Source organism: Blastococcus sp. SYSU DS1024 (assembly GCF_054050795.1).
The window spans coordinates 1-107,567 of sequence record NZ_JBJHAA010000015.1 but is presented as its reverse complement, the minus strand read 5'-3'; the positions used below and the strand labels follow the sequence as shown (position 1 = coordinate 107,567).

The 107,567-nt window shown below is 74.8% G+C and carries 102 protein-coding genes, 1 pseudogene and 2 riboswitches; of the genes and pseudogenes, 42 read left to right on the top strand and 61 right to left on the bottom strand.

All coding sequences use genetic code 11. From position 1 onward, the window contains the following. Positions 1-110: 110 nt before the first annotated feature. The 3 genes from ACI79S_RS14625 to ACI79S_RS14615 form a co-directional block, all read right to left on the bottom strand. The gene (locus ACI79S_RS14625) at positions 111-947 is read right to left on the bottom strand and encodes a DUF4191 domain-containing protein (protein WP_456594172.1); all 837 of its coding nucleotides are present in this window, start codon (positions 945-947) and stop codon (positions 111-113) included. A 60-nt stretch (positions 948-1,007) separates the two neighbouring features. Further along, positions 1,008-1,994: a lipoyl synthase gene (gene lipA / locus ACI79S_RS14620; protein WP_456594171.1), complete on the bottom strand. Its 987-nt coding sequence runs from the start codon at positions 1,992-1,994 to the stop codon at positions 1,008-1,010. Between the two features lie 83 nt (positions 1,995-2,077). Then, positions 2,078-3,139 carry a hypothetical protein gene (locus ACI79S_RS14615; protein ID WP_456594170.1) on the bottom strand — a complete coding sequence of 354 codons (1,062 nt, stop codon included), beginning with the start codon at positions 3,137-3,139 and terminating at the stop codon, positions 2,078-2,080. Between the two features lie 116 nt (positions 3,140-3,255). Between ACI79S_RS14615 and ACI79S_RS14610 the strand changes: the two genes are divergently transcribed. Then, positions 3,256-4,185 (top strand): LLM class F420-dependent oxidoreductase, encoded by a 930-nt coding sequence (locus ACI79S_RS14610; protein WP_456594169.1) that lies wholly within the window; start codon positions 3,256-3,258, stop codon positions 4,183-4,185. Between the two features lie 67 nt (positions 4,186-4,252). On the opposite strand, the gene ACI79S_RS14605 is transcribed toward ACI79S_RS14610, so the two are convergent. Next, complete coding sequence (locus ACI79S_RS14605; RefSeq protein ID WP_456594168.1) at positions 4,253-5,329, bottom strand: class I SAM-dependent methyltransferase; 1,077 nt, start codon at positions 5,327-5,329, stop codon at positions 4,253-4,255. A 182-nt stretch (positions 5,330-5,511) separates the two neighbouring features. Here ACI79S_RS14605 and ACI79S_RS14600 point away from each other — a divergent pair, with 182 nt between their 5' ends. Continuing rightward, on the top strand, positions 5,512-6,213 hold the full coding sequence (locus tag ACI79S_RS14600) for a winged helix-turn-helix transcriptional regulator (protein WP_456594167.1): 702 nt from the start codon (positions 5,512-5,514) through the stop codon (positions 6,211-6,213). A gap of 4 nt (positions 6,214-6,217) precedes the next feature. On the opposite strand, the gene ACI79S_RS14595 is transcribed toward ACI79S_RS14600, so the two are convergent. Next, the gene (locus ACI79S_RS14595; protein WP_456594166.1) at positions 6,218-7,768 is read right to left on the bottom strand and encodes a diguanylate cyclase domain-containing protein; all 1,551 of its coding nucleotides are present in this window, start codon (positions 7,766-7,768) and stop codon (positions 6,218-6,220) included. Between the two features lie 60 nt (positions 7,769-7,828). Continuing rightward, positions 7,829-10,153, bottom strand: coding sequence for a putative bifunctional diguanylate cyclase/phosphodiesterase (locus ACI79S_RS14590; protein WP_456594165.1), 2,325 nt, complete (start codon positions 10,151-10,153; stop codon positions 7,829-7,831). A gap of 275 nt (positions 10,154-10,428) precedes the next feature. On the opposite strand from ACI79S_RS14590, the gene leuS reads away from it, so the two are divergent. Beyond that, positions 10,429-13,332: a leucine--tRNA ligase gene (gene leuS / locus ACI79S_RS14585; protein WP_456594164.1), complete on the top strand. Its 2,904-nt coding sequence runs from the start codon at positions 10,429-10,431 to the stop codon at positions 13,330-13,332. 45 nt (positions 13,333-13,377) lie between these two features. Here leuS and lipB read toward each other — a convergent pair whose 3' ends face one another. Genes lipB through ACI79S_RS14570 form a run of 3 tightly spaced genes read right to left on the bottom strand, consistent with a single transcriptional unit; the run spans position 13,378 to position 16,033 of the window. Continuing rightward, the gene (lipB, locus tag ACI79S_RS14580; protein ID WP_456594163.1) at positions 13,378-14,031 is read right to left on the bottom strand and encodes a lipoyl(octanoyl) transferase LipB; all 654 of its coding nucleotides are present in this window, start codon (positions 14,029-14,031) and stop codon (positions 13,378-13,380) included. A 20-nt stretch (positions 14,032-14,051) separates the two neighbouring features. Then, a complete protein-coding gene (locus tag ACI79S_RS14575; protein ID WP_456594162.1) occupies positions 14,052-14,786 on the bottom strand; it encodes a Type 1 glutamine amidotransferase-like domain-containing protein in 735 nt (244 codons plus the stop codon). Beyond that, positions 14,786-16,033 (bottom strand): protoporphyrinogen/coproporphyrinogen oxidase, encoded by a 1,248-nt coding sequence (locus ACI79S_RS14570; RefSeq protein ID WP_456594161.1) that lies wholly within the window; start codon positions 16,031-16,033, stop codon positions 14,786-14,788. The genes ACI79S_RS14575 and ACI79S_RS14570 overlap by 1 nt, the downstream gene beginning before the upstream one ends. Positions 16,034-16,124: 91 nt before the next feature. On the opposite strand from ACI79S_RS14570, the gene ACI79S_RS14565 reads away from it, so the two are divergent. Further along, positions 16,125-17,711 (top strand): serine/threonine-protein kinase, encoded by a 1,587-nt coding sequence (locus tag ACI79S_RS14565; RefSeq protein WP_456594160.1) that lies wholly within the window; start codon positions 16,125-16,127, stop codon positions 17,709-17,711. Positions 17,712-17,726: 15 nt separating this feature from the next. Here ACI79S_RS14565 and ACI79S_RS14560 read toward each other — a convergent pair whose 3' ends face one another. The 3 genes from ACI79S_RS14560 to lpdA all read right to left on the bottom strand — a co-directional run bounded on the left by ACI79S_RS14560 (position 17,727) and on the right by lpdA (position 21,991). Beyond that, positions 17,727-18,632 (bottom strand): TIGR01777 family oxidoreductase, encoded by a 906-nt coding sequence (locus tag ACI79S_RS14560; RefSeq protein ID WP_456594159.1) that lies wholly within the window; start codon positions 18,630-18,632, stop codon positions 17,727-17,729. An 84-nt stretch (positions 18,633-18,716) separates the two neighbouring features. After that, on the bottom strand, positions 18,717-20,564 hold the full coding sequence (sucB, locus tag ACI79S_RS14555; RefSeq protein WP_456594158.1) for a 2-oxoglutarate dehydrogenase, E2 component, dihydrolipoamide succinyltransferase: 1,848 nt from the start codon (positions 20,562-20,564) through the stop codon (positions 18,717-18,719). A gap of 47 nt (positions 20,565-20,611) precedes the next feature. Continuing rightward, entirely contained in the window at positions 20,612-21,991 is a 1,380-nt protein-coding gene (gene lpdA, locus ACI79S_RS14550; RefSeq protein ID WP_456594157.1) for a dihydrolipoyl dehydrogenase, read from the bottom strand. Between the two features lie 151 nt (positions 21,992-22,142). Between lpdA and ACI79S_RS14545 the strand changes: the two genes are divergently transcribed. Further along, on the top strand, positions 22,143-22,478 hold the full coding sequence (locus tag ACI79S_RS14545; RefSeq protein ID WP_456594156.1) for an oxidoreductase: 336 nt from the start codon (positions 22,143-22,145) through the stop codon (positions 22,476-22,478). A gap of 88 nt (positions 22,479-22,566) precedes the next feature. On the opposite strand, the gene ACI79S_RS14540 is transcribed toward ACI79S_RS14545, so the two are convergent. Then, positions 22,567-24,078 carry a leucyl aminopeptidase gene (locus tag ACI79S_RS14540; protein ID WP_456594155.1) on the bottom strand — a complete coding sequence of 504 codons (1,512 nt, stop codon included), beginning with the start codon at positions 24,076-24,078 and terminating at the stop codon, positions 22,567-22,569. A 157-nt stretch (positions 24,079-24,235) separates the two neighbouring features. Between ACI79S_RS14540 and gcvT the strand changes: the two genes are divergently transcribed. Continuing rightward, positions 24,236-25,354, top strand: coding sequence for a glycine cleavage system aminomethyltransferase GcvT (gcvT, locus tag ACI79S_RS14535; RefSeq protein WP_456594154.1), 1,119 nt, complete (start codon positions 24,236-24,238; stop codon positions 25,352-25,354). Positions 25,355-25,367: 13 nt separating this feature from the next. On the opposite strand, the gene ACI79S_RS14530 is transcribed toward gcvT, so the two are convergent. From ACI79S_RS14530 to ACI79S_RS14515, 4 genes are all read right to left on the bottom strand, one after another. Further along, positions 25,368-26,510, bottom strand: a complete 1,143-nt coding sequence (locus ACI79S_RS14530; RefSeq protein ID WP_456594153.1) for a YihY/virulence factor BrkB family protein — start codon at positions 26,508-26,510, stop codon at positions 25,368-25,370. Positions 26,511-26,596: 86 nt separating this feature from the next. Continuing rightward, on the bottom strand, positions 26,597-26,869 hold the full coding sequence (locus ACI79S_RS14525) for a DUF4235 domain-containing protein (RefSeq protein ID WP_456594152.1): 273 nt from the start codon (positions 26,867-26,869) through the stop codon (positions 26,597-26,599). Beyond that, a complete protein-coding gene (locus ACI79S_RS14520) occupies positions 26,866-27,315 on the bottom strand; it encodes a DUF3618 domain-containing protein (RefSeq protein WP_456594151.1) in 450 nt (149 codons plus the stop codon). Before ACI79S_RS14520 ends, ACI79S_RS14525 begins: the two co-directional genes overlap by 4 nt. Next, positions 27,312-27,758 (bottom strand): phage holin family protein, encoded by a 447-nt coding sequence (locus ACI79S_RS14515; protein WP_456594150.1) that lies wholly within the window; start codon positions 27,756-27,758, stop codon positions 27,312-27,314. Before ACI79S_RS14515 ends, ACI79S_RS14520 begins: the two co-directional genes overlap by 4 nt. A 124-nt stretch (positions 27,759-27,882) precedes the next feature. On the opposite strand from ACI79S_RS14515, the gene ACI79S_RS14510 reads away from it, so the two are divergent. After that, positions 27,883-28,095 carry a hypothetical protein gene (locus ACI79S_RS14510; RefSeq protein ID WP_456594149.1) on the top strand — a complete coding sequence of 71 codons (213 nt, stop codon included), beginning with the start codon at positions 27,883-27,885 and terminating at the stop codon, positions 28,093-28,095. A 39-nt stretch (positions 28,096-28,134) separates the two neighbouring features. Here the strand turns inward: ACI79S_RS14510 and ACI79S_RS14505 are convergent, their stop codons facing one another. The 3 genes from ACI79S_RS14505 to ACI79S_RS14495 form a co-directional block, all read right to left on the bottom strand. Next, on the bottom strand, positions 28,135-29,118 hold the full coding sequence (locus ACI79S_RS14505) for an aldo/keto reductase family protein (protein ID WP_456594148.1): 984 nt from the start codon (positions 29,116-29,118) through the stop codon (positions 28,135-28,137). An 11-nt stretch (positions 29,119-29,129) separates the two neighbouring features. After that, positions 29,130-29,939: an MBL fold metallo-hydrolase gene (locus tag ACI79S_RS14500; protein ID WP_456594147.1), complete on the bottom strand. Its 810-nt coding sequence runs from the start codon at positions 29,937-29,939 to the stop codon at positions 29,130-29,132. 82 nt (positions 29,940-30,021) lie between these two features. After that, positions 30,022-30,639: a DUF3043 domain-containing protein gene (locus ACI79S_RS14495; protein WP_456594146.1), complete on the bottom strand. Its 618-nt coding sequence runs from the start codon at positions 30,637-30,639 to the stop codon at positions 30,022-30,024. Between the two features lie 150 nt (positions 30,640-30,789). Here ACI79S_RS14495 and ACI79S_RS14490 point away from each other — a divergent pair, with 150 nt between their 5' ends. Then, a complete protein-coding gene (locus tag ACI79S_RS14490; protein WP_456594145.1) occupies positions 30,790-31,137 on the top strand; it encodes a HesB/IscA family protein in 348 nt (115 codons plus the stop codon). 165 nt (positions 31,138-31,302) lie between these two features. Here ACI79S_RS14490 and asnB read toward each other — a convergent pair whose 3' ends face one another. From asnB to ACI79S_RS14475, 3 genes are read right to left on the bottom strand one after another with little or no spacing between them, the layout of a single operon-like run. Beyond that, positions 31,303-33,234 carry an asparagine synthase (glutamine-hydrolyzing) gene (gene asnB / locus ACI79S_RS14485; RefSeq protein ID WP_456594144.1) on the bottom strand — a complete coding sequence of 644 codons (1,932 nt, stop codon included), beginning with the start codon at positions 33,232-33,234 and terminating at the stop codon, positions 31,303-31,305. Positions 33,235-33,274: 40 nt separating this feature from the next. Further along, positions 33,275-33,619, bottom strand: a complete 345-nt coding sequence (locus ACI79S_RS14480) for a DUF3817 domain-containing protein (protein WP_456594143.1) — start codon at positions 33,617-33,619, stop codon at positions 33,275-33,277. After that, positions 33,609-33,974: a metalloprotease gene (locus ACI79S_RS14475; protein WP_456594142.1), complete on the bottom strand. Its 366-nt coding sequence runs from the start codon at positions 33,972-33,974 to the stop codon at positions 33,609-33,611. The genes ACI79S_RS14480 and ACI79S_RS14475 overlap by 11 nt, the downstream gene beginning before the upstream one ends. A 319-nt stretch (positions 33,975-34,293) precedes the next feature. On the opposite strand from ACI79S_RS14475, the gene ctaC reads away from it, so the two are divergent. Further along, entirely contained in the window at positions 34,294-35,193 is a 900-nt protein-coding gene (gene ctaC, locus ACI79S_RS14470; protein WP_456594141.1) for an aa3-type cytochrome oxidase subunit II, read from the top strand. 51 nt (positions 35,194-35,244) lie between these two features. Continuing rightward, complete coding sequence (locus ACI79S_RS14465; protein WP_456594140.1) at positions 35,245-35,649, top strand: cytochrome c oxidase subunit 4; 405 nt, start codon at positions 35,245-35,247, stop codon at positions 35,647-35,649. A 734-nt stretch (positions 35,650-36,383) separates the two neighbouring features. On the opposite strand, the gene qcrB is transcribed toward ACI79S_RS14465, so the two are convergent. The 4 genes from qcrB to ctaE are packed head-to-tail and all read right to left on the bottom strand — an operon-like array spanning position 36,384 to position 40,651. Further along, positions 36,384-38,069 (bottom strand): cytochrome bc1 complex cytochrome b subunit, encoded by a 1,686-nt coding sequence (gene qcrB / locus ACI79S_RS14460; protein ID WP_456594139.1) that lies wholly within the window; start codon positions 38,067-38,069, stop codon positions 36,384-36,386. Continuing rightward, positions 38,069-39,181 (bottom strand): cytochrome bc1 complex Rieske iron-sulfur subunit, encoded by a 1,113-nt coding sequence (gene qcrA / locus ACI79S_RS14455; protein ID WP_456594138.1) that lies wholly within the window; start codon positions 39,179-39,181, stop codon positions 38,069-38,071. Before qcrA ends, qcrB begins: the two co-directional genes overlap by 1 nt. Next, positions 39,178-40,023: a cytochrome bc1 complex diheme cytochrome c subunit gene (gene qcrC, locus ACI79S_RS14450; RefSeq protein ID WP_456594137.1), complete on the bottom strand. Its 846-nt coding sequence runs from the start codon at positions 40,021-40,023 to the stop codon at positions 39,178-39,180. Before qcrC ends, qcrA begins: the two co-directional genes overlap by 4 nt. Positions 40,024-40,030: 7 nt before the next feature. Then, on the bottom strand, positions 40,031-40,651 hold the full coding sequence (gene ctaE, locus ACI79S_RS14445; protein ID WP_456594136.1) for an aa3-type cytochrome oxidase subunit III: 621 nt from the start codon (positions 40,649-40,651) through the stop codon (positions 40,031-40,033). A gap of 122 nt (positions 40,652-40,773) precedes the next feature. On the opposite strand from ctaE, the gene ACI79S_RS14440 reads away from it, so the two are divergent. After that, complete coding sequence (locus tag ACI79S_RS14440) at positions 40,774-41,202, top strand: hypothetical protein (RefSeq protein ID WP_456594135.1); 429 nt, start codon at positions 40,774-40,776, stop codon at positions 41,200-41,202. Beyond that, the gene (gene trpD, locus ACI79S_RS14435; RefSeq protein ID WP_456594134.1) at positions 41,199-42,257 is read left to right on the top strand and encodes an anthranilate phosphoribosyltransferase; all 1,059 of its coding nucleotides are present in this window, start codon (positions 41,199-41,201) and stop codon (positions 42,255-42,257) included. The genes ACI79S_RS14440 and trpD overlap by 4 nt, the downstream gene beginning before the upstream one ends. A 64-nt stretch (positions 42,258-42,321) precedes the next feature. On the opposite strand, the gene ACI79S_RS14430 is transcribed toward trpD, so the two are convergent. Together ACI79S_RS14430 and ACI79S_RS14425 are read right to left on the bottom strand one after the other, a co-directional pair. Further along, complete coding sequence (locus ACI79S_RS14430; RefSeq protein WP_456594133.1) at positions 42,322-42,609, bottom strand: Lrp/AsnC family transcriptional regulator; 288 nt, start codon at positions 42,607-42,609, stop codon at positions 42,322-42,324. Continuing rightward, positions 42,606-44,381 (bottom strand): DEDD exonuclease domain-containing protein, encoded by a 1,776-nt coding sequence (locus tag ACI79S_RS14425; protein ID WP_456594132.1) that lies wholly within the window; start codon positions 44,379-44,381, stop codon positions 42,606-42,608. Before ACI79S_RS14425 ends, ACI79S_RS14430 begins: the two co-directional genes overlap by 4 nt. Before the next feature lie 198 nt (positions 44,382-44,579). On the opposite strand from ACI79S_RS14425, the gene ACI79S_RS14420 reads away from it, so the two are divergent. The 5 genes from ACI79S_RS14420 (at position 44,580) to ACI79S_RS14400 (ending at position 51,254) form a co-directional block, all read left to right on the top strand. Next, positions 44,580-46,325, top strand: coding sequence for a D-alanyl-D-alanine carboxypeptidase family protein (locus tag ACI79S_RS14420; protein ID WP_456594131.1), 1,746 nt, complete (start codon positions 44,580-44,582; stop codon positions 46,323-46,325). Between the two features lie 83 nt (positions 46,326-46,408). Further along, the gene (locus ACI79S_RS14415) at positions 46,409-46,717 is read left to right on the top strand and encodes a hypothetical protein (protein ID WP_456594130.1); all 309 of its coding nucleotides are present in this window, start codon (positions 46,409-46,411) and stop codon (positions 46,715-46,717) included. A gap of 185 nt (positions 46,718-46,902) precedes the next feature. After that, a riboswitch (cyclic di-AMP (ydaO/yuaA leader) is annotated at positions 46,903-47,080 on the top strand. 17 nt (positions 47,081-47,097) lie between these two features. After that, positions 47,098-48,177, top strand: a complete 1,080-nt coding sequence (locus tag ACI79S_RS14410; protein WP_456594129.1) for a C40 family peptidase — start codon at positions 47,098-47,100, stop codon at positions 48,175-48,177. A 690-nt stretch (positions 48,178-48,867) separates the two neighbouring features. Further along, the gene (locus tag ACI79S_RS14405) at positions 48,868-50,133 is read left to right on the top strand and encodes a M48 family metallopeptidase (RefSeq protein ID WP_456594128.1); all 1,266 of its coding nucleotides are present in this window, start codon (positions 48,868-48,870) and stop codon (positions 50,131-50,133) included. Next, positions 50,130-51,254, top strand: a complete 1,125-nt coding sequence (locus ACI79S_RS14400) for a glycosyltransferase family 4 protein (RefSeq protein WP_456594127.1) — start codon at positions 50,130-50,132, stop codon at positions 51,252-51,254. Before ACI79S_RS14405 ends, ACI79S_RS14400 begins: the two co-directional genes overlap by 4 nt. 44 nt (positions 51,255-51,298) lie before the next feature. On the opposite strand, the gene ACI79S_RS14395 is transcribed toward ACI79S_RS14400, so the two are convergent. Further along, a complete protein-coding gene (locus ACI79S_RS14395) occupies positions 51,299-53,092 on the bottom strand; it encodes an AMP-dependent synthetase/ligase (protein WP_456594126.1) in 1,794 nt (597 codons plus the stop codon). A 158-nt stretch (positions 53,093-53,250) separates the two neighbouring features. Between ACI79S_RS14395 and ACI79S_RS14390 the strand changes: the two genes are divergently transcribed. The 4 genes from ACI79S_RS14390 to ACI79S_RS14375 are packed head-to-tail and all read left to right on the top strand — an operon-like array spanning position 53,251 to position 56,146. Beyond that, positions 53,251-53,682 (top strand): SRPBCC family protein, encoded by a 432-nt coding sequence (locus tag ACI79S_RS14390; RefSeq protein ID WP_456594125.1) that lies wholly within the window; start codon positions 53,251-53,253, stop codon positions 53,680-53,682. A 6-nt stretch (positions 53,683-53,688) separates the two neighbouring features. Beyond that, the gene (locus ACI79S_RS14385; RefSeq protein ID WP_456594124.1) at positions 53,689-54,837 is read left to right on the top strand and encodes an ArsA family ATPase; all 1,149 of its coding nucleotides are present in this window, start codon (positions 53,689-53,691) and stop codon (positions 54,835-54,837) included. Next, the gene (locus tag ACI79S_RS14380) at positions 54,834-55,160 is read left to right on the top strand and encodes a hypothetical protein (RefSeq protein ID WP_456594123.1); all 327 of its coding nucleotides are present in this window, start codon (positions 54,834-54,836) and stop codon (positions 55,158-55,160) included. The genes ACI79S_RS14385 and ACI79S_RS14380 overlap by 4 nt, the downstream gene beginning before the upstream one ends. Further along, the gene (locus ACI79S_RS14375; RefSeq protein WP_456594122.1) at positions 55,157-56,146 is read left to right on the top strand and encodes an ROK family glucokinase; all 990 of its coding nucleotides are present in this window, start codon (positions 55,157-55,159) and stop codon (positions 56,144-56,146) included. The genes ACI79S_RS14380 and ACI79S_RS14375 overlap by 4 nt, the downstream gene beginning before the upstream one ends. Positions 56,147-56,204: 58 nt before the next feature. On the opposite strand, the gene ACI79S_RS14370 is transcribed toward ACI79S_RS14375, so the two are convergent. The 6 genes from ACI79S_RS14370 to ACI79S_RS14345 are packed head-to-tail and all read right to left on the bottom strand — an operon-like array spanning position 56,205 to position 60,232. After that, the gene (locus ACI79S_RS14370; RefSeq protein WP_456594121.1) at positions 56,205-56,399 is read right to left on the bottom strand and encodes a hypothetical protein; all 195 of its coding nucleotides are present in this window, start codon (positions 56,397-56,399) and stop codon (positions 56,205-56,207) included. Next, positions 56,396-57,631 (bottom strand): ornithine cyclodeaminase, nickel-pincer nucleotide-dependent, encoded by a 1,236-nt coding sequence (locus ACI79S_RS14365; protein WP_456594120.1) that lies wholly within the window; start codon positions 57,629-57,631, stop codon positions 56,396-56,398. Before ACI79S_RS14365 ends, ACI79S_RS14370 begins: the two co-directional genes overlap by 4 nt. Positions 57,632-57,666: 35 nt before the next feature. Then, entirely contained in the window at positions 57,667-58,305 is a 639-nt protein-coding gene (locus ACI79S_RS14360; protein WP_456594119.1) for a hypothetical protein, read from the bottom strand. Then, on the bottom strand, positions 58,302-58,685 hold the full coding sequence (locus ACI79S_RS14355; RefSeq protein ID WP_456594118.1) for a hypothetical protein: 384 nt from the start codon (positions 58,683-58,685) through the stop codon (positions 58,302-58,304). Before ACI79S_RS14355 ends, ACI79S_RS14360 begins: the two co-directional genes overlap by 4 nt. A 51-nt stretch (positions 58,686-58,736) precedes the next feature. Then, complete coding sequence (locus ACI79S_RS14350) at positions 58,737-59,417, bottom strand: hypothetical protein (RefSeq protein ID WP_456594117.1); 681 nt, start codon at positions 59,415-59,417, stop codon at positions 58,737-58,739. Next, positions 59,414-60,232: an alpha/beta hydrolase gene (locus tag ACI79S_RS14345; protein WP_456594116.1), complete on the bottom strand. Its 819-nt coding sequence runs from the start codon at positions 60,230-60,232 to the stop codon at positions 59,414-59,416. The genes ACI79S_RS14350 and ACI79S_RS14345 overlap by 4 nt, the downstream gene beginning before the upstream one ends. Positions 60,233-60,342: 110 nt before the next feature. On the opposite strand from ACI79S_RS14345, the gene ACI79S_RS14340 reads away from it, so the two are divergent. After that, positions 60,343-61,104, top strand: a complete 762-nt coding sequence (locus ACI79S_RS14340) for a lysophospholipid acyltransferase family protein (RefSeq protein WP_456594115.1) — start codon at positions 60,343-60,345, stop codon at positions 61,102-61,104. Here the strand turns inward: ACI79S_RS14340 and ACI79S_RS14335 are convergent, their stop codons facing one another. Genes ACI79S_RS14335 through ACI79S_RS14325 form a run of 3 tightly spaced genes read right to left on the bottom strand, consistent with a single transcriptional unit; the run spans position 61,105 to position 64,218 of the window. Next, entirely contained in the window at positions 61,105-61,704 is a 600-nt protein-coding gene (locus ACI79S_RS14335; protein ID WP_456594114.1) for a TetR/AcrR family transcriptional regulator, read from the bottom strand. It lies immediately after the preceding gene. 16 nt (positions 61,705-61,720) lie between these two features. Then, complete coding sequence (locus tag ACI79S_RS14330; RefSeq protein ID WP_456594113.1) at positions 61,721-62,677, bottom strand: alpha/beta fold hydrolase; 957 nt, start codon at positions 62,675-62,677, stop codon at positions 61,721-61,723. Next, positions 62,674-64,218: a flavin-containing monooxygenase gene (locus tag ACI79S_RS14325; RefSeq protein WP_456594112.1), complete on the bottom strand. Its 1,545-nt coding sequence runs from the start codon at positions 64,216-64,218 to the stop codon at positions 62,674-62,676. Before ACI79S_RS14325 ends, ACI79S_RS14330 begins: the two co-directional genes overlap by 4 nt. Positions 64,219-64,319: 101 nt before the next feature. Here ACI79S_RS14325 and ACI79S_RS14320 point away from each other — a divergent pair, with 101 nt between their 5' ends. Both ACI79S_RS14320 and ACI79S_RS14315 read left to right on the top strand, forming a co-directional pair. Next, positions 64,320-65,228 (top strand): SDR family oxidoreductase, encoded by a 909-nt coding sequence (locus tag ACI79S_RS14320; protein ID WP_456594111.1) that lies wholly within the window; start codon positions 64,320-64,322, stop codon positions 65,226-65,228. Between the two features lie 35 nt (positions 65,229-65,263). After that, positions 65,264-65,752, top strand: a complete 489-nt coding sequence (locus ACI79S_RS14315; RefSeq protein ID WP_456594110.1) for a polyadenylate-specific 3'-exoribonuclease AS — start codon at positions 65,264-65,266, stop codon at positions 65,750-65,752. A 67-nt stretch (positions 65,753-65,819) separates the two neighbouring features. On the opposite strand, the gene ACI79S_RS14310 is transcribed toward ACI79S_RS14315, so the two are convergent. Further along, entirely contained in the window at positions 65,820-67,970 is a 2,151-nt protein-coding gene (locus tag ACI79S_RS14310) for a methyl-accepting chemotaxis protein (RefSeq protein ID WP_456594109.1), read from the bottom strand. A gap of 239 nt (positions 67,971-68,209) precedes the next feature. Here ACI79S_RS14310 and ACI79S_RS14305 point away from each other — a divergent pair, with 239 nt between their 5' ends. Then, positions 68,210-69,547 carry a class II 3-deoxy-7-phosphoheptulonate synthase gene (locus ACI79S_RS14305; protein WP_456594108.1) on the top strand — a complete coding sequence of 446 codons (1,338 nt, stop codon included), beginning with the start codon at positions 68,210-68,212 and terminating at the stop codon, positions 69,545-69,547. After that, positions 69,547-70,557, top strand: a complete 1,011-nt coding sequence (locus ACI79S_RS14300; RefSeq protein ID WP_456594107.1) for a threonine aldolase family protein — start codon at positions 69,547-69,549, stop codon at positions 70,555-70,557. Before ACI79S_RS14305 ends, ACI79S_RS14300 begins: the two co-directional genes overlap by 1 nt. A gap of 110 nt (positions 70,558-70,667) precedes the next feature. On the opposite strand, the gene ACI79S_RS14295 is transcribed toward ACI79S_RS14300, so the two are convergent. The 4 genes from ACI79S_RS14295 to ACI79S_RS14280 form a co-directional block, all read right to left on the bottom strand. Beyond that, positions 70,668-71,567: a deoxyribonuclease IV gene (locus ACI79S_RS14295; protein WP_456594106.1), complete on the bottom strand. Its 900-nt coding sequence runs from the start codon at positions 71,565-71,567 to the stop codon at positions 70,668-70,670. 4 nt (positions 71,568-71,571) lie between these two features. Continuing rightward, complete coding sequence (gene pknB / locus ACI79S_RS14290; RefSeq protein WP_456594105.1) at positions 71,572-73,557, bottom strand: Stk1 family PASTA domain-containing Ser/Thr kinase; 1,986 nt, start codon at positions 73,555-73,557, stop codon at positions 71,572-71,574. A 154-nt stretch (positions 73,558-73,711) separates the two neighbouring features. Next, entirely contained in the window at positions 73,712-75,178 is a 1,467-nt protein-coding gene (locus tag ACI79S_RS14285) for a glycine hydroxymethyltransferase (RefSeq protein WP_456594104.1), read from the bottom strand. Positions 75,179-75,201: 23 nt separating this feature from the next. After that, positions 75,202-75,286, bottom strand: a riboswitch (ZMP/ZTP riboswitch). A 4-nt stretch (positions 75,287-75,290) separates the two neighbouring features. After that, positions 75,291-76,427: an alpha-hydroxy acid oxidase gene (locus ACI79S_RS14280; RefSeq protein WP_456594103.1), complete on the bottom strand. Its 1,137-nt coding sequence runs from the start codon at positions 76,425-76,427 to the stop codon at positions 75,291-75,293. Positions 76,428-76,440: 13 nt separating this feature from the next. On the opposite strand from ACI79S_RS14280, the gene ACI79S_RS14275 reads away from it, so the two are divergent. From ACI79S_RS14275 to ACI79S_RS14265, 3 genes and pseudogenes are all read left to right on the top strand, one after another. Further along, positions 76,441-76,764, top strand: a complete 324-nt coding sequence (locus tag ACI79S_RS14275) for an Rv2175c family DNA-binding protein (protein WP_456589513.1) — start codon at positions 76,441-76,443, stop codon at positions 76,762-76,764. Between the two features lie 43 nt (positions 76,765-76,807). Beyond that, positions 76,808-77,152, top strand: a complete 345-nt coding sequence (locus tag ACI79S_RS14270) for a lycopene cyclase domain-containing protein (RefSeq protein WP_456594102.1) — start codon at positions 76,808-76,810, stop codon at positions 77,150-77,152. After that, a pseudogene (locus ACI79S_RS14265) lies at positions 77,071-77,358 on the top strand (hypothetical protein); the annotation flags it as partial. The gene ACI79S_RS14270 and the pseudogene ACI79S_RS14265, both read left to right, overlap by 82 nt. Here ACI79S_RS14265 and ACI79S_RS14260 read toward each other — a convergent pair. The 3 genes from ACI79S_RS14260 to ACI79S_RS14250 are packed head-to-tail and all read right to left on the bottom strand — an operon-like array spanning position 77,355 to position 81,033. Beyond that, the gene (locus tag ACI79S_RS14260) at positions 77,355-78,308 is read right to left on the bottom strand and encodes a phytoene/squalene synthase family protein (protein ID WP_456594101.1); all 954 of its coding nucleotides are present in this window, start codon (positions 78,306-78,308) and stop codon (positions 77,355-77,357) included. The pseudogene ACI79S_RS14265 and the gene ACI79S_RS14260 sit on opposite strands and share 4 nt — an antisense overlap. Further along, on the bottom strand, positions 78,305-79,837 hold the full coding sequence (gene crtI / locus ACI79S_RS14255; protein ID WP_456594100.1) for a phytoene desaturase family protein: 1,533 nt from the start codon (positions 79,835-79,837) through the stop codon (positions 78,305-78,307). The genes ACI79S_RS14260 and crtI overlap by 4 nt, the downstream gene beginning before the upstream one ends. Continuing rightward, entirely contained in the window at positions 79,837-81,033 is a 1,197-nt protein-coding gene (locus tag ACI79S_RS14250) for a polyprenyl synthetase family protein (protein ID WP_456594099.1), read from the bottom strand. The genes crtI and ACI79S_RS14250 overlap by 1 nt, the downstream gene beginning before the upstream one ends. 131 nt (positions 81,034-81,164) lie before the next feature. Between ACI79S_RS14250 and metF the strand changes: the two genes are divergently transcribed. Together metF and ACI79S_RS14240 are read left to right on the top strand one after the other, a co-directional pair. After that, the gene (gene metF, locus ACI79S_RS14245; RefSeq protein ID WP_456594098.1) at positions 81,165-82,070 is read left to right on the top strand and encodes a methylenetetrahydrofolate reductase [NAD(P)H]; all 906 of its coding nucleotides are present in this window, start codon (positions 81,165-81,167) and stop codon (positions 82,068-82,070) included. A gap of 40 nt (positions 82,071-82,110) precedes the next feature. Then, positions 82,111-83,325, top strand: a complete 1,215-nt coding sequence (locus ACI79S_RS14240; protein ID WP_456594097.1) for an AI-2E family transporter — start codon at positions 82,111-82,113, stop codon at positions 83,323-83,325. A gap of 31 nt (positions 83,326-83,356) precedes the next feature. On the opposite strand, the gene ACI79S_RS14235 is transcribed toward ACI79S_RS14240, so the two are convergent. From ACI79S_RS14235 to ACI79S_RS14220, 4 genes are all read right to left on the bottom strand, one after another. After that, positions 83,357-83,992: a hypothetical protein gene (locus ACI79S_RS14235; protein ID WP_456594096.1), complete on the bottom strand. Its 636-nt coding sequence runs from the start codon at positions 83,990-83,992 to the stop codon at positions 83,357-83,359. Positions 83,993-84,045: 53 nt separating this feature from the next. Then, the gene (locus ACI79S_RS14230; RefSeq protein ID WP_456594095.1) at positions 84,046-84,720 is read right to left on the bottom strand and encodes an HNH endonuclease signature motif containing protein; all 675 of its coding nucleotides are present in this window, start codon (positions 84,718-84,720) and stop codon (positions 84,046-84,048) included. Between the two features lie 152 nt (positions 84,721-84,872). After that, positions 84,873-86,237, bottom strand: a complete 1,365-nt coding sequence (locus tag ACI79S_RS14225) for a DUF222 domain-containing protein (protein WP_456594094.1) — start codon at positions 86,235-86,237, stop codon at positions 84,873-84,875. Beyond that, positions 86,216-86,614: a hypothetical protein gene (locus tag ACI79S_RS14220; RefSeq protein ID WP_456594093.1), complete on the bottom strand. Its 399-nt coding sequence runs from the start codon at positions 86,612-86,614 to the stop codon at positions 86,216-86,218. The genes ACI79S_RS14225 and ACI79S_RS14220 overlap by 22 nt, the downstream gene beginning before the upstream one ends. On the opposite strand from ACI79S_RS14220, the gene ACI79S_RS14215 reads away from it, so the two are divergent. Genes ACI79S_RS14215 through ACI79S_RS14205 form a run of 3 tightly spaced genes read left to right on the top strand, consistent with a single transcriptional unit; the run spans position 86,613 to position 89,445 of the window. Beyond that, positions 86,613-87,722 carry a sigma-E factor regulatory protein RseB domain-containing protein gene (locus tag ACI79S_RS14215; RefSeq protein ID WP_456594092.1) on the top strand — a complete coding sequence of 370 codons (1,110 nt, stop codon included), beginning with the start codon at positions 86,613-86,615 and terminating at the stop codon, positions 87,720-87,722. The genes ACI79S_RS14220 and ACI79S_RS14215 overlap by 2 nt on opposite strands. Continuing rightward, positions 87,719-88,639 carry an ABC transporter ATP-binding protein gene (locus tag ACI79S_RS14210; RefSeq protein WP_456594091.1) on the top strand — a complete coding sequence of 307 codons (921 nt, stop codon included), beginning with the start codon at positions 87,719-87,721 and terminating at the stop codon, positions 88,637-88,639. Before ACI79S_RS14215 ends, ACI79S_RS14210 begins: the two co-directional genes overlap by 4 nt. Next, entirely contained in the window at positions 88,636-89,445 is an 810-nt protein-coding gene (locus ACI79S_RS14205; RefSeq protein ID WP_456594090.1) for an ABC transporter permease, read from the top strand. Before ACI79S_RS14210 ends, ACI79S_RS14205 begins: the two co-directional genes overlap by 4 nt. 15 nt (positions 89,446-89,460) lie before the next feature. Here the strand turns inward: ACI79S_RS14205 and ACI79S_RS14200 are convergent, their stop codons facing one another. Beyond that, positions 89,461-90,261, bottom strand: a complete 801-nt coding sequence (locus tag ACI79S_RS14200) for a lipase family alpha/beta hydrolase (RefSeq protein WP_456594089.1) — start codon at positions 90,259-90,261, stop codon at positions 89,461-89,463. A 66-nt stretch (positions 90,262-90,327) separates the two neighbouring features. Here ACI79S_RS14200 and ACI79S_RS14195 point away from each other — a divergent pair, with 66 nt between their 5' ends. After that, complete coding sequence (locus ACI79S_RS14195; protein ID WP_456594088.1) at positions 90,328-91,026, top strand: CDP-alcohol phosphatidyltransferase family protein; 699 nt, start codon at positions 90,328-90,330, stop codon at positions 91,024-91,026. A gap of 140 nt (positions 91,027-91,166) precedes the next feature. Then, positions 91,167-92,144, top strand: coding sequence for a carbohydrate kinase family protein (locus ACI79S_RS14190; protein WP_456594087.1), 978 nt, complete (start codon positions 91,167-91,169; stop codon positions 92,142-92,144). A gap of 6 nt (positions 92,145-92,150) precedes the next feature. Here ACI79S_RS14190 and ACI79S_RS14185 read toward each other — a convergent pair whose 3' ends face one another. The 6 genes from ACI79S_RS14185 to ACI79S_RS14160 are packed head-to-tail and all read right to left on the bottom strand — an operon-like array spanning position 92,151 to position 97,569. Then, on the bottom strand, positions 92,151-92,810 hold the full coding sequence (locus tag ACI79S_RS14185) for a flavin reductase family protein (RefSeq protein ID WP_456594086.1): 660 nt from the start codon (positions 92,808-92,810) through the stop codon (positions 92,151-92,153). Continuing rightward, the gene (locus ACI79S_RS14180; RefSeq protein ID WP_456594085.1) at positions 92,807-93,943 is read right to left on the bottom strand and encodes a glycosyltransferase; all 1,137 of its coding nucleotides are present in this window, start codon (positions 93,941-93,943) and stop codon (positions 92,807-92,809) included. The genes ACI79S_RS14185 and ACI79S_RS14180 overlap by 4 nt, the downstream gene beginning before the upstream one ends. Then, positions 93,940-94,749: a carotenoid biosynthesis protein gene (locus ACI79S_RS14175; RefSeq protein WP_456594084.1), complete on the bottom strand. Its 810-nt coding sequence runs from the start codon at positions 94,747-94,749 to the stop codon at positions 93,940-93,942. Before ACI79S_RS14175 ends, ACI79S_RS14180 begins: the two co-directional genes overlap by 4 nt. Next, positions 94,746-96,404, bottom strand: a complete 1,659-nt coding sequence (locus ACI79S_RS14170) for a phytoene desaturase family protein (protein WP_456594083.1) — start codon at positions 96,402-96,404, stop codon at positions 94,746-94,748. Before ACI79S_RS14170 ends, ACI79S_RS14175 begins: the two co-directional genes overlap by 4 nt. Further along, complete coding sequence (locus tag ACI79S_RS14165) at positions 96,401-96,994, bottom strand: GNAT family N-acetyltransferase (RefSeq protein WP_456594082.1); 594 nt, start codon at positions 96,992-96,994, stop codon at positions 96,401-96,403. The genes ACI79S_RS14170 and ACI79S_RS14165 overlap by 4 nt, the downstream gene beginning before the upstream one ends. Further along, complete coding sequence (locus ACI79S_RS14160; protein ID WP_456594081.1) at positions 96,991-97,569, bottom strand: YbaK/EbsC family protein; 579 nt, start codon at positions 97,567-97,569, stop codon at positions 96,991-96,993. The genes ACI79S_RS14165 and ACI79S_RS14160 overlap by 4 nt, the downstream gene beginning before the upstream one ends. Positions 97,570-97,805: 236 nt before the next feature. On the opposite strand from ACI79S_RS14160, the gene ACI79S_RS14155 reads away from it, so the two are divergent. From ACI79S_RS14155 to ACI79S_RS14145, 3 genes are read left to right on the top strand one after another with little or no spacing between them, the layout of a single operon-like run. Further along, complete coding sequence (locus ACI79S_RS14155) at positions 97,806-98,129, top strand: DUF6504 family protein (RefSeq protein ID WP_456594080.1); 324 nt, start codon at positions 97,806-97,808, stop codon at positions 98,127-98,129. Beyond that, positions 98,129-98,638: an SAV_6107 family HEPN domain-containing protein gene (locus ACI79S_RS14150; RefSeq protein ID WP_456594079.1), complete on the top strand. Its 510-nt coding sequence runs from the start codon at positions 98,129-98,131 to the stop codon at positions 98,636-98,638. The genes ACI79S_RS14155 and ACI79S_RS14150 overlap by 1 nt, the downstream gene beginning before the upstream one ends. Then, a complete protein-coding gene (locus tag ACI79S_RS14145; protein WP_456594078.1) occupies positions 98,635-102,402 on the top strand; it encodes a DNA polymerase III subunit alpha in 3,768 nt (1,255 codons plus the stop codon). Before ACI79S_RS14150 ends, ACI79S_RS14145 begins: the two co-directional genes overlap by 4 nt. A gap of 8 nt (positions 102,403-102,410) precedes the next feature. Here the strand turns inward: ACI79S_RS14145 and ACI79S_RS14140 are convergent, their stop codons facing one another. Next, entirely contained in the window at positions 102,411-102,596 is a 186-nt protein-coding gene (locus ACI79S_RS14140) for a hypothetical protein (protein ID WP_456594077.1), read from the bottom strand. Between the two features lie 153 nt (positions 102,597-102,749). Between ACI79S_RS14140 and ACI79S_RS14135 the strand changes: the two genes are divergently transcribed. Genes ACI79S_RS14135 through ACI79S_RS14125 form a run of 3 tightly spaced genes read left to right on the top strand, consistent with a single transcriptional unit; the run spans position 102,750 to position 105,202 of the window. Continuing rightward, on the top strand, positions 102,750-103,235 hold the full coding sequence (locus ACI79S_RS14135) for a VOC family protein (RefSeq protein WP_456594076.1): 486 nt from the start codon (positions 102,750-102,752) through the stop codon (positions 103,233-103,235). A gap of 45 nt (positions 103,236-103,280) precedes the next feature. Then, on the top strand, positions 103,281-104,018 hold the full coding sequence (locus ACI79S_RS14130) for a class I SAM-dependent methyltransferase (RefSeq protein WP_456594075.1): 738 nt from the start codon (positions 103,281-103,283) through the stop codon (positions 104,016-104,018). After that, positions 104,015-105,202, top strand: coding sequence for an alkaline phosphatase family protein (locus ACI79S_RS14125; RefSeq protein ID WP_456594074.1), 1,188 nt, complete (start codon positions 104,015-104,017; stop codon positions 105,200-105,202). Before ACI79S_RS14130 ends, ACI79S_RS14125 begins: the two co-directional genes overlap by 4 nt. A gap of 11 nt (positions 105,203-105,213) precedes the next feature. On the opposite strand, the gene ACI79S_RS14120 is transcribed toward ACI79S_RS14125, so the two are convergent. Both ACI79S_RS14120 and ACI79S_RS14115 read right to left on the bottom strand, forming a co-directional pair. Next, positions 105,214-106,182 (bottom strand): sucrase ferredoxin, encoded by a 969-nt coding sequence (locus tag ACI79S_RS14120; RefSeq protein ID WP_456594073.1) that lies wholly within the window; start codon positions 106,180-106,182, stop codon positions 105,214-105,216. A 13-nt stretch (positions 106,183-106,195) separates the two neighbouring features. After that, complete coding sequence (locus tag ACI79S_RS14115) at positions 106,196-107,446, bottom strand: cupin domain-containing protein (RefSeq protein ID WP_456594072.1); 1,251 nt, start codon at positions 107,444-107,446, stop codon at positions 106,196-106,198. Positions 107,447-107,567: the final 121 nt, after the last annotated feature.

Here is a 107,567-nt window from a genome sequence, read left to right as displayed (position 1 = left end):
GGGCAACTTTCCGTTACCCATATCATTACAGTGGGTTTTGTGGGGGTGGGTGGCGCGGTAGGGGGGGGGGCCGGGGCGGGGGGGGGGGGGCCCCCGCTGCGGCGTGCGGATCAGCGGCGGCGGACCTGGCGCTGGCTGACCGACATCTGGCGGCCACCCGGGAGCGGGCCACCGGGAACCGGCATGCGAGGCCCGCCCAGCGCGCTCATCCGCCGGCCCAGGGCGTTGACCTCGGCGGCGCTGAGGTTGCGCGGCAGCTTCATCACGTGGGTGCTGAGCTTCTTCAGCGGCACCTGACCCTCGGCGTCGCCGATGGTGACGTCGTAGATCGGGGTGTCACCGACGACGCGGGCGATCTTCTTCTTCTCCTGCGCGATCAGGCCGCGCACCCGGGTCGGCGAACCCTCGCCGACGAGCACGATCCCCGGCCGGCCGAGCACCCGGTGCACCGCGTCCAGCTGCGGGGTGCCGGCGACACCGGAGGTGACCCGCCAGTCGCCGCGCATGCCCTCCAGCACCCAGGCAGCCGCACCCGGCTGGCCCTCGACCTGGGTGTAGGCCGATCGCTGGGCCCGACGGCCGAAGACGATGAGCGCCGCCAGGCCACCGAAGAGCAGGGCCAGCGGGATGAACAGGAACGGCGCGCTCAGCAGGATGCCGATCAGCTCGACCACGGCCGCGACCGCGACGAACCAGATCAGCATGATCCACGGCAGCTTCGGGTCGTTGCGCCGCGTCAGGGTGTAGGCCTGCTTGAGCATGCTGCCCTGGCTGCGCATCTTCTTGAAGCGGCCGACCTTCGGCTGGCCGTTCTTGTCCAGCTTGGGGGTCTTGCCCGCCTTGCCCGAGCCGGCGGCCGAGGCACCCGAGCTCCGGCCACCGTCCTTCGGGGTGCGCCCGGCGCTGCCGCCCGGGGCGGTGGGGTCAGAGGACTTGCTGCGTGCCATGACCCCAGGATAGGGGCGCGCGGCGCCGCGCCCCGGCACCCACCGACCGGATCTGCCGAGTCAGGCCTGGCGAGTGAGCCCCCGGGCCTCGACCGCCTGCTGGTAGAGCCGGCCGGCGCGGTAGGAGCTGCGCACGAGGGGCCCGGCCAGCACGCCCGGGAAGCCGATGGCCTCGGCGTCGGCCTGGAACTGCACGAACTCGTCGGGCTTGACCCAGCGGACGACGGGGTGGTGGCGCGGCGAGGGGCGCAGGTACTGGGTGATGGTCAGCAGGTCACAGCCGGCGTCGTGCAGCGCCTGCATCGTCTCGACGACCTCGTGCGGCTCTTCGCCCATGCCGAGGATCAGGTTGGACTTGGTGACCAGCCCGGCCTCGCGCGCCGCGGTGATGACCGCCAGCGAGCGCTCGAAGCGGAAGCCGGGACGGATGCGCTTGAAGATCCGCGGCACGGTCTCCACGTTGTGCGCGAGCACCTCCGGCCGGGAGGAGAACACCTCGGCGAGCTGGTCGGGGTCGGCGTTGAAGTCGGGGATCAGCAGCTCGACACCGCAGCCGGGCAGCGCGGCGTGGATCTGCCGGACCGTCTCGGCGTACAGCCACGCACCGCCGTCGGGCAGGTCGTCGCGGGCGACGCCGGTGACGGTGGCGTACTTCAGCCCCATGGTCGCCACGCTCTCGGCCACCCGGCGCGGCTCGTCGGCGTCGAACTCGGCCGGCTTGCCGGTGTCGATCTGGCAGAAGTCGCACCGCCGGGTGCACTGGTCGCCACCGATGAGGAACGTCGCCTCCCGGTCCTCCCAGCACTCGTAGATGTTGGGGCAGCCGGCCTCCTCGCAGACCGTGTGCAAACCCTCGCGGCGGACCAGCGACTTCAGCTCGGTGTACTCGGGCCCGGTCTTGAGCCGGGTCTTGATCCACTCGGGCTTGCGCTCGATCGGGACCTGGCTGTTGCGCACCTCGAGGCGCAGCAGCTTCCGGCCGGCGGGCTCGATCCGGGAGTCCTCGGTGGTTGTCGGTTCCGGGATCGTCGGCGGCGCCTCGCTCATGATCCCCACGGTACTCGCGAAGACGCCGCAGCCCCCGTCGCGCGAGGCGGCGGGGGCTGCGGCGGTGGACCGTCGTCGGGCGGTCAGACCTGCTTGTCGTCGGGGCCGGCGGTCGGACCCTGGTCGGAGCCGCCGCCCGAGGTGAACGGCTTCGGCGCGTCGCTGCCGTTCTCCGTCGCGGTGTCGGGGCCGTCGCCCTCCACCAGCTGCGCGTCGCGGACGCCCATGTCGGACTCGGGCGGCGCCGAGTCGGTGGTCTGCGACGCGGTGGAGACGGTCTTCCCGGAGTTGCTGTCGGAGCTGGGCACGGGGTCCTCTCGGTAGCTGGGCACCGGGCCGTCACCGGCAGGTGCGGGCGTCCACGCGTCGGCCTTCTTGCGCCGCAGCAGGACGAACGCGGCCGTACCCAGGGCGAGCACGGCGAACACCCAGGGCCAGCGCTTCGGCTCCGACTGCACCCCGGTCCGCCGCTTGACGGTCGTCGCGGTGGCCAGGGCGGCCTTCTCGAACTCGCGGCGCTTCTTGCCGGCCTTCTTGCGCGCCTTCTTCGCCGTCTTCCGCGTCTTCCGGGACGACTCGGCGGCCGCGGCGGCCAGCTCGGCGCGCCGGGCGTCGAGCTCGCTGCGGGCGCTGTCCACCCCGGCGAGGAGCGTGCCACGGGCGCTCTCCAGGGCCGGTGTCACCACGTCGCGGGCAGCGGTGACCCGTGGCGTGGTGTAGGCCAGCGCCGCGGCCTGCGCCGCGGTCAGCCGGGGCGCGACGTCCTCGGCGAGGGCCCGCTGGGCCGCCCCGCGCGCCGCCTCCACCCGGGGGCCGAAGTCGGCCGCGGCCCGCGCGGCGGCCAGCTGTGCCGCCGTGAGCCGGGGTGCGGCGGCCTCCCGGGCTGCCGCCACCCGCGGGGTCAGGGCGTCACGGGCGGCATCCACCCGCGGGCCGAGGGTGTCACGCGCCGACGCGACGGCCGGCGCGGCCGCTGCCACCGCAGCAGCCATCTTGGGGGCCACGGCCCGCTGGGCCGCCTCCACGTGTGGGGCCAGTTGATCTGCGGCGGCGCGACCTGCCTCGGTCACCGCCGTCCCCAGGTGGGACAGGCCCTCCTGCACTTCCGCGCTGATGATCTCGCCGCGCGTCTTCTTGCGGAACACGAGCTGCACCTCCGAGTTGATCGTCTGGCGGTCATCCTGCCCGGTCCGACCGATACCCACACCCCGAGAACGGAGGTGGGCGAGCGACGCGGTGGAGGTCTGGTTACGGTCCGGCGGTGCAGTTGCGCATCTTCACCGAACCGCAGATGGGCGCCACCTACGACGACCTGCTGGCCGTCGCCCGGCGCACGGAGGACACCGGCTTCGACGCCTTCTTCCGGTCCGACCACTACCTGACCATGGGTGGGGACGGCCTGCCCGGCCCCACCGACGCCTGGATCACCCTCGCCGGGCTGGCGCGCGAGACGAGCCGGATCCGCCTCGGCACGCTGATGACCGCCGGCACGTTCCGCCTGCCCGGCCCGCTGGCGATCTCGGTCGCGCAGGTCGACCAGATGAGCGGGGGCCGGGCCGAGCTGGGCATCGGCTCGGGCTGGTTCGAGGCCGAGCACAGCGCGTACGGCATCCCGTTCCCGCCGCTGGGGGAGCGCTTCGACCGGTACGAGGAGCAGCTCGCGGTCGTCACCGGCCTCTGGGGCACGCCGGTGGGGGAGACGTTCGACTTCGCCGGGCGGCACTACCAGCTCTCGGGCTCCCCGGCCCTGCCCAAGCCGGTGCAGGACGGCGGCATCCCGGTGCTCGTCGGTGGCCGCGGCACGCGGCGGACCCCGCGGCTGGCGGCCCGGTACGCGAGCGAGTTCAACGTGCCGTTCATGTCCGCTGCGGACAACGCCCGGCTGTTCGCCGGCGTCCGCGAGGCCTGCGACGAGGTGGGCCGCGATCCGTCGTCCCTGGTGTACAGCTCCGCGCTGGTGCTCTGCGTCGGCCGCGACGAGGCCGAGCTCGCCCGCCGCGCGGCGGCCATCGGCCGCGATGTGGAGGAGCTGCGCGAGCACGGCGTCGCCGGCACACCGGCCGAGGCCGCCGACGTGCTGGGCCGGTACGCCGAGGCCGGCGCCGAGCGGGTGTACCTGCAGGTGCTCGACCTCGCCGATCTCGACCACCTGGACCTGGTGGCAGCCGAGGTGGCGCCGCAGCTGCGCTGAACGGACCGGTGACCGCCTCCGGGCCGGAGGCGGTCACCGGACCGGAGGCGGTCACCGGACCGGGCAGTCAGCGCTCCGCCGGACGGCGGCCCCAGGTGAGCGCGTGCATCGGCGTCAGCTGGACCGACCCGAGGTCGGTGAACCCGTGGCGGGTCAGCAGCTCGTCGTAGGCCTTCCGGGGGAGCAGCTGGTCGTCGATCTGCGCCTCGAAGAACTGGATGCCGCTCATGATCCGGCCGGGGACGGTGCGCAGGCCCTCGTCCGTGTCGGGGAACGGGAAGTCGGAGACGACGAACCAGCCGCCCGGCTCCAGGGCGGCCGACACGTTCTCGGTCACCCGGTCGATGTCGCGGCACTCGTGCATCGAGATGTTGTTGACGACGACGCGCGCGGGGGGCTCGATCGCCATGTCCTCGAGGGCGCTGTGCACCAGCTCGACCCGGTCGCCCAGGCCGGCCTCCTCGACGCGAGCCCGCGCGCGGTCGAGCGAGTGCCGGTCGCCGTCCACGCCGACCACGGTGCAGCGCGGGTAGGTGGTGGCCAGCCGCACGACGCCGACGCCCGCGCCACAGGCGGTGTCGACGACCCGGCAGCCGGCCGCCAGCGCGTCCGCGACGCCGGGGACGCGGTCGAGCCCGCCGGGGACCAGCCGGGTGTAGAACGGCGTCCCGGTGCCCGAGACCGCGGCGATCCACTCGGGGCTCGTGTCCTCCCACCACATGCGCTCGCCGGTGGCCAGGGTCTCCTCGAAGCGCCCGAAGACCTCGCGCGCCTCCAGGACCCCGAAGACCCCGCCGACGTACGCCGGGGAGCCGGGGTCGAGCAGGAGGGTCGCCATGTGCGGCGCCAGCCGGAAGCCGGCCGCGGAGCGCTCGAGGATCCCGGCGCCCACGGCGGCGCGGCACCAGACGGAGACGTAGAACCCGTCGAGGCCGAGCCCCTCGGCGAGCTCGTCGGCGGTGGCCCCCGGGTGGTCGGCGATCCGGTGCAGGAGACCCGAACGCAGCCCGATGGCGACGGTCCGGTGGCCGACGTAGCCGGCGATCAGCGAGAGCACCGCGGGGGCCGTGTCGGCCAGCGTGGGGCCGGTGCCCGCCGGGGTGGTCGCAGCGGTGGCGGTGGGCGTGGGGACGGTGGTGGTCATGACGGACTCCTGAGGGTGCGGGGTGGTGACCACGTCACCGTCCCGCCGTCGGCCCCACCGGCCCCAGTGCTGGATCTGAACTCCTCCGGTACCGGGTCTGTACCACCGTCGGGTCCGCACTTCCGGTGAGCCGCTCGCGGCCCTACCGTTCAAGCCGCACGGGGACGTCGGGAGGGGCTTACATGCCCTCGCATTACGGCCAGTTCTGCCCGGTGGCCAAGGCCATGGAGCTGCTCGACGAGCGGTGGACGCTCCTCGTCGTCCGAGAGCTGCTCCTGGGCAGCCGGCACTTCAACGCCCTCCGCAGGGGCCTTCCCCGGATGTCGCCGGCGCTGCTGTCCAAGCGGCTCCACACGCTGGTCCGCGCCGGCGTGGTAGAGCGCTGGGAAGACGGCAACCGGGTGACCTACCGGCTCAGCGAATCCGGTCAGGAGCTCGGGCCGATCGTGGAGGCGCTGGGCCGTTGGGGCATCCGCTGGATCCCCGAACTGGGTGACGCCGACCTGGACCCGCACCTGCTGCTGTGGGACATTCACCGCAACGTGGACACCGAGGCGGTGCCGGACGGCCGGACGGTGATCGTCTTCTTCTTCCCCGAGCTCACGGCCGCGCGCCGCTGGTGGCTGGTGATCGCCGCAGACGGGGTGGACGTCTGCGACGTGGACCCCGGTTTCCCGGTGCGGGCGACGGTGCAGGCCGACCTGCGGACGCTGACCCGCGTGTGGCGGGGCGAAGTCGGGTGGGCAGAGGCGCTCCGCTCCGGCGACCTGGTCCTGCACGGGGAGCCGCAGGCCTGCCGGGCGCTCCCGCGGTGGCTGCGGCTGTCCCCGGTCACCCTGACGCCGGGGCCGGTCGGCAGCCGGCAGCCGGTCTCCGCCGGCTGACCGCTCAGCCGGCGGGTGCGACGTCGGCCCCGGCGGCCGGCGACGTGGCCGGGGACCGGGGTGCCGGCACCTGGTCCCGTGCGTCGGGGAGGTACCGCCGCACCCCGCCGCCGGCACCCTTCGCGGCGTACATGGCCGCGTCCGCGCAGCGCAGCAGCGCGGCGGGGTCGGTGGCGTCCCGGGAGGCGAGCGCGAGGCCGATGCTGACTCCCACCTGCACCGGCACGCCGACGACGGTCACGGGGAGGCGCACCACCTCGGCCAGCCGCTCGGCGCACTCGGGGGCGGCGTCGGGATCCGTGGCATCGAGCACCACCACGAACTCATCGCCTCCGAGACGCGCGACCAGGTCGGTGGGCCGTAGCGCCGCCCGCAGCCGCTCGGCCAGCCGGCGCAGCAACTCGTCCCCGGCCTCGTGCCCCAGGCCGTCGTTGACCGCCTTGAAGCCGTCGAGGTCGAGCAGCAGCCCGGTGGGCCGGTCGGTGGCGAGGTCGGCCTCCAGGCGTCGCATCAGGGCCCGGCGGTTGGGCAGCCCGGTCAGGTCGTCGGTACCCGCCTGGCGGCGGGCCTCGTGCAGGGCCCGGCCCTCCGCGAAGGTCACCGTGCTGCGCACGAGGAAGGCGGCCAGGCAGGCCAGGGCGCAGATCTCGCCGGGGCCGGTGCGGCCGTCACCCCACTGGGCGCCGAGCACGACGAGCGAGCCCACCGCGCAGGCCAGGGGGATCGTGAGCGACCGCCACCGGAGATGCTGCTCCAGCAGGTCCGGGTCGCGCCGGCGGGGCTTGGTCAGCCACGCACCCGCAGCGGTCAGGCTGGCGTTGACCATCCAGAGCAGGTCCAGCGGGCCGCCCGGGACATACCCGCCGGCCGCCTGCGCCTGGGCCAGGAGGAGGTCACCGGCGAACTTCACGGCCACGATGAGGCAGACGGTGGTGAGGACCAGGTCGGCCCGGTGCCCGATCATCGCCAGCACCGCACCTACGAGCGCCAGCAGCAGCACGTCGGCGACGGGGTAGGCGAGGTTCACGGCCACACCGAGGTCCGACATGCCCGGGGCCCCGACGCTCGGGTCGAGGACCGCGACGGCGACCGCGGTGGCGCCGAGGGCCCCGACCAGGCCATCGAGCCAGGTGCCGGGCCGGGGGCGGGCCAGCCGGGCGTGCACCATCAGCAGCGGGGTGGCGAACAGCGCCGGGTACGAGGCGAGCCAGAACACGTCCGCGGCCGACGGGAACGGCGGGTCCGGGTTCCCCGCGAGCAGCAGCCGGTGGGTGAGGTCGCCGGCCAGGTTGCAGATCCAGGCGGCGCCCGCGGCCCACCAGACGAACCGCTCCGCGGGTACCCGCCGCGCCGCCCCGAGGCAGACCGCGACCGCCAGCAGCGGGGCCGTGACGGCGAGCGCACCGGAGTCGACGAGGTCCGCCGCCGGCGTCCCCGGCGGCTGCCACACGCCCAGGGCGAAGACCGCCGTGCAGGCGAAGGTGGCGGCGACCACCAGCCGCCACATCGCCTCCGACCAGCCGGTTCCCGTCTGCTCGGCTCGGTCAGCGCGCACGCGCGCACCTTGGCACACCGACGGCTGCGGGCGCCGTGAAGCCCGGTTCGACGCGCGCATTCACGCTCGGGTCCGTTCCCCCGGCATACGAGGCGCGGGGAGCGCCGGCCGGGTGCTGCCCGTCCGGGTGCGGGCGGACAGCCAGCCGAGGAAGTCCTCGACCGGCATCGGCCGCGCGACGGCCCAGCCCTGCGCGATGTCGCAGCCCAGACCGGCGAGCACGGCGGCTGTCTCGTCGTCCTCCACGCCCTCGGCCACCAGGCTCAGCCCCAGGTCGTGGGCCAGGGCCACGGTGTGCCGGACGATGGCCGCTGCCCGGTCGTCGCGGCCCACGTCGTGGGTCAGGCTGCGGTCGAGCTTGAGCTCGTCGGCCGGGAGGTGCCGCAGGTAGGCCAGTGAGCTGTAGCCGGTGCCGTAGTCGTCGATCGAGGTCCGGATGCCCAGCCGGCGCAGCTCGCCCAGCACCGTGCGGCCCCGATCGGGATCGGCCATGAGGGTGTCCTCGACGAGCTCGAGGGTGAGCGCCCGGGCCGGCAGGCCGTGCGCCCGGAGCAGGTCGGACACGGTGGCCGGCAGGTCGGGATCGGTGACGTTGGCCGCCGACAGGTTCACCGACACGGGCACCGCCCGGTCCGGCCACCAGCGGGTGGCGGCCGCCAGGGCGAGGCCGAGGACCGTGTCGGTCAGCGGCCGCATCAGGCCGGCCTGCTCGGCGGCGGGCAGCACCACGGCCGGGGAGAGCAGACCGCGCACCGGGTGCTGCCACCGCACCAGCGCCTCGACGCCCACGACGTCCCCGCTGCCGAGGGAGACCTGGGGCTGCAGGTGGACCACGAGATGCCCCTCGTCCAGGGCGGTGCGGAGGTCCTCCATGGTCCGGAGCCGGTCTCCGGAGCCGCTGGCCGGGTCGGGGACGTACGAGCGCACGCCGTCGCGGGCGTTCTTGGCCGCGTACATCGCCACGTCGGCGCAGCGCAGCAGCTCGGTCACCGTGGCGGCCGGGACCGGGCCGGTGGCGATGCCGATGCTGACCCCGACGTGCAACCGGATCCCGTCGACGACGAACGGCTCGAGCACCCAGGCCCGCAGCCGGTCGGCGCGGGCGACGGCGTCGTCCAGGCCGCAGCCCGGCAGCAGGACGGCGAACTCGTCCCCGCCCAGCCGTGCCAGCAGCTCGCCGGGGCCCAGCTCCGGCCACAGGCGGGGACCGACCATGCGCAGCAGGTCGTCACCCGCGGCGTGCCCCAGGCTGTCGTTGACCTCCTTGAACCCGTCCAGGTCGAGCAGCAGCAGGGCCACCGGCCGGCTCGTGCCCGACCGCAGGGCGGTCCGCGCGCGCTCGAGCAGCTCCCGGCGGTTGGGCAGCCCGGTCAGCTCGTCGGTGCGTGCCTGCTCGCGGATGTCGTGCAGCCCCCGCAGCTCCTGGACCGACATGGCCGTGCGCGCGAGGATCGCCAGCAGGCAGGTGACGGCGGCCCAGCCGGCGACGCCCAGGGCGCCCGATCCCCACGTGGAGACGAGCACCCCGACGCTCATCACGCTCGACCCGAGGGGGACGAAGGCCACCCGCCAGCTCAGCCGTGCGATCGGATCGACGTCCGCGGGCTGGATCCGGCGTGCGCGTCCCGCGACGTGCGCGGCGACGGCGGCGAAGACCGCACCGGACAACCAGACCAGGGTCAGGGTGCTGCCCGGGGTGAGCTCCCCGCGCACCGCCTGCTGCACGTAGAGGGCGTCCGCGGTGAGGGTGCACAGCAGACCGGCGACCAGCAGCACCAACGGCCAGTCGCGCCGGAACCCCATGACGGCGCACACGGCCGACACGGCGGCCAGGAGCAGGGTGTCGGTGAGCGGGTACAGCCGCACGACGGCGAACGGGCCGTCGGCCGGGCCAGCCGCGATCGACGGCAGCAGGGTGACGGCGAAGATGACCGCACCGCACGCCCCGGTCAGCGCGTCGAACCACATGCTCGGGTGCGTCGCGGTGACCCGGGACCGGACCACTCCCACCAGGGCCACGCCCATCGCCGGGTAGGCCGGTGCCCAGAGGGTCAGCAGCAACCACGTCGGGACGTCACCGAGCAGGGGGACGAACACGAGCGAGTAGAGGAGCGTGCTGGTCGCGGTGGCTGCGAACGCCACGGCGAGGGCGTTCCAGATCAGCCGATCCGGCCCGCGACGTCGCCCGGTCCGCCGGCAGACCGCCCCGCCCAGCAGGTACACGGCGGTGTAGAGGACGAGGTCGTAGACGACCGTGACCGCGGTGCCGGGCGGGCGCCCGAACGCCCCGGTGGCGTAGGCCGCCAGCGCCCCGACGCAGGCGAGCAGCAGCCCGCCGGTCGCGGGCGCGGGCCCACCACGGAGCTGGGTCTCTGGTTCGGCCACGGGGACGTCATCGGTACCGCGCCGCCCGCGCCCCAGCCGGATCGCGCGCTTCCCCTCCATGGGGGGAGGCCGCCGCGTGGCTCGTGGAGGCGCCAGGGGCCGCGGGCCCGGTGCGCCGCGATAGCATCGGGCGCGTGACCGGGCGGCTCCTGCTTCGCCGGCCGTGCTGACCGCAGAACCCTCGGACAGCACGGCGACCCCTCCTGCGTGAGGGGTTTTTTGTTGCCCACCACCGGTACCGCACCGCCCGCACCACGATCCGGGAGCACGAGACGATGAGCCAGACCGACAGCCACAGCACCGAGGTCACGGGTGACCGGGTGGGCGGGGACATCCCTCGGCACCGGTACACCCCGGCGCTGGCCCAGCGGCTCGAGCTGGCCTGGCAGGACCGCTGGGAGGCCGAGGGCACCTTCCACACGCCCAACCCGGTCGGCCGGCTGAGCGGCGGCTTCGAGCGCGTCGCCGACCGGCCCAAGTTCTTCGCGATGGACATGTTCCCGTACCCCTCGGGTGCGGGGCTGCACGTCGGTCACCCGCTGGGCTACCTGGGCACCGACGTCACCAGCCGGTTCCGGCGCATGGACGGCGACAACGTGCTGCACCCGATGGGCTACGACGCCTTCGGTCTGCCCGCCGAGCAGTACGCGGTGCAGACCGGGCAGCACCCGCGCATCACCACCGAGGCGAACATCGCCGCGATCAAGGCGCAGCTGCGCCGGCTGGGGGTCGACCACGACCAGCGGCGCACCTTCGCCACGATCGACCCGGGCTACTACAAGTGGACCCAGTGGATCTTCCTGCAGATCTTCGGCTCCTGGTTCGACGAGGCCGCCGGGAAGGCGCGGCGGATCGAGGAGCTGGTGGCCGAGCTGGACGCCGGCACCCGCGAGCCGGCCGAGGGCACGAATCCGTACGGCCGCCCCTGGGCCGAGCTGGACGAGGCCGAGAAGGCCGCTGTCGTCGACGCGCACCGGCTGGCCTACCTGCACGAGGCGCCGGTCAACTGGTGCCCGGGCCTGGGCACCGTCCTGTCGAACGAGGAGGTCACGCCCGACGGGCGTTCCGAGCGCGGCAACTTCCCGGTCTTCCGGCGGCCGCTGAAGCAGTGGATGATGCGGATCACCGCCTACGCCGACCGGCTGCTGGCCGACCTGGACCGGCTGGACTGGTCGGAGTCGCTGAAGCTGATGCAGCGCAACTGGATCGGCCGCTCCACCGGCGCCCGGATCCGCTTCGCCGCCGGGCCGCAGACCATCGAGGTCTTCACCACCCGGCCGGACACCCTGTTCGGCGCCACCTACATGGTGCTGGCGCCCGAGCACCCGCTGGTCGAGCGGCTGACCGCGGACGCCTGGCCCGCCGGCACCGACCCGCGGTGGACCGGCGGTGCGGCGACCCCGGCCGAGGCGGTGCGCGACTACCAGCGGCAGGCCTCCCGGCGCTCGGAGCTGGACCGGCAGGACGCCGGCCGCGAGAAGACCGGCGTCTGGTTGGGCGCCACCGCGGTCAACCCGGTGAACGGCCGCGAGCTGCCGGTGTTCATCGCCGACTACGTGCTGACCGGCTACGGCACCGGCGCGATCATGGCGGTGCCGGGCGAGGACCAGCGGGACTGGGAGTTCGCCCGGACGTTCGGACTGGAGATCGTGCCGACCGTCGAGCGGCCCGAGGACTTCGACGACGAGACCGGCGCGTACACGGGCCCCGGCCGGATGATCAACTCGGCCAACGACGAGATCTCGCTGGACGGCCTGGACAAGGCCGACGCCATCGCCCGGGTCACCGACTGGCTGGTGCGGCACGGGTACGGCGAGGCCACCACCACCTACAAGCTGCGCGACTGGCTGTTCAGCCGGCAGCGCTACTGGGGCGAGCCGTTCCCCATCGTCTACGACGAGCACGACAGGCCGGTCGCGGTCCCCGAGTCGATGCTGCCGGTGCTGCTGCCCGAGGTCGACGACTACTCGCCCAAGACCTTCGCCGACGACGACGCCGACTCCGCCCCGGAGCCGCCGCTGTCGCGCGCGAGCGAGTGGACCACGGTCGAGCTCGATCTCGGCGACGGTCCGAAGAAGTACCGCCGCGAGACCAACACGATGCCCAACTGGGCCGGGTCGTGCTGGTACTACCTGCGCTACCTCGACCCGGGCGACGACAGCCGGATGGTCGATCCGGAGCTGGAGCGGTACTGGATGGGGCCGCGGGAGCCCGGGGACGTCGGCGGCGTCGACCTGTACGTCGGCGGTGTGGAGCACGCGGTGCTGCACCTGCTGTACGCCCGGTTCTGGCACAAGGTGCTGTTCGACCTGGACCACGTGTCCAGCGAGGAGCCGTTCCGCCGACTGGTCAACCAGGGCTACATCTCGGCCTACGCCTACACCGACGAGCGCGGCTTCTACGTGCCCGCGGCCGACGTGGAGGAGAAGGACGGCCGGTTCTTCTACGAGGGCAAGCCGGTCAACCGCGAGTACGGGAAGATCGGCAAGAGCCTGAAGAACATGGTGACACCGGACGAGATGATCGGTGCCTACGGTGCCGACACCTTCCGGGTCTACGAGATGTCGACCGGGCCGCTGGAGCAGTCGCGGCCGTGGGAGACCAAGGCCGTCGTCGGCTCGCAGCGCCTGCTGCAGCGGATCTGGCGGGTCGTCGTCGACGAGGAGACCGGTGCGGTCCGCGCCACCGACGTCGAGCCGGCCGAGGAGACGCTGCGCGCCCTGCACAAGGCGATCGACGGGGTCCGCGACGGCTACGCCACCCTGCGGTTCAACATCGCGATCGCCCGCATCACCGAGCTGACCAACCACCTGACCCAGGCCTACGGGGCCGACCGGCCGGTGCCGCGCTCGGTCGCCGAGCCGCTGGTGCTGATGGTCGCCCCGCTGGCGCCGCACCTGGCCGAGGAGCTGTGGTCGCGGCTGGGCCACGAGGGGTCCTCGGCATGGGCGCCGTTCCCGGTGGCCGACGAGCGCTGGCTGGTCGAGGACACCGTGCAGGTCGCCGTGCAGGTCAACGGCAAGGTGCGGTCGCAGGTGACGGTGCCGGCCGATGCCGACGCCGCGGCCCTGGAGGCGGCGGCGCGGGCCGACGAGAAGATCGCCGGCTACCTGGACGGCGCGACGATCCGCCGCGTCGTCGCCGTGCCGGGTCGGCTCGTCAACTTCGTCCTGGGCTGACGAAGGGCCTCCCCGCCCCGGCGCGGCAGCCGTGCGGCGCCCACCTCACGCGGCGGGCGCCGGGGCGTCGGCGAGGACGGCGCGCATCGCGTCCTCGACCGGCGCCAGCGCGTCGGCCACCGTCACGTCGCGGCCCAACTCCGCCGACAGCGAGGTGACGCCGGCGTCGGGGATCCCGCACGGGACGATCGCCCCGAAGGCGCCCAGGTCGGGGTCGCAGTTGAGCGCGAACCCGTGCATGGTCACGCCGCGGGCGACCCGGATGCCGATCGCCGCGACCTTGCGCTCGGGCCGGTAGGTGGCGGGATCAGCGGGGAGCCACACCCCGCTGCGGCCCTCGACCCGGCCGGCCTCCAGCCCGAAGCCCGCGCAGACGTCGATCAGCGCGCCCTCCAGCCGCCGGACGTACGCGACGACGTCGACGGGGTCGGGCAGCGCCACGATCGGGTAGCCGACGAGCTGCCCTGGCCCGTGCCAGGTGATCTTGCCGCCGCGGTCGACGTCGACCACCGGGGTGCCGTCGACGGGCCGCTCGTGGGGTTCGGTCCGCTTGCCGGCGGTGTAGACCGGCGGGTGCTCCAGCAGCAGCAGCGTGTCGGGAGCCGTACCGGCCACCCGCTGCGCGTGCAGCTCCCGCTGCCGCGCCCACGCCTCCTCGTAGGGAACGGTTCCGGCGTGCACCACGCGCAGCTCAGCCACGGGCCCAGCCTATGCCCGGGCTACGCCAGGCGGCGCGGCTCGAGCCGGGTCTCCACCGCCGTGCCGTCGGGGCCCCGTTCCACCCGGTAGGCGGCGGCGCCGGGGCGGTCGCTCACGACCTCGACGAGCTCGGTCCCGCGGTACACCAGCCCCGCGCCGTCGTCGGTGGCATGGCCCGCGGGCAGCGTGCCGTCGGCGACCAGGCGGTGGTAGAGCGGGCGACGCTGCTCCTCCGAGTCGTAGTGGACGCCGTTGCTGGTGGGGATGAGCCCGAGCCCGTTCGTGACCGGCCGGAGGTCGGGGCCGTAGGAGTCGGTGGTCCCGCCCACGTGCCAGCACAGCGATCCGGCCGAGACCCCGGCCAGCACGACGCCGGCCCGCCACGCCTCGCGGAACACCTCGTCCAGCCCGTGCACCCGCCACACGGCGAGCAGGTTCGCCACGCTCCCGCCACCCACCCACACCACGTCCTGCGCCAGCAGGTGTGCGCGCAGGTCGGCGACCGTGGGCATCGGGAACAGGCTCAGGTGGCTGACCTGCACGGAGCTGCCGGCGAACGCGCCGTAGACGCCGGCGACCCGCGCCGGGTCGTCGCCGGTGGCGGTGCCGAGGTAGCAGAGGCGCGGGCGCTCGGGGCGCCCGGCGAGCTCGGCGGCGAGGTCGAAGACCGGTCCGGGCCGCCAGTCGGTGGGGCCGCGGCCGCGCGGGGCGAAGCCCATGCTGGTCGCCACGATCGTCGGCGCGGAGGCGGGCATCAGGCAGCTCCTCCGGCCGGGGCCGGGCGCAGGCGGCGCAGCACGGCGCGAGCGGCGCGGGCCCCGCTGGCCATCGCGCCCTGGATGGACGGGGTGTCCCGGTGATCACCGCACACGTACAGCCCCTCTCCCAGGTCGACCGGCCGGCGCAGTCGCAGCGGCGGGAGCGCCGCCGGCTGCGCCCCCGGCACCGTGACCGACGTCAGGTGCTCCAGGTCCGACGGCGCGACGCCGTGCGCCGCCGCGATCTCGCCGCGGACCTCGTCCTCCCGGCACCGCGCGAGGGTGGAGCTGGCGACGAGCGCCCGGTCGTCGGGGCTGTAGCGCTGCTGGGCGTCGGAGAGCACGGCGCTGTTCACCAGCCGGCCCCGGGGCTGCCCGAGCACGATCAGCGGGGCGGACCAGGGGGAGGTGGGCAGCACGTGCAGGTGGGTCGTGACCTCCCGGGGCGCGTCGGCCTCGACGGCGGGGAGCAGCCGCGACGCGGTCGCCGGGTCGGTCGCGACGACGACGGCGTCGGCCGCCCAGCTCCCCGCGTCGGTGGACACGGAGCCGGGCGACACCGAGCGCACCGGCGTGTGCAGGTGCATGCGCCCGGCACCCAGGCGCGCGGCCAGCTGCTCGCCGACGGCCTGCATCCCGGTCGCCGGCAGCCCGATCGAGCCCCGGACGAAGCTGCGCCACAGCAGGTGCAGGTACCGGCTGGAGGTGGCGAGCTCCTGCTCCAGGAGCACGCCGGCCAGGAAGGGGCGCAGGAACCGCTCCAGGGCGGCGTCCCCCACGCCCGCCGCGCGGAGGGCCTGCTCCGCCGTCTCCTCCGGCGCTCGCAGCAGCCGGCCGACGGGGGAGTACCCGGCGCGGAGCGAGTAGGCGACCAGCGCCGCCTTCTGCCGCAGGGAGCCCAGCGGCGCCGCTGCGGTGCCGACGACGGAGGTCGGCCGGCGGCGCGGGTCGACCACCTGGTGCGCCCGTCCGTCCACGCGGATCACCGCACCTCGCTCGAACCAGCCGAGCTCCAGCGCGTCGAGGTCGAGATCGGCCACCCGCGGGTAGCCGGTGTTGAGCACCTGGAAGCCGCGGTCGACGACGAAGCCGTCGATGCGCCCGGTCGCCAGCCGCCCGCCGGCGTGCCCGCCGGACTCCAGCACGTGCACGTCCAGGCCGGCGGTGGCCAGCCGGGTGGCGGCGGACAGCCCGGCCAGGCCGGCCCCGACGACCAGGACCTCGGCCCGCAGCGACGTGGACACCGCCTGACGGTATCCGCCGCCGTGCGGGCGTGCCCGTGGCCTGTGGACGACCGCGGCGCCGCCGACCCGTCCGCGCCTACGGTCCTCCCTCGTGACGACCGCCGGCCCGCCTCCGGCACCGGGGGCTCCGCAGCCACCCACCGTGCCGGGCTACCTGCTGCAGACCCTGCTCGGCCGCGGTGCGTCGGGGGAGGTGTGGCAGGCGGTCCCCCGGGAGGGCGGGGACCCGGTGGCGGTGAAGGTCCTGGTGGCCGGGGACCCCGCGCGCCAGGCGCGCGAGGCCGTGCTGCTGGGGGAGCTGGACCACCCGCACCTGGTCCGGTTGATCGAGGTGGTGCACCAACCCCGGCGCGGCGGCGGGTCGCGGGTCGCGCTGGTGCTGGAGCTGCTCGGCGGGGGCAGCCTCGCCGCGCTCCTCGCCCGGCGCGGTCGGCTCCGCCCCGGTGAGGTGGTGACGGCGATCGCACCGGTGGCCGCGGCCCTGGCGCACGCCCACGACCACGGTGTGGTGCACGGCGACCTGGCGCCGGGGAACATCGTGTTCACCGGTGACGGGCGGCCGGTGCTCACCGACCTCGGGGTGGCCCGGGTGCTGGGTGAGACGGCGGCGGCCGAGGTCACCCCGGCCTACGTCGACCCGGCGGTCGCCCGTGGCGGCGCGCCGGGTCCCGCCTCCGACGTCTTCGGCGTCGCCGCCGCGGCCTTCCACGCGCTCACCGGCATCGCGCCGTGGAACGCCGCGACCCCCGCCGGCACCCTCGTCGTGGCCGCGACCGGGCACCTGCCCGACCTGGTCGAGCTGGCTCCGGAGGTGCCGCCCCGACTCGTCGCGGTCATCGCGCGGGGCCTCGCCGCCGATCCGCACGACCGCGGCACCGCGGCGGAGTTCGCGCTCGACCTGCGGCACGCCTGCCGGGCCGAGCCCGTGGCGCTGGCGGCGGCGCCGGCGGGCGGCCACGGCCGGCCCGACGTGCGCTCCGCGCTCACCCACGTGGTGCCGGGGCGCCGTCCCCGTCCCGGGCCGGGCGTCGTCGAGCCGTCCGAGCGGCGACGGTGGTCCCGGCGTCCCGCCGCCGGCGTGGCCGCGGTGACCCGGGGGCTGCTCGTCACGGCGCTGGTGCTGGCGGCGCTCGCCGTCACCGCCTGGCTCGGGACGCGCTGGGGGAGTGACACCGACGTGCCGCACGCGGCGGCCGCCGGGTCGTCGGCCCCGGGCGCCCGAGCGGCGGGCCTGCCGTCCCCCGCCCCGGAGGAGCCACCGCTGCCCGGTTCCGCGGTCCCCGAGACCTCCGACGACTGGACGGCGCTGGTCACCGAGCTCTACGCCCGGCGCGCCGAGGCGCTCAGCGGCGCCCCGGACCTGCTGCGGGCCGTGCACGTGCCCGGAAGCTCGCAGCTGGTCGCGGACGAGGAGCACGCGCGCGCCCTGGCCGCGGCCGGTGAGGCGCTCAGCGGCTTCGCGCCGGTGGTGGTCGACGTCGTCGTCGTGGCGGCGTCGGACGCCCGGGCGGAGCTGCTGCTGACCGACAGCTGGCCCGACTACCGCGTGGTGCGCGCCGACCAGCCCGACGGCCCGGCGCTGCGCTGGGTCACCGGCCGACCCGAGGCCCGGGTGCGCATGGTGCTGGTCCGCACCCCGGAGGGCTGGCGGATCGAGAGCGCCGAACGCCGGCCCTGACCTCGCCGGTGGGGCTCAGCCCCGGGCCACCGCGGCGTGCAGCGCGGCGTCGACGTCCCCGTGGGCGAACCGGAAACCGGCCTCGTTCAGCCGGCTGGGCACCGCCCGCTGCCCGGCGAGGACGCCGACGTCGGCGAACTCGCCGAGCACCACCCGCAGCGCGGGGGCGGGCACCGGCAGCACGGTCGGCCGGTGGAGGACCCGGCCCAGCGCGGCGGTGAACTCGGCGTTGGTGACCGGCTCGGGGCCGCACAGGTTGACCGGCCCGGCCACGGGGTGGGTGAGCAGGTACCGGATCGCCCCGATCTCGTCCTCCTGGCTGATCCAGGGCACGTACTGCCGACCCGAGCCCAGCCGACCCCCCAGTCCGGCGCGGAACAGCGGCAGCATCCGCGCCAGCAGGCCGCCGCGCCCCAGCACCAGCCCGGTGCGCAGCGTGGTCACGCGGACCCCGGCGTCGGCGGCCGGCGCCGTGGCTCCCTCCCACGCCACGCAGACGCGGGCGAGGAAGTCGTCGCCGGCGGGGTCGGACTCGTCGACGACGCGGTCGCCGGTGTCGCCGTACCAGCCCACCGCGGATCCGTTGAGCAGGACCCGGGGGCGGTCGGGGTCGGCGGCGACGGCTTCCCGCAGGGCCTCGCTCAGCGTGGCGGTGCTGTCGACCCGGCTGCCGAGGACGGCCTGCTTGTGCCGTGCGTTCCAGCGCCGGTCGCCCACCCCCACGCCGGCGAGGTTGACGACGGCGTCGACGTCCCGGAGGAGCGCCGGGTCGATCCGCCGGTGCTGCGGGTCCCAGCGGTGCTCCTCGGCCGTCCGCGGGGTGCGGCGCACCAGCTGGATCACCTCGTGGCCGTCGTCGCGCAGCGCGGGCAGCAGCGCGCTGCCGATCATCCCGGACGCACCGGACACGGCGATCTTCATGCGGCACTCCCCAGCGGGCGCGGGTCCTGAGGGCAGGAAGGGCTCGGGGCCCCGGTGGTCACCGGGGCCCCGAGCGGTGGTGCATCAGGCGAGACCGAGCTCGCCGTGGAACTGACCGGCCTCCAGGCGCTCGCGCACCGTGGTGAGGAACCGGGCGGCGTCGGCGCCGTCGACGATCCGGTGGTCGTAGGTCAGCGCCAGGTAGACCATCGACCGGACGGCGATGACCTCGCCCAGCTCGGCGTCCTGCACCACGACCGGCCGCTTCACGACCGAGCCGGTGCCGAGGATGGCCACCTGCGGCTGGTTGATGATCGGCGTGTCGAACAGGGCGCCGCGGCTGCCGGTGTTGGTCAGCGTGAACGTCCCACCACCGAGCTCGTCCGGCGTCACCTTGTTCGTGCGGGTGCGCTCCGCGAGGTCGGCGATCTTGCGCGCCAGCCCGCCGAGGCTCAGGTCGCCGGCCTCGTGGATGACCGGGACCAGCAGACCCCGCTCGGTGTCGACGGCGACGCCCAGGTTCTCGGAGTCGTGGTAGGTGACCGTGCCGGCCTCGAGGTCGATCGAGGAGTTCACCGACGGGTGCTGCTTGAGGGCCTCGACCGCCGCCTTGGCGAAGAACGGCAGGAACGAGAGCTTGACGCCCTCGCGGGCCTCGAAGTCGCCCTTCGCCTGCTGCCGCAGCTGCGCGATGCGCGTGACGTCTGCCTCCACGACCGTCGTCAGCTGCGCGCTGACCTGCAGCGACTCGACCATGCGCCGGGCGATGACCCCGCGCAGGCGGGAGAGCTTCTCGGTGCGGCCACGCACGGAGGAGTCCGGCATGGCGGCCGGCGACGGCGTGCGGGTGCCACCGGAGGCGGCCGGGGCCGACGCCGCGGGGGCGGCCGCCGCAGGGGCCGGCGCGGCGGACTTCTCGGCGACGGCCAGCACGTCCTGCTTGCGGATGCGCCCGCCGACGCCGGTCCCCGAGACGGTGTTCAGGTCGACCCCGTGCTCGGCGGCCAGGCGGCGCACCAGCGGGGTCACGTACTGACCGCCGCCGTCACCGGCCGGGGCGGACGGCGCCTGCGGAGCCACCTGGGGCGCCGGCGCCGAGGTCGGCGAATCCGACGGCTGGGCGCCGCTGGCGCCGTAGTCGCCTCCGGGCTGTTCGCTGGCCGGATCGGCCTGCTTGGCCTGCGGAGCCGCCTGCGGTTCCGGCTCGGCCGGCACCTGCTCCTTCGGGGCCTCCTGCTGCGGCGCGGGAGCCGCGGGGGCGGAGCCGCCGCCGGAGGCGCCCGTGCCGATCACGGCGAGCTGGGCGCCGACGTCGACGGTCTCGTCCTCGTTGACCGTGATCTCCAGCAGCGTGCCGCTGACCGGCGCCGGGATCTCGGTGTCGACCTTGTCGGTGGAGACCTCGAGGAGCGGCTCGTCAGCGTTGATCTCGTCGCCGACGGCCTTCAGCCACCGGGTGACGGTGCCCTCGGTGACGCTCTCGCCCAGCGCCGGCATCGTCACGGGGGTTCCCTCGCCGCCCCCGCCCCCGCCACCGCCACCGGACCCGGCGGCCGGCTGCGGCTCGGGCTCGGCGGCGGGCTGCTCCTCCTGCCCGCCGGAGCCTGCGTCCTCGACCTGCTGGTCGGGGGTCTGCGGCGCGGTGTCGGTGTCCTCGGCGGAGGCCGGCGGGCTGCCGGCGCCCTCGTCGCCGTCCCCGCCGCCGATCACGGCCAGCTCCGCGCCGACGTCGACGGTCTCGTCCTCGGCCACGAGGATCTTGGTGAGCACACCGGCGGCCGGGGAGGGGATCTCGGTGTCGACCTTGTCGGTCGACACCTCGAGGAGGGGCTCGTCGACCTCGACCTGGTCACCCTCCTGCTTGAGCCATCGGGTGACCGTGCCCTCGGTGACGCTCTCGCCCAGGGCGGGCATGGTGACGGACGTCGGCATCGGGGCAGTGCTCCTTCTGGCGTGGGGGAGAGGGGACGAGCGTTCGATCAGCCGTGCACGTGCAGGGGCTTGCCGGCCAGGGCCAGGTGCGCCTCGCCGAGCGCCTCGCTCTGCGTCGGGTGCGGGTGGATGAGGCTGGCGACGTCGTCGGCCTCGGCCTCCCAGTTGTAGATCAGCTGGGCCTCGGCGATGAGCTCGCCGACCCGGCTGCCGACCATGTGGATGCCGACCACGGGACCGTCCGGCGACTGGATCAGCTTCACCGCGCCCGTCGTCTTCAGGATCTGGCTGCGGCCGTTGCCGGCGAGGTCGTAGGTGAGGGTCTTGACCTCGCCGTAGCGCTCCTTGGCCTGCGCCTCGGTGAGGCCGACCGAGGCGACCTCGGGGTCGGAGTAGGTGATGCGCGGGACGCCGGCGTAGTCGATCGGCGCGGGCTCCAGCCCGGCCACCCGCTCGGCGACGAGGATGCCCTCGCCGAAGCCGACGTGGGCCAGCTGCAGGGTGGGGACGAGGTCGCCGACGGCGGAGACCGTCGGGAGGTTGGTGCGCATGTACTCGTCGACGAGGACGTAGCCGCGCTCCATCGCGACGCCCACCTCCTCGTAGCCGAGGCCGGAGCTGACCGGCCCGCGGCCGACGGCGACGAGCACCAGCTCGGCCTCCAGCTCCTTGCCGTTCTCCAGCGTCACCTTGACGCCGTTGTCGGTGGTCTGGACACCGGCCACCTTGTTGCCCAGCTCGAAGCCGATCTTGCGGCGGCGGAACGCCCGCTCGAGCAGCTTGGAGGAGGACTCGTCCTCCAGCGGCACGAGGTGCGGCAGGCCCTCGACGATGGTGACGTCGACGCCGAAGGACTTCCAGGCGCTGGCGAACTCGCAGCCGATGACGCCGCCGCCGAGCACGATCGCCGAGCTCGGCACCCGGTCCAGCCGGAGGGCCTCCTCGCTGGTGATGACCTTCGTGCCGTCGATCTCGATCCCCGGGAGGGTGCGGGGGTAGGAGCCGGTGGCCAGCAGCACGTGCTTGCCCTCGTAGCTCTGCCCGTTCACCTCCACGGTGGTCGGGGAGGTCAGCCGGCCCTCGCCCTCGACGTAGGTGATCTTGCGGGCCTTCACCAGGCCCTGCAGCCCCTTGTAGAGCTTGGAGACGACGCCGTCCTTGTAGCTGTTGACGCCGTCCATGTCGATGCCGGCCAGCGACGTCTTCACACCGAACTGCTCGCCCTCGCGGGCGAGGTCGGCCACCTCACCGGCGTGCAGCAAGGCCTTGGTGGGGATGCAGCCCCGGTGCAGGCAGGTGCCCCCGACCTTGTCCTTCTCGACCAGGACGACGTTCAGGCCGAGCTCCGACGCGCGGAAGGCCGCGGCGTAACCGCCTGAGCCACCACCGAGGATGACCAGGTCGGCGGGGGAGGTGGGTTCGCTCACGGGTGCTCCTCTGATGCGGCAGGCGACGTCCCCGCTCGAGCGGGCGGGGGCTGGTGCCCATCCTGCCACCCCGGGAACGAGCTGGCCCGGAGCACCGTTGCTCTCGCGAGCGTCGCGGTGATCACGCGACCCCGGCAGGACGGAGACGGCGATGGGCCTGTTCGACCGGTGGCGGAGGCGGCGGCCCGGGGATGGCGCCCGCGCCACCCTCGACCGCGCGTCGCACCGCGGCGACCTGGCGCACCTGGAAGAGTTCGTGGCCAGCCGCCGGGGAGTCGAGGGCTACGTGGAGCCCCGGACGGCGGTGACCGAGGCCACCATCGTCCTGGTCGCGGCCGACGGCGAGTGGACCCGGAGGCGCATCGACGGTCCGGACGTCGCCCGCCGGCTGTCCAAGGAGCTGGCCGTCCCGGTGTACGACGCCCAGGTGACCGGCTACCCCCAGCGCATGCGCGACTGGAGCGCCCGCCAGAAGCGCGGCAGCTAGGCGTCCTCCCGCACGGTGCGGCGTCCTCCCTCACCGTCCACGCTGAGGGAGGACGCGCCATGATCAGGTGAGCTGATCGTGGCCGCGCTCAGTCGGCGATGAGGGCCTCGATGGTGGCGAGCAGGGTGCGGACGGGGACGCCGGTGCCGCCCTTCGGCGTGTAACCCCAGGGCGCGGACGTGTTGTAGCTCGGGCCGGCGATGTCGATGTGCGCCCACGGCAGCCCGGCCGGCACGAACTCGGCGAGGAAGTGCCCGCCGACGAGCATCCCGCCCATCCGGTCGGTGTTGGCGTTGACGAAGTCCGCGACCGTCGAGTCGATCCCCTTGCGGAGCTCCGGCGGCAGCGGCATCGGCCACATCGACTCGCCGCTGCGGTCCGCCGCGGCGATCACCGCGTCACGCAGGTCGTCGCTGCCCATCACGCCCGAGGTGCGGGCGCCGAGGGCGACCATCTGCGCGCCGGTGAGCGTGGAGGTCTCCAGCAGGACGTCGGGGGAGTCCTCGGCCGCGCGGGCGATGGCGTCGGCGAGCACGACCCGCCCCTCGGCGTCGGTGTTCGTGATCTCGGCCTTCTTGCCGTTGCGGAAGGTGACCACGTCGGCCGGGCGGTAGGCGGTGCCGCTGGGCAGGTTCTCGGCCATCGGCACGGTCGCCACGACCTCGACCGGCAGCCCCAGCTGCGCCACGAGGCACACGGTGGCGATCACGGCCGCGGCGCCGGCCATGTCGCTCTTCATGTCTTCCATCTTCGCCGCGGGCTTGATCGAGATGCCGCCGCTGTCGAAGGTGATGCCCTTGCCCACCAGCGCGACCTTCTTGCGCGCGCCCGTGCCTGCGTAGGTCAGGCGCAGCAGCCGCGGCTTGCGGGTGGAGCCGCCCCCGACGGCGAGGATGCCGCCGTACCCGCCGGCCGCCAGCGCGTCCTCGTCGAGGATCTCCGCCGTCAGCCCGAGCTTCTCGCCGGCGGCGGCACCGCGGGCGGCGAACTCGGCGGGGTACAGGTCGTTCGGCGGGGTGTTCACCAGGTCGCGCACGAGGGCGACGGCGTCGGCGACGGCGCGGACCCGGCGAAGGGCCGCCTCGGCGGCACCGGCCCCGGGCACGACGATCGTGAACTCGCTCGGCGGGGCCGGGCGGTCGGCGGGCAGCTGCGACTTGTAGGCGGTGAACTCGTACGCGCCCAGGAGGGACCCCTCGCCGACGGCGTGCAGCCGCTCGGCGTCGGGCGTCCCGCCCACGGCGGCCAGCAGGCTCACCACCGAGCGCCGGCCGCGCAGGGCCCGGCTGGCCGCACCGGCGGCCCGGCGCACGGCCTCGGCGCGGTAGGCGCCGGACGGCTCGGGCGCACCGAGGCCCACGACGGCGACGACCGGGAAGGGGCCCTGGCCGAAGGAGGGCAGGCGGGTCACCTCGTCCTCGGCGCCGCGGGCGCCCAGGTCGGTCAGCGCGGGGAGCAGCCGGCCGCCCAGCAGGCGGTCGAGGGCCTCCGCGCCGGGCGTGGGGAGCGGCCCGTCGGGCCCCTTGCCGACGGCGACGACGACGGCGTCGCCGGTCAGCTTCTCGAGCGGGTGGTCGGTGGCGGAGATCGTCGGCGGCACCGCTCGATCCTAAGAGGACCCCATCCTCCTCACCCCTCGCACGTTCGGGGCGAGCCTCGGGATGGGGCCGTTCCAGCACGTCGCCGGGCTCGCGCCGGGTCCCCGCGACGGAGCCGTTCAGCACGTCACCATGCGGGGGCCGCACTAGCGTGGCCGCGTGACCTCGCGCACCTCGCCCCTCCACGACCGGCACGTCGCCGCCGGAGCCAAGCTCGCCGACTTCAGCGGCTGGTCGATGCCGATCGAGTACGCCGGCGGGGGTGTTCTCGCGGAGCACGCCGCCGTCCGCGAGGGCGTGGGCCTGTTCGACGTCTCCCACCTGGGCACCGGGACGGTCCGCGGGCCGGGTGCCGCCGCGTTCGTCGACTCCTGCCTGACCAACGACCTGTCCCGCATCGGGCCGGGCCAGGCGCAGTACACGATGTGCTGCGTGCCCGACGGCGAGGACGGCGCCGGGGGAGTGGTGGACGACCTGATCGCCTACCTGCACGGACCCGACGACGTCCTGCTGGTGCCCAACGCCGCGAACGCCGCCGAGGTGCTGGGCCGGCTCGCCGACGCCGCCCCGGCGGGCGTCGCGGTGGCGGACCGGCACGCCGAGGTCGCCGTCCTGGCCGTGCAGGGTCCGCGGTCGCTGCAGGTGCTGGAGCTGCTCGGCGTGCCCGGCGAGATCGGCTACATGTCGTTCGTGACGGGCACCGGGGGCGCCGGCGCCGAGGTGACCGTCTGCCGCACCGGCTACACGGGCGAGCACGGCTACGAGCTGCTGGTGGGTGCCGACCGGGCCGGGGAGATGTGGGACGCCCTGCTGGAGGCCGGGCAGGACCTGGGTATCCGGCCGTGCGGGCTCGGCGCGCGGGACACGCTGCGCACCGAGATGGGCTATCCGCTGCACGGGCACGAGCTCTCCCGCGACATCACCCCGGTCCAGGCCCGCGCCGGCTGGGCCGTCGGCTGGCACAAGCCGGCGTTCTGGGGGCGCGCGGCGCTGCTGGCAGAGAAGGAAGCCGGTCCGGTGCGCCTGCTGCGGGGGCTGCGCGCGACCGGTCGCGGCATCCCCCGGCCGGGCATGGCGGTCCTGGACGGCGACGGCGCACGCGTGGGCGAGGTGACCAGCGGGACGTTCTCGCCGATGCTGCGGGCGGGCATCGGGCTGGCGCTGCTGGAGACCGCCGCCGGCGTCGCCGAGGGGGACCGGCTCGCCGTCGACGTCCGGGGTCGGCGGGAGGCGGTCGAGGTCGTGCGCCCACCCTTCGTGGCCTCGCACGTGCGCTGAGCGGGGTCGATCTCTAGGGCGCGTTCTTGCGGGTGGGGTCGCTGTCGCCCTCCTCCGGCTCTGCCTTGGCCGGCAGCGTGTCGGCCTTCACCGCGTCCCGCTCACCCATCGGCAGCGGCTCGCCGTCGGTGGTGTCCATCCCGGTCTGGTGCTCGGCCTCGGAGTTGATCTCCGCCCCGAGGAGGACCAGGTAGCAGGTCAGGTACAGCCACAGCATCAGGACGATCACGCCCGCGATCGCGCCGTAGGTCTCGTCGTAGCTGCCGAAGTTGTTCACGTAGAGGGTGAAGCCGAGGCTCACCAGCGCCCAGACGACGGTGACGACGATCGAGCCGAGGCTGACCCAGCGGAAGCGGGGGGCATCCCGGTCGGGGGCCACCCGGTAGAGGACCGCGAGCGAGCCGGCGACGACGGTCAGCAGCGCCACCCACCGCGCCACCTCGATCAGCACCGTGCCCACCGAGCCGAGCGGGAGCGCGTCGACGACGATCGGCAGCACGGCGACGAGGGCGATGGTCAGGACGACGAAGACGATCGCGCCGAGGGTGAGGGCCAGCGAGAGCGCGCGCAGCTTGACGAAGTTGCGCGTCTCCACCTCGTCGTAGGCGATGTTCACCGCCTTGACCAGGTTGTTGACCCCGCCGGAGGCGCTCCACAGCGCCGCGAGGATCGAGAGGACCAGGCTGAGGGTGAGCGCCCCGCCCGCGTTCGCGGTGACGTTGGTGACCTGCGTCTCGATCAGCCCCTGCGCTTCCTCGGGGAGTCCCTCGGTGAAGGACTCGACCTGGGCGGCGGCCTGCTCGGGGGTCACGGCGAGCCCGTAGATCGAGATCACCGCGAGGAGCGCCGGGAAGATCGCCAGGAAGCCGAAGAACGCCACCCCGCCGGCGATGATCGGCATGTTGTCGGCGTTGTTCTCCGCCCAGGCGCGCTTGAGGACCTGCTTCCAGCCGCCGGCCGGGATCTGCAGCGGGTTCCCGGCCCGGATGCCGGGCAGCTGCTCGGGGGCGGGCGCGTCCGGCGGGAGCCGGTCGGGGTCTCCGGACCGCGTGCCGTCGGCTGCGGATCTCGCCGCCGCCGCCCGGCGGGCGGCCTTCTCCTCGACCCGCTGGCGGATCCGGTCGACGGCGCTCTCCCGTGGCCGGGTGCCGGTCATGAGCTCTCCCTGGTGCTGGGCCGGCGACCGGCCGAGGAGTGGTGGATCGGCGGTGGCCGGGCGCGGGGCCCGGCCACCGCGCCGGATCAGTCGCCCGGCCAGGCCCCGGTGAGCTTGGTGAAGCCCTGCGCGCCCAGGCGGTCGATGGTCGCCTTGGTGGCCGCGAAGATCGCGCCCTGCAGCGCGGCCGAGACGACGATCTCCCACATCGGGTACTCGCCCTGCAGCGCGTCCGGTGCGTCGTCCTCGCCGCTGATGCGCTTCCACACCTGCTTGAAGAGCGCACCCGAGACGGCACCGGCCGCGACACCCGCCACCAGGCCGATCGGCCGGTAGGCGAGCTTGGCTCCCTTGCTCAACGCTTCCTCCTCGCATCCCGACGGGCCTGCTTCTCGGCCCGCTTGGCAGCCTTCCGCGCGGCGGCACGCCGGGCGGCCAGTTCCCTGCGCGCCCGCTTGGCCTCGCGCCTGCGGCCCACGCGCGCCCCGACCAGGAGCTCCTCGGTGCTGGCCCGGCGCCGTGCGCGTCGCCGGCGCCACAGCACCAGACCCACCAGACCGGCCAGGGCCGCGCCGGCGCCGGCGAACGCCGGGGGGCTCTCGCGGTAGGTCTCGACGGCGGTGTCCTTGGCCCGGGCGGCGCTCTCCTTGGCTCGGGCGGGTACGTCGAGGCGCTGGCTGAGCTCGTCCACCGTGCGGCCGAGCTGCTCGCGGGTCGCCTCGATGTCGGCCCTGATCTCGTCGGGCTGCGTGGGGCCGTTGCTGGCCTGTGCGTCGTCGGGCCGCGATCCGCTGGGCGTGCTCACCGGCGTGCACTCTCCTTCACGGTCGCAATGTCGGTCTGGACGCTGGAGATGGCCTCCGTGGGCACCGGCGGGGATCCCTTCTGGACGTCCTTCTTCCCCACGAGGGCGAGGACGCCCGCGATGGCGAACAGGACGAGGGTGACGATCAGTGCGGCCAGCCAGGCGGGCATGAGCAGCGCCAGGGCGAGGATCGCGGTGGTGATGAGAGCGGCCAGCCCGAAGAAGGCGACGAGGCCGGCGGCGCCGAAGAGGCCGGCGCCGACGCCCAGCCTCTTCGCCTTCTGGGTCATCTCGACCTGGGCGAGGCGCGCCTCGTCGCGTACGAGGCGGCTGATCTGCTCGGTCAGCCGACCGATCAGCTCACCGGTGGATGCGTTCTCGGGCTCGGCGTCCACGGCTGCGCGGGTCGCGCCGGTCGTGGGATCGGGACGGGGTGTGCTCATCGGTCCTCCGGGTGGGCGGGGTCGATGCAGGTCCATGCCCCCGGCGGTGGGCCCGTAATCGGGGCGGGAGATCACAGCCCCGGATCGATGCGTCCCGGGTGCCGGGCGCCACTAACCTGCCTGCATGAGCTGGCACTGGCGTCTCGAGGACCCCGCTGGAACCCCTCTCGACCCCGCGGAGGTGGGGGTGGAGGTGCCGGCGGCCGACAACCAGGGCGACGCGGAGTCGTGGCTGGGGGAGAACTGGCGGGAGCTGCTGGACCGCGGGGTGGCCACGGTGACCCTCTTCGACGGCGACGAGAAGGTCTACGGGCCGATGGGGCTCGCCGCCACCTGACCCTCCACCTGAGGTCGAGGGTCAGGTGACGCGGCCTCCTCAGCCTCGGGCGGTCTTGGCCGGGTCGCGCTCGACGACGTCCCCGAGCACCTCGTCGATCCGGGCCAGCACGTCGTCACCCAGGCGGACGCCGGCGGCCGCGACGTTGTCGTGCACCTGCTCCGGGCGCGTCGCGCCGATGATGGCGGCGGCGACGTTGCCGTTCTGCAGCACCCACCCCACCGCCAGCTGGGCCATCGACAGCCCGAGGTCGTCGGCGATCGGACGCAGCTGCTGCACCCGACCGAGGATGTCGTCGGTCATGAACCCCTGCATGGACCGCCCGGCCTCGGCGTGCCCGGCCCGGCTGTCGGCCGGCGGCTGCTGGCCCGGCCGGTACTTGCCGGTGAGGATGCCCTGGGCCAGCGGCGACCAGACGATCTGGGAGAGCCCTTCCTTCTCCGACGTCGGCACCACCTCCGCCTCGATGACCCGCCACAGCATCGAGTACTGCGGCTGGTTGCTGATCAGCTGGATGCCGAGCTCGCGGGCGAGCGCGGCGCCGGCGGCGATCTGCTCGGCGTTCCACTCGGAGACGCCGATGTAGAGGGCCTTGCCCGACCGGACCAGGTCGGCGAAGGCGGTCATCGTCTCCTCGAGGGGGACCGAGGGGTCGTAGCGGTGGGCCTGGTACAGGTCCACGTAGTCGGTCTGCAGCCGCCGCAGCGAGGCGTGGCAGCTCTCGATGATGTGCTTGCGACCCAGCCCGCGGTCGTTGCGGCCCGGACCGGTGGGCCAGTAGACCTTGGTGAAGAGCTCGATCGACTCCCGCCGGTGGCCGGCGAGCGCCGTCCCGAGGACGGTCTCGGCGCGGGTGCCGGCGTAGACGTCGGCGGTGTCGAACGTCGTGATCCCGGCGTCCAGGGCGGCGCGGACGCAGGCGTGCGCGGCGTCCTCCTCCACCTGGCCGCCGTGGGTGAGCCAGTTGCCGTACGCGATCTCGGAGATGGTCAGGCCGGAGCGGCCGAGGCGTCTGAATTCCACGAACCGCGACGTTAGGCGCCCGGGCGGACCGCCGCCCGCCCGGCACCGACCACGACGGTGTCGCCGTCGGCGACCAGCCGCGCGCCCATGCCGGCCAGCCGCTCGGCCAGCACCGCGGCCGGCGGGTTGTGGTGCCCCAGGTGGACGGCGACGACGTCGGTGCCCCCGGTGACGGCCCCGACCGTGCGCAGCCGGTCCAGCTGGACGGGGAAGGTCGTGAGGTCCAGGTGCCCGGTGCCGTGGTCTCCGACGTCGCCGAACGTCTCCTCCAGCAGCATGACGTCGAAGGCGGCGCCGCGGGTGGCCTCCACCGTGCCCGCCGGCAAGGGCCCGGTGTCGGTGGCGTGGAGCAGGCGCGCGCCGTCGGGCCCGGTCACGTCGTAGAGCACCGTCGGCACCTCGTGCGCGGCCTCCAGCGCGCGGATCCGGTACCCGCCGCGTTGGAGCGTGTCGCCCGGCGCCACCGCCACCAGCTCGACCGGGTCCTCGGGGCCCAGCCACGGCCGCAGCGTCCTCAGCACGGGGGAGGGGCCGACGACGGTCAGCGGCTCGGCGCGGCGCACCCACTGGCGGGAGAGAAGCGCCAGCGGCGCGCAGTGGTCGGCGTGGTCGTGGGTGACCAGGATGGTGCGCACACCGGCGAGGGAGATGCCGTCCGGCGGCGGAGCGGGCGCGAGGTCGAGGAGCAGCGCGCCGTCGACCAGGGCCGACGTCGGACGGCGCAGCTTGCCCCGGCGGCGGGAGTCGCTGCACGACGCGCAGGTGCACCAGGCGTTGGGCCAGCCGTCGGCCGCGCCGGTGCCCAGGAGAGTGACGAGCATCAGCCGCACGGGTCCTCTCGACCGTCTCCCTCCCGGGCGCCGCCGCGAGGGTGCGGGCGGCGGAGGGGCGGGAGGCCGTTCCTCAGACCTCCGCGCCGATCGGGACCTCGGGCTTCGGGAAGCGCCAGCGGCGGATCATGGTCGAGCGGCTGATGCCGTACCAGACCAGGCTCTTCATCTTGTGGTCCCTGTCGGGGAACCGCTCGCGGACGGTGCGCTTGATCTTCCGCCCGAGCACCACCGAGTCCATGATCAGCAGCAGGAAGAAGCCGAGCAGCAGGAAGCTCGTGTAGCTCTTGACCGCCATGCTGGGCACGAAGGTGCCGATGAGGGCCACGGCGGCGATGGCCAGGAAGAAGCTGCCGATGTTGCGTCGGCTGTCGACGAGGTCGCGCACCAGCTTCCGCTCCGGGCCGCGGTCGCGGGCGGGCAGGTACTCGGTCTCGCCGCGGGCGATGCCCTGGCGGGCCTCTGCGCGGCGCAGCGCCTGCTGCTCGCGCATGCGCTTGTAGGCCTCCTTGCGCGTGGTGGGCGGCGGCGGGGGAGGACCCTGCCGCCGGCCCTGCGCCTCGTTGCGCCTCGGCGTCGGCCGGCCCTTGCCGCCGGCCTTCACCAGCTGCCCGGTCAGCTCGCCGTCGTCGCCGGACGTGGCGGCGGTCGTCTCGGCATGGTCACGGCGGCCGGGCAGGCGGAGCTTCACGACCCGGAAGTCTACGTGTGTGAGCAACGGAGCCCCGGACGTCGCGCTCGGAGCCGTACAGTGGGTGCGCACGGGAAGAGGAGCCGTTCCGGCGGCGTTCGTCCGCGGAGGACGCGCCTACGCGGACACCCGGAGGGAGAGGACAGGAATATGACGGTGCAGGACACCACGGCCACCGGCGTCGTGCTCAGCGACGCCGCGGCCGCCAAGGTCAAGGCACTGCTGGACCAGGAGGGCCGCGACGACCTCCGGCTGCGCATCGCCGTCCAGCCCGGTGGCTGCTCCGGCCTGCGGTACCAGCTCTTCTTCGACGAGCGGTTCCTCGACGGTGACCAGACCTACGACTTCGACGGCGTCGAGGTCATCGTCGACCGGATGAGCGGCCCGTACCTGGGCGGCGCGGTCATCGACTTCGTCGACAGCATCGAGAAGCAGGGTTTCACCATCGACAACCCCAACGCGCAGGGCTCCTGCGCGTGCGGCGACTCCTTCAACTGAGCCGCAGCTGACCGGCCGAGGCCCGGTTCCCCTCCCGGGGAACCGGGCCTCGGCGCGTCCGCTGCCGGCCCGGTCGGGGCCCCCGGAGGGGTGCGGCAGGCTCAGCGCGCCGGGTTCGCGGAACCCGGCCGCGGTGCGATCAGCGAGGATCGCGACCTCACCGCGTCACAACCGGACGGGGTAGACCGTCTCCGGGATCTCCGGCGTGATCCGCTCCTCGACGAAGATGCCGTGCCAGACCATGAAGACCAGCAGGGTCCACAGCTTGCGGGAGTGGTCGACCGGTGAGCCGGCGCGCTGGTTCTGCCGGTGCGCCGTCAGCATGGCGAGGACCTGCTGCTTGTCCAGCCACTCCTCGGTCTGGCTCTCCTCGATGATCTGCCGGGCCCAGTCGTGCAGGTCCTCGGCCAGCCAGTGGCGGGTGGGGACCGGGAAGCCGAGCTTGCGGCGGTTCAGCACGTGCGGCGGCACGATCTGCTCCAGCGCGCGTCGCAGGGCGTACTTCGTCGTCTCCTTCGTGACCCGCTGGTCGACCGGGATGGTCGAGGCCACCCGGAAGACCTCGGGGTCGAGGAAGGGGACGCGGAGCTCCAGCGAGTTCGCCATGGTCATCTTGTCGGCCTTCACCAGGATGTCGCCGCGCAGCCAGGTGAAGAGGTCGACGTACTGCATCGCGGTGACGTCGTCGTAACCGGCGGCGCGGGTGCGCTCGTACAGCTCCCGGGTGACGGCGACGTGCGAGAGGTCCGGGTCGCGCTTCTCGAGGAAGGTCAGCTCCTCGTCCCGGAAGATCCGGGCGTTGCCGTAGTAGCGCTGCTCCAGCGGGATCGAGCCGCGCCGCAGCAGGTCCTTGCCGCGCATGCCGTCGGGCAGCTTGGCGGACAACGTGCCGAGCGCGCGTCGGATGCCCCCGGGCAGCTTGTCGAAGGCGGCCAGGGACAGCGGCTCGCGGTAGATGTTGTAGCCACCGAACAACTCGTCGGCGCCCTCGCCCGAGAGCACCACCTTGACGTGCTTGCGCGCCTCGCGGGCCACGAAGTACAGCGGCACGAGCGCCGGGTCGGCGACCGGGTCGTCGAGGTACCAGACCACCAGGGGGATCGACGCGGCGAACTCCTGCGCCGTGACCACCGTGGTGATGTGCTCCACCCCGATCGCGGCCGCCGACTCGGCGGCGACGTCGATCTCGGAGAAGCCCTGCCGTTCGAAGCCGACCGTGAAGGTCATGAGGTCGGGGTTGTAGCGCTTGGCCAGCGCCGCGATCGCGGTGGAGTCGATGCCACCGGAGAGGAACGAGCCGACGGTGACGTCGGCCCGCATGTGCACGCGGACGGAGTCGTCGAGGACCTCGGCGATCCGGTCGTACAGCGCCTGCTGCTCGTCCTTCGCCACCGGCCGGATCGGGAAGCCCGGGTGGAAGTACCGCTGCGTGGTCAGCTCGCCGTCGGCGACGGTGAAACTGGTGCCGCTCTCGATCCGCCGGATGCCCCGGTGCAGGGTCGCCGGCTCCGGCACGTACTGCAGGGTCAGGTAGTGCTGCAGTGACGCCGGGTCGACCCCGCCGGCCGCCGTGCTGCCGCCCAGCATCTGCAGCAGCGCCTTCTTCTCGGAGGAGAAGGCGATGGCCCCGTCGGCCAGGCGGGTGGTGAACAGCGGCTTGATGCCGAAGGGGTCGCGGGCGCCGAACACGGTGCGGGTCTCGCTGTCCCAGATGACGAACGAGAACATCCCGCGCAGCCGGTTGACGACGTCCTGGCCCCAGAGGTGGTACCCGGCCACGATCGCCTCGGTGTCGCCCTCCGTGGCGAAGGTGGCGCCCGCCGCGGCCAGTTCCTCGCGCAGCTCGAGGTAGTTGTAGATCTCGCCGTTGAAGACGATGCGGTACCTGCCGTCGGCGTACGGCATCGGCTGGTGGCTGTGCTCGATGTCGATGAAGGACAGGCGGTTGAACCCGTAGACGACCCGGTCGTCGTGCCAGACCTCGTTCTCGTCCGGACCGCGGTGGCGCAGGCAGTGCAGGGCGCCACGGACGTCGGCGACGACGTCGTCGGTCACGCGGGGAGCGTCGGTGGAGAAGTAGGCGAGCAGGCCACACATGAGGCGCGGGACTCCGGAGGTCGGGGGAGGGGTGGCCGGGTTAGACGCGCTCGCCGGCGCGGGTCTTGCGGGTGGCGTTCCGTTCCGCGACGAAGGACAGGAACGGCACGGTGCCGGCGACCACCGTCAGGGCCGTGCCCTTCACCGTCCACCGGGCCCGGATCGCCAGGTCGATGGTGGCGAGGAAGAACAGCCCGTACAGCCAGCCGTGGGCCGTGCCGAGGACGGCCACCGGCCCCGGGACGTCCGCCCAGTGCTTCAGCGGCACGGCCACGCAGATCAGCGCGATCAGCAGGACCCCGACGACGTTGGCCATGACCCGGTACCGGGTCAGAGCGGCCGGGATCTCGCGACCGGGGGTGCGGGTGGTCTGCTCAGTGGCCACTGGTGCTCCGTTGTCCGAGGGCCTTCTCGTTGAGCTCGGCGAGGTAGGCGTTGTAGGCGGCGAGCTCGGGGTCGCCGCTGGTGTCGATGCGCGGGCGCTGGTAGAGCACGACCGCGTTGCCCGGCTGGTCGTCGTCGGGGTCGCGGTGGAGCTCGATCCGCACCATCCGCACGTAGAACCACAGCCCCATGAAGCCGTAGAGCGGCCACTGGAGGGCGTAGCTCCAGTTGACGGCACCGCCGCCGGCCTCGGCCTTGGAGAGCTGCCAGTAGCCGAGGAAGAAGGTGGCGACGAACAGGGCGACCACGAGCAGGTGCAGGAGCACCCATTTCGGGGTCAGCAACCGGGAGAACACGACACCGACTCTAACCGCCGCCCCGGCGCGACCGGCCCGCCCGCACCGGCGCGCCCCGCCGCGCGAGCGCGGGGGCCGACCGGCGGCCGCCGAGGGGGCGAACCGGCGACCGACCGTCGGTGCGGACCCGGGGCTGCCCCGCCCCGCGGGCAGCGGGGTCGCGACCCGCCGGACCGTCTCCGGTGGTCAGCCCCTGAGGCGGGTCGGCTAGTCTCGGCCCACACTGAGTCCGGCGTGGTTGCACTCTGCCGAGGACCGGTGGAGGACCCGCTGGAGAGACCGCCCGGACGTCGGGCGGAGGACGAGGAGGCAGCGAGCAGTGGCTCGAGGCAGCAGGCTCGCGCGGCTGGCCGCGCTCGGTCTCCTGGGGGCGCTGACCCTCACCGGATGCGAGCTCGGCGACAGCGCATGGTGGGAGCGCACCTTCATCCGGTGGGGCTGGCCGGAGGGCGTCACCGACGAAGCCGAGGCGATGCGGGAGCTGTGGATCGGCTCCACCTGGGTCGCCCTGATCATCGGGCTGATCGTGTGGGCGCTCATCGCCTACACGGTGATCCGCCACCGCAAGAACAGCGACGAGCTGCCACGCCAGACGGCGTACAACCTGCCGCTGGAGATCGTCTACACGATCTTCCCCTTCCTCGTCATCGCCGGCCTCTTCTTCTTCACCATCACCACGCAGAACCGGGTGATGGAGCGCAGTGAGGACCCCGACGAGGTCATCGCCGTCAACGCCTTCAAGTGGAACTGGCAGTTCGTCTACCCCGAGACGGCGGGCCCCGACGGTGAGCCGGTCGACACGGTGGGCACGAGCACGGAGATCCCGATCCTCGTGGTGCCGACCGACCGCACGGTCCGGTTCGAGCTGGCCTCCGCCGACGTTATCCACTCCTTCTGGGTGCCGGAGTTCCTCTTCAAGCTCGACGTGATCCCGGGCAACGAGAACGGCCGGGACAACGTCTTCGAGGTGACCGTCCGCGAGCAGGGCGCCTACGTCGGCCGCTGCGCCGAGCTGTGCGGCACCTACCACGCCTACATGAACTTCGAGGTCCGCGCGGTCTCCGGCGACGACTACGACGCCTACCTGGCCGCCCGCGAGTCCGGCCTGGGCACCTACGAGGCACTCGAGGAGATCGGGCAGTCCGGCGTGGCCGGCACCACGACTCCGCTGGACCTGGTCCTGGACAAGGCCGAGGACCAGTTGCAGACCGGTGGCTGAGGTCCCCGCTCCCGGTAACCGGACCCCACAGACGTACGAGGAGGCGCGGCCGTGAAGGTCGAGGCACTGATCTTCAATCTGCTCGCGGTGTTCTGCTTCGTGGCCGCGGCCGTCTACGGCTTCTGGTCGCGCGAGCCCATCGGCACCACGGCGCTCGTGCTCTCGGGTGGCCTCACGGTGCTCATCGGCGGGTTCTTCTGGTTCGTCTCGCGCCGGATCGACCTGCGCCCCGAGGACCGCAAGGACGCCGAGATCGCCGACGGCGCCGGTGAGCTGGGCTTCTTCAGCCCCGCCAGCTACTGGCCCTTCACGCTGGCGCTGTGCGCCGGCCTGATGGGGCTGGGCATCGCGTTCTGGTACATCTGGCTCATCCTGCTCGCCACGATCGCGCTGCTGCTCGCGGTCGGGGGACTGCTCTTCGAGTACTACGTGGGTCAGAACGCGCAGCAGAGCTGAGCTCCCTTCCCCGACGAAGGCCCCCTCCACCCGCCGCGGTGGAGGGGGCCTTCGTCGTCCGGGGGCTGCGATGCTCCAGCGCGGGCTGGCTGTGTCACGTGCCGGCGCCGGCCCAGACGGCTGGAGTGCCGCAGCCACGTCGGCGGCTGCCCGGTTCCACGGAACCGGCCGCCGACAGCAGGACCAGTCGAGGGGGTCGTTCCGGTGCGTGGGGCGGGCATGGCATGCCATCGAGGGCCAGAACCTCCGTGCGGTGGCGGTCGAGGGGGCGGAGTGCTCGGGGTCGGTCTGCCGCCGGCGGTGCGCCCGCCCGGCCGGTCCCGACCGCCGGCGGTGCGTCGGGCGACGCACCGCCGGACGCTGACGCGGCGGCAGGACCCGGCCCGGTCGATGTCCCGCCCGGTGCCGATGAGCCCGTAGCGCCCGGTTGGCCGCTGAGGGGCCCTGGGGAGCGGTGGTCAGCCCCTGGCAGGCAGGCCGGATGCCGGGGCGCCCGGGGCTCTGTGGCCGGCTGTCGGGCAGGGGGAGCGGCCGGGAGCGATCATCGGCCGCGGGCGGCCTCGGGTGGTGGTCCCCGTGCCTGGGGCGGGGTCGGCAGTCGGCCGCCAGGTCGCCGGAGCGGCGGCCTGCAGATCGATGCGTGTCGCGGGAGAGCCGTTCGCACCCCTCCGGTCAGCAGATGCAGAAGGGCCCCGGTGGGAATCCCACCGGGGCCCTTCTGTGTCAGACGCTGCTCAGTCGCGCGGGTCCTGCGGACGGCCGCCGTCGGACGGGCGCCCACCCTCGGACGGGCGCCCGGTGGTCGTCAGCTCCCGGTCCGACTCGCTGGCCGAGAGGCCGCGACCCTCGGCACGCTGCTCGAGCTCGACCGCGGCCGGCTCCTCCACGGGGGAGAAGAAGCCGCGGACCGCGCGCCGCGCAGCACCGACCTGGTTCATCTTCTTCGGCACCGGGGCACCGCCGTAGGCGAGCTGACCGTGGCCGTGGTGGTCCACCGGGCCGATCGGCTGGTGCACCTCGATGAACTCGCCGTGAGGCAGACGGCGGATGACACCGGTCTCGATGCCGTGCTCGAGCACCTCGCGGTCGTGCTGCTGCAGCCCCAGGCAGATCCGGTAGGTGATCACGTAGGCGATCGGGGGCAGGAGGACCAGCCCGATCCGGCCCGCCCACGTCATCGCGTTGAGGCTGATGTCGAACTTGTCGGCGATGACGTCGTTCCCGCCCGAGAGCAGGAGGATCACGTAGAAGGTGATCGACATCAGGCCCAGCGAAGTACGCACGGGCACGTCGCGGGGGCGCTGGAGCAGGTGGTGCGATGCGGTGTCGCCCGTCAGCTTGCGCTCGATCATCGGGTAGAAGAGCAGCAGCATGAAGATGATGCCCGGCAGGACCGCCGTCGGCCAGAACAGCGCCGGGATCGTGTAGTCACCCGGCAGGTTCAGGTCCCACGCGGGGAACAGACGGCTCGAGCCGTCCAGCCACATGATGTACCAGTCGGGCTGCGACGCGGCCGAGACCTGCGCCGGGTTGTACGGGCCCCACAGCCAGATCGGGTTGATCTGGACCAGGCCACCGAGGGCCGCGCAGGCACCGAACACCACGAACAGCAGACCGGTCGCCTTGCCCGCGAAGGTGGGGAAGAGCCGGTTGCCTACGACGTTGTGCTCGGTCCGGCCCGGACCGGGGAACTGCGTGTGCTTCTGCTTGACCAGGACCAGCAGGTGCACGGCGATCAGCGCCAGCAGGATCGCCGGGATGAGCAGGACGTGCGCGATGTAGAGCCGGCCGATGATCAGCTCACCGATGTAGTCCCCGCCGAAGACGGCCCAGTGCACCCAGGTGCCCACGACCGGGATGGAGAGGATGATCGCCGACATGATCCGCAGACCGGTGCCGGAGAGCAGGTCGTCGGGCAGGGAGTAGCCCGAGAAGCCCTCCAGCAGGGCCAGGATGAGGATCACGACGCCGATGAGCCAGTTGCTCTCCCGCGGCCGGCGGAAGGCGCCGGTGAAGAAGATGCGCAGCAGGTGCACCACGATCGCCGCCACGAACAGCAGCGCCGCCCAGTGGTGCAGCTGCCGCATGAACAGGCCACCGCGGACGTCGAAGGAGAGGTCCAGGGCGGAGGCGTAGGCGATCGACATGTCGAGCCCACGCAGGGGGTCGTAGGACCCGTCGTAGGTGACCTCGGTCATCGAGGCCTGGAAGAAGAACGTCAGGTACGTGCCCGACAGCAGCAGGATGACGAAGCAGTAGAGCGCGATCTCCCCGAGCAGGAACGACCAGTGGTCGGGGAAGACCTTGTTGAGGGTCCGCCGGACAGGCCCGGCGACGATCATGCGGTCGTCGAACTCGAGCGCGGCCTTGCCGACCCGCGTGGTCGGGGTCCCCGGCGCCGTGGCGGTACGAGCTGCCATCAGATGCGCTCCCGGTTCCAGTACGTGGGGCCGACGGCCTCAGGGTAGTCACTGCGGGCGACGAAGAAGCCCTCGTCGTCCACGGTGATGGGCAGTTGCGGCAGTGAGCGGGTGGCCGGGCCGAAGACCGGCTTGGCGCCCTGCGTCACGTCGAACATCGACTGGTGGCAGGGGCACAGGATGCGGCTGGTCTCCTGCTCGTACAGCGACACCGGGCAACCGGCGTGCGTGCAGATCTTGGAGTAGGCGACGTAGTCGCCGTAGCCGTAGTCGGCGTGCCCCTCGCGCGGACGGAGCGACTGGACCTGCTCGGGGCGCAGCCGGATGAGCATGGTGGGCGCATCGGTCAGCCGGTTGCCTCCGGGGACGGCTGGGAAGACCGTCTCCAGCGAGCCGGGCTCCTGGTCGCCGGGCCGGACCGGGCTGCCGTCGTGCCGGAGCAGGCGGACGCCCTCGGCCCACGCGGTGCGCCCGAGCGCGTTTCCGGTGCTCGGGTTGTTGATCAGCCCGCCGAGCGGCGCCAGCAGCATGACGCCGACGCCGACGCCCATGAAGCCGAGTGACCGGGTGATCAGCTTGCGCCGGGGAAGCCCGCTGTTGTGGTAGCCGCCGACCAGCGTGGCGCCGGTGGTGACCCGGTCGAAGTGCGAGCCGTCGTGCTTGTCCTGGACGGCGGTCTCGTGGGGGAGCAGCTTCTTGGTGTAGAGGACCAGGCCCACACCCACGAGGGTCAGGGACAGCCCCATGCACAGGCCGAGGAGCGGCGTGAACAGGGCGCTCCAGGTGCTCCCCTCCTCGGCCCACGACCACTCGGGGAGGAACCAGCCGGAGCCGACGTACACGACGAGGAACAGGAACGCGAAGACCCCGGCGAGGGCGAACGTCCAGCCGACCTGGCGCACCGCCCGCCGCTCCATGGTGGAGCCCGGTTCCGGGGCCGGGTCGACGTGGAGGATCTCCACGCCGTCGTAGCGCGCGCCGAGCAGGTCGAGCTCCTCGCGGCTCATGGCCGCGAGCTGCTCCGGGGTGTAGTCCTCGTCCGGGCCGCCGTGCAGCGGCCCTTCGGTGTCCGCGCCCCCGGCCGAGCCGGGGCGGGTGTCGCGCGTGCTCACGCCTTGCTCCCCATCCAGAAGATGCCCAACATCAGGGCAGTGACGCCGACGACCCAGATGACCACGCCCTCGGCTGCCGGCCCCAGCCGGCCCACGCCCGCGCCGCCCGGGTCGGCCATGTCCTTGACGGTCTGGACGTAGGCGATGATCGAGCGCTTCTCCTCCGGCGTCAGCTGGTTGTCCCCGAACACCGGCATGTTCTCCGGGCCGGTCAGCATCGCCGTGTAGATCTCCAGGTCGGTCGCGTCGTGCAGGCTCGGGGCGTACTTCCCTGAGGAGAGGGCGCCGCCCTCGCCGACGAAGTTGTGGCAGGACGCGCAGTTGAGCCGGAAGAGCTCGCCCCCCAGAGCCAGATCGCCCTCGCGGAGGTCGCCCGAGGGCAGGGTCGGGCCGCCGCCGTTGGCCTGCACGTAGGCCATGAGCTGGTCGATCTCCTCGTCGGAGAACACCGCGGGCTTGTCCGGCGCCTGCGCCTCCTGGCGCACCAGCGGCATGCGCCCGGTGTGCACCTGGAAGTAGACCGAGGCCTCACCGACGCCGATCAGCGACGGGCCGCGGTTGGGCACGCCCTCGAGGTTCTCGCCGTGGCAGGAGATGCAGCTGCGCTCGTACAGCTCGCGCCCGGCCGCCTCGGCCGCCGACTCGGTCTGGGAGCCGGCGGGGGCCGCCTGGGCCGGGGCGAACACCGAGTAGAGGGCCCCGGTGAGGATGAGCGAGGCCATCAGTCCGGCGACGTTGGCGAGACGACGGCGGTGCTTGGACCTCCGTCGCGCCCGGGCCCGGTGGGCCGGGCCTGCGGCGTCGGGGGTCGGAGCGTCGGAGTGAGGGTTCGTGGTGGACACCGGTTCCCTATCGGATGAAGTAGATCGTGGCGAACAAGGCGATCCACACGACGTCGACGAAGTGCCAGTAGTACGAGACCACGATGGCGGAGGTCGCCTGGGCGGGCGTGAAACGACCCATGGTGGACCGGATGAGGACGAACACGAAGGCGATCAGCCCGCCGATGACGTGCAGGCCGTGGAACCCGGTCGTGAGGTAGAAGACCGACCCGTAGGTCGACGACGAGATGGTCGTGCCGTGGATCACCAGCTCGTAGTACTCGTAGGCCTGCCCGAGCACGAAGACGAGCCCCAGGGCGAAGGTGATGGTGAACCACCGGCGCAGCCCGTAGACGTTGCCCTCCTCGGCCGCGAACACCCCGAACTGGCAGGTGACCGACGAGCTGACCAGGATCAGCGTGATCACGAGCGCGTACGGGACGTTGAGCTCCGTCGGCTCCGGCGGCCACCCCTCGGTGGCCCGGGCTCGCGCGGTGAAGTACATGGCGAACAGGCCGGCGAAGAACATCAGCTCGCTGGCGAGCCAGATGATCGTTCCGACGCTGACCATGTTCGGTCGGGTCAGGGAGTGCACCCGCGATGTGTCGAAGGTGCTGCTCGCGACGGGGGCCGTTGTCACGAGGGTCATCATGGCATCGGCAGGACCCCGTCACGACCGCGGGTGGTGACGGCGTGGCGCCAATGTGATCAGCTCGATACCGAGCACCGGTCGGGCCTGCACAGACGCGTCCGGGCACTAGGCTCGGTGGCGTGAGTGCAGCCGAGAAGCCCGCCGCACCGGCCACCGTGCTCGTCTACAGCCACCGCCCGGAGGTGCGCGACGCGGTCCGTGCCGCGGTCGGCCGGCGGCCGGCCCCCGACGTGGGTCCGCTGACCTGGCTGGAGTGCGCGACCGGCGACGACGTGGTGGCCGCGGTCGACGCCGGTGGGATCGACCTGTGCATCCTCGACGGTGAGGCCCAGCCTGCCGGGGGGATGGCGTTGGCCCGGCAGCTGGAGATGGAGGTCGCCGACCGCCCGGCCGTCTGCCTGCTCGTGGCCCGGCAGCCCGACCGCTGGCTGGCGCACTGGTCGCGCGCCGAGGCGACGCTGGCCCTGCCGGTCGATCCGCTGGTCGCCCCCGGGGTGGTGGCCGACCTCCTGCGCGCCCGCGCGGGGCGGTCCGTGGCCCGCCGGTGACGCCCTCCTCCGCCCCCACGTGGCCGGGGCTGCTCAACCGCCTGCTCGCCGGCCAGGACCTCACCGCCGAGGACACCCGCTGGGCGATGCGCGAGGTCATGACCGGGGAGGCGACGTCGGCCCAGGTGGCCGGCTTCACCGTGGCGCTCCGGGCCAAGGGCGAGGCGCCGCAGGAGGTCGCGGGGCTGGCCGCCGAGATGCTGGCGCAGGCGACGCCGGTGCAGCTGCCGATGGACTGCGTCGACATCGTCGGCACCGGCGGCGACGGCGCGCACACCGTGAACATCTCCACGATGGCCGCGGTGGTGACGGCCGCGGCCGGCGCGCCGGTGGCCAAGCACGGCAACCGGGCGGCGTCGTCCTCCTCGGGCGCCGCCGACGTGCTCGAGGCGCTCGGCGTGGTGATCGACCTGCCCGCCGACGCCGTGGCCACGTGCGTTCGCGAGGCCGGCATCGGGTTCTTCTTCGCCCCGGTGTTCCACCCCGGCATGCGGCACGCGGCCGCTCCGAGACGGGAGATGGGTATCGGCACCGTCTTCAACTTCCTCGGGCCGCTGACCAACCCGGCGCGTCCGGTGGCGGCCGCGATCGGTTGCGCCAACGCGCGCATGGCCCCTGTCCTCGCCGAGGTGCTCGCCGCCCGGGGTGCGCGGGCGCTGGTGTTCCGGGGCGACGACGGCCTCGACGAGCTGACCACCGCGACGACGTCGGCGGTGTGGACGGTCCGGGACGGCGCCGTGGCGGCCGAGCGGGTGGACCCGGCTGCGCTGGGCATCGCGGCGCCCGCTCCGGACGCGCTGCGCGGCGGAGATGCCCGGGCCAACGCCGAGGTGTTCCGGCGACTCGTGGACGGCGACCGCGGGCCGGTGCGCGATGCCGTGCTGCTCAACGCCGCCGCGGCGCTGGTGGCGTTCGACGAGCGGCCCGCGCGGTTGCACGACGCCCTGGGCGCGGGGATGGAGCGGGCGGCCGCGGCGATCGACGACGGCCGGGCGGCGGCGCTGCTGGACCGCTGGATCGCCGTCAGCCGAGAGGTCGCCCCGCCCGGCCGCTGAGTGCCGGCCCCGTCCAGAGGCTCACCCCCGGGCGTGCGAGGGGTGAGGAGGACGGGGTCCTTCTTCAGCCGTCGGTGTCGAAGCCGATCGAGAAGGCTGCCTCGAGGTCGTGGCGCGAGTAGGCGCGGAAGGCGATGTGGGTGTCGGTGTCGACGACTCCCGCGACCTTGTTGATCCGGCCGGCGATGACCTCCGCGACCTGCTCGAACTCGCGGACGCGGACGATGGCGATCAGATCGGCCTCGCCGGCGACGGAGTAGACCTCGCTGACCCCGTCGAGCTCGGCGACGGCCTGCGCGACCTCGGCGATCGAGTCGGTGGCGGCGTCGATCATCACGATGGCGGTGATCACGCCGGGGATGCTATCCGCTCCGGGCGGGCGCGGGTGACCAGCGACCGCCCGTCGGCGAACGGGTCCTGCGCGTCCCGCCCGGAGTCCACCCGCGCCAGGAACTCGCTGTAGGCGCCGGTGCCGGGTGCGGGGCAGGCCAGGGTCCCGGTCAGCTGCACCAACCGGGTGCCGGGCTTCTCCAGCCAGCGGAGGACGAGTTCGGTCTCGTCGACCGACGTCGGGTCGTCCGCGCCCGGGACGGTCTCCGCGGTCGCGAGCAGGCCCGGCAGCACGCTCCGGACGGTGGTGCCACGCGGGGCGTTCCCGGCTGCGGCGAGGCGCCCCAGCCGGACGACGGACAGCTGCCACCCGCCCTGGCCGTCGGGGCGGGCCAGCACCAGCTCGGGCACGGCGGCCAGCGACTCGAGCCGTTGCCGACGGCGGAGGGCCCGGACCAGCACGGCGACCCGGTCGCGCAGCACGGCGGCGTCCTCGTAGCGCTCCTCGGCGGCCAGCCGCTCCACCCGGTCCAGCAGCGGGGCGAGCAGGGGACGGGGGTCGTGGCCCACCGCGGCGGCGAAGACCGCCGCCACGCCGGCGTACTCGGGAACCGACTGCGCGCCGGTGCAGGGGGCGCCGCACCGCCCCATGTCGGCCAGCGCGCAGGCGTTGACCGGCGTGCGGGGGGAGAGCCGGGCGGTGCACTGCCGCAGCGGCAGCACCTCGTGGACGGCGGCCACGGCGGCGTCCGCGGCGCGGCGGTCGGGGAACGGCCCGAGGAACACGCCGGCGTCGGGGCGGACCCGGCGCACCACCGACAGCCGGGGGAAGGGCTCCTCGGTGAGCCGGACCCACAGCGCCCGCTCGGGGAAGCGGGACCGGCGGTTGTAGCGCGGCTTGTGCCGGGCGATGAGCCGCAGTTCGCGGACCGCCGCCTCGAGCGCGTGCGCGCACGGGATCGGCTCCACCCGCTGGGCGAGCCCGACCATCTCCGTGATGCGGCTGCGCTGCTCGCCCGAGGTGAAGTAGCTGCGGACCCGGCTGCGGAGATCGTTGGAGGTGCCCACGTAGAGCGGTTCGTCCCCGGGGCCGCGGAACAGGTAGACGCCGGGACCGCTGGGCACCCCGTCGGCCAGGTGCCGCTTCCGCCGTCGCTCCGGATCCACCTGCCGGGTCAGCCCGGTCAGCTCCTCGAGAGTGGTGACGCCGAGGGGGCCGAGCCGCTCGAAGAGGCCGTGCAGCACGTCCACCGTGGCCCGCGCGTCGTCCAGGGCCCGGTGCGTGGGCGAGGTCGTGGCGGAGAAGTACGGGGCAAGAGTGGCGAGCTTGCAGTTGGGCACCTCGTCCCGGCTGAGCAGCCGCCGGGCGAGCACGGCGGTGTCGACGGACGCCACCGTGGGCCACACCAGGCCGTTCTCGACGCACGCCGCCTTGAGGAACCCGAGGTCGAACGGGGCGTTGTGGGCGACGAGGACGGCGCCGCGGGCGAACTCGAGGAAGGTCGGGAGCACGGCGCCGATCCGCGGGGCCGTGGCGACCATCGTCGAGGTGATCCCGGTCAGCACGCTGATGTAGGGCGGGATCTCGTGGCCGGGGTCGACGAGGGTCTGGAACTCGCCGAGCACCTGCCCGCCGCGGACGCGCACGGCCCCGATCTCGGTGATGGCGCTGTCCTTCGGGGACCCGCCGGTGGTCTCCAGGTCCACGACGACGAACGTCACCTGCGCCAGCGGTGTCCCGACCTCCTCGATGGAGACCTGCTGGGGGTGCAGCGGTGCGGGGGAGGGTGCCACGGAGCGGACGCTAGGTCGGGGGGGTGACACTCCCGGGGACGCGCGCCGGGGCCGGTCGCGCACCGGCCTCCCCTGACCGGGGGGTCCGGGGCTGCCTGCACCGGGCGGAACCTGGCGTTCCGGCCCCGATCGGGACACCATGCCTGCCAGTGGCCATCGCGTCCGGTGCGACCGGCCCGCACGCAGAGGTGGTCGGTGATGCCCGCGCGCTCCAGGTGGCGCCCGCCCGCCCGGGCCCGGCGATGCGCGGTGGCCGCGGCGCTGGCGGCGTGCCTGGCGGTGCTGCTGCCCGCCGGGCCGGTGGCCGCCGCGCCCAGCGACCAGCCGGGTGGCACCTCCGGCGTGCTGGACAGCCGCGACCTGGACCGGCTGCAACGGCGGGCCGCCGAGGTGCAGGAGGACCTCCGGGCGCGCCAGGGGCAGGTCGTCGCCGCGCGCGAGGCGCTGGCCGAGGCGCAGCGGTCGGTGGACGAGGCGAGGGCGGTGCTCGAGGACGCCCGGGGCGTGCTGGCCGGGCACCAGCGCGAGGTCGCCGGTTACGCCGCTGCGGTCTACCGGGACGGTGGCGCCCTCACCCCCCTGACGCTCCTGCTCACCGGTGGCGACCCGGGGGAGGTCCTCGCCGGCATGGGCTTCCTCGACGCCGTCGACGCGCACCTCGCCCACCTCATCGGCGTCGCGGAGAGCCACCGGCGCAGCGCCCTGGACCAGCAGCAGCGCGCCCAGGCCGCGCTCGGCGTGGCCCAGGAGCGGGCGGACGAGGTGGCCGCGCGGGTGGCCGCGCTGGAGGCGGCCGCCGATGCGGTGACCACGGAGCTCCACGACACGCTGGCCGTCGTCGACCGGCAGCTGGCGGCGCTCCAGGGGGAGCAGGTGTCGGTGAACGAGCAGACGGCGGCCAGCTGGCGGGCCTACGTCGACCAGCTCCGGACCGCCGGCCTCGGCGACGTGCCCGCCGCCGCGCTGCGGGAACCCGAGCGCAGCCTCCCCGACCGCCTCGCTCCGGTGGCCGCAGCCGCGGGTGGCGCGCAGCGCGGGGTGGCCCAGCTGCCCGGGCGGCCGAGCTCGCTCCTGGTCCTGCCCGCCGAGACCCTGACCGCCGTCAGCGGCGCGATGGAGGCCCTGGGGCAGCCGTACGCGCCCGGGACGGCGGGGCCGGAGTCCTGGGACTGCGGGTCACTGGTCCAGGTGGCCTACGGCCGGGCCGGTGTCCAGCTGCCCGCGACGCAGGAGGAGCTGTTCGCGAGCGCCGTATCCGTGGCCCCCGCCGACGTCCTCCCCGGTGACCTGGTCTTCCTGGGCTCGCCGGAGGCGGGCCTCGGGCACGTGGGCATCGCCCTGGACCCGCGGACCATGCTGACCGCCGACGCCCGGGCCGGCGCGGTCGTGGTGCGGACGCTGCCGGGCGACCAGGTGCTGGCGATCGGCCGCCCGGTCCTCGGCCAGCGGCCCCCCGTCGCCGTCCCGGCGCCGGCCGCGGGGACGCTGCGGACCGAGTGCGGCAACACCGTCTACCCACCCAGCTACGACGGCGCCCGCGCGTGGGGCGGCTACCCGAACGGCCTCATCCCGCCCAGCGCGATGTGCCCGCTCGGCGTCGGCGGGCACGCGCTGCGCTGCGATGCGGCCGCCGCCTACCGGGCCATGTCGGCGGCCTACGCGACCGCCTTCGGGAGCCCGCTGTGCCTCACCGACTCCTACCGGACCTACGCCGGCCAGGTGCGGCTGTACGGGGAGAAGCCGGCCCTGGCCGCGGTGCCCGGCACCAGCAACCACGGCTGGGGCCTGGCGGTGGACCTGTGCGGCGGCGTCCAGACGTTCGGCACCCGGCAGTACGCCTGGATGGTGGCCAACGCCGGGCGCTTCGGCTTCCTGCACCCCACGTGGGCCGACCCGGGCAACGGGCGCGAGGAGCCGTGGCACTGGGAGTACGCGGGCAGCTGACCCGGCGCGGGCCGACGGTGGCCCGGCGGAAATGTCGGTGGCCCTTCCTACCGTGCGCAGCAACTCACGGAGGAGAAGAAGCGATGCTCATCGATTGCGACACCTGCACCGCCCGGGGGACCGGTTGCGCCGACTGCGTCGTGACCGTGCTGCTGGGGGCCCCGCCCGGGTGGCAGGGGGTCGACCCGGTCGTCGTGCCGATGACCGGGCGGCCGCGTGGCGGGCCGGCCACGGCCGCCGAGGACGTCGTCGTCCCGCCGCCGGGCGTGGTGGTGGAGTTCGACGAGGTGGAACGCCGCGCCGTGCGCGCGCTGGCCGAGGGCGGCCTGGTTCCCCCGCTGCGGCATCCCGACGGGCACGGCGGGGAGCGGTCGGGACGGCGTACCGGTTGATCCCCGCCCGCCCGTGGCGAGGGACGGGTGTACACCCGATCGGGTGAATGCCCAGGTAGACGCGCCATCGCGGGGCACGTGGCCGTCGCACACGTCTCACCTGTTCCCGTTTGTCACAGGCGCATCACGGTCGTAGGGTTCCCTCCGTTCGGCCGGGTGGTCGTCATCCATCGATGGATGGCCTCGACCGGACACCGCCTAATCACCGCGTGGCGTGCACCACTGGCGCCCGAGGTGTACCGGGGACCCACCGCACTCTGGGGTGAGTTCTCCCGCCGTCGGCTCGCCGGTGCGCGGGGGATAGGGCCAGTCTTCCCAGCCCGAACCCGTCAGCTAACTCGGTCGGCGGTTGCAGCGGAAGAAACGGAGAGCCGCCGCACGTGGCGACCCCTCACGCACTACTGACGCACGCCCCCGAACAACTCCACACCGCCGGCCGGTGCAGCTCTGCCAGCGCCCGCCGCTTCGGACCGCTCCGTTCGGGGCTCCTGGTCAGCGCCGTCGCGGCCCTGACCGTCACCGTCCTCCCGGGTACCGCGTCGGCGGTTCCCGGCACCGCCGACGAGGTCGCCGCCCAGGTGGCCGAGGCCAGCCACGAGCTGGAGGTCGTCTCCGAGCAGCTCAACGAGGCGCGCGTCGTCCTCGAGGGCCACCAGCGCGACGCGCAGGCCGCGAGCGAGGCGGTCGCGGAGGCGGAGGCCCGGCTCGGTTCCCTCGACGGGCACATGCGCCGGCTGGCCCGCAGCGTCTACACGGGCAGCGGCATGTCGCAGCTCGACGTCCTGCTGACCAGCAACTCGGCCGACCAGCTGGTCGACCAGCTGGGCACCCTCGACGTCATCGCCGGGCACACCAGCGAGGTGCTCACCGAGGTGTCGCGGGCGGCCGAGGACGCGGAGCAGGCCCGCGACGCCGCCGAGAAGGCCGCGGCGGACGCCCGGCGGGCGGTGGAGCGGATCGCCGGCCAGCAGGAGGAGCTCGAGGCGAAGATCGCCGACTACCAGCGCCGGTACGAGGCGCTCACCGCGCCGCAGCAGGCGCAGGTGGCACAGGCCCACGGTGGCGCCGGTCTCCCGGCGCCCACCGGCAGCGTCATCGCGCCGAGCACGGCCGCCCAGGTGGCGGTGAACACCGCGCTCGCCCAGCTCGGCGACCCGTACGTGTGGGGTGCCGGCGGGCCGAACGCCTTCGACTGCTCGGGGCTGACGTCGTACGCCTACGCCGCGGCCGGGGTGACGCTCCCGCACTCCAGCCGGTCGCAGAGCCAGATGGGTAGGCCCGTCTCCCGCGGCGAGCTGCAGCCGGGCGACCTGCTGTTCTTCTACAGCCCGGTGAGCCACGTGGGCATGTACATCGGCAACGGCCAGATGGTGCACGCCTCCACGTCCGGCCAGCCGGTGAAGGTGGCGAGCGTGGACTCGATGGGGAGCTACAACAGCGCCCGTCGCATCGCCGGCTGACAGCTCCGGGAGCATCGCAGCGAGGGACGAGCGAGGAGCGGACCGGGGCGCGGAGGCCGGCTGGTGACATCGCCGGCTGACAGCTCCGGGAGCATCGCAGCGAGGGACGAGCGAGGAGCGGACCGGGGCGCGGAGGCCGGCTGGTGACATCGCCGGCTGACGGTTCCAGGCTGGTGACCGAGGGCCGGTGATCCCGACAGGGATCGCCGGCCCTCGGCGGTCCTGGGCGGTCCGGTGACCGAGGGCGCCGTCCGACGACCTCGGGCAGGCCCGGGGGAGCGTCCTGGCGCGATCTTCGCGTGCGCCCGGAGCCCCCTGGTCGAGCAGCAGGATGCCGACGAGGGCGGCCAGCACCGGATGGGTGCTCGTGAAGACGCCGAGGAAGCGCGGGGGCACGAACCGCAGGGTGGTGCGGTCGGCGGCGCAGGGGACGACCGACGACAGCCCCCCGGCGGCGACGGCACAAGTGGTCGCTGGAGGGGCCGGGGAGGACCAGGCCGGATTCGCACGTCGCGGTCGTCGACGCGGGGCCTTCACCGGCGCCGCTGACCTGCTGGGCACCTCCCAGGCGTCGGTGTCGCGCGCGGTGGCCGGGTTCGAACGGGAGCCCGGTGCCCGCGTGCCGCGGCCCGGGGGAGGAGCGGAGCCGGCGGGGAGGGCGCGGGGAGCCGCCCGCCTAGGATCGGCGGGGTGAGCGTTCGCCGGGCCGCCCTGGTGGCCGCGGCCCTGCTCGGGATCGCCGTCGTCGTCGTCATCGTCGTCCGCACCCCGTGGGACGTGCTGCCCGAGCCGCCCGGAGGACGCACCGAGCCCGACCCCACCGCGGGCCTGGATCCCGCGACGATCGAGCGCGCGGAGGCCTTCGCCGCCGCCCTGCGGCCCGCGTCGCTGCTCTCCCTGGTCCTCGGGCTGGCGGTCTCGGCGGTGCTCGGGCTCACCCCGCTGGGGGCCCGCCTGATGCGTGCGGTGGGGGCGCGGTGGGGCGACCGGTGGGTCGTGCAGGTGCTGCTGGGCGTGCCGGTCCTGCTCCTCCTGGGACGCGTGGTGACCCTGCCGATCTCCGCCTACGCGGAGGCCGTGCGCACGCGCTACGGCCTGTCCACCCGTGGCTGGGGGCTCTGGCTGCGCGACGTCGCCGTCTCGCTGGCCATCAGCGCGGCGCTGACCGTCGTCGTGGTGCTGGCCTTCCTGTGGCTGGTCCGTCGCGCGCCGCGCACCTGGTGGGCCTGGGGCGGGGCGGCAGCGGCCGGCTTCGTCGTCGTCGGCTCGTTCCTCTACCCGGTGGTCATCGAGCCGGCGTTCAACACCTTCGAGCCGCTGCCGGCGGGCGAACTGCGCAGCGACCTGCTCGCCCTCGCGGAGGAGAACGGCACCCCGGTCCAGGACGTGCTGGTCTCCGACGCCTCCCGGCGGACGACGGCGTTGAACGCCTACGTCTCCGGGTTCGGCTCGACCCGGCGGATCGTCGTCTACGACACCGTCCTCGGCCGGCTGCCCGATGCGGAGATCGAGTCGATCGCGGCGCACGAGCTGGGGCACGTGGCCGCCGACGACGTCCTGACCGGCACGCTCATGGGCGCGCTGGGCGCGGGTGCGGCGACCGCGCTGCTGGGCTGGCTGCTGACCTGGACGCCCCTGCTGCGCCGCTCGGGGGCGCCGTCGGCCGGCGACCCCCGCGTGGTCCCCCTGCTGCTGTTCCTGGTCGCCGTGGGCGGCCTGCTGTCCACGCCGGTGCAGAACCTGGTGTCGCGCCAGATCGAGGCCCGCGCGGACCTGCACACCCTCGACCTCACCCGCGATCCGGAGGCATTCATCGCCATGCAGCAGCGGCTCGCCAGGGCCAACCTCAGCGATCCGGATCCGCCGGCGGCCTGGCACTGGTTCTTCGGCAGCCACCCCACGACCGCGCAGCGCATCGCGATGGCCGAGGACTGGGCGCGCCTGGAGGGGCCGTGAGCCGGACGCTGGTCGTCACGAACGACTTCCCGCCCCGGCAAGGAGGCATCCAGACGTTCGTGGCCGCGCTGCTGGAGCGGCGGCCACCGGACTCGCTGGTCGTGCTGGCGTCGGACGCACCGGGCTCGGCCGAGCACGACCGGTCGCTGCCCTATCCCGTGGTGCGCCGGCCGACCGGGATGCTCCTCCCGACGCGGGCGACCGCCCGCGCGGCGGTGGAGCTGGTGGAGCGGTACGGCTGCGACACCGCGTTCTTCGGGGCGGCCGCGCCGCTGGGGCTGCTCGCGCCGACGCTGCGCGCCGCCGGGGTCGAGCACCTGGTCGGCGCCACGCACGGGCACGAGACCGGCTGGGTCGCCCTTCCGGGCAGCCGGCAGGTGATGCAGCGGATCGCCGCCGGTCTGGACGTCCTCACCTACATCAGCGAGTACACCCGTGACCGCCTCGCCCCGCCGCTCGGGGGCCGCACCCGGCTGGCCCAGCTCTCGCCCGGGGTCGACATCGACCGGTTCGCCCCCGGCGTCGACGGCACGGCGGTGCGCGCCCGGCACGGGCTCGGTGACGCACCGGTCGTCGTCTGCGTCTCCCGCCTGGTCGCCCGCAAGGGGCAGGACGTGCTCGTGGCGGGCTGGCCGCAGGTCCTCGCCCGGCACCCCGGCGCCCGGTTGCTGCTGGTCGGCGGCGGCCCGGCCGAGGCCTCCCTCCGCCGCGCCGTCGCCCGGGCTGGGCTCCAGGACTCGGTGGTCCTGACCGGCCCGGTGGACCACGACGAGCTGCCGGCGCACTATGCCGCCGGGGACGTGTTCGCCATGCCCTGCCGCACCCGGCGCGGGGGCCTGGACGTCGAGGGCCTCGGCATGGTCTTCCTCGAGGCCGCGGCCTGCGCCCGACCGGTCGTCGCGGGCACCTCGGGCGGGGCGCCGGAGGCGGTGCGCGACGGCGTCACCGGCCACGTGGTGGACCCGCGGTCACCGGAGGCGGTGGCGGCGGCGCTGTCGGGGCTGCTCGACGACCCGGCGCGCGCCCGGGCGATGGGCCTGGCCGGTCGCGGCTGGGTCGAGCAGCGGTGGTCCTGGACGTCGATCGCCGAGACCTTCGACGAGCTCCTCACGAAGCACTGAGGCCCGCCGCGCGGGGAGCGCGGCGGGCCTCGGTGGGCAGGGGCTCAGCGGGAGTACAGGGCCTCGACGTCGGAGCCGAACTCCTTCATGACCACGTTCCGCTTCAGCTTCAGGCTGGGCGTCAGCATCCCGTTGTCCTCGGTGAAGTCGGTGCCCAGCACCGTGAACTTCTTGATCGCCTCGGCCTGGGAGACCGCCTTGTTGGCCTCCTGCACCGCGGCGTCGAGCTCGGCGAGCACGTCGGGGTCCTCGCGCAGCTGGGCGGCGGTGAGGGAGGTGTCCTTGCCCTTGGACTCCAGCCACTGCGGCAGTGCTTCCTCGTCGAGGGTCACCAGCGCGGCGATGTAGGGGCGCTGGTCGCCGACGACGATGCACTGGCTGACCAGCCGGTGGGCGCGCAGCCGGTCCTCCAGCACCGCGGGGGCGACGTTCTTGCCGCCCGCGGTCACCAGGATCTCCTTCTTCCGGCCGGTGATCCTGAGGAAGCCGTGCGCGTCGAGCTCACCGATGTCACCGGACCGGAAGAACCCCTCGGAGTCGATGGCCTCCTTCGTCGCCTCCGGGTTGTTCCAGTAGCCGCGCATGACGATGCCGCCCCGGATGAGCACCTCGCCGTCCTCGGCGATCCGGAACGTGACGCCGGGCAGCGGCTGGCCGACGGTGCCGATGCGCAGGGCCTCGTCGTGGTTCACCGAGGCGGCGGCGGTGGTCTCGGTGAGGCCGTAGCCCTCGAAGACGGTGACGCCGATGCCGCGGAAGAAGTGCCCGAGCCGCTCACCCAGCGGGGCACCGCCGGAGATGGCGCCCAGGCAGCGTCCGCCGAGGGCGGCCCGCAGCTTGCCGTAGACGAGCTTGTCGAACAGCGCGTGCTGGAGGCGGAGGCCCAGCCCCGGGCCGCCGGTGTCCTGGGCGCGGGACCAGTCGATGGCCACCTGTGCGGCCCGGTCGAAGATCTTGCCCTTGCCGTCGCCCTCGGCCTTGGCCTTGGCCGAGTTGTAGACCTTCTCGAAGACCCGGGGGACGGCGAGCACGAACGTCGGCTTGAACTCGCCGAGGTCCTCGACGAGGTTCTTCACGTCGGGCGTGTGGCCGATGATGGTGCGGTTCTTGACCGCGCCGACCTGCAGGACGCGGGCGAGCACGTGGGCCAGGGGGATGAACAGCAGGAGCGAGCCCTGCACGTTCATGAACCGGTTCAGCAGCGTGATGCCGTTGCCGATCTCGAACAGGAAGTTGGCGTGCGTCAGCTCGCAGCCCTTGGGGCGGCCGGTGGTGCCGCTGGTGTAGATCAGCGTGGCCGGGCTGTCGGCGTGGAGCGTGGCGCGGCGGGTGTCGAGCTCGCTGTCGGGCACCTCCCCGCCGGTCGCGGTCAGCTGCTCGACGGCGCCGTCCTCGATCACGAAGACGGCCTTCAGCTCGGGTGCCTGGTCCCGGATCGACTCGATGGCGGCGGCGTGCTCGTCGCGCTCGACGACGGCGACCGTGGCCCCGGAGTCGGACAGGATCCACGCGACCTGGTCGGCGCTGGAGGTCTCGTAGACGGGGACGACGACGGCGCCGGCGGTCCAGATGGCGTAGTCGAAGACGGTCCACTCGTAGCGCGTCTTGGCCTGCAGGGCGACGCGGTCACCGGCGGCCACCCCCGCGGCGATCAGGCCCTTGGCGACGCCGCGGACCTCTTCGCCGAACTCCTGCCAGGTCACGTCGGTCCAGCGGCCGTCCACCCGGCGCCGGAGGCCGACCTCGGCCCCGTGCTCGGCGACGTTGGTCGCGAGCATGTCGGTGAGGGCCTCGTCGGGGCCCACCTCGTGGGTTGCTGGAACGCTGAACTCGCGCACGCCCGGTCCTTTCCTCCCCGACCGTCCGGAGGCACCGTCGCCCGCGGCCCCGGTACGGGGACGTCCGGGACAATCTAGCGGCTGGTGCTACCGGGGAGTAGCCGAGTGCCGTGGTGCACGCGAGCCGGGCACGGCGGGGAGCGGCTAGCCTGCTGCCCATGGCCGACCAGTCCACCCAGTCGATCGTCGTCGAGGCGCCTGCGGCCGAGGTCATGGCGGTGATCGCCGACTTCCCCTCGTACCCGCAGTGGGTCGCCGCCGCCAAGAAGGTCGAGGTGCTCGAGACCGGGCCGGACGGGCGGGCCCGCCGCGTGCACTTCGTGCTGGACGCCGGGGCCGTGAAGGACGACTACGTCCTCGACTACACCTGGGACGACGACCGCCGCGTCTCGTGGACCCTGGTCGAGGGTCAGATGCAGAAGCGGCAGGAGGGCTCCTACACCCTCGTCGAGACCGGCGGGCGCACCGAGGTCACCTACTCGATCACCATCGACCTCTCCATCCCGATGCTCGGCATGATCAAGCGCAAGGCCGAGAAGGTCATCCTCGACACCGCGCTCAAGGAGCTCAAGAAGCGCGTCGAGGGCTGAGTCGCCGTGCGCACCCTGCTGGTGACCGGCTCCGGCGGGGCGGGCTCCTCGACGGTGGCGGCCGCCGCGGCCGTCCGCGCCGCCCAGGAGGGCCGGCGCACGCTGCTGGTCTCCCGGCAGCCGCCCCCCGTGCCCGGGCTCGACGAGGTCCCGGGGCTGCGCACGCTGTGCGTGCACGGGCGCCGGGCGGTCGAGGACCTGTGGGGAGCCCACGCCGGTGCGCTGGGTGCGCTGCTGCCGCACCTGGAGCTGCCGCCGGCCAGCTCGGTGGTGCCGCTGCCGGGCGCCGAGGAGCTCGCACTGATGGGCGCGGTCGGCTCTGCCGATGCCGACCTGGTGGTGATCGACGCCGGCCCGCTGCGGGACGGGCTCGCGCTGGTGGCCCTGCCCGGCGCCCTGCGTTGGTGGCTGGACCAGGCGCTGCCGCCGACGGCCCGGGCGCTGGCCGCCGTGCGGACGGCGTCGGTGACGGCGGGGGCGGCCCGTCAAGGGCCGGTGGACGCGCTGCTCGCCGCGCTGCCCGGGCTGGAGGGACTGCTCGCGCAGGACCGGCTGGCCGATCCGACCGGGACGGCGGTCTGGCTGACCACCGGGGCGCGCCGGCCCGCCGTCCCCGTGGTGCGGAACGCGGCGACCGTGCTGGGTCTGCACGGGTTCGGGGTCGCGGCCGTGCTCGCCCGCGTGCTCCCGGGCGGGGGCGCGGGGGAGTGGTGGAGCGCCCGTGCCGCGGAGCAGGACGCCGCGCGCAGCGGGCTGGCCGAGGTGGCGCCGGTGCACGAGGTGGCCGAGCTCCCCGCGGCGCCGGCGGACGTGGCCGGTGCCCGGGCGCTCCTGGACGGGCTGGACCTCCCGGCGTCCGGCGGGCCGGCGAGACCGGTCCCGCACCGGGGCGGGACCGGGTGGCAGCTGGTCGTCCCGCTGCCCTTCGCCGACCGCGCCGCCGTCGGGCTGACCCGGTGGGGCGATGACCTCGTGGTGTCCGTGGGGGAGGATCGTCGTTCGCTGCGCCTGGACTCGTTGCTGCGCCGGTGCGAGGTGACAGGGGGACGGCTGCTCGCCCCCGGCACCGCCGACGCCCGCCTCGAGGTCAGTTTCCGCCCGGATCCGCAGCAGTGGCCGGCCGACCTCCTGGCGGCCGAGGGGAGGATCAGATGACCACCGGTGCCGACTGGCTCGACCAGGCCCGTCGCCTGTTCGACGTCGTCCGGGCCAGCGCCGAGCGGCCCCCCGAGCTCTCCGGCGACGGGCACGGCGGGGACTGCCGCTGGTGCCCGGTCTGCCAGGCGGCCGCCGTCGTGCGCGGTGAGCGCCCCGAGGTGACCGCCGCGCTGGCCGACGTCCTCGCCACCACCGCGGCCGCGCTCCGGACGTTCGCGGAGAACCAGGACGCCGGCAGCGCCACCCCCGCGGCCGGGGAGCAGCAGCCCACCGAGCAGCCCACCGACCAGCCGGCCGTCCAGCGGATCGACATCGCGTGACCGTGCCCGATGTGACCGCCCGCCCGGCGCTCGGCATCGACATCGGCGGCACCAAGGTCGCCGGTGGGTTGGTGGCCCCCGACGGCACGATCGTGGCCACCGCCCGGCGGGCGACGCCGGGCGCCTCGGTGAGCGACACCGAGGACGCCATCGCGGCCGTCGTCGACGAACTCGTCGGCGGGTTCGGGGACGAGGTCGTCGGCGTCGGCGTGGGCGCCGCCGGCTGGTTCGACCGCACCGGGGACACCGTGCTGTTCAGCCCGCACCTGGCCTGGCGGAACTCGACCCTGCGCAAGGACCTGGGGGCGCGGCTGCAGCGCCCGCTGTGGGTCGGCAACGACGCCGACGCCGCGGCGTGGGCCGAGTACCGCTACGGCGCCGCCCGTGGCTCCGACCTGGCGCTGATGATCACCCTCGGCACCGGCATCGGGGGCGGCATCGTGCTCGACGGGCGGCTGCGCCGGGGCTCGCACGGGGTCGCGGGGGAGTGGGGGCACATGCGCGTGGTCCCCGACGGACGGCTGTGCGCGTGCGGCAACCGGGGCTGCTGGGAGCAGTACGCCAGCGGGACGGCCCTGGGCCAGACCGCGCGGGAGGTGGCCCGCACCTCACCCGCGGCCGCCGCGCTGCTGCTGGAGCGGGTGGACTGCGAGCCCGACCGGCTGACCGGCGAGCACGTGGCCCGCGCCGCCTACGACGGCGATCCGCTGGCGCTGGAACTGGTCACCGAGGTGGGCTACTGGCTGGGCCAGGGGATCGCCGACCTGGCGGCGGTGCTCGACCCCGAGGTCGTGGTGATCGGCGGCGGGGTCAGCGTGCTCGGCGAGATGGTGCTGGGGCCCGCCCGGGAGCGGCTGGAGCGCGCCCTGCCGGGGCGTGGCTTCCGCCCCGGCCCCCGGGTCGTCGTCGCCGAACTGGGGCCGCAGGCCGGCATCGTGGGCGCCGCCGACCTGGTGCGCCGGGCCGTGGCCGAGGGCCAGGCGTAGGTCCGCCGGCCCTCGCCGCCGGGCGGCCGCACGTACCCGGGTCCTCGCCACGGGCGGGTCACCAGGTGACCGGGGGCCATTCCTCGCGGGGGACCTCGCGGACGGCGCGGCGGTCGCCGACCGGGTTGCGCCAGACCGAGCGGATCTCGCGGCTCCACAGCCAGCTGTGGACGTGGATCTCGTCAGCGCCGTCGTGGAGCACGGCCCGGCAACGGCCGAGGAAGAGCCCCAGGCGCTGCTGATGGGTGGTCACTCCGGTGCGAGCTCACGGGCCAGCTGCTCCAGGAACAGGCCGATGTCGGTGACGATGCCCATCGCCTGCGCGCTGCCCCGGTCGGCCAGCTTGGTGACCGTGGCCGGGTTGATGTCGACGCAGACCAGCGGGATCGACGCCGGCAGGATGTTCCCGGTCGCGATGGAGTGCAGCATCGTGGCGACCATGATCGCGAAGCCGACGTCGTGGAGCTGGGCCCGCATCGCCCGCTGACCCTCGATCACGTCGGTGTGCACGTCCGGCAGCGGCCCGTCGTCGCGCACCGAGCCGACCAGGACGAACGGCTTCCCGGCCTCCACCATCGCGTGCATCACACCACCGGTGAGGACGCCGGAGCCGACCGCGGCCCGGATGGAGCCGGCTGCCCGGATGGTGTTGATGGCCCGGATGTGGTGCTCGTGGCCGTGCGGCACCCCCGAGCCCTTCGCGAGGTCGACCCCCAGCGAGGTGCCGAACAGCGCCGCCTCGATGTCGTGGGTCGCCAGGGCGTTCCCGGCGAAGAGGACGTCGACGTACCCGGCCCGGACCAGCCGCACCATGGCCGGGGAGGCGCCGGTGTGCACGACCGCCGGGCCGCCGACCCACAGCACCCGCTTCCCGGCGGCCTTGACGTCGCGCATCCGCTCGGCGATCTGCCGGACCAGCAGCGCCTGGGGCTTCTCGCTGGACACCGCCGAGGACATGAAGCCGAAGTCGTCCTCCGCGCCGCGCGGGGCCTGCGCGGGCAGCTCGACCCGCACCCCCTGTGCCCCGCAGACGACGGCGTCTCCCGCACGCACGTCGCTCACCGGCACCGTGCGCACCACCGTGCCGGCCTCCTCGGTGGACACCACCAGGCCGCAGTCCATCTCCGGGTTGCGCACCCGCAGCCACTCCCCGTCCAGCCGGACCAGGGTCTCCAGGTTGGTCGTGGAGTAGAAGTCGTCGGGGAAGACGCCGTCCGCGGGAGCGGGCCGGGTCGTCGCCGTCCCCGGGTCGACGGCGTTGGCGCCGTGGACCTGGACCCGCATGAGGATCCGCTCGAGCCGCTCGGGCTCGTCCGCGCTGATGACGATCAGCGCCCGGGACTCGTCCTCGTGCTGCCGGCCGAGGTCCAGGCTCTCGATCCGGTAGTCGCCCCCGTACTCGAGGACGTCGTCGAGGATGCGGGCGAGGACACCGGTGTCCATGAGGTGGCCGGCGACGGTCACTGCGACCGCGTGCGATGTCACCCCCCGCACGCTAGTGGCGCCCGCCGCCGTTCGGCTCAGCCATCGGAGCCGCGCTCGATGCCCAGGGTGGCGAGCAGGTCCTCGTGGAGCTGGATCCAGACCAGGTGGCACGAGGCCCGGTCGGGTGCGTCGACCCAGGCGCGCTCCCCGCGGTCGACCCGGGAGAGTGCGGCGCGGTAGCGCGCGACGTGGCCGTCGAAGCGGGAGAGGACCGCGACCAGCGGTGCGCAGGTGTTGTGTTCGAGCGCGGTGCCCAGGGCCGTCAGCGTGCGCAGGACCGCCTCGTCCCAGGGCCAGTCGCCGTGGTCGTTGGCGGCCATCGGGTCCCACGGCTGCGGCCGGACCTGCCACCTGGTGCAGGCGGTGCCGAACCGGCGGTTCAGCGGCAGGAAGGCGGCGTGTGCCGCGAGGGCGGTCCGGCGCGCACCGACGGCGTCGAGCTCCTCGGCCAGCTGCCGCTCGTTCCCCTGCCGACCGGCGTCGGTCATCGACCAGCCGCTCCGGCCGGCGAAGGCCGTGTGGCGGACCCAGCCGCGTGCCTCGGCGTCGAGCAGGTGCTCGCGCACTTCCACCGGGTCGAGCCGCCAGCGCCCGGCCACCTGGGCCTCGCTCGCCCAGCCCAGGATGCGGACGCCGTGCAGCGCGAGCAGCTCGCAGGACGACGCGTGGCTCACGAGCCGTCGTCCCCGAGTCGGCCGCTCACCCGGTCGAAGCGCTGCTGGGCGGCCTGCCGCGACGACAGGCCCGAAGCGCCGGCGATCTGCGCCCAGCTGAGGCCTTCGGCCCGGGCCGCGAACACGAGGGCGGTCTCGAGCTGGTCGACCCCGGCGCGGACGGCGGGCAGGAGGGCGAGCCCGGCGAGCACGTCCTCGGCGGGGACGGGGCCGTTCGCGCTCCGCCACAGCAGGTGCCGGACCAGGTCCACCTCGTGCGGCGGCTGGCTGCCGCGCAGCCAGGGCGGCCGGGGCAGCTCGGCCGCCCCGGCGTCGAGCAGTCGCTCCCGCGCGCGGTGCTCGCGCTCGGCGGCGGGGAGGTCGGGCTGTGCGTCGTCCACGAGGGACGACCGTGCCGCACGGCGCCCCGACTGTCAACGATCTGTTGACGGTCAGACCACCGCCCCGTCGTCGCCGTCGTCGGAGCGGTCGCGCATGCGGGAGACGAGCAACGCCACCCCACCGGCCACCACGCCCACGCCCAGGACGAGGCCGGCATCGGCCGAGAGGCCGATGATCGAGGGGACGCCGATGAGCAGGATGCCGGCGGCGACCAGCAGCACCGCGTAGAGGACCGCGGGCGCGGGGACCGGCAGCGGCGGCGGCGCCGGCGGTTCGTAGTGCTCTTCCGGCCGGTCGAGCACCGGCACCTCGTGCGGTGCCGGCGGGGGCGCGTCCGACGGCGACCGGTCGACGGCCGTGGGGCCGTGCTCGGCCTCGAAGGCGGCGACGATGCGGCGCCACTCGGCGTCCTCGTCGAGGTCGCGCCCGGCCGGCCGGCGGGGCACGCGCGGCTCGACGGGGTGCTCGTCGGCGTGCTGCTCGACCAGTCCCCGCGCCTCGGCCTGGCGCGACCGGTCGACGAACAGCCGGTCCGACGGCGGGCTGGGGAGGACGACCGACCGGGTGTAGGGGCCGACGTCGGCGGCCGGCTCCAGGTAGGCGGCGATGCCGGCGGCCTCGAGCACGTCGAGGAGGTGCTCGCCCACCCGTGGGTCGACGTCGCGCACCGGGCTCCAGAGCGCGGCGTCGAGGCCGTTGTCGCGGCGGCCCCGGCCGCGCCGCTCGGTCACCGACGCCCGCCCGACGAGGCGTCGGTCTCGTCCGCCGGCACGCGCGCGCGGATCCACTCGGCGGAGCGGCGGAAGATCAGCGGGGCGTCGTTGTCCAGGGTGGCCACGTGGTAGCTGTCCTCCAGCACGACCTCGGTGGTGTCCGGGCTGGCCACACCGGCCAGCAGCAGGGTGCTGTTCACCGGTTCCACGACGTGGTCCTCGGTGCTGCGGAAGACGATGACCGGTGCCGTGACCAGCCCCAGGTCGGCGCGGGTGGCGGCCCAGAGGCCGCGCAGCTGCAGCATCGCCCGCGTCGGCAGCTTCGGATAGGCGAGCTCGGTGACGCCGGGCTTCTTGATGTCGCTGGCGATCGGCGCCCAGCTGGGCGTCAGCCGGGCCAGCAGCGGGAGCAGCTTGGCGTCCAGCCGCTGGGTCATCAGGGCCGGGTTGACCAGCAGCAGTCCGGCGACGCCGTCGGGGCGCACCTCGGCCAGGCGGGTGGCCAGCGTCCCGCCCATCGAGAGCCCGGCGACGAACACCCGGTCGCAGGTGGTGGCGAGCTCGTCGAACGCGTGCTCCACCGTCGCCGTCCACTGGTCGGAGGTGCTGGCGTTGCAGTCCTCCCAGCGGGTGCCGTGGCCGGGCAGCAGCGGGCACCGGACGGCGAAGCCCTCGGCGGCGAGGTGCTCGCCCCAGGGCCGCATGCTCATCGGCGTCCCGGTGAACCCGTGGACCAGGAGCACGCCGGTGCGCCCGTCGGGGCCGTCGCCGCCGGGGAACCGGAACGGCTCGGCGCCGGGCATGACCGCGGGAACGGGGGTCGGTCCGGGCACGGCGCTCCTCCTCGGCATCCGGCGTCGCGCCGGTGTCGGCTACCTCACGATGGGTCCCGGATTGTGATCGGGGCCCCAGGCTCCCTAGTCTGGCAGTCCCCGAGGGAGGCGTGTTGTTCTACTGGTTCCTCAAGTTCGTCGCGATCGGTCCGGCGGTGACGGTGGTCTGCCGCCCGAAGGCAGAGGGCGTCGAGCACGTGCCGGCGACGGGCGCGGCGATCCTGGCGAGCAACCACCTCTCCGCGGCCGACTGGATCTTCATGCCGCTGCAGCTGAAGCGGCGGGTGACCTTCCTGGCGAAGGCCGAGTACTTCACCGGCAAGGGGGTCAAGGGCTTCCTGCAGCGTGCCTTCTTCTCCGGCGCCGGCCAGGTGCCGATCGACCGGTCCAGCGCGTCGGCGGCCGAGAACGCCATCCAGACCGGCCTGCGCATCCTCCGCGAGGGCAAGCTGCTCGGCATCTACCCGGAGGGGACGCGCTCGCCCGACGGCCGGCTCTACCGCGGCAAGATCGGGGTCGCCCGCATGGCGCTGGAGACCGGTGTGCCGGTGATCCCGGTGGCCATGTGCTACAGCTCCCGGAAGCTGCCCTTCGGCAAGGAGCTGATGCGGGTGAAGGTCGTCTTCGGGGAGCCGCTGGACTTCAGCCGCTACGAGGGGCTGGCCGGGGACCGGTTCGTCGAGCGCTCGATCACCGACGAGATCATGTACGAGATCATGACCCTGTCGGGTCAGGAGTACGTCGACGTCTACGGCGCCACGGTGAAGAAGTCGATGGACGCGACGGGCGCCAGCGCCAACGACGTCGTCGCCACCCTCCAGCCGCCGGTCACCGAGGCCGCCGACCGCGCCCCCACGACCCTCGCCGGCTAGCTAGCGGGGCAGCAGTCGGTCGAGCACGTCGCGCAGCAGCGTGAGCAGCTCCGCCCGGGGCATCGTCGGCTCCAGGACCCACTGGGCGACGAGGTCCTCGGTGAACGAGAAGAACGCGAGCACCAGCTGCCGGCGGCGCGCGTCGTCGGGGAGCCCGAGGGTCCGCAGCCCCACCTCGACGAGCCGGCGGCGGGTCTCCTCGTACACCTCGGCCACCCACGGATCGCCCCCCGCGGCGCCACGCACGAAGGCCAGGTGGGTCTCCCGGAAGGTCTCCACCCAGCCGACGTAGCGGTCGAGCATCCCGTCGACGGTGTCGACGCCGTCACTCCCCCCGGCAGGCGCGCCCGGCCGGGGCAGCAGGTGGGTCCACAGCAGCTCCGCCGCCGCCCGGGTGACCGCGGCGTAGTAGTCGCGCTTGCTCGGGAAGTAGTGGAACAGCAGGCTGCGGCTGATGCCGGCCCGGCGGGCCACCTCATCGATGGTCAGCTCCTGCACCGGTGTGGTGGGCAGCAGCTCCAGCCCGATCTGCACCAGCTGCGCCCGCCGGTCGCCCGCCGATCGCCGGCCCCGGCCCGCTCCGGTGGGGGAGGTCGTCATGACCGCATCCTCCGGGTCACGCCACCGCCCGCTCGCCGGTGGCCGCGGCCACCAGCCGGAGCAGCCCGTCGACGACGAGCCGGGGGCGCTCCTGGGTGAGCATGTGGCCGGTCCGCTCCACCACGTGCAGGCGGGCTCCGGGCAGCGCCTCGGCGAGCCGGGCGCTGTGCCGCTCCGGGGTGAGCTTGTCGCTGTCGCCGACGAAGACCTCCACCGGCACGCGCGCGAGCGCGGCGAGCTCGGTGTGCTTGTCGTGGTCGCCGAGGGCCGGCAGGAACTCGATGAACGACCGCAGGCTGGACGCGTGCATGATCTGCGCGCCCGCCAGCACCATCTCGTCGGTGGCGTCGGCGCCGTAGAGCAGGTCGCGGACCACCTTCCGGTGCCGCGGGTGGGTCGGCGGCACCAGGCCGCGGAGCCGTTCGAGCACGCCGGCGCCGGCCAGGGCCGCGCGGAGGACGCCGGGGCGGATCGTGGCCATGCGCCCGCCCGCCGACCGGGGGTCGGCGGCCAGGTCGCCGGCGGAGGTCGACACCAGCGCGACGCCGCGCACCCGGTCGCCGAACAGCTCGGGACGGGCGGCGGCCAGGCACATGACGGTCATGCCGCCCATGGAGTGCCCGCCCAGCACCACCGGCCCGGTGGGGGCCAGGCGGTCGAGCACCTCGGCCAGGTCGGCGCCGAGCTGGTCGATGGAGAGGGGGGTCGCCGGGCGCGTGGGCGGCGGCCACGTCGAGCGGCCGTGCCCGCGCTGGTCGTAGCGCACCAGGCGCAGCGCGCCGTCGGCCACGTGGCCGGCCAGCAGCCCCGCGACGTCGTCCCACGCCGCCTGCGACAGCGTCCAGCCGTGGGCGAGGACGACAGTCACCGGCGCGTCGTCCGCGCCCTCGACGGTGGCGTGCAGCGCGGCGCCGTCGGGGGTGGGCACCGCGGCGGTGCGCCTGCGGACGGTCCGGGTGGTCGTGCCGGTCACGCGGCCTCCTCCGTGCGGACGGGCGTCCCGGCCGGGACGCCGACGTAGTTCTCCCGGTCCAGCGCCCGGGTGAGCTTGCGGAACCGGAAGGTGAAGTCCGGCCAGAGCGTGGTGTTGTGACCGTGCCGGTCGAGGTACCAGCTCGCGCAGCCGCCGCCGAGCCACACGGTGCCCTTCGACTTCCGGGCGATCAGGTCTCGGTAGGCCTCCTGGGCCTGCGGTGTCGTCTCGAGGACGGCCAGGCCCTCGGTCTCCATCGTGCGCAGCGCGTCGTCGACGTAGGCGACCTGCGACTCGATCATGTAGACCATCGACGTGTGGCCGACGCCGACGTTCGGCCCGACCAGCAGGAACAGGTTCGGGAAACCGGCCACGGTGGTGCTGCGGTTGCTCACCATGCCGCCGGCCCACACCTCGGCGAGCGTGCGCCCGTCCCGGCCGGCGATGCGTTCGGCGATCGGCAGGTCGGTCACGTGGAAGCCGGTGGCCAGCACGATCGTGTCGGTGGGGCGCTCGACGCCGTCCCCGGTGACGACGGACCGCGGGCGGATCTCGGCGATCCCCGCGGTCACGAGCTCGGCGTTGGGCGCGGTGACGGCGGGGAAGTAGTCGTTGCTGATCAGGATGCGCTTGCACCCGACGGTGTAGTCCGGCGTCAGCGCCGCCCGCAGCTTCGGGTCGCGGACCTGCCGCTCCAGGTGTGCCGTGGCGAGCCTGCCCACGGGCCGGAGGAAGACCCGGCGCTTGGCCATGCCGAGCACCAGGAACTCGCGGAGCACGTACAGCATCCCCCGGACGGCGCGCTGCAGGCCGGGGACCAGCCGGTACAGCCGGCGGGCCCACGGCTTCACCTCGTGGTCGGTGCGGGGGACCACCCAGGCGGGGGTGCGCTGGTAGACCGCGATGCTCTCCACCTGCGGCTGGATCGCCGGCACGATCTGGATCGCCGAGGCGCCCGTGCCGATCACCGCGACCTTCTCGCCGCTGACGTCGTGCGCGGAGTCCCAGCGCGCCGAGTGCATGACGGTGCCCTCGAAGGTCTCCAGCCCCGGGATGTCGGGGTAGGTGGGGTCGGCGAGGGCGCCGGCGGCGGAGACGAGCACCTGGGCGCGGAACTCGCCGGCCGTCGTCGTGACCAGCCAGCGGCGGGCGGCGTCGTCCCAGCGGGCCGCGGTCACCTCGGCCCCGAAGACGCACTGCGCGCGCACCCCGTACCGGTCCGCGGTGGCCTGCAGGTAGGCCTGGATCTCCGGCTGCTCGGAGTAGGAGCGCGGCCAGTCCGGGTTCGGGGCGAACGAGAACGAGTACAGGTGCGACTGCACGTCGCACGCCGCACCCGGGTACGTGTTGTCCCGCCAGGTGCCGCCGACGTCGTCGGCCCGCTCGAGGAGCACGACGTCGGTCTCGCCCCGTTCCCGCAGCTTGATGGCCATGGCCAGGCCGGCGAACCCGGTCCCGATGATCGCCACCCGCACCTCGCGGGCCGGGGTCGCGCCCGGGCGAGGGGAGACGGTGGGCTGCGCGTCGATCGTGCTGGTCACCTGGGTCGGCTCCTTGCCTCCGGCTTGCTGAGCAACGGTCAACAAGCTACAACGTCGGTTGAGCAGTGCTCAACAGGAGCACGTCGACCGCAGGAGCACCCATGGCGTCTCGATCCCGTACGCGCACCCCCCTGGCCGGGAAGTCGGTCCTCATCACCGGCGCCGCGCGCGGCATCGGCGCCGCGCTGGCCCGCAAGGCGGCCGCGCGCGGCGCCCGCGTCGCCCTGGTCGGGCTGGAGCCGGCGCAGCTCGCGCAGGTCGCGGACGAGCTGGGGCCCGAGCACCTGTGGGTGGAGGCCGATGTGACCGACGCCGACGCCCTGGCGGCGGCGGTGCAACGGACGGTGGACACCTTCGGCGGGCTGGACGTCGTCGTCGCGAACGCGGGCATCGCGCCGCTCACCACCGTGATGACCAGCTCCGCGCACGCGCTGGCCCGCACCATCGAGGTCAACCTGATCGGCACGATGCTGACCGCCCACGCGGCGCTGCCGGAGATCGCCGCGCGGCGGGGCCACGTGCTGCTGGTCAGTTCCGCCGCGGCCTTCACCGTGCTCCCCGGCATGAGCGCCTACTGCGCGTCGAAGGCCGGCGTCGAGCGCTTCGGCGACGCCCTGCGGCTGGAGGTCGCGCACCGGGGGGTCACCGTCGCGAGCGCCCATCCCACGTGGATCGACACCGACCTGGTGCGTGACACCGAGGCCGCGCTGCCCACCTTCGCCGAGACCCGCCGGCGGCTGCCCGGCCCGCTGGGCGCCTACACCTCGGTGGAGGCCTGCGCCGAGGCGCTGGTGGAGAACCTGGAGACCCGTGGCCGCCGGGTGTTCGTGCCGCGCTCCGTGGGCACGGTGGCCGCGCTGCGCCAGCTCGTCACCGGCGTGGTCGCCGAGAAGCTCGCGCTGGCGGTCTCGGCGAAGCGGGTGCCGCAGCTCGAGCGGGACATCGCGGCGCTGGGCGGGCGCGAGTTCGGTGCGAACTCCGTCGGCGACCGGTCGACGGGCGCTGCCTGACGGGGGCGCCCCGGCGGCGACCTACGGTGGACGCCGTGCGCCGCTTCTTCTACGACACCGAGTTCATCGAGGACGGGACCACGATCGACCTCGTCTCCATCGGCGTCGTCGACGAGACCGGCCGCGAGTTCTACGCGGTGAGCACGGAGTTCGACCCCGGCAAGGCCATCCCCTGGGTGCGCCGCAACGTGCTCGACCAGCTGCCCCCGCCGGCGGACAAGGCGTGGCGCAGCCGGCAGCGGATCCGCGAGGACCTGCTCTCCTTCCTGACCGCACCGGGGGAGGAGATCGAGCTCTGGGCCTGGTTCGCCGCCTACGACCACGTGGCGCTGTGCCAGCTGTGGGGCGCGATGCCGGCGCTGCCCCGGCCCATCCCGCGCTTCACCCGGGAGCTGCGGCAGCGCTGGGACGACCGCGGGCAGCCGCCGCTGCCATCGAAGCCGCAGGGCACCCACGACGCGCTGGTCGACGCCCGCTACAACCTCGCCCGCTGGCACGCCATCGAGGCCGCCGCCGGCGCCTGACCGGCCCGTTGCGCGCAGCAGGCCCCCTCCCGACGGCGGGAGAGGGCCTGCTGCGCGCGGGGCCGGGCTACACCGTGAAGACGGCGAGCAGCCGGTTGAGCTCCTTGGACAGCCCGTCCAGCTCCCGGGCCGCAGAGCGGGCCCGCTCCACGTCGCTCGCGCTGTCGTCGGCGTCCCGGCTCACCGTGGTCAGCGTGGTGGTGACGGTGCCGGCGCCCTCCGCCGCCGTCGCCACGCTGCGGCTGAGCTCCCGGGTGGTCGCCGTCTGCTCCTCGACGGCGCTGGCGATCGTCGTCTGGTGGTCGTTGATCGCCCGGACCACCTCGGCGATGCGCGCGATCGACCGCACCGCATCGGTGGTCTCGGACTGGATGCCCTGGACCCGCTGCGCGATCTCCTCGCTGGCCTTCGCCGCCTCCTGCGCGAGCTCCTTGACCTCGTTGGCGACGACGGCGAAGCCCTTGCCCGCATCGCCAGCGCGGGCCGCCTCGATCGTGGCGTTGAGGGCCAGCAGGTTGGTCTGCTCGGCCACGCCGGAGATCACCTTGACGACGTCCCCGATCTCCGCGGAGCTCGCCCCGAGGGCGGCGATCGTCGTCTCGGTCTGCTCGGCGAGGGAGGCCGCCTGGCGGCCGACCTCCGCGGCCTCGGCGGCGCTGCGGGCGATCTCGGTGATCGAGACCCCCATCTCCTCGGCGCCGGCGGCCGCCGAGGAGACGCTGCTGCTGATCTCCGCCGCGACGCCGTGGGCCCCCTGCGCCTGGTCCCGGCTGCGGGAGGCGCGCTGCGCCAGGCCGTCGGCGACGGTGGACACCCCGGCGGCGGAAGCAGCGACGTCCTGCGCGCACCGGTGGATGTCGCGCACGGTGCCGGCGACCTTCTCGACGAAGCGGTTGAAGGCGCCGGAGAGCTGCCCGACCTCGTCGTCGCGGGAGTCGTCCATCCGCTGGGTCAGGTCGCCCTCCCCGTCGGCGATCTCGGCCATGCGGTCGCGCAGGCGGGTCAGGGGCTGGGTCAGCCGGTGCCCGACCCACCGGGCGAGCACCCCGCCCAGCACGGCGATCACCAGGCCGGCGACCACCATCGCCCACATCATCGACGAGCGCCCGGACGCCAGGGACTCCTGGGCGCCGGAGAAGTCCTCGTCGCGCGCCACGGTGGCGATGACCCAGTCCCAGGGGGCGTAGTACGACACCCGGACGGTCGTGGGGCCGGCCTGGGGGTCGTCGTAGCGCACGGTCGCCTGCTCGCCGTCCTGCAGCGGCAGGGCGGCGTCGACGATCTGCTGCACGTACGGCGCGCCGTCGGCGTCGGTGGCGGTGAGCATCTGCTCGCCGTCGCGGCTGCCGTCGGGGCTGATCAGGACGGTGCCGGCGCGGTCCCCGGTGCCGCCGTAGATCTCGACGTGGCCGTTCGTCCCGATGGTGGTGGCCTGCAGGCCCTCGCGGAGAGCGGGCAGGTTCTCCTGCTTCACCCCGACGTAGAGGACGCCGACCACGTCGCCCCCGGGCCCGAGGATGGGCTCGTAGGCCGACACCAGCCACGAGTCGACGACGAAGGCGTTGCCGCGGTAGGTCTGCCCGCCGCTGACCGCCGCCGCGACCGGGTTGGGCTTGCCGTCGGGGTTCACCGCCGGGATGTAGGTGCCGATGGCGCGGGTGCCGGTGGCGGTCTGGACGTTCGTGGCCACCCGCAGGAAGTCGCCCGAGGGCATCTTCTGGAAGATGGTCACGGTGGCGCCGACCATCTCCTTGACGGTGTCGACCACCGGCGTGGGGACGGCGGCGTCGCTGTTCTTCCCCAGCCAGTCGCCGCCGACCAGCACGCGGGGCAGGGCCACGGGCGTGACCTCGCCGTTCATCTGGTTCTTGGCGTCCCAGGCGACCAGGTCGCGGCCGGAGCCGTCGACGGCGAAGCCGCCGGCCTGCTGGAGGACGTAGCGGGCGGTGGCGAGGTCGGAGTCGACCTTGGCGGCGGTGGAGGCGCCCTGGGTGGAGACGACGTCGTAGGTGCCGCGGGCCGCCCGGCTGATGTCCTGCTCGACGAGGGCCTCCATGTCCCGCGCGGCGTCGTCGGCGAACCGGCTGCTCTGCCAGGCGCTGACGCCGCCCATGGCCACGCCGGTCGCGGCGACGCTGGCCACCGCGAGGGCCACCACCTTGGTGCGGATACCCGTGCTCGAGGGGACCGCCCAGGCGGGCAGGTTCGTCCAGCGCATGTTCGGCCTTCCGGGTCGGGGGCGGCGATCTGCGTGCCGCCGCTCGACCGGGGTATCGGCAGGTCAGCGCCGCTCCCGGTGCCGAACCGACCGTTCGTGGCCTGATCGTCACCGCGCGGGGCGGGTGGTGCGCCTGGGTGGAGTCGCTCCACGGTCCCGCGGCCCCGCGCCGGGACGTCGTCCCGCTTCGTGGGACGGCTCTCTCGGAGGGCGGATGGGTCTCGCCGTACCCTCGGGGCGTGAGCCTCCCCGAACCTGCCGAGCTGGTCCCCGGTCTGGACCGGTGGCGGGAGCTGCCCGCCGCCCAGCAGCCGCGGTGGCCCGACCGGGCCGCCCTGGATGCCGTGCTGGCGACTCTCTCGTCGGTCCCGCCGATCGTCGCCCCGAGCGAGGTCGACACGCTCCGCGCCCAGCTGGCCGACGTCGCCCAGGGCAAGGCGTTCCTGCTGCAGGGCGGTGACTGCGCGGAGACGTTCGACCTCAACACCGAGCCGCACCTGCAGGCCACCACCCGCACGTTGCTGCAGATGGCGGTCGTCCTCACCTACGGCGCGAGCGTGCCGGTGGTCAAGGTCGGCCGGGTGGCCGGGCAGTACGCCAAGCCGCGCTCGTCGGACACCGACGCCCTGGGCCTGCCCTCGTACCGGGGCGACATGGTGAACGACCTGGAGCCGGTGCTGGAGAAGCGGATCCCCGACCCGAACCGGCTGGTGCGGGCCTACGCGAACTCCGCAGCCGCCATGAACATGATCCGGGCCTACGCCCGTGGCGGCCTGGCCGACCTGCACGCGGTGCACGACTGGAACCGCGACTTCGTCGCCAACTCGCCGGCGGGCGTGCGGTACGAGGTGATCGCCCGGGAGATCGACCGCGCGCTGGCGTTCATGCGGGCCTGCGGCATCGAGTCCGACGCGCTGCGCGGGGTGGAGCTGTTCAACTCGCACGAGGCGCTGATCCTCGACTACGAGCGCGCGCTGCTGCGCATGCACGAGGGCCGGCCGTACGCCCTCTCCGCCCACTTCGTCTGGGTGGGGGAGCGGACCCGCCAGATGGACGGCGCGCACATCGAGTTCGTGTCGAAGCTGGCGAACCCGATCGGCGTGAAGATCGGCCCGACGACGACGCCGGAGCAGGCCGTGGAGCTCGTCGAGCGCCTCGACCCGGAGGGCGTGCCGGGCCGGCTCACCCTGATCAGCCGGATGGGCAACGGGAAGATCCGCGACGTCCTGCCGGGCATCGTGGAGAAGGTCACCGCCAGCGGGCACACCGTCGTCTGGCAGTGCGACCCGATGCACGGCAACACCCACGAGTCCCCGACCGGCTACAAGACCCGGCACTTCGACCGCGTGGTCGACGAGGTGCTCGGCTTCTTCGACGTGCACCGGGCGCTGGGCACCTGGCCCGGCGGCATCCACGTCGAGCTGACCGGTGAGGACGTCACCGAGTGCCTCGGCGGGGCGATGGAGATCAGCGACGAGGACCTCAACAGCCGGTACGAGACCGCCTGCGACCCGCGGCTGAACACCGGCCAGTCGCTGGAGCTGGCGTTCCTCGTGGCCGAGATGCTCCGCGGCTGATGTCCGGCATCGTCGACCTCCGCTCCGACACCGTCACCCGGCCGACCGCCGGGATGCGCCGGGCCATGGTGGAGGCGGAGGTCGGGGACGACGTCTACGAGGAGGATCCGGCCGTCCGCGCGCTCGAGGAGCGGACGGCGGAGCTCTTCGGTCACGAGGCGGCGCTGTTCGTGCCCTCGGGGACGATGGGCAACCAGATCGGCATGCGCCTGGTCTGCGAGCCCGGCCAGGAGGTGCTCTGCGACGCCGATGCCCACGTCGTCACCTACGAGATGGGCGCCGCGGCGGCGATCTTCGGGATCAGCACCCGGACTGTCGTGTCTGCCGGTGGACGGCTGGACGCCGCACAGCTGATCGAGCAGGTGCGGCCGAAGGACAACTGGCACCTGACCGCGACCGCGGCGGTCGCGGTGGAGAACTCGCACAACCGCGGGGGCGGGCTGGTGCAGCCGCTCGACCAGTTGCAGCAGCTGTGGAACTGGTCGCGCGAGGCAGGCGTCGCCGTGCACCTGGACGGCGCCCGGATCTGGAACGCGCACGTGGCGTCCGGCGTCCCGCTGTCCACCTACGGCCGGCTGGCGGACACGGCGTCCGTCTGCTTCTCCAAGGGCCTGGGGACGCCGGTCGGCTCGGTGCTGGTGTCCTCCGCCGAGCGGATCGCGACCGCGCGGCTCTGGCGCAAGCGGCTCGGCGGGGGCATGCGGCAGGTCGGCGTCCTCGCCGCGGCCTGCACCTACGCGCTGGATCACAACCTGGCGCGGCTGGCCGAGGACCACCAGCACGCGCAGCTGCTGGCCAAGCGGCTCGGCGTGGACCCCGCGACGGTCGAGACCAACATGGTCGTGCTGGACGACGTCGCCGCGCCGATGGTGGCCGAGGCCGCGAAGGCGCGGGGCGTGCTGGTCAGCCAGGTGAGCGCCCGCAGGATCCGCCTCGTCACGCACCTCGACGTCGACCGCGCGGCCGTCGACCGCGCCGCCGACGTCCTCGCGGAGCTGTTCGACCGCTGACCGCCGGGCGGACCGGTGAGAGCGGCCGGCACCGCCAGATCTGCGATGTGGTCCGCATCGGGCGGCTGATGGGGGCCAGTGTGCAGATCTCGCCCGGGGCTCGCGGGGGGTCAGTCGCCGATCAGGGAGTTCAGCAGCTTGATGTCGGCGGCGTGGCCGCCGCACGGGTCGCCGTCGCGCAGGCTCGGCGTCTCCACGACCATGGGCACCCCGGCGGTGGTGCGGTGCCGCAGCAGCTCGGCGAACGGGCCGGTGCCGTACTCGCCCGACCCGATCAGGCCCTCGCCGATGGTCGTGTGCCGGTCGCGCTTGGAGCCGCAGGGGTCGAGCGAGTCGTTCACGTGCACCAGGCCCAGCCGACCCGGGCCCACGGTGGCCTCCAGCGCCTCGAGGGTGGCCGACATCCCGCCGGGGGCGGCGAGGTCGTGACCGGCGGCCCAGGCGTGGCAGGTGTCGAAGCAGACGCCCAGCAGCGGGTGGTGCTCCAGCGCCGCGAAGTAGGGGCCGAGCTCCTCCACCGTGGCGGCCAGCGCCTTGCCGCCGCCGGCCGTCGGCTCGATCAGCAGCCGTGGCCCGTCGGGGTCGGCGGCCTCCAGCACGGGCAGCAGCTGCTCGTGGAGCTGGCGCAGCGCCGGCTCGTACCGGTCCTCGCCGACGGCGGACCCGGCGTGCACCACCACGCCCTGGCAGCCCAGCTGCGCGCCGCGCCGCAGGTTGTGCGCGATCGAGGCGACCGACTGCGTCACGGTCGTCTCGGTCGGCGAGCCGACGTTCACCAGGAACGGGGTGTGGATGAACGAGGGCACGCCGCGCTCGGCGCACCCGGCGGTGAACCGCGCGTCCTGCGCCGGGTCACCGTCGGTGAGCTTCCAGCCGCGGGGATTGCCCACGAAGACCTGGACGGCGCGGGCGGCGACGGCGTCGGTGTAGGCGAGCCCACCCGTGGCCAGGCCGCCCTTGATCTGGATGTGCGCGCCGATGGCGGGCACACCGGGGGAGGTGTTCGACAAGGACCTATCCGAAGGTGAGCAGGATGGTGACGGGGGTGCCGCGCTCGACGGTCTCGCCGGCCGCGGGGCTCTGCCGCAGCACCCGGTTGCCGAAGAACCGGGTGGCCTCCACCTGCAGGCCGGCGGCCCGCAGGATCTCGGCGGCCTCGTCGCCGCTCCTGCCGACGACGTCGGGCACCGTGACGAGCGGGACGCCCGCCGAGACCTGGATGCGCACGGTGCTGCCGTAGGGGACAGGGCCCGCGCCCGGACCCGGCTCGACGGCCATGACCTCACCCTTGTCGACCTGGTCGCTGCGCCCGTCCTCGCTGCGCTCCACGGTGAAGCCCTGCGCCTCGAGGTTGGCCCGCGCCTGCTCCGGGGTCTGCCCGGTCACGTCGGGGACGGTGACCGGTGCGCGGCCCTGGCTGACCACGACCGTCACGACCTGGTCGCGCTTGAGGGCGGTGCCCGCGGGCGGGTCGAAGCCGACCACGTTGCCCGGGGGCACGGTGTCGTCGTAGGCCTGGCCCCGGGTGATCTGGATCGGCAGGTCGGCCTGCAGGCGCGCCTCGACGTCGTCGACGGGCTGGCCCACGAGCTCCGGCGACACGGTGTAGCGCTCGGGCCCCTTGGAGACGACGACGCGGACGTCGGTTCCGCGGATCAGCTCGCCCGACGCCGGGTCGGTGGAGATCACCACGCCCTCCGGCACCGACTCGCTCCACTCCCGGACCACCGGGTCGGGGTCGAGGCCGGCGTCCTGCAGCAGGTCGATGGCCGTGCCCTCCTGCTTGCCGGTCACCGCGGGGACGTCGGTCCAGCGGCCGGAGCCCAGCCACCAGCCGACGGCGCCGACCGTGATCGCCATGAGCAGGACGACGGCGATCAGCAGCCGGGCGCGGCGACGCCGGATGTGGTCGGGGACGCCGGGACGCGGCCGCGCCGGCCCGGGGCGACGGCCCTGCACGTCGGTCGTGGGACCGGCGCCCATCCCCGGCAGCATGCTGGTGCGCCCGGTGCGCGAGCCGCGGCCGCCGAGCACCTCGGTGCCGGGATCGCTGGGGTGGCCGGGCCGGGGCCGGGTCGGGCGGTTGGTGGGCCGCAGCGTGCCGGGGCCGGCCGTGCTCTGCCCGGTCGGCACGGGGACCGGGTCGATGCCGAGGTCGGTGCGGACGTCGTGCAGCTCCGCGAGGAACGCCCCGGCGTCCAGGGGACGCCCGGCGGGGTCGCGGCGGGTGGTGCGGGCCACCAGCTCGTCGACCTGCCAGGGCAGGCCAGGGACCTCGGCCGACGGTGCGGGCACGTCGTGGTGGACGTGCTGGTAGGCCACCGCGAGCGGGGTGTCACCGCCGAACGGCGGGTGCCCGGTGAGCATCTCGTAGAGCACGATGCCGGCGGCGTAGATGTCGCTGCGGGCATCGGCGCGACCGCGCTCGAGCTGCTCGGGGGAGAGGTAGGCGACGGTGCCGATGAGCACCCCGCCGGTCTGGCTGGTCTGCCCGGTGCCGACGACGGCGCGCGCCAGCCCGAAGTCGGCCACCTTGACCACGCCGTCGACGCCGATGAGCACGTTCTCCGGCTTGATGTCGCGGTGCACGATCCCGGCCCGGTGCGCGGCGGTGAGCCCGGCGAGCACCGGCTCCAGGACGGCGAAGGCCTCGGCGACGGTGAGCCGGCCGCGGGCGCTGAGCAGGTCGCGCAGCGTCCGCCCGCGCACGAGCTCCATGACGAGGAAGACCAGGCCCTGGTCGCTGCCCTGGTCGCTGACGCCGACGACGTTGACGTGGCTGAGCATCGCCGCCGCGCGCGCCTCGCGGGTGAACCGGTCGACGAACGTGGGGTCGTGGGCCAGGTGCTCGGCCATGACCTTGACCGCGACGGTCTTGTGCAGCCGGAGGTCGGTGGCCGCGTAGACGGTGGACATGCCGCCTCGCGCCACCCGCTCCTCGAGGCGGTAGCGCCCCTCGAGAACGAGGCCGACCACGGGGTCGGTCACGGCGGTGTCCACACGGCCGAGTGTAGGAGCGCCGACCGTGCCGGTGGCCCTGCGACGCGGCGGAGGGGAACACCGGGGCGCCTGTGACGCGTGGTCGGGGTGCGCCACGTCACCCCGTGCGCCCTCCCGTGGCCCGCCGCGGACGTGCGGGCCACGGGACACCACATCAGGCGAGGTCGAGGCCCGGGTAGAGCGGGTGCGCCGCCAGCAGCTCGGCCGCCGCCGCCCGGGTGCGCTCGGCGACGCCGTCGGCCACCACGTACTTCGCCTGCGAGGCGCCACCGTCGCGGGTCGCCGTCGGGGTCGTGGCGGAGAGCGCGTCGACGATGAGCTCCGCCGTCCGGTCGAACTCCCCCGAGCCGAAGCCGCGGCTGGTGAGCGCGGGGGTGCCGAGCCGGATGCCGGAGGTGTACCAGGCGCCGTTCGGGTCGGCCGGGACCGAGTTGCGGTTCGTGACGATGCCGGCGTCCAGCAGCGCGGACTCCGCCTGCCGGCCGGTCAGCCCGAAGCCGGTGACGTCGATGAGCACCAGGTGGTTGTCGGTGCCGCCGGTGACCAGCTGGGCGCCGCGCTTCGTCAGCCCCTCGGCCAGGCTCTGCGCGTTGTCGGCCACCTGCTGGGCGTAGCCGGCGAACTCCGGGCGCCGGGCCTCGGCGAACGCCACCGCCTTGGCGGCCATGACGTGGGGGAGCGGGCCACCGAGCACCATCGGGCAGCCGCGGTCGACGGCGTCGGCGAACTCCGGCTGCGCCAGCACGAACCCGCCTCGAGGGCCGCGCAGCGACTTGTGGCTGGTGCTGGTCACGACGTGGGCGTGCGGCACCGGGTCGAAGTCACCGGTGAGCACCTTGCCCGCGACCAGGCCGGCGAAGTGCGCCATGTCGACGACCAGGGTGGCGCCGACCTCGTCGGCGATCTCGCGCATCGCCGCGAAGTCCACCCGCCGCGGGTAGGCGGAGTAGCCGGCCATGAGGATCAGCGGCCGGAACTCGCGGGCCCGGGCGCGGACGGCGGCGTAGTCCAGCAGCCCGGTCGACGGGTCGGTGCCGTAGGAGGACTGCTCGAACATCTTGCCGCTGATGTTGGGGCGGAAGCCGTGGGTGAGGTGACCGCCGGCGTCCAGCGACATCCCGAGCATCCGCTGGTCGCCCAGGGCGCGGCGCAGCGTCGCCCAGTCGGCGTCGGTGAGGTCGTTGACGTGCCGCGCGCCGGCCTCCTGCAGGGCGGGCAGCTCGACCCGCTGGGCGAGCACGGCCCAGAACGCCACGAGGTTGGCGTCGATGCCCGAGTGCGGCTGGACGTAGGCGTGCGAGGCGCCGAACAGCTCGCGGGCGTGCTCGGCGGCGAGGGCCTCGACGGTGTCGACGTTCTGGCAGCCGGCGTAGAACCGGTGCCCGGCGGTGCCCTCGGCGTACTTGTCGCTGAACCAGTTGCCCATGGTGAGCAGCACGGCGGGGCTGGCGTAGTTCTCGCTGGCGATGAGCTTGAGCGAGCCGCGCTGGTCGGCCAGCTCCTGGCTGATCGCGTCGGCGACCCGGGGCTCGACGGCGCCGATCACGGCCAGGGCGTTGCGGTAGGCGGCCGAGGCGGCCGCGCCGTCGAAGGAGTGGGTGGTGCGGGGGGCGGTGGTCATGAGGGCTCCTGCGCTGAACGACGGATAGGTGCCCAGGCGCACGGCGACGGTGGTGCGAGCCGCTCCCCGGTGGTGGCCCACCTCGACGCGCCAGTCACGGCCCTCCGAGAGGTTATCGCGCCGCCACCACGGTGTCGGCGGGCACCGATCGCACGTCGTCCAGACCGCACAGGACCATCGTGTGCTCGAGCTCCTCGGCGAGGCCGCCGAGGACCCGGGCCACGCCCTGCTCGCCCCCGGCGGCGAGCCCCCAGACGATCGGCCGGCCGAGGAAGACCGCCGACGCACCCAGGGCGAGCGCGGTGAGCACGTCCGAGCCCGACCGGATGCCGCCGTCGGCGTAGACCTCCACGTCCTCGCCCACGGCGTCGACCACCTCGGGGAGCGCCTGGGCGCTGCTCACCGCGGGGTCGACCTGCCGGCCACCGTGCGTGGTGACCCACACCGCGGCGGCGCCGGCCTGCACGCAGCGGACGGCGTCGTCGCCCCGCAGGACCCCCTTGACCACCACGGGCAACCCGGAGAGCTCGCCGAACCGGGCGATCTCGTCGAAGGTCCAGGTGCCGGTGGCCAGGCCGTCCAGGGTCGGCTCCTCGCCCTCCGGGGGCCGGTTGGCCATCCGGACGCCGGCGCGGTGCACGAAGTCGTGGCGCAGGTCGCGGCGGCGGCGCCCCAGCAGCGGGACGTCGACGGTCATGACCAGCGCCCGGTAGCCGGCGTCCCCGGCGCGGCGGGCGAGGTCGTCGGTGTGCCGCTCGGAGTGCAGCCGGTACAGCTGGAACCACTTCGGGCTGCCGGGCTCGACGGCGGCGACCTCCTCCAGGCTGTGGGTCGCGCTGGTGGAGACGGTCATCAGGGCGCCGGTGGCTGCGGCGGCCCGGGCGGTGGCCAGCTCGCCGTCGGGGTGCGCCATGGCCTGGTAGGCCCACGGGGCGATGCCGATCGGGGTGCGCACCGGCGTGCCCAGCAGCTCGGTGGCCAGCGAGGCGGTGGTGGTGCCGCGCAGCACCCGGGGCCGGAGCCGCCAGGTGCGCCAGGCCGCCGTCGCCTCGCCCATCGTCGTCTCGGTCTCGGCGCCGCCCGCGTAGTAGTCGTAGACCGGCTGGGGCAGCAGCTCCCGGGACCGGGCCTCCAGCTCCACCAGATCGACGAACGGCGGCTCCGGGCGGGGATCCTCGGCGGCCTCGCTCGCGTCGTGCCGGCCGGTCGGTCCCGGTACCGGGCTGCTCGTCGGTCCGCTGCTCGCCATAGGCTGACACTCTATGGAGACGCTCACCCCCGCGGAGGTCGCCCAGCTGCTGGGCACCTCGCCGAACCGGGTCCGGCAGCTGCTGCGCGACGGGAAGCTGATGGCCGTCCCCGGCAGCGGGAACGGGAAGATCCCCGCCGACTTCGTGCAGGACGGGGTGGTCCTCAAGCACCTGCCCGGACTGCTGACGGTTCTCCGGGACGGCGGTTTCAGCGACGAGGAGGCCTTCGAGTGGCTGTTCCGCGAGGACGAGTCGCTCCCCGGCACCCCGGTACAGGCGCTGCGGGACGACCGGCACACCGAGGTCACCCGGCGGGCGCAGGCGCTGGCTCTCTGAGCGGGGTGCATCCGGGGGCGGGCCGGGGACGGAAACGGGTTCCGTGGAGCGGCTGACGTACCTGGGCCTGCTGGTCGGCTGCCTGGTGGTGACCGCCCCGCTGGAGCTGCTGCTGGGCGTGCGGGTCTACGCGCGCTGGCGGCGGCTGCTGATCGCCGTCCTCCCGGAGTTCGTCGTCTTCGTCAGCTGGGTCCTCTACGCCATCGCGCAGGGCCACTGGGACTACTCGGCGGTGCGCACCGTCGGCGTCCGGCTGCCCGGCGGGATCCCGCTGGAGGAGATCCTGTTCTTCCTCGTCGTCCCGCTGTGCTCGGTGCTCGCGCTGGAGGCGGTGCGGAAGGTCACCGGCTGGGACGCGGGCTACCCGGCGCGGGAGGCGGAGAAGTGAGCTACAGCGCCCTGGCGGTGACCGCGGTCGTCGCCGTCCTCGTGGTGGACCTGGCGCTCCTCCGCACCCGCATGGTCACCCGGCGGGTGTTCTGGGTCGCCTACGCGATCATCGTGTTCTTCCAGCTGCTGATGAACGGCGTGCTCACGGGGCTGGACGTGGTGACGTACGACCCGGCCACGATCTGGGGGCCGCGGATCGTCTACGCGCCGGTGGAGGACCTGCTCTTCGGCTTCGCCATGGTCACCCTCACCCTCGCCACCTGGGCGGCGGTCAACCGCCGGGCGAACACGGCCAGGCGGCGCGGCTTGGACACCGACACCCGGCGGTCGAGCACCCGGTAGTCGGCGCGCTCGATCTCGGTGAGGATCCCGCCGTAGAGGGCGGTGGCCGCGCGCACGCAGTCGCGCGACTCCGGCGCCAGCATCGGCGTGCCGGGCGCGGCGTCGTCGTACCGGCGGCGCACGATCGCCACCATCTCGCGCATCAGCTCCCGGAACCGGTCGTCGAACCGCTTGGCCGCCAGCTGCTCGCGGGTCACCCCGTGCGCGGCCATCAGGTCGGCGGGCAGGTAGACCCGGCCGCGGTCGACGTCCTCGCCGACGTCGCGCAGGAAGTTCGTCAGCTGGAACGCCTCGCCGAGGGCGATGGCGTGCGGCGCCGCCTCCTCGCGGGCGACGCCGGGCGCGGTCCCCAGGACGGGGAGCACCTGCAGGCCGATGACCGACGCCGAGCCCCACATGTAGCGGTCCAGCGCGTCGAGGTCGGCGTAACCGGTGACGTCGAGATCGCTGGTCATGGCGGCGAGGAAGTCGACCAGGTGCTCGACGGCGATCCCGTAGCGGCGGTAGGTGTGCACCAGCGCCAGCCGCACCGGGTCGTCGGACCAGCCCGTCTCCAGTTCGGTGAGCAACGCCTTCGACCAGGACAGCAGGTCGCCGGCCGGGTCGGCGCCGGGGTGGTCGACGAAGTCGTCGGCCACCCGCGCGGCCGCGTAGAGGGCGTGCACCGCCGGCCGCCGCTCCGGGGTGAGCAGGCGGGTGGCCAGGTGGTAGCTCTTGCCGTGCTCGGCGGCGATCGCGGCGCAGTGCCGGTAGGCGGCCGCCAGCTGGGCCTGCCGGGCGGCCTGGGTGCCGGGCGGCTGGAGGAGGCTCACCGGTCCACCGGCCCGGTGATCCGCTCGGCGGCCAGCCGGCCGCTGATCAGCACCATCGGCACGCCGACGCCCGGCTGCACCGAGGACCCGGCGAGCACCACGTTCTCGGGGCCGCGGCGGGGCAGCGTGGGGGTGCGGAACGGGCCGGTCTGACCGAAGATGTGCGCCAGCGCGAACGGCGTCCCGGCCGCCATGCCCTGGGCGGCCCAGGTGGCCGGGGTGTCCATGTGCTCGACCTCGATCGCGCCGGTGACGCCGGTGAACCCGCGTGCCTCCAGGGTGGCCAGGAGCTCGTCCCGGTAGCGGGGCCCGAGGGCCGCCCAGTCCAGGTCCGGGTTGCCGCCGCTGCGCGGGTCCAGGTTCGGGGTGGGCGCGACGACGCTGAGCACCTGCCCGCCCTCGGGGGCCAGGGACCGGTCGGAGACCGAGGGCATGCTGATCAGCAGGCTCGGGTCGCTCATGATGCTTCCCCGCCGAGCCCCGGGACCCCCGCCGAGAAGCCGGCCGTCGCGGGTGAGCTCGTCGAACACCCCGCGCCAGGAGTGCCCGAAGCTGATCGTGTGGTGCGCCTGCCCCGGCAGCTCGGCCCGCACGCCGAGGTGCAGCGCGACGCAGGAGGGGGAGTAGACCGGGCGGCGTGGACCGCGCAGCCCCGGCACCAGCGTGTGCGGCGCGTCGGTGGTGACGACGACGGCGTCGGCGGGCAGCCGCTCGCCGTCGGCCAGGACGACGCCGGTCACCCGGTTGCCGAGCGTCTCCAGGTCGCCGACGGCGGTGTCGTACCGGAGGACCACCCCGGCGTCGGCGGCGGCCCCGGCCAGCGCCCGCGGCACCGCGCCGATGCCGCCGACCGGGTGCCAGACGCCGGCGCCGATGTCGAGCTGGGCGATCACCGCGTAGGCGGCGATGGCGCGGAAAGGGGAGACCCCGGCGTAGAGCGCCTGGAAGCTGAACAGCCGGCGCAGCCGGTCGTCGGCGAAGTACCTCGCCACGTGCGTCGACAGCCGGCCGAAGCCGCCGCGGCGGGCCAGCGTGATCAGCTCGGGGCCCAGCAGGTCCAGCGGGGAGTCCAGGTTGCGGTCGATGAACGTGGTGAGCTGCAGCCGGTACAGCTCGGCGAGGGCGGCGAGGTACCGCCGCAGCGCGTCGGCCTCCGCCGGCCCGCACAGGGCGGCCACCTCGGCGGCGAACGCCGCGGGGTCGGCGTGCACGTCCAGGTGCGTGCCGTCGGCGAACTGCGCCCGGTAGCTGGTCTCCAGGCGGCGCAGCTCGAGCCGGTCCTCCAGCCGTTCGCCGACGGCGGCCAGCGTCTCGGCCACGATCTCCGGTGCGGTGAACACCGAGGGCCCGGTGTCCAGCGCGTAGCCGTCGCGCTCCAGGCGCCCGGCCCGCCCGCCGGGGCCGGCGGCGCGCTCGACGACGGTGACCTCGCGGCCGGCACCGCGCAGGCGCAGCGCCGTGGCCAGCCCCGCCAGCCCGGCCCCGACGACGACGACGCGGTCGGTGCGACCCGGAACGGTGCGCACCATCAGGCGGTGCGGGAGGTCGCGGCGACCGCCAGCGAGTCCAGCGCCGCGCGGGCGTCGTCTGCGAGGGGGGCCTCGGCGATGGCCTGGCGGGCCCGGGCGGTGCTGGCGGCGATGCGCTCCTCCACCCGGTCGCGGGCGCCGGTGGTGACCAGCAGCGCGCGCAGCGCCTCGAACTCCTCGGGACCGGCGCCCGGGTTGCCGAGCAGGTCGCCGAGCAGGCGGCGCCCGGCGTCGTCGGCCGCCTCCTCGGCCAGCGCGACGAGCAGGGTCTGCTTGCCCTCGCGCAGGTCGTCGTCGACGGACTTCCCCGTGACCTCGGGATCGCCGAACACCCCGAGCAGGTCGTCGCGGAGCTGGAACGCCTCGCCCAGGGGCAGCCCGATCGCCGAGCAGGCCTCGACCACGGCCGGGCCGGCCCCGGCGATGGCGGCGCCCAGCTGCAGCGGGCGCTGCACCGTGTACCCCGCGCTCTTGTAGCGGGCCACGGTGAGCGCGCCGTCGGGCCCGGGCAGCCCACCGGCGGCGCGCAGCAGGTCCAGGTACTGGCCGGCGGTGACCTCGGTGCGCATGGCGTCCCAGACGGCGCGCGCCCGGCCGAGGGCCCCCTCGGAGATGCCCGAGCAGCGCAGCATCTCGTCGGACCAGACCAGCGCCAGGTCGCCGACGAGGATCGCCGCGCCGACGCCGAAGAGGTCCTGGTCGCCGGAGAACCCGTGGGTGGTGTGCCGGTCGGCGAAGCCGATGTGGGTGGTGGGGCGGCCGCGCCGGGTGCCGGCGGCGTCCATGACGTCGTCGTGGACCAGGGCGCTGGCGTGCACGAACTCCAGGGCCGCGACCGCGCGCAGGACGGCGTCCTCGTCCTCGTCGACGCCCGGGCCCTGTCCGCGCGCGCCCCGCCACCCCCAGTAGGCGAACGAGGGGCGCAGCTTCTTGCCGCCCGCGGCGACGGCGCACACCTCGTCGACCACCGGGACGAGGCTGGCGTCCATCGCGGCGAGCGTGGCGCGCTGCTGGTCGAGGAAGCCGGTGAGCGCCTCGGCGACCGCGGCGCGGACCCGGTCCAGGTCGGCCACCGACAGCGCAGGAGCGGGGCCGGCGGATTCGCGCTGCTGCGCCCCGACGATCATCTCGTCAGTATCGCCCGATCCGGTGGGGTGCCGCCGCACCAGCAGGGCGGCCGGGGTGCTCCGCTGCATCGTTCCTCCGTCGCTCGGTGGTCGGGACACGCCCTCTTCCGGGCGGGGGCGCGCCCTGGATGCACCTGCCGGGGGGTCTTCGACGGGACGGTCGCAGGCGCGCTGCCGCACCGCCCGTACCCTCGGGTGCCGTGACACCCACCGTCCGCGAGCTCCTCGCCACCGCGCGCCCGACGTGGTCGTTCGAGTTCTTCCCGCCGAAGGCCCCGGCGGGGGAGGAGCTGCTCTGGACGGCGCTGCGCGAGCTCGAGCGGTTGCACCCCTCGTTCGTGTCGGTCACCTACGGCGCCGGCGGCTCGACCCGCGAGGGCACCGTGGCGATGACCGAGCGGATCGCGGCGGACACGACGATGACGCCGCTGGCGCACCTGACCGCGGTGGACCACAGCGTCGCGGAGCTGCGGCACGTGATCAGCCGCCTGGCCGCGGCAGGGGTCCGCAACATCATGGCCCTGCGGGGTGACCCGCCCGGCGCCGATCCGCAGGCGGAGTGGGTGGCCCACCCGGAGGGGCTGCGGTACGCCGCCGAGCTGGTGGAGCTGATCCGTTCGATCGGCGACTTCTCGGTGGGCGTCGCCGCCTTCCCCGAGCGCCACCCGCGCTCGCCGGACTTCGAGACCGACGTCGAGATGTTCGTGGCGAAGTGCCGGGCCGGTGCCGATTTCGCGATCACCCAGATGTTCTTCCGGGCCGAGGACTACCTGCGGATGCGGGACCGGGTCGTCGCCCGTGGCTGCGACGTCCCGGTCATCGCCGGGGTCATGCCGGTCACCGACATCCGGCAGATCACCCGGATCGTCCAGCTGTCCGGTCAGGCGTTCCCCGCGGAGCTCGCCGACCGGTTCGCCGCGCTGGCCGGCGACCGGCCGGAGGACAAGGCCGCGGTGCGGGCGCTCGGCGTGGAGGTGGCGACCGCCTTGTGCCGGCGGCTGCTCGACGAGGGCGTGCCGGGGATCCACTTCATCACCATGAACCGCTCCACCGCCACGCGCGAGGTCTTCGCCAACCTGGCCGGGAGCGTGCCGGCCGTCCGCTGACCTGGGTCTGCCCGGGCGGGTGACGGGGCATGGAGGCCTCATGGTCGCGGACGAGCAGCAGGCGGATCGGTACTCCTTGCTGGTGCGCGCCGGGCGGCGGGCCTGGGCCGCGCTCGGCGTGCTCGCCCTGCTGGTGCTGGCCTACCTGCTGCTGCGCGAGGTCAGCGTCGTCGCCACCCCGCTGGCGATCGCCCTGTTCCCGGCCGCCGTGCTGTGGCCGGTCGCGGCCTGGCTCAAGCGCAAGGGGGTGCCCTCCACCGTCGTAGCCCTGCTGCTCGTCATCTCCCTCCTCGGGCTGCTGGGGCTGGCGGTCTGGTTCGTGGTGCCGCGCTTCGCCGCCGAGATCCCCGCGCTGGCCGAGAGCGTCGAGGAGGCGCTCAGCGACCTGGCGGAGCTGGTCGCGGGCACGCCCTTCTCGCTGCCCTTCGACGTCGGGGAGGGCGGGCTCGCCGACATGGCCCAGCAGGCGGCCGGTGCGCTCGGCGGCGGCGGCAGCGACGTCGTCGACCGCGGGCTGCAGGTGGCGCGGACGCTCGGCGACGTCGCCACCGCCGTCGTCCTGTTCCTGGTGGCCCTGTTCTTCTACCTGCGCGACGGGGGGCGCATCTGGGCCGGCATCGTCAGCGTGCTGCCCGAGCGCACCCGGCAGCACGCCGACCGGGTCTCCGGGCAGCTGTTCTGGACCCTCGGCGCGTACTTCCGCGGCCAGCTGGTCGTCGCCCTCGTGGACGCCGTGGCGATCGGCATCGGGCTGGTCGTCCTCGGCGTGCCGCTGGCCATGCCGCTGGCGGTGCTGGTCTTCCTCGGCGGGTTCTTCCCCATCGTGGGGGCCTTCGTCTCGGGGCTGCTGGCGGTCCTCGTCGCGCTGGCCGACCAGGGGGTGACGACGGCGCTGCTGGTGCTGGCCCTCGTCGTGGTGGTGCAGCAGGCCGAGGGGAACCTGCTCGAACCGCTGATCCTGAGCCCGGTGCTGCGGCTGCACCCGTTCACGATCATCCTCGCGGTCACGGTCGGGGGTGTGACCTACGGCGTGCTCGGCGCTTTCCTGGCCGTCCCGATCGCCGCCTGCGTGGCCCGGGTCGTGGACTACCTGCGCGGCCGGGAGCCGGCTGCCGGGCCGGGCTGGCGCGACCCGCGGCAGGACGACGCGCAGGACGACGACCGGGACGACGACCGGGACGACGACCGGGGCGAGGACCGGGACGGGAACCGGGGCGAGGCCGCCGCGGAGCCGGCGAGCACCCGCACCGGGTAGGGCTGACGGCCGGGGCGGCTGGGCCCGGCCGTCAGCCCTGCCGGGCTCCCTCCAGCAGGTCGGCGGCGCGCGCGGCGGCCCGGCGCAGGCCCTCGCGCTCGGACGCGTACCCGCCGGCCACGCCGACGACCGGCAGGTTCGAGAGGGCCCGGGCGACGAGCTTCCCCTTCGGCCGGGCGTCCAGTGCGTCGTCGATCCGGCTGAGCAGCCGCGCCGCCCGCCACAGCGTGCGGACGGCGCCCTTCGCCCCGCGGCGCTCGTCCCGGGGGCCGAACGCGCCCTCGACGTAGGTGCCCTTGCTCCGGGAGAGCAGCGGCTCGACCTGGGCGGCCGTGAGCTCCCGGCGCAGCAGCACCCGCGCCAGCAGCGACACCCGGTCGGCGGGGGCCGCCACACCGTGCTCCCCGGCGACACCGAGCACCACCAACGACTGCACCGCGGTGCCGACGGTGTTCTGCAGCGGCAGCAGATCGGCGAGCTTGCCCGCGAAGCGGGGGACCGCCGAGACGCCCGCGGCCACCCGGGACACCCGGTCGGCCCACCAGCGGTCGCGCTCCTCGGGCGGCAGCTGCGGAGGCCGGCCCAGCCGGTCCGCCAGCGGGGTCAGCAGCCGGTCGAGCCGGCGGAGGACGTCGACGACGACGGCGTCGCTGATCTGAGCAGCCATGGGCACGGGGTGCCCCGTCCGCGGCTTCTCGATGCGCGGGCGTCGGCCGGCGCTCAGTACGGCGGCGGCGAGGTGGTGGCGACCAGACCGCTGGGTGTGGTGACCGTGAGGGTCCCGTCGCTGCCGAGGTCGTGCCGCCACCCCGGGGCCTGGTGCTTGCCGCGGTGGTCGGTGGTGCAGTAGCCGGCGAGGTTGCCGGCGGAGGTGGGACCGTCCGGGTAGGGGCGGTGGTGGTCGAGCTCACCGCCGCGGGGCACCCGTCGGCGGCAGCCGGGGAACCGGCAGCGTCGATCCCGCGCCCGCACCCACCGATCCAGCTCCGCCGCGGGGCGGTAGCCGGCGCTCGGCCCCGGGGCGCCGGGGCCGGGCCGGTCCGAGAGGTCGTGGGCGCACCGGCCGGTGCCACGACGGCAGCTCGGCCGGCCGCAGCTGCCCGCACGACGCAAGCCGGGCAGATCGGTCAGGGCCAGCAGCGTGCCGGACAACGCGTCGGTCAGCGCGATCCGCGGCCGATCGGCCAGCCCACCCCCACCCGTGCTCCCCAGCAGGTCGGCGAGCCACGCCCGTTGGGTGTCGGAGGACGACCGCAGCGCGGCCAGGGCGTCCGGCGCCGCGGTGAGCCGGCCTCCGGGGCCGGTCCGCCAGGCGGCTTCGTCGTCGGCGTCGGCCCTGACTGCGGTGCGGACCAGTCGACCGGCGTGTGCGAGCTCCTGCTCCGCTCGGAGCACGGCGACACCGGCGGTCCTGACCGCCTCGTCGGCCAGCGCCCAGCAGCCGGCGCTTCCTGACGTCGTCGCGCATCCCGGTGGTGCCGACCCGATCGGAGTCCTCGCTTCCTCCGGGAGGTGCCCGGAGTCCGGCGAGGTGCCGTCCGGTGCTGTCACCGGAGGATCACCGTGCCGTTCGCGCGGCCCCCGCGACGTCGGTGGCGGTGCGGAGCACCCATCGCGCTCCCGGGCCACGGCGGCGTCGGTACCGGTGTCGGCATGGGGCGCGTCCTCGATGCCGCCGTCCGGGTCGTTGCCACCGGGCGGGTCGCAGGTGGGGCCCCGTCGTCGAACAGGTCGCCGTCGACGTCCAGGGGAGGGGCGAGGTCGCCGTTGCCGTCGGGATCAGGGTCGACCAGCTCACCACTGAGCAGCCGGCGCTCCGTCTCGGCCAGCCACCACTCCAGCTCGGCCTGCTCCCGCGCCTGCCACGACATCGAGCCGGGCGGCTGCCGCGGGGCCGGCTCCGCGTCGCCGGCTCCCCGCGGTCGGCCGGTGAGCGCGGTCAGGAACTGGCGGATCATCTCGGCCGGCACGACCTGCCCGTCGATCTCACCGGGACCGTCTCCGCCGGAGAGCGTGGCCAGCGAGGCGACGACGGTGAGCAGCACCTGCACCGGCGGCAGATCGGTCTCTCCCGGACGCAGCACCAGATCGAGCAGGCAGTCGACCATCTTCTGGCCCCGCGTGCGTTGATCGTCGTCGTCGAGCGCCTCTGCGCAGGCGGTCAGCGCCCGGTACAGCGCCTGCGCCTCCGGCATGGTGGCGTACACGCTCACGGTCGCCATGCCGTCGACGGCGTCCGGGCGGATGTGGACCCCTCGCCTCTTCAGCGCCTCCTGCAGCCTGCGGGCCGCGGCGCGAGCGTCCCGCCTGGCCACCTCGCGGCGCGCCTTGTCGTTCAGCTGCGCGGGCGTCACTACCCGCCCCGCGGCCCAGCGGAGCAGTTCGGCCTCGACCTCGGCACGCACCCGGTCGTCGGCGATGGGAGCGACCTTCTCGAGCATGGTCCAGAGGTGCCCGGGGTGCAGCGCCCCCGCCTCCAGCGCGGCCAGCGTGCCGGGCAGCCGCTCCACGAGGGTCAGCGAGCGGACCAGCAGCGTCTCCGCCGACTGGGCGGTGAGGGACATGGCGACCGACACCTCCTGCGTCGCCCACTCGCTCACCCCGCGCAGCACCTCGGGGCGCGCGGCCCACCGCTCCGGGCTCATCGCGCCCGGGTCGCCCTGGGCGCGGTCGCCGTCGGCCGGCCGGTCCGCTGCGAACCTGGCGATCGCGCGGGCGCGCAGTGCGGTCTGCCGGGCGATCTCGCGGTCCGCGGCCTGCACCTCGCCGAGCGGACCTTCGGCCACACCCACGGGCGGCGCGAACTCGGGCCACTCCGTGGATGCCTCGGTGGCTCGCCGACGCCGGCCCGCGGCCACCGCCCGGGCGCGGGCGGTGGCGTACCAGTCGTTCACCGCCCCGGCATCCGCCATGTGTCGAACATACGTTCGATCGTGCCGCAGCGCAAGACGGAATCCGTAGGAACGTGCTGGTCAGCAGGGTGCCAGCCCGGAGGCGGTGCGCTGTGACCCCGGGCAGAGGTGGCCAGCGTGCCCTGGGTCAGACGCCTCGGCCGTGCTTGCCCTCCCTTGGCCGCGAAGCGTGCGGCCCCCGGCAGCGCATCGACGGCGAGGGACACCATGCCGTGGCGGAACTCGTTGGCCATCGCCGCCTCCTCGTCGAGGCCGTCCTGCTCCAGCAGCGAGGCCCGGTCCTCCCGCAGGCAGGTCTGGGGGAAGGTGTCCCGTGAGTTCCCGGTGAGGCTCGCCGCGGGACCCACCGGGCCGGCCGGGGCTACGGTGACCGCCATGGCGTCCGGACCGCGGGCGGCGGCTCCGCGCTGGGCCGTCGTGGGGGTGGTCGTCGCGGTCCTCGTCGCGCTCCCGGCGCTGGTGGGCGCGCTCCCGGTCGCCGACCCGGCGGTGCCCGCGGCCGAGCTGCGCGCGGCGGTCCTGGCCTCGGCGGACCTGCAGTACTCCGGGTACGCCGAATCGGCCGGGGGGCTGGCCCTGCCGGTGACCGGCCAGCTGGACTCCGTCGCCGACCTGCTCAGCGACCGCACCGAGATGCGCGTGTGGTGGCGGAGTCCCGACGACCACCGGGTCGCCGTCATCACCACGGCCGGTGAGACGGGCATCCACCGCGATGCCCGGGGCACGTGGACCTGGGAGTACGAGCGCGCCACCGCGACGCGCGCGGTCGCCACTCCGTTCGCCCTCCCCGCACCGCCGGACCTGCTGCCTGCCACCCTGGGCCGCCGGTTGCTGTCCGAGGCCGCCGACGAGGAGCTGACCCGCATCGGGGCCCGGCGGATCGCCGGACGTGACGCCCTCGGGCTGCGCTCGACCCCGGCGGACCCCGCCTCGTCGGTGCGGCGGGTCGACGTGTGGGTGGACCGGGCCAGCGGCCTGCCGTTGCAGGTGGTGGTCCTCGGCGAGACCTCCGAGGTGCCGGCGCTGGACACCCGCTTCCTGGACCTGGAGCTGGCGGCCCCGGATGCCGCGACCACGTCCTTCGCCCCGCCGCCGGGCGCGCGGGTGCGCACCGCCGACCAGGCCGAGATCGTGCTCGAGGCGGGGCAGCGGCTCGGGCCGTTCCGCCTCACCCCCACGCTGGCCGGCCTACCGCTCCGGACGCTCGACGGCGCTCCGCCCGGCATCGGGCTCTACGGGCGCGGCGTCACGCTGCTCGCCGTCGCCCCCGTGCCGCGCCGGGTGGCGGAGGGGCTGCGCCGCACGCTGGCGCAGAGCCCGGACGCCGTCACCGACGAGACGAGCACCCGCATCGCGGCCGGGCCCGTCGGGCTCATGCTCGTGGACCCGCAGGACGCGGAACCGTACCTGCTCACCGGGACGGTCACCCTCGACGCTCTGGCCGAGGCCGCCGCGGAGCTGCCGGTGCTCGGGCGGCAGCGGTGAGCACGGTCATCGCGACCCGCGGCCTGGCCAAGCAGTACGGGCGGGTGCACGCCGTCGACGGCATCGACCTGGACGTGCGCGCCGGCGACGTCTACGGCTTCCTCGGCGCCAACGGCTCGGGAAAGACGACCACCGTCCGGATGCTGCTCGGCCTCGTCCTGCCGACCCGCGGGGAGATCGACCTGCTCGGCGAGCGGATGCCGCGCGCCGGCCGCCGGGTGCTGCCCCGGGTGGGAGCGCTGATCGAGTCGCCCGCCGCCTACGGCCACCTCTCCGGCAGGGAGAACCTCGCGCTGCTGGACGCAGCCGGCCCCGGGGGATCGCGCCGCGACCGGCGTCGGCGCGTCGCCGAGGTGCTGGACCAGGTCGGGCTGGGTGGCGTGGGACGCCGGCCGGTGAAGGCCTACTCGCTCGGCATGCGGCAGCGCCTCGGCCTGGCCGGCGCGCTGCTCCGTCGTCCCGACCTCCTGGTGCTGGACGAGCCGACCAACGGGCTCGACCCGCAGGGCATCACCGAGATCCGCGAGCTGCTGCTGGAGCTGCACCGCAGCGGGACGACGGTCTTCCTCTCCAGCCACCTGCTGGCCGAGGTCGAGCAGCTCTGCACCCGCGTCGGCGTGCTCGACCGCGGTCGCCTCGTGCTGCAGGACGACCTCGCCACCCTCACCGCCCCCACCGGCGCCACCGTCGTGCGCACGCCCGCGCCCGAGCGGGTGCGCGCGGTGCTCGACGGCCGCGTCGCCGAGGTGGACGGCGAGCGGGTGGTGGTGCGCGGCGGCGACCCCGCCGAGGTCAACGCGCTGCTGGTGCGCGCCGGCGTGCCGGTCACCGGCCTGGCGGCCGACCGCCCGACGCTCGAGGAGGTGGTGCTGGCGGCCGCGGCCACCAGCGCCGACCGGGTGGAGCGCGCACGGTGATCGCCGTCGAGCTGCGCAAGCTGTTCCGGCGGCCCCGCACCTGGGCGATCATCGCCGTGCTGAACGCGCTGCCCGTGCTCGTGGCGGTCCTGCTGGTGCTCACCGACCTGGCGCCCCGGCCGGGCGAGGGGCCGCCGTTCCTCTCCGCGGTCCTCACCAACGGCGCCCTCTACCCGCTGGCCGCGTTGGCGATCGTGCTGCCGCTGTTCCTGCCCATCGCGGTGGCGGTGGTCGCCGGCGACTCGATCGCCGGCGAGGCGCAGGCGGGCACGCTGCGCTACCTCCTGGCCCGGCCGGCGGGGCGGACCCGGCTGCTGGTGGCCAAGCTCGCGGCCGTGCTGGCCTTCGTGCTGGTCACCGTCGTCGTGGTGGCAGCCGTCGGCTACCTCGTGGGGACGACGCTCTTCGAGGCGCAGCCGGGGACGGGAACGTCGGTGTCCGGGACGTCGCTGACTGCCGAGCAGCTGGCCGTGCGCACCGTGCTGGCGGTCGGTTACGTCGGGGTGTCGATGCTCAGCGTGGCGGCCTTCGCGCTGTTCTTCTCGACCGTCACCGACTCACCGCTCGGCGCGACGATGGGCGCGCTGGCGGTGCTGGTCACCTCCTCGCTGCTGTTCACCCTCGACGCCGCCTCGCCGATCGCGCCCTACCTGCCGACGCGCTACTGGCTGGCCTTCGTCGACCTCTTCCGCGACCCGATCCTGTGGCGGGACATCACCCGCGGGCTCGCGCTGCAGGCGGTCTACGTCGGCGTGCTGCTCGCCGCCGCCTGGGCGAACTTCACCACCAAGGACGTCACCAGCTGAGCGACGGTCCCGCCGTCAGCCGCTGAGCCGGGCGCAGTCGGCGGTGTCCAGCGCGACCGGCTCCCCGGCGGTCAGCTGCTCGAGCACGATCGCCTGCACCAGCGGGTCACCGGGCAGCTGGCCGTGCCCCACCCGGCTGTCCGCGCACACCGACTGGACGATCAGGTTCAGCGCCCCGTCGAGCCGGGCCGAGTCCGGCGGGGTGACCGTGCGGTCGAGAGTGGTCCAGACCGAGACCCAGCCGATCCCGTCCGGCGTCTCGTCGCCCGCGTTGAGCCGGGCGAGGACCGGGCTGTCGGTGGCCAGCTGGCGGCACCCCTCCGGGCACGATGCCGGCGCGATCTGCCCGGCCAGGTCCGCGAGCCCGGTGCCGTGGTGCGGCGAACCCAGCGTCACCACCCGGCGGGCCACCTCCGCGCCGCCGTCGGCCACCCACAGGCGGGCGATCACTCCGCCGGCCGAGTACCCGACGACGTCCACGCTTTCCTCACCGGTGCGTTCCAGGGCCGCGCGGGCGGCCTCGTCGAGCGCGACGGCCGCCTCGCCCAGGTCGCCGGTGCCGTCACCGGGGAGCGAGACCACGGTGGCGTCGCGGCCCTCGGACTCCAGCCGGTCGGCCAGGGTCCGCAGGGACGCGGTACCCCCGCCGTACCCGGGCACCAGCAGCACCGGCCCCGGCCGCGCTTGCGAACCGGGGCCCTCGACGTCCGTGCCACGGGTGGCCAGCAGCACGCCGAGGCCCACGACCGCGGCGGTGACGAGGGCGAGCACCGCGACGAGCAGACGGCGGCGGGCGGGGGAGAGACCGGCGAGCACTCACCTACTGTCCCTGGTGGAGGGGCGGCCGTCAGCGGTGGGCGCCCGGTCGCGGGAGGGGGCGCCGTGCTGAGCCGTGACGAGTACCTGGAGGCCTGGTCCCGCTGGCACGGCGGGGCCGACACCGGGACGCCGCTGGTGCGCGGGTGGCTGACCCTCGCGCACGCGCTCGCCCGCCCGCTCGCCGCGCTGCCCCCGGTCGTCGCCACCGCCGCCGGCGTGGTCGTCGCGGCCGCGGCCGTGCCGCCGGCGGCCGCGGGCGGCGCCTGGCTGGTGCTGGCGGGGGTGCTGGTGGGGCTCTCCGGGTTGCTGGACAGCCTCGACGGCGCGCTGGCGATCGGCACCGGGCGCGCCTCGCAGCGCGGCTTCGTGCTCGACTCCGTGGTGGACCGGCTCACCGAGGCCGCCTACGCGGCGGCGCTGTGGGTCGCCGGGGCGCCGGGCTGGCTCGCCGTCGCCTTCGGCGCGCTGTGCTGGCTGCCCGACTACCTGCGGGCCCGGGCCGGGCAGGCCGGCGTGGACCGGACCGGCCCCATCTCGCTGTGGGAGCGGCCCACCCGGGTGGCCATGGCGGGCCTCACGCTCGGCGGCGCCGGGGTGGTCAGCGGACTGGAGGTCGCGGGGGTCGACGGCGCCACCGTGGCCGTCACCGCGGGCGCCGCCGCGGGGCTCCTGCTCGGCGTCGTCGGCACCGCGCAGCTGGCCCGGTGGCTGGGGGCCGAGCTGGCCGGGCCCGGCCAGGGCGACCTCCCGCCGTCGGGCTGACCCGCCGCTCCGACGGCGGCGCCGGCACGCTGCCCCTAGGGTGTGCGGTGCCCGATCCCCGCCGTTCCTCTCCCGTTCCCCGCCCGGTTCCCCGCGGCGTACAGCGGCCGGAGGCAGCCCGACCCGGAGGAGCGCCTCTCGTGCCCGTCGTCGTCACCGGATCCATCGCCACCGACCACCTGATGACCTTCCCCGGTCGGTTCACCGAGCAGTTCGTCGAGGGGCAGATGGAGAACGTCTCCCTCTCCTTCCTCGTCGACGACCTGGTGCAGCACCGCGGTGGCGCGGGGGCGAACATGGCCTACGGGCTCGGCCTGCTGGGGCTCGCACCCGTGCTGGTGGGGGCGGTCGGCAACGACTTCGCGGACTACGAGGCCTGGTTGTCGCGCCACGGCGTCGACACCGGCAGCGTGCACTGGTCGGAGCTCAAGCACACCGCCCGCTTCGTCTGCACCACCGACGAGGTCAACAACCAGATCGCGTCGTTCTACTCGGGCGCGATGGCCGAGGCGGCGCAGATCGAGCTGGCGCCGGTCGTCGACCGGGTGGGCGCCCCCGACCTCGTCGTCGTCGGACCGAACGACCCCACCGCGATGGTGCGCCACACGCAGGAGTGCCGGCAGCGGGGCTACGCCTTCGCCGCCGACCCGAGCCAGCAGCTGGCCTGGGCCGACGGCGAGATGATCCGCGAGCTGGTGCACGGCGCGGAGGTGTTGTTCACCAACGAGTACGAGGCGGCGCTGCTGCTGCAGAAGACCGGGTGGACGGCCGACGAGGTGCTCGCCCGCGTGGGCACCTGGGTGACCACCCGCGCCGCGGACGGCGTCCTGGTGCGGCGGGCCGGCGAGGAGCCGCTGTCGGTGATCGCGGTGCCCGAGACCAAGCCGGTGGAGCCCACCGGGGGCGGCGACGCGCTGCGCGCCGGGTTCATCGCCGGCCGGACGTGGGGCCTGGGCCTGGAGCGCGCGACCCAGCTGGGCTCCGCCGTCGCCACCGCCGCGGTGGAGGTCATCGGCACGCAGGAGTACGACCTGCCGCGGCAGAGCTTCCTGCAGCGTTTCGCCGAGGCGTTCGGGGCCGAGGCCGCCGACGAGGTCGCCGTCCACCTGCCGGGCTGACCGCGGTCACTCCCCGCGGAGGGCTTCCCCGATCGCGGGGTCCTCGGCCCACCGGCGGTAGGGGATGCGGGCGATCTCGCGCACCTCGCCCACCGTCGTCCACTCGTTGCCGCCGAGCCGGGCCAACGGCTTGAGGTGCTCGATCCGCGGCCGCCCGTCCCGCACGGCGTCGGCCCACACGCTGATGTGCCGGACCCGGCCGAGGACGACGGTGCTGTCCCCCAGTCGCAGCGTGGAGTGCAGGACGCACTCGATCGACACGGGGGACTCCGCCACGCGCATCGCCGCGACCGTGTCGGCGGGCTCCAGCCGCACCCCGGCCTGCTCGGCCTCGCTGGTGTCCGGCGGGAAGTCGGTCGCCGTGGCGTTGACCTGCTCGAAGAGTGCCTCGGGCGTCAGGTTCACGGTGAACTCACCGGTGGCCTCGACGTTGCGCAGCGAGTCCTTGCGGCCGACGGAGGTGAACTGCACGACCGGCGGGTCGACGCACGCGACGGTGTAGAAGGAGTGCGGGGCGAGGTTGTGCACGCCCGCGGCGGAGCGGCTGCACACCCACGCGATCGGACGGGGCACGACGACGGAGTTCAGCACCCGGTAGAAGGCGCCGGCGTCCATCTCGGCCGGGTCGAAGGAGGTGCGCGGGCGCTGCTGCTCGGCGGAGGTCACCGGCTCATCGTCGCCGACACCGCCGGCGGGGTCGCGTCGACGGGTCGGCCGCGCCAGCGCAGGGTGCCCCGCCGCCGTCCCCGGACCGACCGGACCATCAGGAGGTCCAGGGCCAGCACCGACACCGGGTGCGCGAGGGCATCCGGCCAGGCGCGCGCTCCGCTGGCCCGGGCGCCGGCGAGGCGGCCGGCCACCCCGGCCAGGTAGCCCACCAGCCCGGCGCGCGACCCGCCGAGGGCGGCCAGCGGCGGGACGACGTAGACGGCGGTCAGTGCGGCCGCGGCCGCCAGCCCGGCCACCGGCGTCCCGCCCACGGAGGCCCACAGCGACTTCGCGTAGCCGTCGCGGACCGCAGCCCAGCCGTCGTACATCCGGCAGGCGGCGAGGCACGAACCGTCGATCGGCACGCCCCGCCCACCGGCGCGCTTGACCGCCCGCAGCAGCGCGATGTCCTCGAGCACCTCACCGCGCACGGCCGCGTGGCCGCCCGCGCGCTCGTACGCCGCCCGCCGCACCACGAGGAACTGACCGTTGGCGGCGGCCAGCGAGGGCCGTGGCGAGCGCTCGGCCAGCCGCAGCGGCAGCGTGGTGATCCACAGCCAGGGCGCCAACGGCTGCACGAGGCGCTCGGCGGGGCCCACCGCCAGCGGCCGCGGCCACGGCGAGACCAGGTCCAGGCGGTGCGCGTCCAGCACCGCCACGGCTGCGGCGACGGCGTCGGGGAAGAGGCGGACGTCGGCGTCGACGAACACCAGCACCTCGGCGTCCCCGGCCTCGGCCGCCCCCACGGCGCAGGCGTGCGGTTTGCCCAACCACCCGGCCGGCAGGGGCGGTGCGGTCACCAGCCGCACCCGTGGGTCGGGGACGGCCCGGACGACGTCGGCGGTGCCGTCGGTGGAGCCGTCGTCGACCACGACGACCCGGAGCCGCTCCGCGCCGCGCTGGTCGAGCAGCGCCGCCAGGCAGCCGGCGACCTGGTCGGCCTCGTCGCGCACCGGCAGCACCACGGTGACCTGCCGCTCCACCGCCGGCGGATCCACCGGTGGGCGGCGCAGCAGCGCGGCGTTCACGGCCGCGTGCACGGCGCCGGCGACCGAGACGCCGGCCAGCGTGCGCACCAGGCGACCGCTCACGGCCGCCCCGCGCGTCGACGCTGCAGCGCCAGGACGGCGAGGACGCAGGCGCCCAGCGCCGCCCCCCAGGCCGCCGAGCCGGGCAGGCCCAGCCAGCCGGCGTGCGCGAGGGCGCCGCCCAGGGTCATCCACGCCAGGGCGAGCAACGGGGCGCCCGGGCCGGTGCGCGGTGGCCGGGCGGTGCGCTCGACCAGCAGGTCCAGCAGCGTCATCAGCACCAGCCCGGCCAGCAGCCAGCCGGCGAGGTTGGTCAGCGGCACGGTGTCGATGCCCGGCAGGCCGGGGGAGGGGTGCTCCCACGTCCAGTAGCCGGCCTGCACCAGCTGCGGGTCGAGGACGACGTCCCACGCCGCGAAGACCGCCGCCGCCCAGGCGATGCGCGCCGGCCGGCGGCGGCTCGCGCGCACCGGTCGGGCCAGCACCTCGCCGAGCAACCAGCTGGGCCAGGCCATCATCAGCCACGCCAGCGGCACCAGGAACGGCACGCCGAGCAGGGTGGGGCCGAGGACGTCGCTGTAGGAGTAGCTGCCGTAGGGGAACCCGGTGGCCACCCCCAAGGACTCGAAGGCGATGGAGACGAGGGCGACCAGCGCCAGCACCCCCACGCCGGTGCGGGCGCCGCGGCTGAGGCCCGCGTGCGCGACCGACAGCGCCGAGCCCAGCAGCACGATGCCCCAGGAGACGGCGTCCCGGGACGAGCCCGACGCCAGCGGGTAGGCGATCGCCGTCGCGACCAGCGCCGCCGCCAGGGCCCAGGGCACCACGCGGACGGCGGCGGGTGCGGTGGCCGGTGCGGTCGTCGTCACCCGCGCCCCGCCCGACCGCGCACGCGCTGCACCGCGCGGCCGGCCGCCGCCCGCGCGCGGGGCAGCGCCCGGCGGTCGGCGAGGACCGTGCGGGCCGCCGTCCGCCCGGAGTTGCCCGAGACCCCACCGCCGGGGTGGGTGGAGGCGCCGGACAGGTACAGCCCGGGCAACCCGGGCACCCGGTAGCCCGACAGGCCGGGGGCCGGGCGGAAGGCGAACATGCTGGCCAGGCCCATCTCCACGTGCATGACGTTGCCGCGGGGGAGGGACAGCTCCCGCTCCAGGGCCAGCGGGGTCTGCACGTACGTCTCCCGGACCGAGGCGGCGAACCCGGGGGCGTGGCGGTCGACGGCCTCGATCAGCCGCCGGGCCTCGGCGTCGGCCAGGGCGTCCCAGTCGCCGCCGTCGGCCAGCGCGTACGGGTACCACTGGCCCCAGATCGTGACCACGTGCTGCCCCGGCGGGGCCAGGGTGTCGTCGCTCGCGGAGAACGACATGGCCAGCGGGACCGGCTCGCGGGGCAGCTGCCCGGCACCCCAGTCGCCGTGCGCGGCGGCCAGCTGCGCCCGGTCGGTGCAGAGCAGCTGGAGCCCCTGCAGCGCCTCCGGCCCGGCGCCGGGGTAGGCCGGCGGGGCGTCGGTCAGCGCGCGCACGACCAGGCCGAAACCGTTGCCGACCGGGGGGGCGACGTCGGCCAGGACCGGCGGGGCCGCGTCGCCGGCCAGCTCCCGGGTCACCCCGATGTGGCAGGCGGCCACCACCGCCGGCGCCCGGACCACCCGCCCGGAGCGGGTCGCCACCCCGGCCACCCGGCCGTCCTCGACCAGCAGCCGCGCGGCGCCGTCCCCGAGGACGACCCGGCCGCCGTCGGACTCCAGCCGCCGGCGCAGCGCCTGCGTCAGCCCGCCGGAGCCGCCCACGGGGTGCCCGGGTGGGACGTCGTGCAGCAGCGCCACCCAGCCGATCATCGCCGCGGTGCCGGGCTCGGACATCGGGGGCCCCGACTGGGCGCCGAACCACGCCAGCGCCGCCTTGAGCCGCTCGCTGCCGAACCACCTGTCCAGCAGGGCATCGCCGGAGCCGAGGAAGTCGACCGCCAGCTCACCGCCCGGGGTGCGCGGCCGGCCGTCGGCGGGCGCACCCAGCGGCCAGAAGGAGCGCACCAGGCCGCCGGGGGACGGCGCGCGGCCGAAGGAGGCGACCACGGCGCGGCTGCGCGGGCCCCAGACCTCGACGAAGCGGCGGTAGGCCGCGGCGTCGGCCGGTCCGCAGGCGGCCTCGATCGAGGCGCAGGTGGCGTCGAGGTCCACGGAGAAGACCAGCGGCCGGCCGGCGGGGCCGGGATCGCCGGGTGCGGGGGCCGGCGCGAAGCCCCACGGGTCGCAGTCGACGTAGCGGAGCCCGTGGGCGGCGAGGTCGAGCTCCTCGATGATCCCGCTGTGCCGGACGATGACGTGCGCGCTGGACCCGCGGTCCACGCGGACGCCGGGCCAGCGCTCGACGGTGGAGACCGCCCCGCCGAGGACGTCGTCGGACTCGACGACCTCGACGGACAGGCCCTCCCGGGCGAGGTAGCAGGCGGCCACGAGGCCGTTGTGGCCGGAGCCGACGACGACGACGTCCACGGGTGCGACGGGTTCGGGGGCGGCGGTCACGACCGTGGGTTCGTCGCGGAGGGGTCGCGTGGATGCAGCGGCAGCCGCGCGCCCAGGATCGCGAAGGGCCGGGAGTCGCCGGGGAAGTGGTAGCCGCGGGCCAGGTCGACGAACCCGTCGGCGCGGTACAGCCGGAACGCCTTGGTGTCGGCGTCCGGCGTGGAGAGCAGGGCGACCGGGTGCGGCAGGCCCTCGACCAGCGCGTGCAGCAGCTGCCGGCCCAGCCCCTGGCTCTGCGCGTCGGGGTGGACGTGCAGCTCGCAGATCTCGAAGGCGCCGGGCAGCCACTTCTTCGCCGTCCGGCGGTCCAGCGCCGCGCGCACCTGGTCGTGCCACCACTGCCCGGGGGCGATGAGGTAGCCGTAACCGAAGCCGACCAGCCGCTCGCCCTCCGGGGTCTGCGCGAAGGCCCCCACGGCGCGGAAGCCGGGCCGTTCGGTGTGCTGGATCGCGTAGCCGTACCGGCCGGCGACGATGCCCGAGTCGTAGCCCATGGCCAGCCCGTAGATGGCCAGCACCTCGTGCATGTGCTCCCGCATCCAGGGGACCGGCAGCTCGAGGATCCGGGTGGCCGGGCGGGTGCCCGTCACGGCGCGACCCCGGCGGCGTCCGGCCGGGCGGTGTCCGGCCCGGCGGTGTCCGGCCGGTCGGCGCCGCCCACCGTGGTGGCGGTCCCGTCGAGCGGACCGCCACCCACCTCGGCCGCGGTGCCGGCGGTGATGCGGAGCAGCTCGTCGTAGCTGGTCGGGAAGACCGCCGTCGGGTGCCCCGCCGCGGCCCACAGCCGGTCGTACCGGGCGAGCTCCACGTCGACCAGGGTGCCGAGGGGGGCCGGGTGCCCCACCGGGGCGACCCCGCCGATGGGCTGGCCGGTGTGCTCGCGGACGACGTCCGCGGGGGCGGGGGCCAGGGAGCCGACGCCGAGCAGCGCCGCGACCTGGACGACGTCGACGCGGTGCGCGCCGCTGGTGAGGACGAGCAGGGGCGCGTCGTCGGCGAGGAAGACCAGGCTGTTGACGATCGCGCCGACCGGGACGCCCAGCGCGGCGGCGGCTGCGGCCGCGGTGCGGACCTCGGCGGGGAGGACTCTCACCTCACCCTCGGCGCCGGCCGCGGCGAGGGCCCGGGCGACGGCGGCCACCCGGGGGTGCGGGGGTGGGCTCATGCGTCGATCCTGCCACCGCCTGGGGGTGGCGCGCCCGGCGTGCCCTGCCCGGCGGTGGGGGTGCGGGGCGGGTCGACGGACACGCCGCGGTCCGGCTTGACGACGGGGGAGTGCTCCGGTCTACTGGACGTCGTTCGAACGGGTGTTCGAACGACGTCCGACCCCTCCTTCCCGGCTCTCTTCCCCGCCGGTGGGGTGGCGGGCGGGTGCGCGGGGTGAGGCGTGGGGAGGCTGTCATGAGCCGGGTGCTCGGTGAGGTCGTCGGTCGGGCCGGCGAAGAGGTGCAGGTCGAACGCGGCCCGTCGGGGCCGGTGCAGTTCTGGCGCGGGCAGTCCCGGTACGTCGTGGGCGAGCTGCTCGACTCCTGGCTGGAGACCGCGCCGTGGTGGCTGCGGGACGCGGAGGCGGGCGGGGCGTCCGACGACCTGGTGGCGCCCCGCGAGGTCTGGCGGGTGGAGGCGGTGCGGGCCGGGCGGTCCCGGATGAGCTTCGCCGGCGTCTACGACCTGACGTGGGACGCCGCCGGCAACCGCTGGTGGCTCGTCCGGGTGCACGACTGATGGGCGCCGCACGAGCCGTGCCGGCCGGCCAGCTGCCGCTGCCGCCCGCGTTGCCCGCCGCGGCCGCCGGGCTGCTCGGCCAGGCGCACCGCGGCCTGGCCGAGGCGGCCGCGGCCACCGATCCGCGGGAGCGGTACGCCACCGCGCACCTGGCGGCGCTCCGGGCCGCCGCCGCGGTGCTCGCCGCCCGCACCCGTCCCGAGGGCGGCCGCCGGCGGCCGCGCAGCGCCTGGGTCCTGCTGGGGCAGGTCGCCCCCGAACTGGGGGAGTGGGCCACCTTCTTCGCCGCCGGTGCGGCCAAGCGCGCCGCGGCGGAGGCGGGGCTGTCCCGGGCGGTCACCGAGCGGGAGGCCGACGACCTGGTCCGCGATGTGCGGGGCTTCCTCGCCGTGGTCGAGGCCGGGCTCGGCGTCGACGCGCTGCCCGAGCCGCCCCGCTACCCGCGGCCGCACGTGGTCGGCGGGGCGCCGTCCCGGTCGGGGTCCCGGTCCACCGGATCCCGGAGGTGAGCGACCCCTTCGTCCACCTGCACGTCGCTTCCGGCTACTCCATGCGGTACGGGGCCAACCACCCCGCCGACCTGGTGGCCCGGGCCGCCGAGCACGGCATGCCGGCCCTGGCCCTGACCGACCGGGACGGGCTCTACGGCGCGGTGAAGTTCGCGCTGGCCTGCCGGTCGGCCGGGGTGCGGCCGATCTTCGGGATCGACCTGGCGGTGGCGCCGGCGCTGGGCACCAGCGTGCCGCCGGCGCTCGCGCACGTGCTGGGGGAGGAGCCCCCCGCGGCCCGGTCCTCCCGGTCGCGGGCCGCGACGCCCCCGCGCCGGACCCCGGCCCGGGGCGGGGTGAGCGTCGACCCGCGGCTGCCCCGGGTCACCTTCCTCGCGCGGGACGGGGCCGGCTGGCGGTCGCTGTGCCGGCTGACCAGCGCCACCCACCTGCGCGGCACCCGTGGCGAGCCGGTGAGCTCGCTGGCGATCGCCGCCGAGCACGCCTCCGGGCTGGTCCCCCTGCTCGGTCCCGACTCCCCGGTGGGCCGGGCGCTGCTGGCCGGCCGGGCCGACCTGGCCGGTCAGCAGCTGGACGCCTGGCGCGCGGTCTTCGGCCCGGGGCTGGCGCTGGAGGTGGTGCACCACCGCGGCCGGGGTGACCGGCAGCGCGCCCAGGCGCTGCTCCGGTTCGCCGCCGAGCAGCAGGTGCCGGTAATCCTGAGCAACGCGGTCCGGTACGTCGACGCCCTCGATGCCCCGACCGCCGACGTGCTGGACGCGGCCCGGCGGCTGGTCCCGCTCGGCGCCCGGCACGTCGACTGCACCACGGCCGAGGGGTACCTGAAGTCGGGCAAGGAGATGGCCGAGGTCGCCGAGGACGTCGTCGGCCCCGACCGGGACGCCGCACTGCGGCTGCTCGAGCGCACCGCCCGGCTGGCCGAGCAGTGCGCCGTCGACCCCGCCGGCGACCTGGGCATCGGCAGCGTCCGGTACCCCGAACTGGGCGTGGTCACCACACCGGCCGAGCGGGGGATGAGCCCGGCGCAGGTGCTGCGCGGCCGGTGCGAGGCGGGGCTGGGGCGCCGGGGCATCTCCCCGACGGCCCGGGTCCGCCAGCGGTTGGCCGACGAGCTCGGGGTCATCGAGCGCCTCGGCTACCCGTCCTACTTCCTGACCGTCGCCGACGTGGTCGACCTCATCAAGAGCTTGAGGGTTCGGGCCGCGGCCCGCGGCTCGGGTGCCGGCAGCCTGGTCACCTACCTGCTGGGCATCTCCGACGTCGACCCGCTGCGCTACGGGCTGCTGATGGAGCGGTTCCTCTCCCCGCTGCGCCACCAGCTGCCCGACATCGACATCGACGTGGAGTCCGCGCGCCGGATGGAGGTCTACGACGCGGTGATCGACCGCTTCGGCGCCGACCGGGTCAGCTGCATCTCGATGATGGACACCTACCGGGTACGCCACGCCATCCGCGACGTCGGTGCCGCGCTGGGCCTGCCGCAGGCGGAGGTCGACGCCGTCGCCAAGGCGTTCCCGCACATCCGGGCCAACCAGGTGCACGCGGCGCTGCGCGACCTCCCCGAGCTGCGGGCCAGCCGGTACGGCTCGCGCCGCGCCGGCGGCACCGGTGATCTCGACCTGCTGTTCGACCTCGTGTCCCGGCTGGACGGGCTGCCCCGGCACATCGCCCTGCACCCGTGCGGGGTGCTGCTCTCCGACGCCACACTGCTGGACCGCACCCCGGTCGAGAGCAGCTACCTCGGCTACCCGATGAGCCAGTTCGACAAGGACGACGTCGAGGAGCTGGGGCTGCTCAAGCTGGATCTGCTCGGCATCCGGATGCAGTCGGCGATCGCGCACGCCCTCGACGAGATCGAGCGGGTCGACGAGGAGACGGTCGACATCGATGCCGTCCCCCGGGACGACCCGACGACCTTCGAGCTGATCCGCAGCACCCGCACGCTCGGCATGTTCCAGATCGAGTCGCCGGGGCAGCGCGAGCTGGTCGGCAAGTTCGGGCCGCGGACGTTCGAGGACATCATCATCGACATCTCGCTGTTCCGGCCCGGGCCGGTGAAGAGCGACATGGTCACCCCTTTCCTCATGGCCCGGAACGGCTGGCGCGAGGTGGAGTACCCCCATCCGGACCTGGAGTTCGCGCTCGCCGAGACCGCCGGGGTGGTGGTCTTCCACGAGCAGGTGCTGCAGGTGGTGGCCCGGATGGCCGGCTGCACGCTGGCCGAGGCCGACGAGGTGCGCCGCGCCCTGGGGGAGAAGGACGCCCACCCGGAGGTGCGGGCGTGGTTCGTGCCCCGGGCGCTGGCCGCCGGCTACCCGGTGGAGGTGGCCGAGCGGGTGTGGGAGGTGCTGGCGTCCTTCGGGTCGTTCGGCTTCTGCAAGGCACACGCCGCGGCGTTCGCGCTGCCCACCTACCAGTCGGCCTGGCTGAAGACCCACCATCCGGCGGCCTTCCTGGCCGGGGTCCTCACCCACGACCCCGGCATGTACCCGAAGCGGCTGATCCTCGACGACGCCCGCAACTTCGGCGTCCGGGTGCTCGGGCTCGACGTCAACGTCTCCACCGGCAGCTACCGCGTCGAACGGCTGACCGCCGGGGACGATGACGAACCTGACCGTGAGGTGGAGGGTGAGATCCGGGGCTGGCGACGTCCGGAGTGGATGCCCGCGGCGATGCCCGACCCGACGCGGTACGGCATCCGGCTGTCGCTGGCCGACGTGAAGGGCATCTCCGACGACGAGGTCGCGCGGATCGTCGCCGGTCGGCCCTATCGGTCACTGACGGATTTCTGGGCGCGGGCGTCGGTGTCCCGTCCGGTGGTCGAGCGGCTGGTGCTGGCCGGTGGTTTCGACTCGCTCTACGGCTTCGGCGTGCGGGACCGGGAGGCCGGCCGGCCGACCCGCCGGCGCCGGCAGGTGACCCGGCGCGACCTGCTGCTGCAGATCGGCGAGCTCGACCGGTGGAGCCGCAGCGGTGCGCGGGCGACGTCCGACGGGCAGCTGAGCCTGGACCTGATGGGGCTGGGGCTGTCCGAGGAGGAGTCCGCCGGGGAGCCGGCCGGCCCGGAGTGGGCCGAGGGCAGCGGGTTGCCCGAGTTCACCGATGCCGAGCTGGTGCGGGCGGAGCTGGAGGTGCTCGGGCTGGACGCCAGCCGGCACGTGGTCGACTTCTACCGGCCGTTCCTCTCGGCGCTCGGCGCGGTGCCGGCCGGCGAGCTCCTCGGCTGCCGCAGCGGCAGCGAGGTGCTGGTGGCCGGCGTCAAGGTGGCCACCCAGACCCCGCCGATCCGGTCCGGGCGCCGGGTGGTGTTCGTGACCCTCGACGACGGCACCGGCTGCACCGACTCGACCTTCTTCGAGGACGCGCAGGGCACCTACGCCGCGACGGTCTTCCACTCGTGGCTGCTGGTCATCCGCGGGGTGCTGCGCCGGACGGGGCCGCGCGGGGTGTCGCTGCGGGCCACCGGGGCGTGGGAACTGCCGGCGCTGCACGAGGCGTGGGAGGCCGACGGGCTCGACGGCGTCCGCGACCTCATGGCGGCGCCGGGAGAGTTCACCGAGCAGGCGATCGCGGGGGCCGCGGCCTCGCACGGTTCCCGCCCGGTGGTCGTGCGGCCGGTCCTGGTCCACCCGACCGGGTTCCGGATGTCGCCCTACGCCGACATCAAGCCCGCCGGCGAGGAGACCAAGGCGGCTGCCCGCCGGGCGGCGGCCGGGCCGCCGCGGAAGCTCTGGCACTCCAGCCCGGGCAGCTCCGGTCACTGACGGCCGGGTCAGCCCTCCCCGTCGGTGGCGTCGTCGAGCTCCTGCTCGAGGTCGTCGACGCCCTGCTCGATGTTCTGCTCCACGTCGTCGTCGACCACGTCGTCCCCGCAGGCGACCGTCGTGAGGGACGCGGCGGTGATGGCGAACGCGGCCGCGGTCCGGCGGAGCAGACGCGGACGGGGGGCCCTGACCATGGGAACTCCTCGCGAGGGATCGACAGCGCTGACGACGGCTCTGTGCCCCCGCGCGCCTCGCCGGCAAAGACGACGACCGATGAGCCAGGGCGCCGACGACGGTCCAACCACCGACGCCGGCGTCCGGCCGGCGCGCTCGAAGGGAGACTCCCGATGCCCCGCCAGATCCCGTGCCTGTGGTTCGACGGCACCGCCGAGCAGGCCGCGCAGCACTACACCTCGATCTTCCCGAACAGCTCGATCGGCACGGTCACCCGCTACGGGCCCGGCATGCCGCCCCCGATGAAGGAGGGCGACGTCGTGACCGTCGACTTCGAGCTCGACGGTCAGCCCTACACCGCGCTCAACGGCGGACCGCAGTTCCGGTTCAGCGAGGCCATCTCCTTCCAGATCGTGTGCAAGGACCAGGAGGAGGCCGACCACTACTGGAACCGGCTCACCGAAGGCGGCGAGGAGAGCATGTGCGGCTGGCTCAAGGACCGCTTCGGCGTCTCCTGGCAGGTCTTCCCCGAGGAGCTGATCGAGCTGACCAACGACCCCGAGCCCGGCCGCGCCCAGCGCGCCACCCAGGCGATGCTCCAGATGCGCCGCATCGACGTCGCCGAGATCCGGCGCGCGGCCGACAGCGTGCCCGCCTGAACCGGCGCCCGGCCGGCACCTGCCCGCGCCACTAGGCTCCGATGGGTGTCGACCGTTCCCGCTCCGCCGACCGCGGAGCAGCTGCCCGCCCGCACCGCCGCCGTGTGGGCCGCGCTCGACCCGCTGGTCAACGCCGGTGACGCGCTGCGCGTGCTCGACGTCGGCGGGGGCAGCGGGATGTTCGCCGTCCCGCTGGCACTCCTGGGGCACACCGTCACCGTCGTCGATCCCAGCGCCGACGCCCTGGCCACCCTGCGCCGGCGTGCCGAGACGGCAGGGGTCGGCGGGCGGGTGCGCGGCGTCCAGGGCGACGGTGACCTGCTGCACGAGGTCCTCGCGGACGACGAGGGCGGGTACGACCTCGCGCTCTGCCACTCGGTGCTCGAGGTGGTCGACGACCCCGGCGTCACGCTGGCCGAGATCGCCGGGGCACTGCGTCCCGGCGGCCGGGTGAGCCTCGCCGTCGCCAACCGGGCCGGCGCGGTGCTCGCCCGAGCCGTCACCGGTCACACCGCGGAGGCGCTGGCCCAGCTCCGGGAGCAGGACGCCCTCCCCGGCCGGCCGCTCCGCCGCCGGTTCAGCCCCGACGAGCTCCTGGCGCTCGTCGGCGGCGCCGGTCTGGCGCCCGGCGCCTGGCGCGGGGTCTCCGTCGTCGCCGACCTGCTCGACTCCGCCTCCGGGGCCGACCCGGCCGCCGTCCGGGACCTCGAACTCGCGCTCGCCGAGACCTCGCCCTACCGCGAGGTCGCCGCGGGCCTCCACCTGCTGGCGACCCGCGCGTGACCGGGGAGGGCGACGGCGAGCTGCCGCCCGACCTGCACCGGCCGGCCTACGGCGTCGCCACCCTCGCCGACGTGCTGCCCGGTGTCGCGGCGGCCCTGGGCACCCCGGTGCCCCGCGGGGACCTGCCCGCCGACCCGCTGGGCCTGGCCGACGCCCTGCACGGGGCCCGCCGCGTGGCGGTCCTGCTCGTGGACGGCCTGGGCGCCGACCTCGTCCGGGCGCACGCCGACCTGGCGCCCACCCTGGCCGGCATGAGCAGCCCCGCCGGGACCCTGCAGGCGCCCTGTCCCAGCACCACCCCGGTCAGCCTCACCACGATCGGCACCGGCCTGCCCCCGGGCAGCCACGGGATCCTGGGCTTCGTCACCGAGGTGCCGGGGGAGGGGCGCACCCTCAACCACACCCAGTGGGCCGACGACCCCGACCCCGCCGACTGGCAGGCGCAGCCCACCGTCTTCGAACGCGCCGCCGCCGACGGGGTGGCGGTCACCGCCGTCGGGCCCTGGGCGTACGCGGGCTCGGGCCTCACCATGGCCGCCTACCGCGGCGCCGAGTACACCGGGGCGGTGGGACCCGGGGACCTCACCGCGCTCATGCGCTCGGGCCTGGAGGCGGGCCCGCGGTCCCTGGTCTACGGCTACCTGGCCGAGCTCGACCTCACCGGCCACGTCCGCGGTGTCGACTCGCCCAGCTGGCGCGCGCAGCTCGCCCTGGTCGACCGCATCGTCGCGCAGCTGGTCGACGGCCTGCCCGACGACGCCGCCCTGCTGGTCACCGCCGACCACGGGATGCTCGACGTCCCCGCCGCGACGCGGCTGGACCTCGACGACGAACCCGACCTCGCCGACGGGGTGCGGTTGCTCGCCGGCGAACCCCGTGCCCGGTACGTGCACACCGAGCCCGGCGCGGAGGCCGACGTGCTGGCCCGCTGGCGGGGGGTCCTCGGCGACCGGGCGTGGGTGGTGGGGCGCGACGAGGCCGTCGCCAGCGGGGTCTTCGGGCCGGTGGACAACGCGCTGGCCGCCCGCATCGGCGACGTCGTGGCGCTGGCCCGCGGCAGCTGGGCGCTGGTCAGCCCCCGGCTGGAGCCGGGGCCGAGCCGGCTGGCCGCCTACCACGGGTCGCTGACCGCGACGGAGCTCGCGATCCCGCTCCTCGCCGCCCGGGGACGCGCGCTCCGCTGAGCCGGGCCGGGTCAGCCCGGCGGCGCCGACAGCGACAGGTGGTGCCAGGTGCGCACGCGACCGGCCGTGGTGGCGGAGCAGGTGAGGTGCACCGTCTCCGCTGACGGCCGGCTCTCCACGGTCACGGTCACCGGCCCCGCCGGGCCGGTCAGGGTGACCTCCCACCGCTCCACCCCCGCGTCGGCCGCTTCCCGCCGGGTCGTGCGGACCGGCGGCAGCTCGTCGACGCCGAGGACGCCGAGCTCCTCGCGCGCGTAGTGCTGGGCGGCCTGCACCGGCGCGGGCAGCCCTGCCCGTCCACGCAGCCACGGCAGGGCCACCTGCCCCCGGTCGTGCGCGGCGACGACCAGCCCGCCGTCCCCGGGTACCTGCCCGTAGTAGAAGCCGTGCGGCAGCACCAGCACGTTCGCCGCGAACCGGTCACCCCCGAGGTGGCTGCACTCCCACACGTCGGTCGGGCCGGGCGCGGGCAGGGCGCGGGCCAGCGGGCGGCCGCGCAGCGCGCAGCAGGCGTCGTGGCCGCCGTGCGTGCACACCAGGTAGGCCGGCCCGGACGCCGGCTCGCCGACCGATCCGTCCCACGGCGCGGTGAGCAGGTCGGCGTCGGTCGACCGCACCGACCACCACAGCCCCTCCCGGCCGAGCCGGCTGTCGGCGTAGGCCCAGCGCCGGCCGGAGTCGGCCAGCCGGTCGCCGGGCCGGCGGACCAGCAGGACCCGCACCCCCTCCCGCTCGGCCCGCTCGGCGAGCAACCGGGCCACCCGCGGGTCGAACCTCGACTGCAGCAACGCCTGCCGTCCCCACGGCCCCGGCTGCTCGATCAGCAGCCAGCGGGACACCGGCGAGGCCGTCGCCACCCCCGAGTCGCCGCGCTCGAGCGCCTGCACCGAGCAGCGGCCGGCGTCGAGCCGGCCCGGCGGGCGGGCCGGGACCTCCGTGCGGCAGAAGTCGTCGTCCCCCGCCGGGCCCGGTGCGCTCACGCCCCCCACCGGATCACCGGGGTTCCCCGGACGCGGCCCTCCGCCCGTCGTGCCCGGTGGCGGGCAGGGTCGCGTCGGGCACGGTGGCGATCGACTCGGTCACCAGCCGGCGGGCCAGCGTCAGGCGGTCCGCCGGGTCGAGGCCGGGCAGGTCGCCCACCTTCAGCTCGCCGGCGGCCAGCAGCTCGGTCAGCGCCGCCCGGGCGTCCCCCGGGAAGGAGTGGGTGCGCCGGCCCGCCACGAGGGTCACCCGGCCGTCGTCGGCGTCGCGCAGGGCGCAGCGCAGGTGGCGGCGCAGCCGCAGCACCGTCTCCGGGTCCAGCGAGGCCGCGGCGGCGGACTGCGCCAGCGGTGCGACCGGTTCGGGCCGCACCTGCGCCCAGGTGCGGCTCCGCAGCCGGTCGGCGACCTCGGCCGGGTCGACCCGGCCCAGCCACTCCCGCAGCCCCTCGACGACGGCGGTGACGTCGTCGGCCAGGGCGTCGGGATCGGCCAGGTCGATGCCGAGGGGCAACGAGCGCCGCAGCGTGCGGTCCTCGGCCGCCAGCGTGCGCACCAGGTCCAGCACCGACTCGGCCGCCGCCCAGCGGGTCACCGAGTGGATGCCGACGGTCAGGTGCGCGCTGATCTCGCCGAGGGCCTTCGCCGAGTGCAGGAACCCGCGCGGCAGGTAGAGGGCGTCGCCGGGCCGCAGCACCGCGTCGATCACCGGTGCACGCTCGGCGGCCGCGGCCACCTCGGCAGCGCGGTCGTTCCACGGCTGGGTGCGCAGCGGGTCGGGCAGCACCGGCTCGTGGATGGTCCAGTGCTTCTCGCCGGCCACCTGCAGCACGAACACGTCGTGCACGTCGTAGTGCGGGCTGAAGCCCTGCGAGGACGGCGGGGTGACGTAGGCGTTGACCTGCGTCGGGTGGCCCAGGTCGGCGGCCAGCTGGTCGGCGAACTCGATGAGGGGCGGCCACAGCCGGTGCAGCCCCTGGAGGACGACGGTGCTCCCGTCGGCGAACAGCCGCAGCACCGCGTCGGAGGAGACCTGGTCGGCGATCTCCGCGCCCGCACCGCCCGAGGTGGTGAACCGCTTGGCGTCGACGACCGCGCCGTCCTTGGCGATCCGCAGGAACGGTGTGCGCAGGCCGCGCCGGGAGAGCAGCTCGTCGACCGCCGGCAGGTCGAGCAGGTCGGTGAAGGAGTTGCCGGTGTCCTCGGCGCGGGTCAGGAGCGGGTGCCGCGCCCAGTGCTCCCGGGCGAACTGCTCGGGCGCCATGTTCGTGCACCGCCGCAGGGGGGGGGGGGGGGGGGGGGGGGGGCGGGGCGCCCCGGGGGGGGGGGGGGGGGGGGGCGGGGGGGTGCCACAGCTCGCGGCCCACAAAGTCTACAATCCACTA

Excerpts from the sequence above, each read along its gene's own strand:
- ACI79S_RS14625 (WP_456594172.1), bottom strand. The coding sequence starts at position 947 with ATGGCACGCAGCAAGTCCTCTGACCCCACCGCCCCGGGCGGCAGCGCC.
- lipA (WP_456594171.1), bottom strand. The coding sequence starts at position 1,994 with ATGAGCGAGGCGCCGCCGACGATCCCGGAACCGACAACCACCGAGGAC.
- ACI79S_RS14605 (WP_456594168.1), bottom strand. The coding sequence starts at position 5,329 with ATGACCACCACCGTCCCCACGCCCACCGCCACCGCTGCGACCACCCCG.
- ACI79S_RS14600 (WP_456594167.1), top strand. The coding sequence starts at position 5,512 with ATGCCCTCGCATTACGGCCAGTTCTGCCCGGTGGCCAAGGCCATGGAG.
- leuS (WP_456594164.1), top strand. The coding sequence starts at position 10,429 with ATGAGCCAGACCGACAGCCACAGCACCGAGGTCACGGGTGACCGGGTG.
- ACI79S_RS14575 (WP_456594162.1), bottom strand. The coding sequence starts at position 14,786 with ATGCCCGCCTCCGCGCCGACGATCGTGGCGACCAGCATGGGCTTCGCC.
- ACI79S_RS14560 (WP_456594159.1), bottom strand. The coding sequence starts at position 18,632 with ATGAAGATCGCCGTGTCCGGTGCGTCCGGGATGATCGGCAGCGCGCTG.
- sucB (WP_456594158.1), bottom strand. The coding sequence starts at position 20,564 with ATGCCGACGTCCGTCACCATGCCCGCCCTGGGCGAGAGCGTCACCGAG.
- ACI79S_RS14545 (WP_456594156.1), top strand. The coding sequence starts at position 22,143 with ATGGGCCTGTTCGACCGGTGGCGGAGGCGGCGGCCCGGGGATGGCGCC.
- ACI79S_RS14530 (WP_456594153.1), bottom strand. The coding sequence starts at position 26,510 with ATGACCGGCACCCGGCCACGGGAGAGCGCCGTCGACCGGATCCGCCAG.
- ACI79S_RS14515 (WP_456594150.1), bottom strand. The coding sequence starts at position 27,758 with ATGAGCACACCCCGTCCCGATCCCACGACCGGCGCGACCCGCGCAGCC.
- ACI79S_RS14510 (WP_456594149.1), top strand. The coding sequence starts at position 27,883 with ATGAGCTGGCACTGGCGTCTCGAGGACCCCGCTGGAACCCCTCTCGAC.
- ACI79S_RS14500 (WP_456594147.1), bottom strand. The coding sequence starts at position 29,939 with ATGCTCGTCACTCTCCTGGGCACCGGCGCGGCCGACGGCTGGCCCAAC.
- ACI79S_RS14490 (WP_456594145.1), top strand. The coding sequence starts at position 30,790 with ATGACGGTGCAGGACACCACGGCCACCGGCGTCGTGCTCAGCGACGCC.
- asnB (WP_456594144.1), bottom strand. The coding sequence starts at position 33,234 with ATGTGTGGCCTGCTCGCCTACTTCTCCACCGACGCTCCCCGCGTGACC.
- qcrB (WP_456594139.1), bottom strand. The coding sequence starts at position 38,069 with ATGGCAGCTCGTACCGCCACGGCGCCGGGGACCCCGACCACGCGGGTC.
- ctaE (WP_456594136.1), bottom strand. The coding sequence starts at position 40,651 with ATGACCCTCGTGACAACGGCCCCCGTCGCGAGCAGCACCTTCGACACA.
- ACI79S_RS14420 (WP_456594131.1), top strand. The coding sequence starts at position 44,580 with ATGCCCGCGCGCTCCAGGTGGCGCCCGCCCGCCCGGGCCCGGCGATGC.
- ACI79S_RS14415 (WP_456594130.1), top strand. The coding sequence starts at position 46,409 with ATGCTCATCGATTGCGACACCTGCACCGCCCGGGGGACCGGTTGCGCC.
- ACI79S_RS14390 (WP_456594125.1), top strand. The coding sequence starts at position 53,251 with ATGGCCGACCAGTCCACCCAGTCGATCGTCGTCGAGGCGCCTGCGGCC.
- ACI79S_RS14380 (WP_456594123.1), top strand. The coding sequence starts at position 54,834 with ATGACCACCGGTGCCGACTGGCTCGACCAGGCCCGTCGCCTGTTCGAC.
- ACI79S_RS14335 (WP_456594114.1), bottom strand. The coding sequence starts at position 61,704 with ATGACGACCTCCCCCACCGGAGCGGGCCGGGGCCGGCGATCGGCGGGC.
- ACI79S_RS14320 (WP_456594111.1), top strand. The coding sequence starts at position 64,320 with ATGGCGTCTCGATCCCGTACGCGCACCCCCCTGGCCGGGAAGTCGGTC.
- ACI79S_RS14310 (WP_456594109.1), bottom strand. The coding sequence starts at position 67,970 with ATGCGCTGGACGAACCTGCCCGCCTGGGCGGTCCCCTCGAGCACGGGT.
- ACI79S_RS14300 (WP_456594107.1), top strand. The coding sequence starts at position 69,547 with ATGTCCGGCATCGTCGACCTCCGCTCCGACACCGTCACCCGGCCGACC.
- ACI79S_RS14285 (WP_456594104.1), bottom strand. The coding sequence starts at position 75,178 with ATGACCACCGCCCCCCGCACCACCCACTCCTTCGACGGCGCGGCCGCC.
- ACI79S_RS14280 (WP_456594103.1), bottom strand. The coding sequence starts at position 76,427 with ATGGCGAGCAGCGGACCGACGAGCAGCCCGGTACCGGGACCGACCGGC.
- ACI79S_RS14275 (WP_456589513.1), top strand. The coding sequence starts at position 76,441 with ATGGAGACGCTCACCCCCGCGGAGGTCGCCCAGCTGCTGGGCACCTCG.
- crtI (WP_456594100.1), bottom strand. The coding sequence starts at position 79,837 with ATGGTGCGCACCGTTCCGGGTCGCACCGACCGCGTCGTCGTCGTCGGG.
- ACI79S_RS14250 (WP_456594099.1), bottom strand. The coding sequence starts at position 81,033 with ATGCAGCGGAGCACCCCGGCCGCCCTGCTGGTGCGGCGGCACCCCACC.
- ACI79S_RS14240 (WP_456594097.1), top strand. The coding sequence starts at position 82,111 with ATGGTCGCGGACGAGCAGCAGGCGGATCGGTACTCCTTGCTGGTGCGC.
- ACI79S_RS14235 (WP_456594096.1), bottom strand. The coding sequence starts at position 83,992 with ATGGCTGCTCAGATCAGCGACGCCGTCGTCGTCGACGTCCTCCGCCGG.
- ACI79S_RS14225 (WP_456594094.1), bottom strand. The coding sequence starts at position 86,237 with ATGGCGGATGCCGGGGCGGTGAACGACTGGTACGCCACCGCCCGCGCC.
- ACI79S_RS14215 (WP_456594092.1), top strand. The coding sequence starts at position 86,613 with ATGGCGTCCGGACCGCGGGCGGCGGCTCCGCGCTGGGCCGTCGTGGGG.
- ACI79S_RS14220 (WP_456594093.1), bottom strand. The coding sequence starts at position 86,614 with ATGGCGGTCACCGTAGCCCCGGCCGGCCCGGTGGGTCCCGCGGCGAGC.
- ACI79S_RS14160 (WP_456594081.1), bottom strand. The coding sequence starts at position 97,569 with ATGAGCCCACCCCCGCACCCCCGGGTGGCCGCCGTCGCCCGGGCCCTC.
- ACI79S_RS14155 (WP_456594080.1), top strand. The coding sequence starts at position 97,806 with ATGAGCCGGGTGCTCGGTGAGGTCGTCGGTCGGGCCGGCGAAGAGGTG.
- ACI79S_RS14150 (WP_456594079.1), top strand. The coding sequence starts at position 98,129 with ATGGGCGCCGCACGAGCCGTGCCGGCCGGCCAGCTGCCGCTGCCGCCC.
- ACI79S_RS14140 (WP_456594077.1), bottom strand. The coding sequence starts at position 102,596 with ATGGTCAGGGCCCCCCGTCCGCGTCTGCTCCGCCGGACCGCGGCCGCG.
- ACI79S_RS14135 (WP_456594076.1), top strand. The coding sequence starts at position 102,750 with ATGCCCCGCCAGATCCCGTGCCTGTGGTTCGACGGCACCGCCGAGCAG.
- ACI79S_RS14115 (WP_456594072.1), bottom strand. The coding sequence starts at position 107,446 with ATGGCGCCCGAGCAGTTCGCCCGGGAGCACTGGGCGCGGCACCCGCTC.